Raw genomic sequence first — 113,572 nt, 5'->3', positions numbered from 1 at the left:
GGGCGTCGATCATCCGTCTGCACGGCTTGGTCGTCGCGAACGAGGAGGCGCGGGCGCTGCCCCAGGTGACGACCGCGGCATGTGTCGACGGCACGGTCGCACTCGACGACATCGAGGTGCGCACACCCGATGGGCGACAGCTCGTCAAACCGCTGAGCATGCGCCTGGAAGTCGGCGACACGCTGGTGATCAAGGGCGAGTCCGGCGCAGGCAAGACCACTCTGCTGCGCAGCCTCGCCGAACTCTGGCCGTTCACGACGGGCACACTGACCCGCCCGTGTGGACCCAACGAGACGATGTTCCTGTCTCAACTCCCCTACGTACCACTTGGCGATCTGCGGGCCGTCGTGTCGTATCCGTGCGAGGAGGGGACCGTCACCGACGTGGACCTTCGCGCCGTGCTGGAGCGTGTCGCACTGCCGCACCTCGTGGGTCGACTCGACGAGGTTCAGGACTGGGCCAAGGTGCTCTCCCCCGGCGAGCAGCAGCGAATCGCGTTCGCGCGCATCCTGCTGGCCAAGCCCAACGCAGTCTTCCTCGACGAGTCCACGTCCGCGCTGGACGAGGGCCTGGAGTTCATCCTCTACCAACTGGTCCGGACCGAACTGCCGAACACCATCGTGGTGAGCGTCAGCCATCGCAGCACCGTCGAGCAGCACCACACGCACGAACTCGAGCTGGTCGGTGAGGGCGAATGGCGGTTCGGACGGACCAAGGGTGACACCGCGGATCTGACCAAGGTCTAGCCGCAGCACCCGCACATGCCGGTAGCGTCCCGGCATGGAGATGTTCACCCCATCGTTGGACTGGGGAAACGAGATCGTGGCGTCACTGTTCTGGGTGGCCAAGGCATGGGCGATCAGTGCGGTGTCGATGGTGGCGGTGCTGGCCGCGCTCGCCCGGTTCACCACGTGGGGACGACAGTTCTGGCGTATCACCGGCAGCTACTTCACTGGGCGGCAGAGCATCGTGGTGTGGGCGCTGCTGGGGGTGCTGCTGCTGTCGGTGATGGTCGACGTCCGTCTCAGCGTGTTGTTCAGTTACCAGAGCAATGATCAGTTCTCGGCGTTGCAGGCCGCGTTCTCCGATGACGGAGCCGCGAAAGACGCTGCGATCAACGGCTTCTGGGTCGCAATTCTGATTCTCGTCGGTCTGGCTGTCACCGATATCGTCCGCAACCTCCTCGACGTGTATCTGATGCAGCGCTTCATCATCCGGTGGCGGGTCTGGCTAACCGGTCGGCTCACCGGGGACTGGCTCGACGGTGACGCGTACTACCGCGGCCGGTTTCTCACCGGCGATACCGGTCATGCGATCGACAATCCAGACCAACGCATCCAGCAGGACATCGACATCTTCACCACCGGCACCGGCCCGGAGACCAACACCCCGACGGTCGGCACGTCGCAGACCCTGGTGTTCGGTTCGGTGCTCTCGCTCGTCTCCGTGGTGTCGTTCACCCCCATTCTGTGGAACCTGGCCGGGCCGTTGACGATTCTGGGTGTCACGGTGCCCAGGGCGTTGTTCTGGATGGCACTCGTGTACGTGTTCCTCACCACGGTCGTCGCGTTCTGGATCGGTCATCCGCTGATCAGGTTGAGCTTCCGCAATGAGGCGACCAACGCCGCGTTCCGCTACGCGCTCGTTCGCCTGCGCGACGCCGGCGAGGCCGTCGGGCTCTACCGAGGCGCAGACACCGAGAGATCTGCGTTGGCGACGAGGTTCGCGGCGATCATCAGCAACTACCGGGCCTTCGTCCGGCGCAGCATCGCCTTCCTCGGCTGGAACCGGTCGATGAACCAACTCGTCAGCCCGTTGCCCACAATCGTGCAGGCGCCTCGGCTGTTCCAGGGTGAGATACAGCTGGGCGATGTCACGCAATCGTCGAGTGCGTTCCTGTCCGTGCACGACTCGTTGGCGTTCTTCCGCGCCGTCTACGATGCGTTCGCCGGCTACCGCGCGGCGATCATCCGCCTCGACGGGCTTGTCACCTCCAATGCCGAGGCCAGGGCGCTACCGCGAATGACCGTGGAGGACAGCACTGACGGCGGCGTCGAGTTCGACGGTGTGGCAGTGCGTTTGCCGGCGGGCGGGGCCATCGTCGACGACCTCGATGTCCGCCTGGCGCCAGGCGATTCGCTGGTGATCACGGGACCGTCGGGCACCGGCAAGACGACGCTGCTGCGCAGCCTGGCGCAACTGTGGCCGTACGCTGACGGCACCGTGCGCTACCCCACGGGTGACGCCGGTCATGCCACCATGTTCCTGTCGCAGCTGCCGTACGCCCCGCTGGGCACGCTACGCGCGGTCATCGCCTATCCGTCGACCGCGGATACGTTCGACGACAACGCGATTCGTGACGCGCTGGACGCCGTGACACTGGGCCACCTCGCGACGCGTCTGAACGAGGAGGCCGACTGGTCCAAGATGCTCTCCCCCGGCGAGCAACAGCGCGTGGCGTTCGCACGGGTGCTGCTGAACAAGCCAACGGCGGTGTTCCTCGACGAGTCGACCTCAGCGCTCGACGAGGGTCAGGAGTTCGCGCTATACACCACACTTCGGCAGCGACTTCCCGACTGCGTGGTGGTCAGTGTCACCCACCGCGAAAGCGTCGAGCAACACCACTCACATCACCTACAGCTGCTCGGTGGAGGCCAGTGGCGGCTGGAGCCGCTGGCCGCGACGCCGGGCTAGGCGCCCGCCGCGTGCCGTCCCGCGCGGCGGCCGAAGAACGAGCCCTCGCCGAGTTGCGTGCCGCTGGCGTAACCCTTGCCGTCCTGCGCGATGTTGGACGCGCACGCGCCCGCCGCGTACAGACCCGAGATCGCGCTGCCGTCGGGGCGCAACACCTCACCGTCGATCGACACCTGCAGGCCGCCCATGGTGAACCCGGAGTACATCGCAACGCCCAGCGACAGATCGAACGCGGCCCACGGCCCCTTGTCCTGTGCGGCAAGGTGTTCCGGCTGCTTGTGGAAGTCGGGGTCCTCGCCTCGGGCGGCGTTGTCGTTGTAGCGCTGCAGTGTCTCGACCAGGTTGTCCTCGGGGATGCCCAGCGCCGCCGCCATCTCGGCGACGGTTTCCCAGCCGTCGATGAACTTGATCAACGGCATCTCGGGCATCTGCATGTGCGCCTCGTCCACGATCAGGTAGGCGCTCTGATCGGGCTGCTCCAACACGAATGCCGATGTGCGCGAGTGGTAGGAGTCCTCGGCGACGAATCGCCTGCCCTCCTTGTTGACGATGAGCCCGGTCAGCAGGATCTCAGGCGGGTAGGCGGCGGCGGTGATGAACAACTGGTCCAGGTTCTTGGCCACACCGCCTGCCGAGACGCCGAGCCGGATGCCCAGACCGTCGTCGTTGGGGTTGCCCAGAATGTAGGGGGCGACCAGCCCGTGGTGCTTGGTGCGGCGCTCCTGGCCCAGCGCCGGGGTGTACTTCGCGACCATGTCGGCGTTCATCGCGAAACCGCCGGCGGCGATGACGACCGACCTCGCCCGGATCGCCCCGGTCTCGGTGAAGTGCTTCCAGCGGACACCGCACACCGCGGAGTCATCGACGATCAGGTTGGTCGCGCCGGTCTCGTAGCGGATTGTCACGCCGAGATCGTCGGCGCGCTTGAGCAGGAGGTCGATGACCATAGACGCGCCGCCGAGTTCACCAGGGACCGGGACGGAGTGCCCACGCGGAGCGGGCACCGCCTGCTCGCAGAACGGCCACACCTTCTCGTTGCCGGTGTAGGACAGTCCCTCGGTGCCCGGCGGGACGACGACCTTGCCCTTCCAGTAGCTCCGCTCGAACTGAAAGCCGAGATCCTCGAGCCAGTTGAAGTGCTCGACGCTCTGGTCGCAGTAGGCGCGGATCTTGTCGAGCTCCGGATCCTCCGACACGGCAACGAGGTAGGCGTACATCTCATCCGCGCTGTCCGGGTGGCCGGTCGCCTCCTGGACGGCGGTACCGCCGCCGAGATAGAAGTGGCCACCGGCCATCGACGTGGTTCCACCCGCCGCTGCCGCCTTCTCGAGGACCAGCACGCGCGCACCCGCGGCGGCGGCACTGACCGCCGCGCATCCCCCGGCGATACCGAATCCGACGACGATGACGTCGAATTCGTCGCCGTCCCAATCCGTCACATCGGCCGCGGCGACGGTGTCCGGGACGTCCTGAATCTGCTCGTGGGCGGCACTCACTGTTGCTCCTGTTTGACGTAGTCGAAGAACTTCTGGATATCGGGCGGAATGTAGGCGATCTCGAGATAGGGCACGCCGGCCTCGGGTGCGGCGACGTAGGCGAAGTGCATGCCGCCTGCCATGGTGCCGCGTGTGATGACCGGAGTGCCGCGACCGTCCGCGTCGCGGCACATGGCGTCGAACGCCGCCTCATCCGGTGCGCTCACACACACGTGGTGCAGGCCTGGGCCAAAGGCGTCGAGGAACTCCGAGTAGGGGCCGGTCCCCGACACCGGCTGGATGAGCTCCACCTGGGTGTCGCCGGCATACGACAGCGAGATGTGCGCGACGAAGTCCGCGGGCGCACCGCGGTGGGTGCAGGCGTCCGGCGCGAACCTCACGTCCGGCATGCGCACCCACTTCCGGGTGCCCAGCAGTCCGGTCAACGCCATCTCGGTGGCGTCCAGATCATGCGTCACCCACGCGATCTGGACAGGTGTCTGGTCAGGCATCGCCTAGAGGATAACTCCGGTGCGCTTCGGTGGCTAGAACGTGTTCTAGTTCTGGGCCGCCGAACGTGAAGAAGATTGCGAGAAGTCGCTCGAAACTCGCAATCTTCTTCACGTTCGGCGCGGTCAGAAGGTGTCGATCAGGATTGCGACCTGTCCGTCGAACACGGCGCCGGGGTCCGACAGCGTGTCGGCGCCGTACTGGCCGAACACCTCGAGGCTTACCGCCCCGACGAGTGCCGCCCACGTCAGCACGCACTTCATCACCACGGTGTCATCGCCTGCGAATCCGAACTCAGATCTGATTCCGTCGAAGTCCGCAGCGGTCGGCGGTGGCGCCACCGAACCGTCCGAACCGATGTCGCCCGCGGCGATGCCCGCGCCGACCGCGGCGAAGAGTGTGCCCGCCACGCGGGTCCCCGGGCCGACCGTGAGCTGGGCCGGCGCGTGGTAGCCGGGGACGGGGCTGCCGTAGAGCAGCGCCCATCGCGCCGGCTCGGCGACCGCCCAGCGCCGCACCGCGTGCGCCACCGCCCGCAGCTGCGCCCGCCAGTCCGAACCCGCGTCAACCCGTGCGGCGTCAACCGTGTCGGCCAACTCCGAATAGGCGTCGACCAGCAGCAGGGTCAGCAGATCGTCGCGGCTGGCGACGTAGCGGTACACCGCCGAGGACGCCATGCCCAGGTCACGGGCGATCGCCCGTAGTGACAGGCCCGCGGCGCCGTGGGTGATCAGATGCCCGCGACCCAGCTCGACGATCCGTCGCTCGATGTGTTCGCGGCTGTCCTGCCTCTTACCCATGCTCGCAGTGTGACATAAACAAGAGCACTGCTCTTGAATTCTCGGGGCGGGCGTGTCAGTCTGAATAAGAGAGCAATGCTCTCGTTTCTAGTCCGCGTCAGCCCAGAACGGAGTGATGATGACCAACCCCCACAACACAACCAACCGCTACGAGGAGCCCAACCTCGCCGCGCGCGCCCTCAACGAGCTCTTTCGTGGTCTCGCGGAGGCCGGTGTCAGCATCGCCGGGACAGCCGCCGTGCGGATCCGCGGGCGCAAGACGGGCGAGCTCCGCGGCGTCGTCGTGAACCTGCTCGACATCGACGGCCGCCAATTCCTGGTGTCACCTCGCGGGAACACCCAGTGGGCGCGAAATGCCAGGGCGGCAGGGCAAGTCGAGATCGGTCCGCGCTGGCGCAGGCGGATTGTGGACATCGAGGAGTTGGCCGACGACGCCAAGCCGGACATCCTCAGGCGCTACCTGAAGCGGTGGTACTGGGAGGTGAGGGGCCACGTCGGAGGTCTCACGCCGGAGTCCACCGACCACGACCTGCGCGCTGTCGCGCCGTCCATCCCGGTGTTCGAACTGGTGACGTGACAGCCGACCGATTAGACCCCGACCGGTTAGGACCCGTCGCGCAGCATTCGCGCGATGGTTTCCGCGGTGGCCTTGGTCAGTTCGCCCGACAATTGGATCGACTGCCCGTCGATCGGTTGCGTGATCGCGGGAGCCGCCAACACCAGACCATCGCGGACGAAGGCGACCTGCTTGCCGATGTTGGCGGTGGTGTACTGCGCGAACGCGGCACTGGAGCGCGGAGCCATCACGATCTGCACGGTGTAGAACTCATTCATCGGCAACTTGATCGACTTGGCGCCGGTGAGGTCGAGCTGCAGCGCCACCGGTTCCAGCTCATAGTGCGCCTTGAGCTCGACATCGCACGCCGGCTGCGGTTGAGCGGGCGGTGCCGGCGGCGGCGGGGGGTCGCACTGCCCCGGCTGCGCCTGGAACGCCTCTACCACGGGGCGAACCGCAAGCGGTTTGATGACGATTGCCGGCGCAGTCGAGGTGGGTGTTGTCACAGACGATTTCGCTGCCCGGTCATTCGGGTCGCCCTGAAGGAAGGGCATCACGATGGCGGCCAGCGTGGTGCCCACCATCGCCAGTATTCCGATCGAGGCGAGAGCCGCGATGGCGATCTTGCGCCGCGACCATCCACGCGTTGAATCCCCCATGGGGGCATCCTATGCGGGGGCGACCACCGCCCCGGGGACCGCCGCGCGTACGTCCTACGTGCCCGCCGACGTCTTGACGACTTCCTCGCGAATCTGCTGATCGGCCACCTGCCACGTCACCGCGGCGGGGAACTGACCCCACACGCTGTTGAACATGCCGATGATGGCCGCGCGGCCGTCGCCGGTGAGGGTGTAGACGGGTCCCCCCGAATCACCCTTCTGGCTGACCACACCGTTGGCCATGGTGAACCAGCCGTTGTTGACGGCCTCCACCGTGCCGCAACTCTCACCGGTCACGACACCGAAGTGGCACACGGGCTGACCCTGCTGCGGAGCCATCGCCGGATCAATGACCAGGGCACGGCCGACAGGAAGGATGTCGTTGAGTGCCACGTCGGGCGCGAGCGCGATGGTCTGCCAATCCGAGATCTGATGATCCGTCGTGACGGTCGCCCCGTCGGGTGTGTTGTCCCGGAACAAGATCTGGTGCCCAATCACGCGACCATCCCGGTCGGTGACGACTCCGTTACTGCGGCAGTGCCCCGCCGTGTACGCCGTGCGTGTCGCGAGGTCGACGAAGCCCAGCGTGCATACGTTGGTGCCCTGCCGAACCTCCATGCCGGGAAAGACCACCACGCCGGGGTCGGCACCGGCAGTTGGAATCGGCGTGAACATCACTGAGACGAGCGATGCGGCGGCGAGCGCCAGGACGCGCAAACATCCCTTGTGCATCGGATCCTCCGATCGGTCGTGGTGGCTGGCCGCTTAGCCTAACTCTAGGCAAAGGCGGCCCGGGCTGAAAAGCCCGGGCCGCCTCAGACCTAAGAGGGTTCCTCAGCCCTAAGAGTGTTTAGGGAAACCCTAAGGGGCCTTTAGGGAATCGTCAGAACCTGACCGGGATGGATGAGATCCGGGTTGGCGACGCCGCTGGCCTGTGCGATCTCCGGGTACCTGTTGCCGTCGCCGTAGAAGCGTTCGGCGATGGCCCACAGTGTGTCTCCCGACACCACGGTGTAGGTCCTCGGGGCGGGTGGCGGCGGCGGTGGCGGCGGAGCGGGCTCGGCCGGCGCGACCTCCTCCACTGCGGCCGGGACGACCTCGACCTCGGTGACCGCGGGCGGCGCATCGGCGACCGGCGGCGCGGGCACCTCGTCGGTCTGCGTGTTCGACGACCAGGCCGGCCCGTCGAATCCATACAGAACGAGGTTGCGATCGTCCTGCAGGATCAGGCGAACGTCCTTGGCGCCCTTGGTGTCGGTGTGCCACACCGGTTTGTCCGCCGTGTAGAGGACGAAGTTGCCGTCCTTCTGCACCTCGGCGCGAACGACGTTCTGGCCGTTCGTCTCGGTCGACCACACCGCCTTGTCCCCTGAGTACAGGACCAGGTTGCCGTCGTCCTGAAGCGTGACCTTGTAGGCCCCGTTCTTTGACGTCAGCGACTGGCCGACCTCTAGCTTTTCGCCGTTTTGGAGTCTGTCTCCCACGATGAACACCTCATTTCTGGGTTAGCAGAAAGAAGCTTACTGACGGTGATCGGCCTCGTGGCCGGTTCGGCTCCGGCTCGGCGGAACTGTTGGCAAACACTTGGTAGCGCGACGTTGAGCACACAGGCGGGCTCGATCAGGAATCGAAGCCCAACCCCACCGCATCGAGTGTCCGGAGCAGTAGATTGCGCCGGCCAGCCGAGTGGTCGGCACGATCCAGTGACCACCTCGTCGCTTGAATTCCGATGCTGGCCAACGGTTCCGGAGGAAACGGCGGGGGCTTGCGGCGAACCATCTCGAGTTCGGTGCGTGGTGTCGAGCTGCCGCTGAGGAGGTCGAGGCAGACGTCGGCGGCGAACCGCGCGGCTCCCACGCCCAGGCCGGTGAAACCGTTGACGTAGGCCACCCGACCGTCACGGGCCAGACCCCAGTGTGCGCAGAACCGGGTGTTGGTGTCTATGGCGCCGGCCCAGCGGTGGCTGAAGCGGACATCGTCGAGCTGCGGAAAGGTGATGAAGAAGTGCGCGGCCAGGCGGCGGTACGTCTCGGGCCGCTCCTCGTAGGCGGGGTTCACCTTGCGGCCGAAGTGGTAGACGGCGTCGTACCCACCCCACACGATGCGGTTGTCCTCGGTGAGACGGTAGTAGTGAAACTGGTTGGCGCAGTCGCCGATTCCCTGCCGGTTGCGCCACCCGATGCGGTCCAGCTGGGCATCCGTGAGGGGCTCGGTGGACAGCACGTAGTCATACACCGGCACGGTGTGGAGCCGGTTTCGGCGGAGCAGGTGGGGAAAGACATTCGTCGCGAGCACGGCCTGGCGTGCGGTGATGACGGCACCGCCGGTGTCGATGCGCAGCGCCGCGCCACCGGAGTCGAGCGCACGTGCGTTGGTGTGCTCGTAGATCGCCACACCGGCCTCCTGGCAGGCGCGAGCGAGCTCGAACGCGAGCCTGGCGGGGTGCACGATCGCACAGGTGTCAGCCTCGAACAGGCCGGCCAGATAGGTGGGCGAATGGACCTCACCCTGAATCTCCGACCGATCGAGCAGGCTGCCCTCCCCCGCTTCTGCGGACTCCTGCAGCCATGTCACCTGGTGCGGTTCGGTGGCGACGGCGAGCATGCCGGTGCGCTGCCACTGCACGTCGAGGCCGAGTTCGGCGATCTCGTCCTGCATACCGTTCAGGTTCTCCAGCCCCATCGCCTGCAGGGTGTCGAATTCGCCTGGCCAGCGGGTCTTTCCGTTCTCCGCACCGTGGGTGATGCTGGCCTCGACGAATCCGCCGTTGCGGCCCGATGCCGCCCAGCCGATCCGGTTGGCCTCTATCAGGACGACGCGTTGGTCGGGGTTGCGCCGGGCGGCGTGCAGCGCCGACCACAGACCGGCGTAGCCACCGCCGACCACGACGAGGTCGCACGTGATCGCGCCGGGTAGCCGTGGATAGCTGGGCCGCTCCATATCGAGCCACATCGGCTCGTGGGCGCTACCTGCCAGCGACCGCTCGACCAGAGCCGGGTCCACCTCATTATCGAAGACCGTGTCCACACCGCGACACTACGTGGCGGCCTGGCGAAGCGGCCGGATCTAGCCAGATGTGGTGATCGGTGCGGGGATGTCGGGTTGCGTCGTGGCGCGGGGCGCCCAGCCGGGCGGACCGAAGGCATAGCCGAAACGATCGCGCCAGCGGTTCGCGCGGCGGACGTCGCGAGCGATCGCGACGTACTCGTGGGTTTGAAGCGTCCAGATGTTGTAGGTGTCGACCTGCTTGGTGAGTCCGTAGTGCGGCCGGAACAGTTCGTCGGCGTAGGTGCCGAACATGCGGTCCCAGATGATCAGAATGCCGCCGTAGTTCTTGTCCAGGTACTCGGCGTCCATACCGTGGTGCACACGGTGGTGCGACGGCGTGTTGAAGATGAATTCAACTGGCCGCCAGAGTCTTCCGATGCGCTCGGTGTGGACCCAGAACTGGTAGATGAGGTTGACCGAGAAACTGGCGAACACCATCCACGGCGGAACGCCCAGCAGCGGAAGTGGAATCCACAGCAGGATCTCACCGCTGTTGTTCCACTTCTGCCGCAGCGCCGTGGCGAAGTTGAAGTACTGGCTGGAGTGGTGGGCCTGGTGGGTCGCCCAGATCAATCGGACCCGGTGCGCGATGCGGTGATAGGTGTAGAACAGCAGGTCCACGCCCACCAACGCGATGACCCAGGTGTACCAGGCGCTCGATGAGAGGTGCCACGGCGCGATATAGGCGTAGATGGCGGCGTATCCGAGCAACGCCAAGAACTTCCACGCCCCCGTCGTGGCCACCGACACCAGCCCCATCCACATGCTGGCCCACGCGTCCTGGCGCACGTATGCGCCGGAGGGCGCCCGGTCGTCCTCGAGCCTCTCGAGTTTGCGTGCCGCCGTCCACTCCACGACGAGAAGGAGCACGAAGAACGGGATCGCGAACAGCACGGGGTCGCGCATCTGCGGTGGCAGCACGTCCAAGAACTCTCGGATGCCGGTTAGCGCGTCCACGTCATCACCTCCGACAGACCAGCCTAGCTAGCGGGTGGTCACCGGAAGCTCAGGACGTCGTCACCCCAGGCGTCCCGCAACGCGTGGTCCGGATCGTCGAGCACGGCATCGGTCTTGTCGATCACCAGCGTCGCGCGATCGTCGAGCCGATACGGCCGCCATTGCGGCTCGTCGGCTGACCCCGCCGGCTCGCCGGAACTCGCGAAGTTCACCCACCGCCTGCGCATCCGCTCCGATACCGCGGTACCGGCCTTGAGCCCGCCGAGCTTGAATGTCGGATCCTTGGGACCTGCGACGAGATTGCCCCAGACATAAGGGAGTTCGGTGGCGTGTGCTGCCCCGAGGCGGAGCAGCCGCAGCATCGGCGTGGCCCAGTCGAACCGGTAGACATACACCGGAGCGACTGCGGCGTGCCGCTGGGCGAACCAGATCGAGGGCATCCGGAAACCGATGTCGCGCGCCACCCCCATACCGGGCGTCTTGCCGCGTCCGCGGTAGGTGGTGCCGAGTCGGTCCTGGCTCGGTACCACCGCGTCGGGCTGCTCGAGTTCGATCTGAGCGAACATCGCCTTGATCGCCTCGGGTGTGATCGGCATCAACGGCGACTTCATGAACCGGAACAGCGCCGCCTCGTGCTTGTTGGTGCCGATGATCAGCGGAACGGGGTGGGTGCGCCCGGCGCGGGCCACCTCCACCGGGTAATCGGGCACCACGTCGCCGTCGACGATCGGCGCGAAGCCGAGGGTGCCCGGCGTGGTCACCGGAACCTCGTCGAAGACGCGTTTGGACGCCGCGAGTATCTCGGCGATGGGTGCGTCCGGCAGTCGGTCGACACCGTCGGCGTCGACTGTGGCGGCATCGAGGAAGCGTTGGGCGACGGCGCGTCCGCGGTCGGCGTCATAGATCGAGGTCACAGGCGAGCTCTGCGCGATGGCGGCCGAGAACAGGCCCGCGGCCGCCGGGCTGGCGAGCAGTGTGGTCACGATGCCGGCGCCCGCCGACTCGCCGAACAGCGTGACCCGCTGCGGGTCGCCGCCGAAACCTGCGATGTTGTCGCGCACCCACTGCAGGGCGAACAGCACGTCGCGTAGCCCCAGGTTGGTCTCGAATGTGGTGCGTGACGTGCTGAACGAGGACAGATCGAGGAAGCCCAGCGCGCCGAGGCGATAGTTGACCGTGACGATCACGACATCACCACCGGCCGCGAGCTCGCGCCCCCGGTAGAGCGATTGGGCCGAGGATCCCAGGATGTAGGCGCCGCCGTGCACCCACACCATCACGGGCTTGCCGTCACCCGGCTCGGTGCCTGACGGCGCCCACACGTTCAGGGTGAGGCAGTCGTCACCCTGCGGGCCACCCAGGTCGATGGGGATTCGCGGGTCGGTGGGTTGCGGGCAGACCGGTCCCACTCTGGTGGCCGCGGCCGGCTCGGACCAGCGCTGCGGTGCACGGGGCGCGCGCCACCGCAGCTCACCGACGGGGGGCGCCGCGTAGCGAACACCCCGCCACACCTTGACTACTCCGTCATCGACACCCCGCACCGGCCCGTTGCTGGTATCGACGATCGGCTCGTTGACTCTCGTGGCACCTGATATCTGCGGATCAGCCATGTGCGATCCCGGGCGAATCGTTGAGACACATGACCTACACGGTACTCCCGCATACCGGCGCCCCCTGTGACTCGGAGCACTCTTCGGCAAACGCGGGCCGGTAAACAATCTCGGTGGTCGCAACCGTGGGGGACGCCGCGGCGAGTCCGTAGCGTTCGGCGCCATGAGCATCGACCTCGAAACCACCACGCCACTGCTGGCGTCCTCGCACGAGGCGCTTTCCACCGCGGACGCCGTCGCCGCCGAGATCGCCGTCGGTAGCGCCGAACGTGAGCGGGCAGGCGTTTCGCTGCTCCCCCAACTGCGCCTGGTGGCCGAATCGGGGCTGCTCGGCATCTCGGTGCCGACCGAGCACGGCGGACCCGGTCTGCCCGCATCGACCACGGTCGAGGTGCTGCGCCGGCTGTCGCGCGGCGACGGCGCCGTCGGACAACTGTTGTTGTCGCACTTCGTGATCGCCAGGGCTATCGCCGGACTCGGGCAGGCCGATCCCGCCCCGCGCCTGTACGCCGACATCCTCGGCGGTGCGCAGATCGGCAACGCGACGGCCGAGCGTGGTACCAAGACCTCCCTGCAGCGCCGCACGGCCGTGACGCCACGCGGTGACGGGACGTGGCTGCTCGAGGGAACCAAGTACTACGCCACCGGCGCTCTGGGCGCGACATGGATCGCGGTGGCCGCAGTGGTCGGCGGGGGCGCGGGCGAGACGGCGACGGTCTTCATTCGACCCGAACAGCCCGGTGTCACACTCGATCTCGACAAGTGGTCGGCCTTCGGCCAGCGCGGGACGGCGAGCGGCGAGATCCGCCTCGACGGCGTGATCGTCGAGGCGGATCTGGTCATCGAGGAGGGCACGCCGCCTGATCCGGTGACGGGACCGCCGAGCGCGCTGGGTCCGTTCGACCAGGCGCTGCACGCCGCGATCGACATCGGAATCGCCAGGGCCGCACTGGAGGACGGTGCGGAGTTCGTCCGCACCCGCTCACGTCCATGGCAGGAGGCGGTCGACGCGGGCGTCGAGCGCGCCGAGAATGAACCGCACGTCGTCCGTCGCTTCGGTGAGTTCACCGCGCGTCTCTACGCCCTCGAGGCGCTACTCGCCCGGGGCACCGCACTCGTCGATGAGGCATATGCGCTACCCGAACTCACCAGGGAGGCCGCCGCGGAGGCGACCCTGAGCGTGGCGGCGGCCAAGGCCCTGGCCCAGGAGTTCGCCGTCGAGATCGCCAGCGGCATATTCGAACTGACCGGCACGTCGGGCACCGACAGCGCGGTGAACCTCGACCGGCACTGGCGCAACGTGCGCACCCACACACTGCACGACCCCGCCCGCTGGAAATACGTGCACCTGGGCAACCACACGCTCTCGGGTGCCACGCCCCCGCGGCTCGGCCTGGTCTACTAGGCGGCTAGGGAACAGCACGGCCTCCGTTAGGTTGAGGCGTGCGCAAGTGGGTGCTGCTGACCGCAGCCATCGTCATGGAGGTCGCGGCGACGTTATCGCTGCGGGCATCGCAGGATCACCCGGCGTGGCTGGGTGTCGTCATCGTCGGCTATGTCGTCGCCTTCGTCCTACTCGCCCTGGTGCTGCGCGAGGGCATGGCGGTCGGTGTCGCCTACGGCATCTGGGGTGCCTCGGGCACGGCGCTCACCGCAGTCCTGGCCGCCGTGCTGTTCCGTGACGCTTTGACGTGGGCGATCGCGGCAGGTATCGCCTTGATCATCGCCGGTGTGCTGTTCGTGGAACTCGGGTCCCGCTCGCATGCAACGGATTCCACCTCGTGACGATCTGGCTCGTGCTGGCCGGGGCGATCGGCATCGAGGTCCTCGGCACGTTGGGCCTGCGGGCGTCTGACGGCTTCCGCAAGAAGGTGTGGATCGCGCCCGTGATCATGGCGTACCTGACGTCGTTCTACCTGCTGTGGCTGGCGTTGAAGCTCGGCATGCCGGTTGGCATTGCCTACGGGATCTGGACGGCGTGTGGTGTCGCGCTCGTCGCGGTCATCGCCAAGTACCTGTTCGGTGACCCGCTGACGGGCAGGATGCTCATCGGGATAGGCCTCATCGCGGCCGGTGTCCTCACGATCGAGTTGGCGGGCGTCGTCCACTGAGGGCCCCCGCCGCGGCGATGACGGCGAGACCCGCGGCGGGCACCACGAGCAGACCGATCCGCAGGCTGGTGGCGTCGGCGATGGCGCCCACCAAGGGCGGAGCGGCGACGAAGCCCAGCCGCATCAGCCACGCCACTGCGGTCAGCCCGCTACCCGCACGCAGGCCGGGCAGTCGGTCGGCGGCGTGCATCGCCGCGGGTATCACCGTCGCGATACCGATACCTGCCGCAGCGAACCCCGCGATGGTGCTGGGCACGCTGGGAAACAGCAGCGCAGCACCCATACCCGCCGCGGTGATCAACCCGCCGACGCGCGCCACCGCGCGCTCACCGAACCGGTCGACCAGGCGGTCACCGGTCATCCGTCCGACGAACTGGAACGCCAGCAGCGCGACGTAGCCCAGAACGGCGACGCCACCGGCCGCACCGAGGTCATCGCGCAGGTACAGCGTCGCCCAGGAACTGCCGGCATCCTCGACGACGGCGCCTGCCGTCGCGATCACCACCAACAGCATCAATGTCAGATAGACCCGTCGGCCCGCCCCGCGGCCCGGGCGTCCGTTGACCGGATCGTGCTCGTCCTCGACCGCGTCGGGGCCGTGCAGCAGGAAGCGGTAGGCCGTCACCGCAACGCCAACGAAGAGGACGCCGGTCGCGCCGATGTGCATTTCGCGGGGCACATTCAAGGCGATGGCACCGGCGGCCATCACGCTTCCGAGGACGGCGCCCAGGGACCAGATGCCGTGCAGCGAGTTGATGATGGACCGCCCGTGGGCGCGCTGCACCCGGAGTCCCTGCGTGTTCTGCGCCACGTCGACCACGGCGTCGCAGGCACCCCCGGCGAACAGGGCGACGGCGACGAGCAGTGTCGTGGGTGACGCAGCGGCCGCGAACGTCAGCAGCGCGATGCCCGCCGTGCCCAGCACCGCCAGCCGTGCCGAGGTGAGCCTGCGGATCAGTGCGGCCGCGGCCAGCCCGGCGGCGAGGGCGCCGACGGGATACGCGGCGATGACGATTCCGTAGGCGGTGTTCGACAGTGCGAGGTCGGCCTTGATCTCCGGTAGACGCGGGGCCAGGTTCGCGAACAGGGCACCGTTGGTGAGGAACAACGCGGCCACAGCGCGCCGGGCTCTGAGGATCTGCGCCGCATTGCTCACCACTGGCGCCATGCCGGGGACGATACTGGCTCGGTGACGACCGGGTTCGAGCCGACCGATGCTGACCTACTTGGCCTCTTCCCACCTGGGTCGCTGGTGGCCGACGATGGCGCGCTGGTGGTGGGCGGTTGCCGGCTCGAGGACATTGCCGCGGAGTTCGGCACCCCGGCCATCGTGGTGTCGCGGGACGCGCTGGTTCGGCGGGCCCGCGACTACCTGTCGGCGTTTCGCAGTCGCTGGCCACGCGCCGACGTCGCATTCGCGTCGAAGTCGTTCCCGTGCACGGCGGTTCAGCGCGTGATGGTCGAGGAGGGCCTGCACCTGGACGTCGCGGGTGCTGGCGAGATCCTGACGGCGTGCAAAGCCGGGGTCGACCCGGCACGGCTGATCCTGCACGGCAACGCCAAGACCGACGAGGAGATCGAACTCGCCGTCGCGCGAGGCGTCGGGCTGATCGTGGTGGACAACTTCGATGACATCGACCGGTTGGAGCGCACCGCAAGCGCGGACCGCCCGCAGGCGTGCCTGGTCCGCGTCATCCCCGGCGTCGAGGCCGATACCCACGCATCGCAGGCCACCGGCCACGCGGGGTCGAAGTTCGGGCTCGCGCCGTCCGATGCCCGCGATGCCATCGAACGGATCCGGCGCAGCCCGGTGCTGAGGCTCGATGGTGTGCACACCCACGTCGGGTCACAGCTGCTGGATGTCGATCAGCTGGCCGCGGCGGTCCGGCCGATCGCCGAACTCGGCACATTCGACACCTACGACCTGGGTGGTGGCCTCGGCGTTCGCTACACCTACGACGAGAACGCCCCCAGCCTGGACGCGTATGCCGCGGCCATGATCGATCAGGCCAGGGCGCTGCTGCCTGCGGACAGTCGCGTCATCGTCGAACCCGGCCGCAGCATGGTGGCCAGCGCGGCGTGCACGCTGTACCGCGTCACCACGGTCAAACGTGGGCAGGTCACGCACGTCGCCGTCGACGGCGGGATGGGCGACAACCTGGAGGTGTCGCTCACCGGCCAGCGGTTCGAGGCGGCAATGGCGAACAGGTTCGGGGTCGGCGGCGAGGTCGTCACAGTCGTGGGCAGGCACTGCGAGTCAGGCGATCAGCTGGTCGACGGCATCGCGCTGCCGGACCCCGCCGTCGGTGACCTGCTCGCGGTGCCCGTGACGGGCGCCTACTGCTACACGATGTCGAATCAGTACAACGGTGCGCGGCGGGTACCGGTGGTCTTCGCCGAGAACGGCGCGGCGCGGCTGGTGGTCCGGCGCGACACGTGGGACGACCTGCTGTCCCGCGACGTCGATCCCTAACCGAGTCAACCGGCGGGCAGCTCGGGCTCCGGCTCCGCGGGCGGCTCCGCGGGCAGCACGGGCATGGGCCTGCCGTCGGCGTCCTGGTCACGCTGACCGAGCAGCCCGCCCTCGAGCCCGCCGCCCTGGTAGCTGCCCCACAGCCGGCGCAGGTACTGCCACTTCGAGACGTCGGCATTCTCCTCCCCCGGATTCACACCGACGATCTGTCCCTGACCGGGGGCCGACGGCTCGGCATATTGCGGCAGCAGATAGGCGTTGTTCAGCGGGTTCTGATTGGGCCGCGCGACCGGTTCCGTCCCGGGTGGTGAGGGAACGGCGTGCTGCGGCAGGAGCAACTCGCCCTGGTTCAGGGGCGCCGGGACGGTGGGCACCGCAGGTACCTGCGGCGGCGGTTCTGCGCCCGCCTGCGCGGCGAGCGCGATCGCGGCCGCGACGGCCAGCGCGGCGGGGATTGGCAGGACGTGCACGCCCCGAACGTAGCGGCCAACCCGCGCGTCGGCGCAACAACCGGCAAGATTGCGGTCATGAGTGAGCTGCCCCCCTCGTTGGTCGAACTGGCTCACCGCTTCGGTGTCGCGACCGGCTTCGACGATTGGACCGGCGGGCACCGGTCGACGCCGGAGGCGACGTTGGTGGCTGTGCTCGCCGCGTTGGGGGTGACGGCGGACAGCGAAGATGACAGGGCCGCTGCGCTTTTGGCGCTCGATCGCGAGTACTGGTCGCGCTGTGTGCCGCCCACCGTCGTGACTCGCAGCGACCGCACGTCATCGTTCTGGGTCCACGTCACGCACGGCGATCCGGTCGGGGTGTGGATTCGACTGGAGGACGGCACCGTCCGCACCGGCCTGCGTCAGCTGGAGAACCTCACGCCGCCGTATGACCTGGATGGCCGTCCGATCGGCGAGGCGACATTCGAGTTGCCCGCGGATCTGCCCCTGGGCTATCACCGGCTGCATGTGCAGGCCGGCCCGCAGGATGCCTCGACGCTGCTGATCGTCACACCGGCCACAGCTCGGCTGCCCGCGCAGCTCGGGGCGGGCCGGACCTGGGGTCTGGCGACACAGCTCTACAGCGTCAGGTCCGAGAATTCGTGGGGTATGGGCGATCTCACCGACCTCACCGATATGGCGGTGTGGTCGGCCGCGCGCCACGGCGCCGGTTTCATCCTGGTCAATCCGCTGCACGCGGCCGCGCCGATCGCCCCGATGGAACCCTCCCCCTACCTGCCGACATCGCGTCGCTTCACCAATCCGATCTACCTGCGGGTCGAGGCCATTCCCGAGTACGCCGACGCGCGTCATCGCGGCAGGCTGCGCAAGGCCCGTGCGGCGGCCCAGGCGCATGCCGAGACCTCGGAGCTGATCGACCGCGACGCGGTCTGGAAGGTCAAGCGCGCGGCGCTGCGGGCTGTGCATCTGGTGCCCCGTTCGGCGGGGCGCGATCTGGCCTATGCCGCGTTCCGGGCGCGGGAGGGTGGCAGCCTCGAGGACTTCGCCACGTGGTGCGCGCTGGCCGAGGAGTTCGGCGGGGACTGGCACGACTGGCCCGCCCAATACCGTCATCCAGCGTCTGCTGCGGTCGCGGACTTCGCCGCCGAGCACCACGACTCCGTCGACTTCCACCGTTGGCTGCAGTGGCAGCTCGACGACCAACTCACCGCCGTGCAGGCGACCGCGCGCCAGGTCGGGATGTCGCTGGGCGTCATGCACGACCTCGCGGTCGGCGTGGACCCCAACGGCGCGGACGCGTGGGCGCTGCAGGACGTTCTGGCGCTCGGCGTCTCCGGCGGTGCCCCGCCCGACGAGTTCAATCAGCTGGGGCAGGACTGGTCGCAGCCGCCGTGGCGTCCGGACAAGTTGGTGGAGGCTGCGTACGCCCCGTTCCGGGCGGTGGTCAGTGCCGTGCTCCGGCACGCGGGCGGGGTGCGGATCGACCACATCATCGGGCTGTTCCGGCTGTGGTGGATACCCAGCGGCATGCCTCCGACCGAGGGCACCTATGTCAGATACGACCACGAGGCGATGATCGGGATCGTCGCGCTCGAGGCGCATCGCGCCGGGGCGGTGGTGGTCGGTGAGGACCTGGGCACCGTCGAACCCTGGGCGCGTGACTACCTCCGGGAACGGGGTCTGCTCGGAACCTCGATCCTGTGGTTCGAGCGGGACGGCTCCGGCGGACCGCTGCCCGCAGCGCAGTGGCGGGAGTACTGCCTGTCAGCGGTCACGACGCACGATCTGCCGCCGACTGCCGGTTACCTGGCGGGCGAGCATGTCCGAATCCGGGAGGAACTGGGCCTGCTCACACGTCCGGCCGCCCAGGAGATCGCCGATGACCGTGCCGCGCAGGCCGCGTGGATGTCCGAGCTGCGCCGGGTGGGGCTGCTCTCGGACCGAGATGGCGTGGAGCCCACGGTCGAGCAGGTGGTGACCGCACTGCACGCCTATCTGGGGCGGACCCCGTCACGGCTGCTCGCCCTCGCGCTGCCCGACGCAGTCGGCGACGTGCGGGCCCAGAACCAGCCGGGAACCACCGATGAGTACCCGAATTGGCGGGTACCGCTGACCGGCCCGACCGGCAGTCCACTGCTGCTAGAGGACGTCTTCACGGATGCTCGCGCTGCGGCGCTCGCCGAGGTGATGCACCATCAGGTAACGATCTCCCCCGAGTGACCGAAGTTTCTCACGGGAGTTAACTGCGATATGTTCGCAACCGCACCGCGACATCCGGAGGTCACGTGAAGAAGCTTGCCGTTCTTGGAGCCGGCGCCATCGCCGCGGCTACGGTGGCCCTGCTTGCACCCGGCGTTGCCGACTCCAGCCCGGGAAGCGCGGCCTCCCTCAACGTGGTCGGTGAGCCCTATGGCCGTGCGTTGTCCATTCTCAAGAGCCAGGGCGTCAAGGCGTTCTTCGGCGGAGCGGTCGGCAGCGACTACCCCCAGGCCGAGTGCATCGTCTCCCAGCAGAAGATCACCAGCGGCGGCCGGATGCTCCTGAACCTGGACTGCACGGAGGCAGCCGTGCTCGCCGCCCAGGGCAACGCGCCGGCCGGCGGCGGCGGAAGCGGCCCCAACGTCGGCGGCAACGGCATCACCACCGTCACGGCCACCCCTGTCGGCCCGCAGCCCGGGATGCCCATCCCCGGCGCCTAGCGTTCGACACCCCGGACCACAGGTACCCGCTACCCGCGTTCCCACCTAACCCGTAGACTGGCCCCCATCACATTTCCTGATGAGGAGGCACGTCATGTTGCGTCCACAGCGGTTCGACACCGAGGTCGACCCTGGTCCGGTGCAGATCCAGGCTCGTAAGGTCCACTTCGACGTGGCCGACGCGGCGTTGGACTGGATCCCGAATCACCCCGTCGCCTCCAATATGGTCAGCCTGCTCAATATCGTGCTGCCCGCCGCCGAGCGCTGGTTCGTCACCACCTACAACGAGGCGCTGCCACTGGTGAAGGACCCGAAGCTCGCGGAGGACATCCGCGGCTTCATCGGGCAGGAGGCCACGCACGCCGACACCCACGACAAGGTGCTGCACGAGTACATGGTCGCCAATGGCGTCGATGTGACCTCGATGCTGGAACTGGTCGAGTACGTGTTCGAGAAGATGCTGGCGCCCATCGAGACGGACGATCCCAAGCGTCGGATGAACAACCTGTGCGACCGGTTGTGGTTGATCGCGGCCATCGAGCACTACACGGCGGTCCTCGGCGACTTCTCCCTGAACTGCACCTGGGACGACCACGGGGCCGACCCCACCGTCGTCGACCTGTTCCGGTGGCACGGCAGCGAGGAGGTCGAACACCGGATGGTGGCCCACGACGTCGCGGCGTACTTCCATGACAGCTACTTCGAGCGCATCCGCGCGATGACGATGGCCGTGGCGATGATGTTCATGTTCTTCCAGCGCGGCACCTGGTATCTGATCAAGAGCACCCCGAGCAACGACATCGGCTGGTGGCGGATGCAACGGATGCGCATGCGCGACTCCAAGCTCGGACTGCTGCCCAAGTACCGACAGTTGTTCGGCTCCAACACCTTCGTGTACTTCCGACCCGGTTTCACCCCCGAGGAGATGGGATCCACGGCGCAGGCCGTGGCGTATCTGGCGAGTTCGCCTGCGGCGCGGGCCGCGCACCTCTGATGCGGCTCGTCTCGCGGCTACGGGAACTGCCGCCGATGCCCGGCCGTAGCCGCCCGGCGTGGTCCGTGGGTCTCGCCGATGCCGCCGTGACCGGTCTGTTCGCGTTGTCTGGTGTGACGCGCAGGGTGGCACCGCCCATTGAGGTCGACCGCCGCATCGCTCTGACGGTGTCGGACCGCACCGTCGTCGCCCACGATCAGGACGTCATCGCACTGCGGTTGACCGCAGCCGACGGTGGTCCGCTGCCCCGTTGGCATCCGGGCTCACATATCGACGTGCACCTGCCGAGCGGCAGGCTGCGCCAGTACTCGCTGTGCGGCGACCCCGATGACACACACGCCTATCGGATCGCGGTTCGTCGCATCCCCGGCGGTGGCGGTGGCTCCGTCGAGATTCACGACGACCTTGCGATCGGGTCGACGATCACGACAAGTGGTCCGCGCAACGCGTTCCCGCTCACGGTGCCCGGCTACGGTTCGCCCACGCAGCGCGTCCGGTTCATCGCCGGCGGTATCGGCATCACGCCGATCCTGCCGATGCTGGCCGCCGCGCAGCGACTCGGTGTGGACTGGTCGATGATCTATGTCGGACGCAGCACCGACAGCCTGCCGTTCCTCGATGACGTCGCCCGTTTCGGTGATCGCATCCTGATCCGCACCGACGATGAGTCCGGTGTGCCCACGGCCGTCGACCTGCTCGGCGACTGCCCGGACGGCACGACGGTGTACGCCTGCGGTCCCGCTCCGATGCTCACCAGCGTGCGCACGCACCTGGTCGGGCGCGACGACGTCGAGCTGCACTTCGAACGGTTCGCCGCGCCGCCGGTGGTCGACGGCCGGGAGATGGCGGTGTCCGTCGCGTCCACCGGTGCAACGGTCCGGGTGGGCGCCGAGGAGAGCGTGCTGGCGGCGTTGGTGCGATCGGGTGTACACGCGCCGTACTCCTGCCAGCAGGGCTTCTGCGGTACGTGTCGCACCCGCGTGCTGGCCGGCGCCGTCGACCACCGCGACACGCTGCTCACCGAACCCGAGCGCGACGCCGGGATGATGTTGATCTGCGTGTCCCGCGCCTCGGATGACGAAGGCCTGGTCCTGGACCTCTGACGCGCTCAGTCCGGCTACTATTTCGCGCATGCCGCTGCCCCCCGGACCGTTTCACGCAGGGACGACGTTCGCTGGCTACACCATCATCAGGCGGCTCGGATCCGGCGGTATGGGTGAGGTCTACCTGGCCCGGCATCCACGGCTGCCGCGCCAGGACGCCCTGAAGGTGTTGCGCGCCGAGGTGTCGGCCGATAGCGAGTACCGAGAACGGTTTCACCGCGAGGCCGATATCGCCGCGGCCCTGTGGCATCCCCACATCGTGGGCGTGCACGACCGCGGCGAATTCGGTGGCCAGCTCTGGATCTCAATGGACTACGTCGACGGCACGGACGCCGGAGAGCGGCTGCGCGAGCGCTTCCCCACCGGGCTGCCACCGCGGGAGGTCGCCGAGATCATCACCGCGGTCGCCGATGCGCTCGACTACGCCCACGAGCGCAACCTGCTGCACCGTGACGTCAAGCCCGCCAACATCCTGTTGGCCAATCCGGATTCGCGGGAGCGACGAATTCTGCTGGCGGACTTCGGGATCGCCCGATGGGCCGATGACCCGAGTGGGCTGACCGCCACGAACATGACGGTCGGCACTGTGTCCTACGCGGCCCCCGAGCAGCTGATGGGCGATGAACTCGACGGCCGGGCCGACCAGTATGCGTTGGCGGCCACGGCATTCCACCTGCTCTCCGGTTCGCCGCCGTTCTCCCACTCCAACCCCGCCGTGGTGATCAGCCAGCACCTCGGCGCGGCCCCGCCTGCGCTGCGCGATCGACGTCCGGAACTGTCCGCACTGGATCCGGTGCTGTCCAAGGCGCTGGCCAAGAACCCCAACGAGCGCTTCGAACTGTGCGGCGACTTCGCCCGCGCCCTGGCCCACCGGCTCGGCGGCGGTGTCGATCCCGGCGGCGCTCCTGATGCCGACCCCGAGGCCACTCAGTTATCACCGATCGCCGCACCCGCCCGGCGCTCACCGGTACGGGCCGGCGTGATCGTCCCAGCGGTTCTGGCGGTACTGCTGATCGTCGCGATCGCCGTGGCGGCGTTCGAGTTCACTCGGGCCGATGACGAACGCCCAACGCAGGCAACCAATGCCAGCGCCACCGACGCGAGGGCCACCACTACCGCCACCACGCCATCCACCATGCCATCCACCATGCCATCGACCACGCCTCCCGCCAGCCCGCTACCGCCTCCACCACCCCCGACCACCACCACGTCGACCGACCCGACAACCACGACAACCGCGACCACCGCACCGGCAGCGGCGGTCATCGGTGCCGACTGCTCTCCCGAGGGCAGCACGGCCACCACTGCCGACGGCAGCACCGCCTACTGTTCGACGCTGCAGGGCACCGCGGCGACGATCTGGTCGCTGACCCCCGGTGACGTGCCGAGCCCGACGGTCACGGTCGACCCGACCGAGGAACCGCTTCCCTTTGGTCAGGAGTCGCCCGTGCGGGTGTGCATGCAGCAAACGGGCCAAACCCGCCGCGAGTGCCGCGAGGACATCCGCCGCAGTAACGAGCTTCCGTGACCGGCCTGCCGAAGTTCGCCGTCGTCGCCCCCGTCGTCGCGGGCGTCACCGCCGACCCGATGTGGATGACTGAATTCGCCCGGCACGTCGAGGATTGCGGCTTCGAGTCGATAGTCGTCGTCGAGCACACCGTGCTCATGACGCAGTACTCGAGTGTGTATCCGTACGACCAGTCGGGACGCGTGGAGATCCCGGCCGACTGCCCCGTCCCCGATCCCCTCGACCTGCTGGCCTTCCTGGCCGGCCAGACCACCCGACTCGGCCTGGCGACCGGCGTGCTGGTGCTGCCCAACCACCATCCCGTGGTGCTGGCCAAGAGGGTCGCCACCATCGACGCGCTGTCGGGCGGACGGCTGCGCCTTGGCGTGGGCATGGGTTGGCTGCGTGAGGAAGTCGAGGCGTGCGGTGCCCCGTTCGACGAGCGCGGGCGCCGCGCAGACGAACAGATCGATGTGATGCGGCTCTTGTGGGCCGATCATCCCGAGGGCGTCAGCCACCATGGCGAGTTCTTCGAATTCGATTATGCGACATGCCATCCCAAACCCACCGGCCGCCTGCCCATCCACATCGGCGGGCACAGCAGGGCGGCCGCGCGCCGGGCGGGTCGGCGCGGTGACGGATTCCAGCCGCTCGGTGTCAGCGGTAACGCGCTGACCGAACTCGTCGGGTTGATGCGCGAGGAGGCGCAGCGTGCGCAGCGCGACCCCGACGCGTTGGAGCTCTCACTGGGACATCTGGTCACCAAGATCGACACCGACCGGGCCGGCAGGCTCGCGGCCTCGGGCGCGGACCGCGTGGTGCTGGCTATGCCACCGACGGCCGACCTCGACGAGGCGAGGGACGTCGTGTCGGCGTGCGCTCAGCGACTGGCGTTGACATCGTGACCCTGGCCATCGCCGACCGTCTGGCCCTTGCCGATCTGGTCCACCTCTACGCCGCCGCGGTCGATGACCGGCGGTTCGGCGACGTCGCCGAGTTATTCAGCGAGACAGCAGAACTCCGCCTGCCCGACCCACCCCGGTCATTGGAGTCCGTGCACTCCCATCGCGGCCGTGCCGCCATCCGCGGTGCCATGACGGCACTGGCAGGTGTCGAACGCACCGAGCACGCGATAGTCGGCGAGGTCTACGCCGCGGGTCCCGAACCCGGGTATGCGCTCGGTCGCATCACCTGCATCGCGCATCACTGGACACGGGGCGAGGGCGGCGCGCAGGACGTCGTCTGGCACCTGCGATACGACGACGAGTATCTCCGGACGAAGACCGGATGGCGCATCCACGGCCGCGCGTTGACCATCAACGCCATCGAGGTCAGGCAGATCAGCCGCCTGCGACAAGCTCCACCAGTCGGTCCAGAAGCGGCTGCTGACCCTTCAGCAGCTTCGACCGGGCCTGCGCCACGGATAGCCATGCCACCCGGTCGATCTCGGGATACTCCCTGATCCGTCCGGAACCTCTCGGCCACTCCAGTTCGAAGGTGTTGCTCACCGTGTCGGTGACATCAAGGTCGCCGCGGACCGCAAACGCCGTGACGATCTTGCCGCCGGGCTGTTTGACCGGTGCGAACTCGACGCGTGGACCATCGGGCACGTCCAAGCCGATCTCCTCGCGGAACTCGCGCCGGGCGGCGAGCCAAGGATCCTCCGGCTCGGTGTACTCCCCCTTCGGGATCGACCATGCCCCGTCGTCCTTGCGCGCCCAGAACGGGCCACCGGGGTGTGCCAGCAGCACCTCGACCCCGTCATCGGCGATGCGGTACAGCAGCACACCCGCGCTCAGTTTCGGCACCCGGTAACCCTAGGTTCTAGATGGCCATCCGCTGGTCTGCTGTCCCCCGCCAGGCGTCGACGGCATCCTGCAGGGGCATGCCGAGCGCGTTGCAGAGTCCGATCACCGTGCCGAAGCTCGGGCTGGGCATTCGTCCGACCTCGATCTTGCGCAGTGTCTCGGGCGAGATACCGGCGTGACGGGCGATCACCTCGGGGTCGCGACCGGCTCGGGCTGTCCGAATCAGCGCGCCGAGACGTTGCCCGGCCTTCACCTGCTCGGGACTCAGAGGCACACGCACCATGCCGGTCAGCATAGCCGGTATTCAAATACCGATCTCTGCTACCGTCGTGGCGGTATAAAAATACCGAACCTGGACGGAGAGCGTGTGTGATTGAACTCAAGACTGCCGACGAGATCAACAAGATGGCGGCCACTGGTGCGTTCGTCGCGGACACCCTGGCCACGCTGTCGATCGAGGCGCGGCCGGGAGTGAACCTGATGCAGCTCGAGCACCGGGCCCGCGCCCTGATCACTGCTCGCGGCGCGGAATCGTGCTATTGGGACTACGCGCCGTCATTCGGTCGCGGTCCGTTCCGGAACGTCATCTGCCTGTCGGTCAACGATGCTGTGCTGCATGGCATGCCACACGACTACGCGCTGCGTGATGGCGATGTGTTGAGCCTCGACCTTGCGGTGTCGATCGACGGCTGGGTGGCCGATTCCGCGGTCACGGTCATTGTCGGTGACGAAACCGACGCGGCCGACGCAGCCCTGATCGCCTCGACGCAGAGAGCCCTTGACGCAGGTATCGACGCGGCGGTCCCCGGCGGCCGACTCGGTGACATCTCCGCCGCAATCGGCGCAGTCGCGACCGAAGCCGGTTATCGCATCAACGCCGAGTTCGGCGGTCATGGCCTGGGGCGCACGATGCACGAGGATCCCCACATCCCCAATCGCGGAAAACCCGGGCGCGGGTTGCTGTTGCGGTCGGGTATGACGTTCGCGCTTGAACCGTGGTGGGCACGAGGCAGTGATCGCCTGGTCATGGATGCGGACGGCTGGACCCTGCGCTCGGCCGACGGCTCGAACACCGCGCACTCCGAGCACACCATCGCCATCACCGAAACCGGCCCTCGCATACTCACTTCGCCGAGTTGCGCGCACACGGCGAGCTGACGGCCGCGCCGCTACAGTTTCGATCGTGGCTGACACAACCGGGGCCTACACCCGCTATGTCGCACTCGGCGACAGCCAGACCGAGGGTCTGTGGGATGGCGACGACTCAACGGGCCTACTCGGTTTCGCCGATCGGCTCGCCATGCTGCTGAACGAGCACACCCCCGGTGTGCGTTACGCCAATCTTGCGGTGCGAGGCAAACAGATTCGCGATGTCATCGATGACCAGCTACCCCGAGCGCTGCAGATGCGTCCCGACCTCATCACCATCTGCGTCGGCATGAACGACGTCACCCGGCCGGCGCGGAGTATCGACCGGGCATTGGAGGACCTCGACCTCCTGCACGACCTGCTCGCCGAATCCGGGGCGACGATCGTCACGACGACGTTTCCCGACCTCGCCAAGATCCTGCCCGTCGGGCGACTGCTGGCATCGCGGGTGCAACAGGTCAACGAAGTCATCCGCTTCGCGGCCGACCGCCACGGATTCCGACTGGTCGATCTTTATGCCGCACCGTCGATGACAGACCCGGAGACCTGGAGCCCCGACCGTGTGCACGGGTCGCCAAGAGGACACGCCCTGTTCGCCGCGGCGGCGGCCGAGGCGCTCGAGCTGCCCGGCAGCAGCCACGAATGGACGGTCAAGCGTGCCCACGTCGAGCCGCCGGGGTTCCGGTCCCGGATGTACTCGCAGGTGCTCTGGACGCAGAACCTGCTGATGCCCTGGGTGTGGCGCCACCTGCGAGGACGATCCAGCGGTGCCGGGCGCGAGCCCAAACACCCAAGACTGGAACCCCTCTCGCTGCGGCTAGAAGCCGAGTAGTCCCAGCGGCAGCGGGTTCTGGCCGTTGCCGAGAGATGCCATGACGCCGGGGCAGAACGCCGAGATGGCCAGGCCGGTGAACATCGTCGCGGGACCGAGCGACATACCCGCCGCGTCAGCGACCTTGGCGGCGGCATCGGCGGCGGACTGACCGGGTTCGGACAGCATCGGGCACACCGACTGACCGAGCGCAACGGCATCGGCCGGGTTGGCCATCCCCACCCCGGCGCTGCCGAGCGCGTCGATGAAGGCGTCGTCAATGGGATCGGCCTGGGCCGGCACAGCGGTCAGCAGTGCCGCGGCCGACACACCGGCGGCGAACACTGACACACGGCGGATGGTCGTGGTTCTGAAAGGCACGGGCAAAGCCTACGGGTCAGACGCCCTGCCACGTCTCGTCGAGTTGCTGGGCGACATCGATGACCTTGGCCTTGCTGGATGCCGGGCTGTCGATCTCACCGGCCACGTGTGCGGCGATGAAGCGCTTGATCTCGGCGTCGATGCCGCCGATGATCCGCACCAGCTCGGCGCGCAGCGTCTTGGACGTCACATGGATCGCGATATCGGAGGGCCGCGGTTTGTGGACGTCCAGGACTATCAGCAGGGGTTCTGCCGCGAGCGCCTCGGCGCGCAGCGCGATCTCGCCGAAGACGATGAACCGCGGTTTGTCGATGCGCAGGTCCACGACCATGTCGATCTCGAGCGGAATCTTGATCGAGAAGGTGATCAGTTCGCCGACATGCCTGGTGACCACCGGGGTCTGGATCTTGACCCGCGCGGTGACCTTGGCGATCTTGCCGGGACCCTGCGCGATCGGGCCGATCTCGAACTCGTCGCCGGCGATCTGGGCGATGGCGTCACCGACCCGCTGTTCGGAGACGGCGACCTCGAAGAACTTTCGGCCGAATTCCTCGTAGGTCAGATTCTGGTGGTCAGACATGGTGTTCCTACCGTCTCATGTCCACGTCGCGTTCACCGGCACCACACCCCGAATCGTCATCACGCCTCGGTGAAGAGGCGGATCCGGGTGATCGCCAGTGGGCCGGACTCCAGATCGGCGAACAGGATGCCGCGCAGGCCGTCGGCCTCCACTCCGGCGGTGACCGTGTGGGCGGCGACGATCGACTTGTGCCACCGTCCGCCCCGGAGTCGATTGACCAGATCCGACGCGGAGATCGCGACGTCGTCCCCCAGGGTGATCGCCACTCGGTCCCCCAGCAGGCGCCGGACCGCGACCTCGTCGCCCGCGCACACGTCATCGAGGAGCCGCTCGACGTGACGCTTACCGCGTCCGCCGACCCCGCGAAACCCCGCGGCGAAACCGACCGCGCCGAGCGGGCCCTGGTTGCGCAGCAGACCACCCGCAAGACCAAGGCCGGCGGGGACGGCTCCGAGGCCGGCCCGCGCGAACTGGACCACCATCGCTGGCAGCTCCCAGAACGCCCGCATGCGGGCGATTCTCAGTGCGGCGTCCGCGGGCTCCATGTCATACCGCAGGTAGGCGGGAATGTTCATCACGACTGACGTCCCCATCCTCACCTCGAGCGTGACGTCGCGGATGACCGAGTGATCGGAAACCACGTCGAGGTGACGGTGAAAGACGATGTCCCGGGGCGCGATGAACGTGTCGTAGAAGCGTTCGATCTGCTCCCGCCCCCGATGCGGCTGCGACCCGACGGGGTCCTCGACGCGTCCGTGCGGCGCGAACAGGTCGACCCAGCCGCTCCGGTCGTGGATTCCCAACGCCGCGGGCGACCGTTCGGCGGCGGCGATCAACTCGGCACGGGTGGGTGCGGACTGGTCTGGCATCCCTCCATCGTCCACCACGGGCAGTCCGACAAGAGCATCGTGGCGGTCCCTGCAGTTCGCGCGCACACTGGAGGCTGTCACCGGCGATGGGCCGGGCGACCGTGACGAGGAGACCGCCATGAGCCAGAACGGACCGTTCGGTATCGACCCGGAGGACATCGACCGGGCGCTGCGCGAGGCCGGTGAGGGGCTGCGCGACGCCCTGGGGCGCGTCGGCCAGGGTGCGGGCTGGGCCAGTCTCATCAACGAGTTCACGCGCTCGACGCGGCCCGCGCCCGAGCCCGAGACCACCGGCCAGACCGGCGACGGGGTGTGGTCGGTCTACACCACCGATGACGCGGGCGGCGCGCACATCGAGGAGGTCTATCCCACCGAACTGGATGCCTTGCGCGCCAACAAGAACAACACCGACCCCGCCCGACGGGTGCGGTTCCTGCCGTACGGGATCGCCGTGAGTGTGCTCGACGAGACCGAGTGACGGTCCGGAACCTGTCCTGGGCCCCTCTCCCGTCGCTTCGCTCGCCCTGGCTCGAAAGCGCTCGGCCCCACGGCTAACCCGTTAGGCTTTGCCGCAACGTCGAGGAGGCTCATCAGTATGTTTCGCGAACTGACGATCGCAGGCGCGGTTGCGGCGGCTGCCATCGCACTGGCCCCGACCGCCATCGCGGAGCCCAACGACTATCCGGACACGTCCGGCCGGTATCCGACCGACGTTCCGGGGATGAACTACGACGCGGCGCTGAGCGCTCCCTGCGACAACTACCAGGTGTTCACCTTCGGGCGTGGGCGTGGCGGCGAGCCGCTGAAATGTCATTGGATCCCGAATCAGTGGCCACCCGTGTACACCGGTTTCTGGGTGGCGTCCTACCCGCTGCACGGCCAGCAGGACATTGGTGCGCCCTGCCCCGGACCGAAGTCCGCGGCGCAGGCGCCCGACGGCCGTCCGATGGTCTGTCTGGGGGCGCAGGGCTGGCAGCCCGGCACGCTCACAGGCGCGGGCTTTTTCCCCGGCTGACCATACAGCGCACGCGTCAATGTACGGTCGTCGATTGTGAGCGATGTCAGCGGTGACGTGAACTTCAACCTGTCCGAGGTCTTTGGCTCGGTGGCCGACACCATCCCGGACGAGACGTTCCTGGTGTGGCGTGGCCGCCGAATGAGTTACGGCGACATCGACAAGCGCGTCGACGGCTTCGCGAACTACCTGATCTCGGTCGGACTCGGCTGCCACACCGAGCGCGACGCGCTGGCCGGCCACGAGTCGGGTCAGGACCATCTCGGCATCTACCTGCGCAACGGCAACGAGTACCTCGAGGCCATGATCGGCGGCTACCGCGCCCGAGTGGCACCGTTCAACGTCAGCTACCGCTACGTCGAGGAGGAGCTGTGCTATCTCCTCACCGACTCCCACGCGCGCGCCCTGGTCTACCCGTCCGAGTTCGCGCCGCAGGTGGCCGCGATCCGCGACCGTCTGCCGCATCTGTCGGTGCTGATTCAGGTGGCGGACGACTCGGGCCATCCGCTGCTGCCCGGGGCCGTGGACTTCGAGACCATCCTGTCCACCCCCGCCCCGCCGCAGGGCAGGCCCACACCGTCGGGTGACGACCTCTACATCCTCTACACCGGCGGCACCACCGGCATGCCGAAGGGCGTGCTGTGGCGGCAACACGACATCTTCGTGTCCTCGATGGGCGGGCGCCCGTGGGGCAGCGACCAGGCGATGACCTCCTACGAGCAGCTGCGTGCCCAGGCCGGCGGCTCGCCGGGGGCAATGTCGCTCCTGATGATCCCGCCGCTGATGCACGGCGCCGCCCAGTGGGCTGCGTTCAACACGGTGACCATGGGCGGGCGGCTGGTGATGCCCGACGACGTCGAACGGCTACGCGCCGACGCGGTGTTGCGGCTCGCCGAGCAGGAACGCGTGATGAGCATTCCCGTGGTCGGCGACGCGATCGCCCGGCCGCTGATCGACGAGATCGAGGCTGGCGACTACGACCTGTCTGGCCTGTTCGCCATCACCAACGGTGGCGCGCCGATGTCACCGACCGTGCGGGCGCGCATTCTGGCGGCACTGCCCAGCGTGATGGTGATGGACGCCGTCGGCGCATCCGAGTCCGGTGCGCAGATGAGCACGGTCAACAGCGCCGGCGCCGAGGAGAGGGCAGCAGTCTTCACGCCGCAGTCCGACACCGGCGTCGTGTCGGCCGACCTCGACCGAGTGCTGGAGCCCGGTGAGGGGCCGGGATGGCTGGCACGCCGCGATCTCATTCCGCTCGGCTACCTCGGCGATGCCGAGAAGTCCGCACGCACCTTCCCGACCATCGACGGCGTGCGCTGGTCGGTGCCCGGCGACCGCGCCAACGTGCTCGAGGACGGCCGCGTCGAACTACTCGGCCGGGACTCGGTGACCATCAACTCCGGTGGCGAGAAGATCTTCGTCGAGGAGGTCGAGCGCGCTGTTGCCGCGCATCCCGCGGTGTACGACGTGGTGGTCGTGGGTCGCCCCTCGGAGCGCTGGGGCAGCGAGGTCGTGGCCGTGGTGCAGTTCGCCGACGGCGGCTCGGCCACCGACGACGAACTCGTCGAGGTGTGCCAGAAGTCGATCGCGCGCTACAAGGTGCCCAAGGCGTTCATCCACACCGACAAGGTGGTGCGTTCGCCCGCCGGTAAGGCGGACTACCGCTGGGCCAAGGATCTCGCGACCGACGGCGTCAGGTCCGAGTAGCCCGCGAGCAGCGAGGTAGTCCGGCCACGGAACGTCTCAACCGGGTCCACCGATTCCGCTATGCCGATGGCGAGCAGCGCCCGCGCCTTGAACGCGCGGGCGGCGGCGCTCAGTACGTGGTGGACGGATTCGACACCCGGGATCGGTTCGGCGAGTCCGTCGCCCCACACCGTGACCTCACCGAGGCCGCGCCTCAACACGCGCAGCACCTCGGCCCGCAGGTGCTCGTCGTCGGACAGCGCATGCGCTGATGCCGCCAGCGATAGCGACCGCAGGGGTGCCGCGGTGTCGTCGTCGGGCTGCTCGACACGACTGTTCACACCCAGGATGCGCAGCGGCGCAGTGTCGCAGTCGTCGGTGAGGACGACGGTGACGCACCAACCGGCCATCGACCTGTCGACGAGCCAGCCACCGGCGGACCGTACGACATCAGCGGCGTCGCGTGCCGTCACCTGAAGGTGGTACTTGCCCAGTGTGCTCACGACGTTGGATCGCTGCGGGCGCTCGTACATTCTGCGGCTCGAACTCGACACCCCATGAGCGTGACACTTACGCGTCAATCTGTAAAGGCTCGATATCATCTTGGGACTACCGTGAGACGTCGGAGGTGATCCCTGCCGAGTTCGGCGACTCCCCCAACACCCATGAGTAGCAGCGTCTTCCGAGCCTCCTCGGCAAGAATGGCAAGCACCTCCTCGACGCCCGTTCGACCTCTCACCGCCAAGCCGTACAGGTATGGCCGACCGATCATCACCGCATCGGCGCCCAGCGCGAGCGCAGTCACCACATCGGTCCCGCATCGAATCCCGCCGTCGAGCAGCACGGCCGCCCGGTCCCCCACCGCGTTGGCGACGTCGGGCAGGGCGTCCAGCGACGCCGCCACGCCGTTGCACTGCCTGCCACCGTGGTTCGACACGATGACCCCGGTCGCGCCGACGTCGTCGATCGCGATGACGGCGTCGGCCGGGTCGAGGATTCCCTTGATCATGACGGGCCCGTCCCAGCGGTCACGCAGGGCCGCGACATCTCGCCAGCTCAGATCGGGTCGCATCCGCCGCTGCTGAAGGCTCACGGACTCGAGGGCGCCTGCCGCACCGGGGGTCGCCGTCAGGCTGCGCATCGTCATGCGCCGGTGCCGCAGCAGTCCGTACCACCAGCGCGGCCGGATGGCCGCGTCGAGCACGCGGCGCGGTGTCAGAATCGGCGGGTGCCCCATCCCGGTGCGGCGCTCCCCGGTGCGGTTGCCCTGAACCGGAACGTCGACAGTGATCACCAGGGTTCGGTACCCGGCGCCTGCGGCACGGTCGAGCATCGAACTCGCGAACGACGGCCGGTCCCCGAAACCCTCGCCCCACGGGTACAGCTGAAACCAGTGATCGTGCTCGGTGCCGCTCGCCACCTCCTCGATCGAGTACGACGACGCGGTGCTCAGGACCAGGCGTGTCCCGAGCGTCTCAGCGGCCCGCGCCGCCGCCAGTTCACCGGTCCAGTGCGCAAGCCCGCTCAGCCCGGTGGGTGACAGCAGGATCGGCATCGCCAACTGCTCACCACCAATGCGCACACCGATATCGGCGTCGTGGTGCCCGGCCAGCACGCGCTGCCGCAGGCTCCATGCGTCGAACGCCGTCCGGTTCGCACGCAGGGTGCGTTCGTCCTCGGCTCCACCGTCCAGGTAGGCCCATACCATCTGGGGCAGCGCGCGTTTCGCCGCGCGGCGGTAGTCCTCGACGGCGACGAGCGGCGGCCTGGTGCGCAGCCGATACTGGAAGGCCGGGCTCATTTGATGGCGATGGGGCTGACCGGTGAGCCGACGGCGTTGGTGATGTGCAGCGGCGGCGCGACGAACAAAAAGGTCCAGACGCCATCTGCGACGCAGTCGAGCGCCAGCGCCTCGAGGTCGAGGATCTCCGCCAGCGGCATGCCCATATCGCGGATCAGCACGCAGTGCAGCGGGACCATCGCACCCGGGATGGGGCTCGGCATCACCTCGATGGCCCAGTTGTCGGATCCGACCGCGGCCACCCGTCGGTGGTGCAGCCACTCCGCGCAGTCCAGGTCAAGGCCCGGTTCGGTCTTCATCCACCGGCCGCCACCCTCGGCCAGCAGATTGGCGCGCCATCCGGTGCGGATCAGCAGGAAGTCGCCCTCCCCTACGGTGACGCCCTGCGCACGTTCGGCGGCCTCGAGGTCGCTGGGGGTGATCGGGGTTCCGCCGTCGAGCCACGGCTTTCCGTGCAGGCGGGCGATGTCGAGCAGGACGCCGCGGCCGACGAGCTTGTCGGTCATGGTGTCGATGCCCAGCCGTCGTGCGCCGAACCGCGTGCCGACCTCGTCGGTGGAGTAGCCGTTGTACATCTTGTCGTCGTAGGCGACGTGCGCCAGCGCATCCCACTGGGTGCCCGACTGCAGCGGCATGATGATCCAGTCGTCGGCGATCTGGACGCCGTGCGGGTTCTCCCAGTCATGGGGTTGCATCGACATCAGGTGCACCGGGTTGATCCGCCCGCCGACACCGCTCTGCGGGCCGTCGGCGCCGACCGGGATGCTCAGGTGAAATGTCCTGCCGGATCGCACTTCTGAGGCGGCTGACCGAATTTGTTGCGGACCAACGAAGTTCAATGTCCCGATCTGGTCATCCGGACCCCAACGTCCCCAGTTCGACAGCTTCTTGCCAAGATGCTTGAAGTCACCCGTCACGCGTTACAGAATTGCACAATAGTGTCAACCGGGGTGTGACTTTCCCAACGACCATGCCCAACGATCCCGATGTGGAGGATGCCCTGTGCGCGAGGCACCCGTGTTGACCTTCGACACCGCCGATCCCGCCTTCGTCCGCGAGCCGTGGGACACCTACGAGGAGATCCGACGGTTGGGCGGGGTCGTCTACAACGAGCGCATCGGCCGCTGGATGGTCAGCGACTTCGAGCCCGTGCGGCAGATCCTCGTCACACCGCAGCGGTTCGGCTCCGAGCGCGGCCAGGCGGAGCAGGCCGCCGTGTTCGGCGGTCCGACGATGGAGTTCTACGACGGACCCCACCACGACGACATGCGCGCCATCTGGTCCGACGACTTCCGGCCCAGGCGGCTCGGGATGTTGCGGCCGATGATCACCTCGGTCATCCGGGCGCGGCTGGCGCCGGTCGTCGAGAGACTGGCCGATGGCGAGACCGTCGAGATCGTCTCCGAGTTGACGCGCGGCATCCCCACCGAGGTCATCGCCACCATGCTCGGCATCGAGTCGTCGATGGTCGCTCAGTTCTCCGCGTGGAGCGACGCGATGGGTGCATCCGCGGAGGGGTACGCCAATCCCGGCAGGCGTGGCGAGGAGCTGATCGCGGCCGGGCGGCGGGCCACCGCGGAACTGAATGACTATCTGCGTGAACAGATCACGCTGCGGCAGTGCCCGGCGCATCACGGAGCGGACCTCATCACGACGATGGTGCGGGATGACTACGCTCGCGATCACATGACCGAACAGGAGATCGTCGCGAGTAACACGCAGCTCGTCTTCGCGGGTAACGAGACAACCGCGAAACTCCTTGCGCAGGTCATGGTTACGCTCGCGGCCCATCCCGATCAGCGGCGGGCCGTGCACGCCGACAGTGACCTGATCCCCGCAGCTGTGGAGGAGGTGCACCGCTTCGAGACCGTGACGCACTCGGTGTTCCGCGACGCCGTCGGAGACGAGTCGTCGATCGCGGGAGTGGCGGTCCCCGCCGACCGGCGTGTGACGCTTCTGCTCGGCGCGGCGAACCGCGATCCCGCCCGTTGGGACCGTCCGGACGCCTTCGATGTTGGACGAAAGAAGAAGTCCCACATGGGGTTCGCGTTCGGGCTGCACAGCTGCCTCGGCATGAACCTGGCCCGCCTGGAGGCCCAGATCTTCCTCGAGGAACTCATCGATGTGCTGCCGGACTGGGACGTCGACACGCCAGTCGACTACGGCAGCAACTACGCGGTCCGCGGGCCAAGCACGGTGCGCGTGTCGCGACCCTGACCCCAGGTTACGGTCTCGACGCGAAGGTTCGGCGGATACCCGCGAGCATCTCGGCATGCGCGGCCACCGCCTGCCGGACCGTCATCGCGGCCAGCGGGCGCGGTGCCTCTATCCGCAACCGCTCGGTGATCCGAGTTCCGCCCTCGACCTCCTCGAATGAGACGACCCCGTCGAGGCGCACCCCGGGGAACTGGCGGGCCTGCGTGAGCACATCACCGCTGTTGGGTACGTCAAGACGTGCGGTGTAGGTAATCGGCATCGTGACCGGTCCAAGCGGTATTCGATCACGCACCCGGTAGGTCTGGACGTAGCCGTCGGCACGTTCCTGGCGGTCGACGGATCGCACCTCCACCACCAGCGGATGGACTTCACGAATGTTGTTCAGATCAACGTAAAAGTCCTTGACGAGTTCGGGTTTCGCCGAAACTGTGTCGCTCACCGTGCGGTCGGCGCACCCCGTCCACCATCGCCCATTGCGTGCCATGCGTTCGAATCTATCCGGCGTACAGGGTGAAGAGTCACGAAACCGCTGCGGTGGTGCACACCTCGAACGGCTTGGGTTGTCCACGTTGCAGATTCGATGCCGAATTGTTGCCACAGGCGTATCGCGCCTCGACAGAGGTTGCAGATCAACCAATCATACGCCGTGACCGATGTGGCATATGTGAAAGCGGGCCATGGCGGCCACCTTTGACTCACCCGCTCTCGCGACCACGCGACGAGAGGTCTCCCAACAAGGATTTTCGGCCGCTTCACGGTTTCCAACCGCCTCACAGCGGCGTCAGAGCCAAGCAACAGCGAATCGAGTCATCTGTATCGATTCACCGACATCTCCTCGCAACCCCGAAATGCAAATTGAGCAACAACTCTCACGAGAACCGGAGCGAGATGGCAAGGCGGGGCGCAACGTGATCGCGGCCACCCGCGAAATCACTTCTGAGCTGGTACGTTAGTCTCACAGTCAGGTTTTGACGAGTAGGCGCTAAAAGTCGTCGGAGTGCGGGTACTCTTCAACCACACGGCGTCGAGATGGCAACGCGCTCAAGGTGATTTGTTACTCAACCCGAGAAATCACCCGAAAGTGATGGGTGCCACATATTTTGGTCGATGGCAAATTCCATTGCTAGTGTCCCGCCGCATGATTGGTTTCGCGACCGCAACACTGCTGACACTCGTCAACCAGGTCTCGGGCACGCCGTACATCACGGGTGGTGACACCCCCGCGGGTACGGACTGCTCAGGACTCGCCTCATGGGTGGCCAACGCAGCCACCGGCCGTCCCGTCTACGGAGACAGGTTCCACACCGGAAACCAGGAGTCCGCGCTATTGGCCCGTGGCTTCCGGTACGGAAGTGAGCCCGGCGCGCTCAACATCGGCTGGAACTCAGGCCACACCGCCGTGACGCTGCCCGACGGCACGCCTGTCTCCAGTGGCGAGAGCGGCGGAGTCAGGGTCGGTGGAGGTGGCGCCTTCCAGCGGCAGTTCACCCGTCACATGTACCTGCCGATCAACGACGACGTCGCCGACGCCGCGCCCGCACCTATCGACCCGTTCGCACCGCCGCCGCCGCCGCTCGACCCATTCGCGCCACCTCCGCCGCCGCCGGCTCCCGAATTCGTCACCGCCGAGTTCGTGCCGCCAGCACCCGAGGCCGCTCCCCCGGCGCCGGAATTCGTGCTGCCCCCCGCCCCACCCGAGGCCATTCCCGCACCGGCGCCCGAGCTGCTTCCGGCGGGCGATGTCCTGCCGCCCGTCAACGACGTCCCGGTTCAGTCCATCTAGGGTCTGCGACGCGCCGCACCCCACACCAGGCCTAGGCCTATCAGTGCGATGACCGGCCCCAGGATCGACCATGTCGTGGTGTTGCTCATTGGGCTGCCCCCGACCAGGCCGAATCCCTGAAGGGCGAACAAGAGGCCACACAGGGCGACAAACACGCCCACTCCCACGATGGCGATGCGCATACCTTCGACAGTAGTGCCGAAGTCGCGTCCAAAGGTCGGTGTTTCGCCGGAAACCGCCTGATCGCGATCGGTTCCGTGCCCGATCGGCGGGTGCCGTGACATTTCGGCGGCAATCTGTAAAGCTACGTCGGCAAAACCCCTGCGAGGAGGGACTATGTCGACGACGGAGGCCACGCTCAGTGCCGACAGCACGCAGCGGCACGAACCGCCGCGCGTCTGGGTGGCCGTGGCGGTGCTCGCATTCGTGGGCACGCTCAACTACGTCGACCGATTCCTTCCGGCAGTCCTGGCCGAGCCGATCAAGGCCGATCTTGCGTTGTCGGACACCGCGATCGGCGTCATCAACGGCTTCGGGTTCCTGATCGTCTATGCAGTCGTCGGAATCGTCCTCGCACGCTTCGCCGACCGCGGCGCGTTCGGCCTGGTGATCAGCGGGTGCCTCACGCTGTGGGGCGCGATGACGATGCTGGGCGGAATGGTGACGTCGGGTTTCCAACTCGCCCTCACCCGCGTCGGCGTGGCCGTCGGTGAAGCCGGAAGCACCCCGGCCGCACACGCCTACGTGGCGCACAACTTCATCCCGGAGCGTCGTGCGGGCCCGCTCGCCGTGATCACGCTGGCGATCCCGCTCGCCAGCGCGGCCAGCCTGATCGGCGGGGGCCTACTCGCCGAATCCCTGGGCTGGCGAATGACATTCGTGATCATGGGCGCGCTCAGCGTGCTCTTCGTACCGGTGGTCCTGATGGCCCTCGGCCGCAGGCAGACGATGGCCTCCGTGGTTGTCGCGCCACAGGACAGCGTCGTGTGGTGGGACCTCCTGCGCAAGCCGAGTTACCTGGCCATCGTGACGTGCGCGGCGTTCATCTCGGTGGCGGGCTACTCGTTGACCACGTTCGCGCCGGCCTTCCTCATGCGCAGCCACGGCATGTCGCTGGGCGAGGTCGGCCTGCAGTACGGGCTGGCCAGCGGGATCACCGGCATCGTGGGCCTGCTCTTCATCGGTCGACTGGCCGACATCCTTGCGGCACGGGATCCGCGCTGGCTGCTGTGGGTCGTGGCTGCGATGACGGCGGTCCTGATTCCGTTCTCGGCACTGGCGTTCGTGGTGGAGAGCCGCGTGCTCAGCGTGTGGTTCATATCGCTGAGCTATGTCATCGGGACCGCGTACATGGCGCCATCCGTCGCCGCGATTCAGCGTCTGGTCCGCCCCGATCAGCGCGCGACGGCCTCGGCAGTCTTCCTCTTCTTCAGCTCCACAGTCGGATCCGCGGGGCCGTTTCTGACCGGTGTCTTCAGCGATGCGCTCAGCGCTGATCTCGGTACGGCCTCGCTCGGCCGGGCATTGCTGCTGGTGCCAGTGGCGCAGGTGATGGCCGTCGCCATGCTGCTGATCGCCTCGCGTCGGTTCCGAAGCGAGATGGTCGAGGAAGACGCCTAGTCGGATGCCCGGGGCCGGCGCATGGCGCCCCACAGCCCCACGCCGATGCCGACGACGGCACCGCCCAGCCCGATGATCTGCTGGCCTCGCTTCAGGTCGTGGTGGACGCTCAGCCCGCCTAGTAGGTCGGCCGCGTCCGCGCCGCCGGATGCCAGGAACCAGCCGCGAGTGTCACGACCACCCATCGCGGCGGCCAGCAGTAGGCCGCCGATGAGCGCGTCGCGGTAGCCCATCGACCTCAACAGCAGGCGCGCGGACGGCCCCGGGTCCTCCGGCTCCCCCCACAGTCGGTTCGCGCGCAGCGGATCGATGAGGAAGGAGACGCCGGAGGCGAGACGAATGCTGCCCGCGACGAGTGCGGCACGATCGGTCGGCATGGCAGGAGCGTAGGGCTCGACTCCGCTCACCGGGGGCGAGTTCGGGCCACCAATCTCGTTGATCACGTCAACCTGTGAGCGGCCTCAGCGTCAGCGGCGCCAAATCTGGTAAAACTAAGACCGACTAAGACTAAGGCTGACCTAACGCCGTTGTGAGGAGATTCGTCGAGGTGCCCAACTCGCACGTGGAGAGCGGGCGCAGCGACGAACAGCAGCACCGCGGTGGTCTGGCCATGTGGATCCGCCGACTGGCGATTCCCATCATCTTGTTCTGGATCCTGCTCGTCGGCGCCCTGAACGCCACGGTGCCGCAGCTCGAGGTCGTCGGCCAGATGCGGTCGGTGTCGATGAGCCCCGCCGAGGCGCCCTCGGTGATCGCGATGAAGCGCGTCGGCACGGTTTTCGAGGAGTTCAAGTCCGACAGCTCGGCGATGATCGTGCTCGAGGGCGAGGACCGCCTCGGAGGCGACGCGCACCGCTTCTACAACGACATGGTCGACAAGCTCGAGGCCGACTCCAAGCATGTCGAGCACGTCCAGGACTTCTGGGGCGACCCGCTGACCGAGGCCGGCGCCCAGAGCGACGACGGCAAGTCCGCCTACGTCCAGGTGTACCTCGCGGGCAACCAGGGCGAGACGTTGGCCAACGAGTCGGTGAAGGCCGTCCAGGATCTTGTCAAGACGCTGCCTCCCCCGCCCGGTGTGAAGGTCTTCGTGACCGGCGGCTCGGCGCTGGCGGCTGACCAGCAGATCGCCGGTGACCGAAGCGTCCGCATCATCGAGTTCGCGACGTTCGGCGTCATCATCTCGATGCTGCTGCTGGTCTACCGGTCCATCAAGACGGTGCTGCTCGTTCTGGTGATGGTCGTCTTCGGCTTGACCGCGTCCCGCGGTGTGGTGGCCTTCCTCGGCTATCACGACCTGATCGGCCTGTCCACGTTCGCCACTCAGCTTCTGGTGACGCTCGCGATAGCGGCGTGTACCGACTATGCGATATTCCTGGTCGGCCGATATCAGGAGGCCCGCACGCTGGGCGAGGACCGGGAATCGGCCTTCTACACGATGTTCCGTGGCACCGCCCACGTGGTGCTGGGATCCGGTATGACGATCGCCGGCGCGACGTTCTGTCTCTCGTTCACCCGGCTGCCCTACTTCCAGTCGTTGGGCATCCCGCTCGCGGTCGGCATGTCCATCGCGGTCGTTGTGGCGCTCACCCTGGGGCCCGCGCTGATCACGGTGGCGAGCCGGTTCGGGTGGTTGGAGCCCAAGCGCGCCATGCGCATTCGGGGGTGGCGCAAGATCGGCGCCGTCATCGTGCGGTGGCCCGGGCCCGTGCTGTTGGGCACCGTCGCACTGTCGCTCGTCGGTCTGCTGACCTTGCCCGGTTACCAGCCCAACTACAACGACCGAAACTATCTGCCGGCAGATCTTCCTGCCAACCAGGGATTCGCCGCGGCCGAACGACACTTCGACCCCGCCAGGATGAACCCCGAGCTGCTGCTCATCGAGAGCGACCGCGATCTCCGAAATTCAGCGGACTTCCTGGTGATCGACAAGATCGCCAAGGCCGTCTACCGGGTCCAGGGCATCGGCAGCGTGCAGGCGATCACCCGCCCGAACGGCAAGCCGATCGAGTTCAGCACAATTCCGGCGCAACTCAGCATGGGTGGTGTCGGCCAGGAGCTGAACCGCAAGTACAACGAGGACCGCATGGCCGACATGCTGGTTCAGGCCGACGCGATGCAGACCAACATCGACACCATGAACAAGATGATGTCGTTGATGGGGCAGATGTCTGCCACGACGCACGAGATGGTCGCCAAGACCAAGCAGATGGTCGTCGACGTCACCGAACTGCGGGACTACATCTCGAATTTCGACGACTTCTTCCGTCCGGTCCGCAACTACTTCTACTGGGAACCGCACTGCTACGACATCCCGGTCTGCTGGTCGATGCGCTCGATCTTCAACATGCTCGACGGCGTCAACACCATGACCGACACCATGGCCGAACTGGTCCCCATCCTCGAGCGGCTCGACATGCTGATGCCGCAGCTGCTGGAGCTGATGCCTGAGCAGATCGCGACCATGGAGAAGATGAAGGACATGATGCTGACCATGAAGGCGTCCCAGGGCGGCCTTCAGGATCAGCAGAAGGCAGCCAGCGAGAATCAATCGGCCATGGGCGACGCCTTCAACGACTCATGGAATGACGACACCTTCTACCTGCCCCCGGAGATCTTCGACAACGAGGACTTCAAACGGGGTATGGAGAGCTTCATCTCGCCCGACGGTCGCGCGGTCCGGTTCATCGTCAGCCACGAGGGCGATCCGCTCTCCGCCGTGGGTATCGACCGCATCGACGCGATCAAGAAGGCTGCCAAGGAGGCGATCAAGGGCACACCGCTCGAGGGATCGCGAATCTACCTCGGCGGCACCGCATCGGCCTTCAAGGACATGCAGGAGGGCAACAGCTACGACATGCTGATCGCCGGCGTCGCCGCGCTCGCCCTGATCTTCATCATCATGCTGTTGATCACCCGCAGCCTCGTCGCCGCCGCCGTCATCGTCGGCACCGTCGTGCTCTCCCTCGGTGCATCGTTCGGCGTGTCAGTTCTGGTGTGGCAGCACATCCTTGGCGTTCCGTTGCACTTCATGGTGATGGCGATGGCGGTCATCATCCTGCTTGCCGTCGGCGCGGACTACAACCTCCTGCTAGTGGCACGTCTCAAGGAGGAGATACACGCGGGGGTGAACACCGGCATCATCCGCGCCATGGGCGGTACCGGATCGGTGGTGACCGCCGCGGGTCTGGTGTTCGCGTTCACCATGATGGCGATGGCCGTCAGTGAGATGACGGTGGTCGCTCAGGTCGGCACGACGATCGGCCTTGGCCTGCTGTTCGACACCCTGGTGATCCGGGCGTTCATGACACCGGCCATCGCCGCACTGCTCGGGCGGTGGTTCTGGTGGCCGCAGGTAGTTCGGAAGCGTCCGGTCCCGGCGCGCTGGCCTCAGCCGCGACCGGTCCGGGCGGAAGCGGGAACGCCGTCAGACGGCGGTCCCGCCACCCCCTGACTCAGCGACCGAAGCCGGCGTCCCGTAGCGCCTGCGCCATCGATCCGGCCGCGGCTGGTGCGGCGTCACGACGACCGGAGTTCTTGTCCCGACCGGAGTTTCGGCGATCTGGCGCGCCTCGCTTACTGTCGTCGCGGCGAGGCTTACCCGCACCGTCGGCCGGCTTGGCCTGGCCGCGCGCGGGCGTGTCGTTCAGGCGCAGGGTCAGCCCGATGCGTTGACGGTCAACGTCGACCTCGAGGACCTTCACCCGCACCACCTGCCCGGACCGCACCACCTCGTGGGGGTCGGAGACGTAGCGGTCGGCCATCGCTGAGACGTGCACGAGACCGTCCTGATGCACACCGACGTCGACGAACGCACCGAACGCCGCGACGTTGGTGACCACACCCTCCAGGACCATGCCCTCCTTGAGGTCGGAGACCTTCTCGACCCCGGCGGCGAAGGTGGCGGTCGAGAACGCGGGCCGCGGATCGCGTCCCGGCTTCTCCAGTTCGGCGAGGATGTCGGTCACCGTGGGGATGCCGAACCGGTCGTCGGCGAAGTCGGCGGGCCGCAGTGACCGCAGCGACCGCTCATCGCCGATCAGTTCGGCCAGCGTCACGCCCGAGCGGTCCAGGATGCGACGGACCACCGGGTATGCCTCGGGGTGCACGCCCGACGCATCGAGCGGGTCGTCGCCGGCGTTGATCCGCAGGAAGCCGGCGCACTGCTCGAATGCCTTGGGGCCCAGCCGCGGAACCTTCAGCAGTGCCTTGCGGTTGGGGAACGGTCCGGTCGACTCGCGGTGCGCGACGATGGACTCGGCAAGGGATTCCGTGACCCCCGAGACGCGTGCGAGCAGCGGGACGGATGCCGTGTTGAGGTCGACGCCGACGGCGTTCACCGCGTCCTCGACCACGGCGTCCAGGCTGCGCGCCAGCGTGCCCGCCGTGACGTCGTGCTGATACTGGCCCACCCCAATCGACTTGGGTTCGATCTTCACCAGCTCGGCGAGCGGGTCCTGTAGCCGTCGCGCGATCGACACCGCGCCACGCAGTGTCACGTCGAGAGTCGGCAGCTCGTGGGCCGCATACGCCGACGCCGAGTACACCGATGCGCCCGCCTCACTCACCATCGCCTTCACGGGGGCGTCGGCACCGGAGGCGCGGATATCGGCGATGAGTTCGGCGGCCAGCGCGTCGGTTTCGCGAGATGCCGTGCCATTGCCGACGGCGATCAGCTGAACCCCGTGCCGGGCGACGAGCGCCCCGAGCGTCGCCTTGGCCGCGTCCCACTGCTTCTGCGGTTGGTGCGGGAAGATCGCGCAGGTGTCGACCACCTTGCCGGTGCCGTCGACGACGGCCACCTTGACGCCGGTGCGGAAACCGGGGTCAAGGCCCAGCGTCGTGCGGGTCCCCGCGGGTGCTGCCAAAAGCAGGTCCTTGAGGTTCTTGGCGAACACCGCCACCGCGTCCTCCTCGGCGCGTTGCCGCAGCCGGATACGGGCGTCGACAGAGGCGGAGATCATCAGTTTGACGCGCCACGCCAACCGGACGGTGGTGGCCAGCCACGCTGCCGCCGGGGCCGTCGAGGACAGATCGATGCCGAGGGTCTGGGCGACCATCGCCTGGTACACCTCGTCCTCGCCACCGCCGAGGTTCAGGGCCAGGATCTGCTCCTTCTCACCGCGCATGACGGCGAGCACCCGGTGCGACGGCATGGTCTCGAGCTTCTCGGAGAAGTCGAAGTAGTCGCGGAACTTCTGTGCGGCAGGAGTTTTGGCGACCTCTTCCGACAGGGGTGAGGTGCGCACCGCACCGTCGGCCCAGAATTTGGCGCGCACGGCGCCGACGAGCTCGGCATCCTCGGCGGCCCTCTCGATGATGATGTGCCGCGCCCCGTCGAGGGCTGCCGCAGCGTCGGCGACCTCCTCGCCGAGGAACTCCGCGGCCACGTCGTCGGGGACCAGGGTCGGATCGGCCAGCAGGCGATCGGCGAGAGGTTCCAGGCCGGCCTCGCGGGCGATCTGCGCCTTGGTGCGACGCTTCGGCTTGTAGGGCAGGTAGATGTCCTCGACCCGCGACTTGGTGTCGGCGGTCAGCAGGGCGGCCCGCAGCTCTGGGGTCAGCTTGCCCTGCTCCTCGATGGAGGCCAGCACGGCGTCGCGACGCTGGTCGAGCTCGCGCAGGTAGCCGAGGCGCTCCTCGAGGGTGCGGAGCTGGCCGTCGTCGAGGCTGCCGGTGACCTCCTTGCGGTACCGCGCGATGAACGGCACGGTCGCACCCTCGTCGAGCAGCCGCACGGCGGCGCTCACCTGCGTCAGTGCTACATCGAGTTCCGCAGCGAGACGGTCATTTACGGGTTGGACGGTTGGGCTCGAAGTCACGCGAGGACCCTACCGAACGTGTCTGACGGCTCGGCGCGGGCGCGCCTGGCGTGTTGGTGCCGGCGCACACTCTAGCGGCCGCGGCGGTGGCGAGGAAGCAGCCCAGCGCGGTCCAGCCCGCCACGTCGTCCAGGCCGTCCTTGGCCATCAGCACCAGCGTCACTCCGGCGACGCAGATCAACGCCCCGGCCCCGGTCGAGCGGGCGCCGGTGGCCCCTACCGGTCCGTCCCACCACGGCAGCCGACGATGCTCGAGCGGTGCGAGCAGCCAGAACGTCACCGCCATGACGATCGCGAACACCACCGCCCGCAGCGCGAGCAGACCCCAGAAGCCCGGGGCGTGCACGTCGTAGGCGTCGAGTCCGAACGCGTGCAGCGTGAACATGGCCACGGCGATCGCGGGGATGTGCCAGAGGTAGATGGTCATCGCTCCCCCGTTGCCCACCGAGACGACCCGCCAGACTCGCGGCCGCGCCGCCCACCGGCCGATGGCACCCGCGGCGGCCACGAACAGGCACGACATCCACGTGCAGTGCAGCGCGAGCAGCAGCGTCGGCGGGGACACGTTGGACATCCGCTCCGCCCCGGTCACCACGAGGGCGACCTCGTAGGGCCCGGTCAGGGCCAACACGACCTGGGCGGTGAGCGCGCCTGCGGCGACGACGAGCGCCGCGCGGGGACTGATCAGTCGGCGCGCATAGGCGACGCCGATCGTCATCGGGATGAGCCAGACGATCACGAAGTTCGCCACCCCGGACTCCGGCGTACCGACGGCCATGCGAACACCGTCGACGGCCGCGGCGGCCACGAGCAGGAGCACGATGACGACGGCCAGGCCGCGCCACGTCTGCAGGCGGGTGAGGGCCGGCACGAAGGCGAGTACCACCAGGTACACGCCGAGGAACCACAGCAGCGCCACCGATTCGCGTCCGATGCCTGCCGCCGACTCCGCGCCCAGGATCATGCGGGCGACCAACAGGCCCACCGTCCACGCCGCGAGGTACCAGAACACGGGGCGGCACAGGCGCTGGGCGCGGGTGACCAACCAGGTGCCCCACGGCGTACCCGTCCGCCAGCTGTATGCGCCCGCCGCGCCGCCCGCGAGGAAGAACAGGGGCATGACCTGGGCGACCCAGGTGAGCGGCGCCATCGCGGGGACCTCCCCGAGCAGGTTGCCGATCTGCAGGCCGTCGGCGTTGATAGTGGCGAGTAGCAGGAAACAGTGGCCGAACATCACCACGACCAGCGCGCCGATGCGGGCCACGTCGACGGCGCGGTCCCGTGCGGTGACGGTGTCGCCCACGGCGTCCGCTGCGTCGAGCGTGGGCTTGTTGGACGGCATGTTCTCAGCATGCCGCGTTGCAGGTGATCGCGGATGAGTAGGACTACTCGTCGTCCTTCTTGTCGTCGTCCCTTAGTCGGATGCTCTACATTCCAACCAATGCGCTTAGCAATGATTCTTCTGGCCGTGCTGGTGGGCGTGGTGGCCTCACCGGCCGCCCCCGCAGGCGCCGAGCCGTTGACAACTGGTCCCACATCGGCGCCCGACCTCAGCGGCTACACCGAGGTGAACCCTGACGCATTCGTCGCGGGTGGCGAGGCCTATTTCCAGACCCCCGACGGACTGCTCTGCGCCATCCAGCCCAACCGTGGAGCCGCCGGATGTGACGGCCGGCTACCAGCGACACTGCTCGGCGTCAACGAGATCGTCCTGGCCGAGGACGTCAACACACGCGGTCTGCGGGCCACGTCCAATCCGCGTTTCGTGAAGCCATCCGGTGGCGCGGCCCCGGTCCTGCAAGAGGGCCAGAAGATCGTGTTCGGTGACTTCGAGTGCGCGGCAGCCCCCGGAGCGGTCACCGCGTGCACCAAGGGAGCGCCGGTCACGCAGTGGATGGTCGTGTCCCCCTCGAGCACCGGCATCGGCCCGGCGACCGAGGGCCTGCCCGCCGGATTCCCCGATCCGAACGACTTCGTCGTCGGCGATGACTCCTATGTCGTCGGCACCGGCGCCAAGAACTTGTTCCCCGTGTTCACCGTTGAGGGTGGACTGACCTGCTCGATCATCATCTTCAGCGGTGGTGAGATCGGGTGTGACGGCCCGCTGCCGCACGTCACCGGCGGTCAGAACCAGGTCTTCACACAGCTGCCCGGCGTTAGCGGCATCCGCCGCGCCGACGACAAGAAGTTCAGCACCCCCGCATATCCGGGCAATATCCGGCAGCTGCCCGTGGGGTACCGCATCAACGCAACCGGCTCCACCTGCATGGCCATCAAGGGAGGTGTCGCGTGCTACGGCACGCTGGCCGGTGCCACACAAGGCTTCCAGGTCTCACCCACGGGCACCACAACGTTCCCCGAGTAGACGTTCCCCGAGTAGGGGTGGCACCGCTTCGCGCGAGGAGGGCACCGATGGATCCCCGTCTCGGACGCGTCGCGGTGGGGCTGGTCGCCGCGCTCGCCGTCGCGGGCAGTCTCACCGCCGGTCCCGCCCCGCGCGCCGTGGCGTCGCCGGTGACGGGTGACTTCTCGGGTCTCGTCGACATCGGCGGTCGATCGCTCTACCTGGAATGCCGGGGTCAGGGCAGTCCGACGGTGATCCTGGAGGCCGGTGCGAATGGCCGCGCCGATGTCTGGAGCCGCGACAATCTGCGCCCAGCCGGGCAACGGTTGATGGTCCAACCGGGCGTGGCCCAGTTCACCCGGGTGTGCGCGTACGACCGTCCGGGGACACTCGGCGAGGTCAATCCCGCACTCGACCCGGATGGGCCGGAGTTCTACCCCAGCCGCAGCGACCCGGTGCCTCAGCCGCGGACGACGCGAGAGTTGATGACGGACCTGCACGCGTTGCTGACCGCCGCACAGATCCCGGGCCCCTATGTCCTGGCCGCGCACTCGGCGGGCGGTTTGGTCGCCCGGCTCTATGCCAGCACCTACCCGGACGACGTGGCCGGGATGGTCCTCATCGACACGACCAACGAGAACATCTGGCACCACTTCCAGGACGTGTTGACCCCGGCGCAGTACCAGGACTTCGAGGCGTCCACCCTGGACAACAGCGAGCTGCTGGCGGCCTATCCGGAGGCCGAGCGGTTGTGGACCGCGCCGCTGGCCGACACACCGAGTGTCGTGCAGGTACGGCAGGCACGTCAGGATGCGCCGATCCGTCCTATGCCGGTAGTCGTTCTGGCACATGGCATCCCGTTCGCCGCACCCGTTCCTGGCTGGCCGACCGACAAGATGGAGGCCATCCTGCTCGACTCGCAGCGCGATATCGCCTCACTCGTCCCCGACGCTCGTCTGGTGATCGCCACCGAGAGCGGGCACAACATCCACCAGGATCAGCCGCAGCTGGTCATCGACGCCATCGAGCAGGTGGTCACGGCCGTGCGCGACCCGGGCACGTGGCGTTGATATCCCCGCCAGCCCCGCCAACCCCGCCGGCCCCGCCGAGAGTGAACATCTTGGTGAGTTTCGCGCGATTTCTCGCAATCGTCTTCACGTTGAGCGTGGAGGCCGCACGCACCCAGGTAGCGTCGTGATGGTGGATCACGCAGACGGCGACAAGGCCCACGCAGGCACCTTGACCGGGGTCTCCGAGACGGCGTTGCTGACGCTCAACGGCAGGGCACATCAAGCCCGCCACCCAGACGCCATCATCGATGATCCGATGGCCATCCAGCTCGTCGAGGCGATCGACTTCGACTTCGACAAGTTCGGCCGCAAGGGCCAGGAGATGGCATTGCGGTCAGTGGCATTCGACCGAGCCGCCGTCCAGTATCTGACCGAGCACCCCGCTGCCACTGTCGTCGCCCTCGCCGAAGGGCTTCAGACCAGTTTCTGGCGCCTCAACAGCAGGCTGCCAGATGCCAAATTCCGTTGGCTCACCGTGGACTTCCAGCCGATCATTGAACTGCGCCAACGCCTGCTTCCGCCCTCGCCGCGGATCACCAACCTCGCGCAGTCAGCACTTGACTACACCTGGATGGACAAGGTGGACACCAGCGATGGTGTCTTCATCACCGCGGAGGGTCTGCTGATGTACCTGCAGCCCGACGAGGCGATGGGCCTGATCACCGAGTGCGCCAGGCGATTTCCGGGTGGCCAGATGATCTTCGACCTGCCGCCGGTCCTGGTGAAGACGCTCGCACCGAGAGGACTGCGATCCTCCCGGCGGTACCGCGTTCCGCCGATGCCGTTCAGCCTGTCGGCATCCCAGCTGGCGGATCTGGTCAATACCGTGCCGGGGGTTCGCGCCGTGCACGATCTGCCGATTCCCCGAGGCCGAGGCCTCATCTTCGGCAAGTTCTATCCCGCCTTCTGGCAGCTGAAGCTGGCAAAGCAGCACCGCGGCGCGTTCACCCTGCTTGAGTTTGGCTGACGCCGCTAGCGCAGCACGCAATGCGTGCCACCGAAGATCGTCGCCATGCACTTCGTGCAGTGCACGCACAACCCCTCACGGGTGGTCTCGGCGCGAAACTTGTTGACCAGATCGGGATCACGCAGCAGGGCACGGGCCATGGCCACGAACTCGAAGCCCTCGGTCATCGCGGTCTCGACGGTGTCCATCGTGTTGATCCCACCCAGCAGGATCAACGGCATGGACAGCGCCTCGCGGAACTGGCGGGCTTGCGGCAGGAAGAACGCCTCTTCGAACGGGTAGTTGCGGAACATCCGTGAGCCGATGACGCGCAGACCCAGACCCACGACGGCGGGCTGGGACGCGATGAACTCGGCCATCGGGACGTCACCGCGGAAGTAGTACATGGGGTTGAACAGCGAGCTGCCACCGGTGAGTTCGAGTGCGTCGACGTGCCCGTCGGACTCCAGCAGCCGCGCCGTGGGCAGGCTGTCGGTGAGCCAGAAGCCGCCGCGGACGCCGTCGTCCATGTTGAACTTGGCGGTGACGGCGACGCTGTCACCCGCCTCGTGACGCACCCGGTCGAGCACCCGACGCGCCAACTCGGCACGCCGCACCATGTCCCCGCCGTAGCGGTCGGTGCGCTTGTTGAGATTCGGGCTGAAGAACGAGCTCACCAGGTAGCCGTGGCCCAGATGCACCTCGATGGCGTCGAATCCCGCGTCGACCGCATTGCGTGCGGCAGCACCGAAGTCGCTTATAACCTGGTCGAGCTGCCCGACGGTCGCGCCGCGCACCAGACCCATCGCCGGAGCACTGAGCCGGGTCGACGGCGCCAACGTGCGCGTGCGGTTGGAGCGGGTGTTGGCGACCAGACCCGCGTGGCCGATCTGAGCGCAGACCAGCGCGTCCTCGGCGTGCACGGCGTCGGTCAACCGGCGCAGCGCCGCGGCGCGGCGACTGTCGAGCACCATGGTGTCGCGGTGCACCCGGCCGCCATCGGAGATCGCGCAGTAGGCGACGGTCGTCATCGCCGCGCCACCGCGCGCCACCTCGACGTGAAAGTCGATCAGGTCGTCGGTGACCTCACCACGAGGCATCCGGCCCTCGAAGGTCGCGGCCTTGATGAATCGGTTCTTCAACGTCAACGGACCGAGCCTCATCTGCGTGAATGCCGCAGATGAGGCGGTGGGGCCGACGTCGACGGACGCGGAGATTAGTTTCGCTGCCATTGGCATCGTAAGGTAGCACGCACGAATGACCTGGCCAAGGCACTCGGCGAAGGAGGACCATGCTGATCGCTGTCACCGGCGGAACCGGCTACGTGGGTGCGCACAGCGTGCGTGCCCTGCTCACTGCGGGACATCGGGTTCGACTGCTCGTGGGACCGGACGCGGAGGGCGCCCCTGTCCTGCGTCATCTCGGCGAATCCGACGGCGTGGACGTGCTGTCCGGCGACGTCAGGAATGCCGCGACTATCGAAACCCTGCTGGATGATTGCGATGCGGTGCTGCACGCCGCGGGCGTGGTGGGTACCGACAACCGCCGCAACGCGCTGATGTGGGAGATCAACGCCCACGCCACGGAGGCCGTGCTCACGCGCGCCGTCGAGAGGGGTCTCGACCCGGTGGTGTCGGTGAGCAGCTACAGCGCCCTGTTCCCATCACCGACCGGCGTCATCGGTCCCGACACCCCGACCGCCGAGGGGCGCAGCGCGTACGCCCAGACCAAGGGCTACGCCGACCGCGTCGCGCGGCGACTGCAAGCACAGGGTGCGCCCGTGGTCGTCACCTATCCGTCGAGCGTTGTCGGCGAGGCATTTCACACCGCACCCGGTGTCACCGAGCGAGGGTGGGCGCCGATCGTGCGGTTCGGCGTGGCACCCCGGTTGCGCGGCGGCATGCAGATGATCGACGTACGCGACGTCGCCGCGGTGCACGCGACGGTGATGGTCCCCGGCCGCGGCCCGCGCCGCTACGTCTGCGGCGGGGAGATGGTGCCGTTCAACGACATGATCTCAGCGCTGGAACGCGGATCGGGTCGACCGATACGGCGAATACCGCTGAGCCCCGGCGCCTTTCGCGGCCTGAGCCGGGTGGGCGACGTTTTGGGCGCGATCGTGCCGATGGGCGACGGCCTGAGCTATGAGGCGGCGCTGTTGCTCACTGCCGCAACGCCAACCGACGACACCGCGACCTTGGCCGACCTCGGCATGACATGGCGCTCCCCCGTCGATGCGATCATCGCGTCGTTCCCTCGGGTACCACCGCACTAGTTAGGACCTCGATGACCCGGCCGTGCAGCCCATCGGTGTCGTCCTCCAAAGCAACCGTGGAAAGCAGCAGCGCCGCGCCCACCCCCATCGCGAGCAGGGTACGGGCATCGCGCTCGGCATCGGCCGGGTCGCCGGGACTGGACGCGGTGAAAAGCGCCACCGCGGGCCCGCTGAAGTCCGTCCACAACCGGTGGCGCAGATCCGGGTTCTCGGCCATCGCGAGCAGCAGTCCGGGAACCGCTGCCCTCACCTCGGGGCGGGCGAAGAGCTGACGGCTGCCGCGCGCCACCCAGTCCACCCAGCCGGCGCGGTCGGTGCCCTCGAACGGTGCGAGATCCGGGGTCGCACCGAGGATCGCGTGCAGGACGATTTCGGCCTTCGACGACCACCGGCGGTCCAGACTCGATCGACTGACCCCCGAGCGGGCCGCGATCAGCCGCATGCTGAGGTTTTCCCAGCCCGCCTCCACCAACAGCTCACGGGTGACCGCGAGGGCGCGTTCGTTGATCGATGCGTCCCTCGGGCGCCCTACCGACCTGTCGTCCTCCACATCGCCATTGAACCGCATGACCAGTCGGGAGTGGCGGTCACGATGTGCCCTTGGCGGGTCGAAACCATCGTCAGGCCGCGGAGCGTCCGGTGATGGCCGGTTGGCTCGCCGACAGCGCCACCCCGGGCCGCGGATACCGCAGGGTGGCGCAGGCGTCGTCGAGCGACTCAACGATGCTGGCTGCATGCCTGGGCAGTTCGGACGCCCAGTCGCCGTACGGTACGGATCGACCGCCAAGGCTCACGCTGGTCAGAACCTGGTCATGGGTGTCGCGGATACACGCCATCTCCGCGATCATGTCACCGATGGCCGCCGGATAGCTGACGGAATCGCCGACCTGCGCACCGATGTCTCCATGTAGGCCGACCAAGGACAGCTTCGGGCTCGCCATCGCTGTCGCGATCGCTTCCTCTGCCTCAACGGAGTCGTATCTGAATCCGAAATCTCCGGCGGCACAGCGGACATTGCCGTCGACCATCTGCAGTAGCACCGCCTGTCGCTGGTGCGGCCCGATCCCGGCGCGGAGCACGTCGAGTCGCTCGGTCGAGCTGACCACCATGCGACTCACCGCGAGATTGCTCGCGCAGAACACCGCCTCGTGTGCGGCCAACCCATCGGCGTGCACCGTCATGCGAGCCGGATGAACGCCGACCGCGATCGCCACGCCCAGGTCCTCACCGGAGCGCACTTCGACCGCCACCTTCTCAGCCCGCACCCACCGAGCCAGCAGGTGATTGCGCAATGCCGTTGCCGGGAAGGCGATCTCGGCCGTCGGAAACCATCGGCGATAGAGCGTGCATCGCCGTAGCTCCTCCTTCTCGATCACCAGCCCGTCTCGTCGCGAGAGCTTGGAAAAGAAGACGTCCGAAAGAGTCACCAAAACCTTCCTCGTCCACCCGGGCCCACTGCCCTGCGGCCTCACTGCTCGACGATTGCCGACTCGACGCCCTCTCGCCAAGTCCCTTTGCGCAGTCTTGATGGTCGTGAATCAAACCTTGACGCGGCATTGAGGGCGGGCGCCCGGCCTCACAACCAGTCGTTGCGGCGGAAGGTGAGGTAGAGAAAGGTACACACGCTGACCATGACGGCGAGGACAGCTGGGTAGCCCCACACCTGTTTCAGCTCCGGCATGTGGTCGAAGTTCATCCCGTATATTGCGGCAATCATCGTGGGGACCGCCGCGATTGCCACCCACGCCGAGATCTTGCGCAAGTCGGTGTTCTGTTGCATTCCCACCTGCGCCGCGGCGGCCTGCACGAGGGAACTCAGTACGTCGTCGTAGCTGGCGATCCGGTCCGATGCCGTGCTCTGGTGGTCGATAACGTTGCGGAGATGTCGGCGAATCTCTTTGGCCGACACCATATCCTGATGATCGGACAGGATCCGCGTCAAGGCCACCGACAGCGGGTTGACCGCACGTCGGAGTTCGATCAGCTCGCGCTTCATCATGTAGACGTGGGCGATCTCGGTCCTGCCCCTTGGGTCAAACAGATCCTCCTCGAGGGCGTCGATATCGGTTCCAAACAACGTCGTGACCTCGAGGTAGTGATCGACCACCTGATCGGCGATCGCGTGCATGACGACCTGTGGCCCCATTCGTAGCTCCTCAGGGCAAGCCTCCAGATCGGTGCGCAATCCGGACAGCCCGCTGAAGTCGCCATGGCGGACGGTCACCACGAAATCCGGTCCGGTGAAGATCATGATCTCTCCGGTCTCCACGATCTCTCGCGCCAGTGCCACCGATTCGTGGGGCACGTAGTTGACGGTCTTGAGCACCAGGAACAGGGTGTCGTCGTAGCGTTCCACCTTGGGGCGTTGATGGGCGTGCACGACGTCCTCGACGGCGAGCGGGTGCAGGCCGAACACGTCGGCGACGTCCTGCATGTCACGTTCGTCGGGATCGTGCAGACCTACCCACACGAAGCCCTGACGTCCCTCAGCGAGGCCGCGCACCACGGTCAGAGACTCGGCATATCCGTATGTGCCAGGCAGCCGTTGGCCGTCGACGTAAACACCACAGTCGACCAACGCGGCACTGACCGATCGGGGCTGCTGAGCGACGCCCTCACGATGAGTTGTCATCACACCGCGATGCGTGATCCGACGATGACGGTGCGCTCCGGCGGGAGGCCGAAGAACTCGGCGGCGTCGGCCGCCAGATGCGAGGTGGCGATGAACAGCCGTTTGCGCCATGGCCGCATAGTCGGGTCAACGCCCATCTTCAGCTCGATCTTCGACAGGAAGTACGACGCCCCCTCCACGTCGATGGCCCCTTCGGTCTGCGCTGGATCCACCATCCGCAGCGCAGTGGGGACGTCGACGGTCTCCATGTAGCCGTAGCGCACGGTGACGTGGAAGATGCCGTCGCCGGCGAATCCCAAATCGTCGACCAACACCCGCTCTCCGTCAGGCACCCGGGGTACCGGCTCGGTCACGATCGTCACGATGATGACGTGTTCGTGCAGCACCTGGTGGTGTTCTACCGAGGCGCGCATCGCCAACGGTGCCGACTGTTCGCCGCGGTTGAGAAACACTGCGGTGCCCGGTGTCCGAGGTAGTGGCGGTCTACGGTGACCGAGTTCGTCGACGAACTGCCGCAGCGGCCCCTCGGCGCGCTCCCGGGCGGCGGTGACGACCTCGCGACCGCGACGCCAGGTGGTCATCACCACGAACGTGAGGACACCGATGAGCAGCGGCAGCCACGCGCCGTGCACCAGCTTCGTCAAGTTCGCCGCCAGGAACATGACGTCGATACCTACGAGCACGCCGCCGCCGAGGACGATCAGCCACAGCGGCGTGCCCCAGCGCGTCCGCGCGAGATAGAGGAACAGGATGGTGGTGATGGTGATCGTCCCGATGACCGCCATGCCGAACGCGTAGGCCAGGGCCACCGAGGTCTGAAAGGCGAACACCAGGGCCAACACCGACACCATTAGCACCCCGTTGATCAACGGCACATAGATCTGCCCGATCGTCGATGCGGAGGTGTGGGTGATCCGAAGTCGGGGCAGGTATCCCAGTTGGGCGGCCTGCGACGCCACCGAGAACGCGCCGGTGATGACCGCCTGCGACGCGATCACGGTGGCTGCTGTCGCCAACAGGACCATCGGTAGCCGTGCCCAATCGGGACTGAGCAGGAAGAACGGCGCACTCACCGCAGTGGGGTCCTCCAGTAGCAACGCTCCTTGACCGAAGTAGCTCAAGGTGCACGCAGGCAGTACCAGGCCCAGCCAGCCGCGGGTGATGGCGCGCCGACCGAAGTGGCCCATGTCCGCATACAGCGCCTCGGCCCCGGTCACCGCGAGCACGATCGCCGCCAACGCAAAGAACGCGATGTCGAAGTGTCCCAGCAGAAATGACCACGCATACGTCGGTGAGAGCGCGCGAAGAATACTGGGGCCAGCGACGATACCCGCCAATCCGCACGCGCCGATCGCGACGAACCAGGCAATCATCACCGGGCCGAAGAACCGTCCCACCATCGTGGTGCCGTGCCGCTGCACGGCGAACAGCACCACGATGATCGCCGCGGTGATCGGGACCACCCAGTGCTCGAAGCCTGGTTCGAGCACCTTCAAGCCCTCTACGGCGGACAACACCGAGATAGCCGGGGTGATCATGCTGTCGCCGAAGAACAGTGCCGCACCGAATATTCCGAGCGCGGACAATGCCGTCGCAGCGCGCCGGCCACCTGCGGATCCCCACTGACGGACCAGCGTGATCAGCGCCATGATGCCGCCCTCGCCGTGATTGTCGGCCCGCATCACCAACGCGACGTAGGTCAGCGTGACGATGATCATCACCGACCAGAAGATCAGCGACACCACTCCGTACACGTTGTCCTCCGAGAGCGACACCGGATGTGGATCGCCGGGATTGAACACCGTCTGCATGGTGTAGATCGGGCTGGCCCCGATGTCGCCGAACACCACGCCCAGCGCACCGACGACAACCGCCAACCGGATCGTCTGTCCACGGACGCGGCGGCTTGCCTCATCCCGCTCAAGAATGGCGGGCACCTATGACCCGGACCCCTCGGAAGGCATGTTCGGTGCGCGCACTTCGTCATCGACTGAAGTGACCGCCAGCGCACGGTCACGGCGCTCATCGCGCCGATTCAGGAAGCGACACCACAACAGCACCGCGGCCGGGACCGCCATCATCGACAATACCTGCAAGAGGTCAGCGATAGACCCTTGATCTGCACTCACAACCAAAGTCGACACGACAAGGTAGTCATCGACAACGATCCAAACGCAATCTTTACGGCCATCACCCGGATCGGAACGGGATGCACCGAACTCATGCGGCCATCACGCGTTGGGCGCCGCCCCCAATTGGCCGATCAGACGGCGGACGCGGTTCTCGATGTCGTCGCGGACGAGTCGCATGCGCTCGAGGCCGTCGATCCCGCGTTCGGAAGGCTCGTCGGTGTCCCAGGTTTCGAACCGGGTTCCCTCGACCGGCTCGACGTGGGCCTCCCGGCCGAGGATCACCACGATGTCGACGTCGCGCAACAGCGCGGGATCGATGGGCTTCGGCGTCTGATCGGTGATGTCGATCCCGCCTTCGGCCAGCGCCGCGGCCGACAGTGCGTTGATCTCACCGCCCGGTTTGGTACCCGCAGAGTGCACTTCGACGGTGTCGCCGGCGATCTTTCGCATCAGCCCGGCGGCCATCTGAGACTTGCCGGCGTTCTTGACGCACACGAACAACACGCTCGCCACGTGATTGGATGCAGACATCAGCCGACTGGATTGATACCGAGTTCGTCGAGAAGTCGGCGGACCCGCTCCTCGACGTCGTCGCGGATGGGACGGACGGCATCGACACCTCTGCCAGCAGGGTCGATCAACTCCCAGTTCTCGTAGCGCTTTCCAGGGAAGAACGGGCAAGCGTCCCCGCACCCCATCGTGACGACGACATCAGCGGCTTGAACGATCTCGTCGGTCCAAGGCTTGGGGAACTCGCGTGTGATATCGATGCCGACCTCGGCCATCGCCTGGACCGCCGCCGGATTGATCTCGGTGCCCGGTTCGGACCCACCCGACCAAGCCACGCCCTGATCCCCCGCGAGATGGTTGAAGAAGCCGAGCGCCATCTGGGAGCGGCCTGCGTTGTGCGTGCACAGGAACAGCACGGTGGGCTTGGTGTCGGAGATCTTGCCCTCGACGCGGGCCAGGGCTGTGAGGCGTTGACGAGCCCACCTTTCAGCCAGCAGCGGCAAGAAGTTTGGGATTGTGGCTCGCCCGGCGAACTGATCGTAGGAGGTGTGGAGGAACCGCTCGACCGTCTCGACGCCGAAGTGCTCACCAAAGTCGGCGTGCAGACGACTGGCCGCCGTCTTCAATGCATGCCTCTGGTCGATTGACAGGTCCCGATGCGTGTGAGTCGTCAGAGGGGCCGGGCTGTCGCTCATGGTGCGCTCCGATCGGAAGCGGGAGTTGGTGATTCCGCGTCGGTCGTGAACCGGCGCCGCAGTGCCAGCGAGACGTAGACCAATCCAACGAGCACTGGGACCTCGATAAGCGGACCGACGACACCGGCGAGCGCTTGCCCAGACGTTGCGCCGTAGGTGGCGATGGCGACGGCGATCGCGAGTTCGAAGTTGTTGCCCGCAGCGGTGAACGCCAATGTCGTGGTGCGCTGATAGCCCAGGCCGAGGACCGCGCCGAGCAGATAGCCGCCACCCCACATGACGGCGAAGTACACCAGCAGCGGCAGCGCGATGCGTGCGACGTCCAGCGGACGGCTGGTGATCTGATCACCTTGCAGCGCAAAGAGAATGACAATGGTGAACAACAGCCCGTACAGCGCCCACGGGCCGATTCTCGGCAGGAACGTGGCCTCGTACCAGGACCGGCCCTTGACCCTCTCCCCCACCCGGCGTGACAGGTAGCCCGCCAACAGCGGAATGCCCAGGAAGATGAGCACCGACTTGGCGATCTGCCATGGCGACGTGCTGATCGTGGTCTGCTCCAGGCCGAGCCACCCGGGCAGCACCGAGAGGTAGAACCAGCCGAGCAGCGCGAACATGACGACCTGGAAGATCGAGTTCAGCGCGACCAGGACCGCGGCCGCCTCCCTGTCGCCGCAGGCGAGGTCGTTCCAGATGATCACCATGGCGATGCAGCGAGCCAGTCCGACGATGATCAGCCCGGTCCGGTACTCGGGTAGATCCGGTAGCAACAGCCAGGCCAACGCGAACATCAGCGCGGGGCCGAGCACCCAGTTCAGGATCAGCGAGCTGACCAGGAGCCTGCGGTCGCCGGTGACGGTGTCGAGCCTGTCATAGCGAACCTTGGCCAGAACCGGGTACATCATGATCAACAGCCCCAGCGCGATCGGCAGCGAGATGCCGTCGATCTGAACGCGATCCAGCGCGGTGTTCAATCCCGGGATCTGCCGCCCCAGCAGCAGGCCGACGGCCATCGCCAGGCCGATCCACACCGGCAGGAATCGGTCGAGCAGCGACAGCCTCTCGACCACAGCGGGGTGGCCGGCCCCCACCGCGTTGGTCACGCGGTTGCAGCGGTCCCACCGCAGCAGACACCGCCCTCGGCAGTTCCGCCCTCGGCGTGCTCAGGACTGGTCCCGAAGGTGTCGGAGTCGGCGAGCACGGTGTAGACCTCCCACTTCTCCCCGGCGGGCCCGGTGACCCAGACCTTGTCCTGGGTGGCGAAGCAGCACGTGGTGCCGATCTCCTCGTCGGTGAACAGACCCTCACCGGTGAGCCGGGCGATCTCGGCGTGCACGGTCTCGCTGGACTCCACCTCGACACCCAGGTGGTTGATGGTGCCGCCCTTGCCGGGGTTCTCCAGGAGCACCAGTTTCAGCGGCGGCTCGGCGACGGCGAAGTTCGCGTACCCCTCCTTGACCTTGGCGGGCGGGGTGTTGAAGAGCTTGGTGTAGAACGTGATCGCCGCATCGAGGTCATCGACGTTGAGGGCGAGTTGCATCCTGGACATGGCGGGCCTTCCTACCTGTGTGACTTATATCGAAGTAGCGCGCACCGGCCAGCATGCCACCTTTTTGATATATGTCAACCTTCGTGGCATCATCGAGGAATGCCCAAGGCTCTGCCGACCATCGACATGTCCGCTCCGGTCTGCTGCGCGCCAGTGGCGGCGGGTCCCATGAGCGACGAGGATGCACTCGAGGTCGCGCTGCGCCTCAAGGCGCTCGCCGATCCGGCCAGGGTGAAGATCATGTCCTATCTCTTCAGTTCCCCAGCGGGAGAGGAGAACAGCGGCGACCTCGCGGCGGTGCTCGGCCTGACCGAGTCCACCGTCAGCCATCACCTCGCCCAACTCCGGCGGGCCGGCCTGGTCGACTCCGACCGGCGCGGCATGAACGTCTACCACCGGGCTCACCGCGACGCAGTCGTGGCGCTGTGCACCGTGCTGGACCCCAACTGCTGCACCTGATCGCTCCGCTCACCCGATGTGAGAGGGTATGACGATGGCCCACCTCTCGCCGTTTCGAGATCCGGGAGCGAGGGCGCGGTTCCTTGCGAGTTACGAAGCGGTCATGGATGACTGGCCCGTGCCCCGGGAGGAAGTGGACGTCAGTTCAGCGTTTGGGATGACGCACGTCGTGGCCAGCGGCAGTCTCTCCGCTCCCCCGCTCATCCTCCTGCATGGTGCGAACACGACGTCCGCGGTGTGGAGGCCGATCATCACGACGCTCAGCAGCTCGTATCGCTGCTTCTGCATCGACACGATCACCGACGCCAACAAGAGCGTCGCCACCAAACCCGTTCGCCGAGCGGAGGATTACGTCAGCTGGCTGCGGCAGACCTTGGACGCACTTGGTGTCGAGACGGCCAGGCTGGCGGGCTTCTCATATGGCGGATGGTTAGCGGCCCTCTTCACGCTGCACGCACCAGAACGCGTGAGCCATCTGTCGGTGCTCGGCCCCGCCGCGACCCTGGATCCCATCCCCATCCACTTCTTCCTCAGATCGTTCTCGACGGGACTTCTGCGTTCACCCGCCCTGGCAGATCGCTTCTTGCAGTGGATGTCGGCAACGCCCAACGCGACGTCGGACCCCATCATGGCTCTGATCGCGGACTGCATGACCGCCTCCCGACCACTACGCCGAGAAGTACTGCCGCCGAGAGTGTTCAGTGACGCTGACCTCGGCCGACTCACCGTGCCGGTGACCGTCCTGATCGGCGATCAGGACATCGTTTACCGGCGCGGACCCGATGTCGCCCTGCAACGGGCACGCACCCAGATTCCCAATGTGCACGCCGAGCTGCTGCCGGGCGCGAACCACACCCAGATGCTCGACCGCCCCGACTTGGTGGTCACCGCGATGATGTCATCCATGGCCTGAGGCGCCCGATACGGCTGACCGACTCACGGCTGAAGCCGGTGGTCGCTACACGGCCCCGAACCGCGCATCCACCGACGCTGAGATCTCGATGTCCTCTGGCGCGAATTCGACGGTCGCACCCGGGGCGGACATCGCACTGGCCCGAAGGTACCCACCAGCGGGACCGCCCGGGGGCCGGGGTTCGACGCCGAGCATCCCGGCGTCGGCGATGGCGACCGGCCGGATCGCACCAAGCCCGAGCGCGTCGGCGTACTGCTGGGCACGTGTGACGGCATCGACTACGGCCGCGGTCCGAGCGTCCTTGAGCAGCTCGTCACGACGGGTCGACGTCAGCGCCCACTCGATGCGTTCGACGCGAAATCCCTCGATGGTGGCGATGTGCTCACCGATCCACCGCGACAGCGCGCTGAAGTCCCGGAACTTCACCTCCACACCGACACTGGCGTGGTGGACCAGGGGCAGTTGCTTGCCCTCGTTGTTCCACGGGCGATTCGACCATGTGTGCAGCTGCTCGGCCGACCACCAGGTGACCTCGCCACGGTCGCCGTCCTTGAGTGGGACGATCGACGCCTGCACGGTCTCCAGGTCGCGTGCGACCCGCTCGTAGACCGAATCCATCGCGGGGCCCTCGTAGGCGATCGAGGTGTGGACCGTCGCCCTCTCGGGTGGTTCAAACGCCGAGAAGGATCCGCGCACGGTGATGTCGGTTGGCATGAACGAAACCTAGCCGCCTCGACCCGCACCCGCTGCGATGCCGACAAACTATGTCAGCGTGACTTCGTCCACGTCATCGTCAAGAACCTCGGCGTCGTCTGCTTCCTGTTGTGCGCGTTCACGTTCGATGCGCTGTGCCGTGGGTACCGCGATCCACACCGCGAGCAGCATCGCGGTGATGCCGGCGACGATCTTGCCGATCATCAGCGGACCGATCAGGTTGGGCTGGAAGTTGGCCGTGAACGCCAGGTGGTCACCGATCAGTGCCGAACAGGTGGTTCCGAACGCGACGACAAGAACCTTGTCCTTGGCCGGCATGTCCTTGATCAGGTGGAAGGCGGCGAGCATGTTGGTGGTCGCGGCGAGCAGCCCGGTCGTGCCCTCTGTGCTGATGCCCAGCCGCTTGCCGACCGCGGTCAGCGGCTTGTCGGCATAGGTCCGGATCGCGTAGACCAACGGGAACGCACCGGCGAGCACGATCGCGATGTTGCCGACCACTTCCAGCGGAGCCATCTGGCCCTCGGCCGCAACGATGATCGGCTCAAAGCCCCACCAGCTGAACGTGGAACTGAAGAAGCCGGTGACATGTTCGACGATCGCGACGGCAAGGACCAGATAGATCGCGGCATTGAGACCCCTACCGAACCAGATGAATCCGGTGACCATCGCCCGGGTGAAGAAGTAGAGGCCGATCGCGATGGCCACGGTCACGAGCATCACCGGCAACAGGTTGATCAGGACGTCCCAGAACGAGAACCCGTCGAGGGTGGCCGTCGACGGGCCATCGGTGGCGACGTCGGGACGCAGGGGCGTACCCGTGGCCAGCAGAATGCCCATGGTCACGATGACACCGACCGGAATGGTGAGGATGCCGCTCATGATCCCCAGGGCGAAGTACTTGTGGTCACGGACGTTGAGGATCGCCAGCCCGACCGGGATGATGTACGAGATCGTCGCACCAGCCAGGAATCCGGTGATGGTCGCCGTCATCCACACACCGTGAGAGTCGGCGGTCCGCTCGGCGAGCTGATAGCCGCCCATGTCGGTGGCGATCAGCGTGGTCGCTGCCATCGCCGCATCCGCGCCGAACGGCTCGTACAGCTTTCCGAGCACGTGCTCGACGAGCCAGGCCAGGTAGGGAAGGCCGGCCATGATGCCGGCGACCGGGATGAACAGCGGTCCAAGGGCGTACAGCCCCTCCTTGAACTCGCGTCCTATCCCCCGATCACCACGGAATGCCAGTGCGCACGCACCGATGAGTACGAACGCCATCATGAGATAGATGACGGCATTGCCGAGTTGGGCCATGGGCGGTTCTTCCTTCCGAGCGTTGAATGGTGGGTGGGGCTGTTAAACGTTGCGGGGCTTGTTTTTCCGTCGACGTCCGATGACGGCAGTGAGCAGCGCACCGACCGCCGCGGCGAGTACGCCGATCCGGACGGGCGGCGGTATGTCGCTGATGCCGACCTCGATCCGAGCCGGCCAGGTGCCCATTCGTCCTTCGGCGACCAGGTGTGATCCCTCGAGCCGGATTCGTTCGAAGGTGTAGGGGAACTCGCCGACGGGCGATGTCACTTTCATTGGGGTAGTCCGATCCTGGGAGTGACTGGGACGTGGGGCAACTGGTGGCTGGCCTGCCCGAGGGCTTGATGCGCGGAGCGAATCCCGATCCGGCCTGCGGGCTCGTGCTCATCGGTGAGGCGCTGCGCGAACACGACCGGCGCGTCGTCGAGGATCGCGCCGTCGATGTTGCGATACGGCACCGGAGCCGCACCGAGGATCAGACAATCGCAGGCGAGGTGTTGACTCTCGGTCTCGGACTCGACTGTCACACCGGCGATCCTGGGCATGCCATGTGTCGCCGAGATCCGGGCGCCCACACCGATCGACACGACCGACGCCGCTGGCGACGGACCCGAGTTCAGCTCGGCCGCGCATTCGGCCGACCAGTGCGACGTGCCGGCGATGATCACGTTGTCGCCCAGGTGGACTTGTTGTTTGAGCAGATGCAGGGCCAGCGTGGCCGGCAGGACGCCGGCACACCGGTCCCCGTTGATGCCGAGTTCGGTCCGCGTCGATGGCCGGTGCCCGGTGGCGACGACAAGTGCGTCGGCGGGCGCGATGCCGCCCTGTTCGCCGACCGCGAGCAGTCGGTCACCCTCCCAGCGGATCACCTGGGTGCCCGCACAGAACCGGACACCGTTGGTGAGGGCCTGGCGGACGAGACGGCGGTGCTCGTGATCCTCCCAGTGCTCGCCGCCCGGAACGGGTAGCCGCTCATAGACCGTGACGTCGGCGGAGGCACTGAGCGTGACCGCACTGTGCAGGCCGGCCAATCCGGATCCGGCGATGGCGATATGCGCTTTGGTCATTTCGTGTCCGCCTGCCACTGAGAGTCCGGTTCGCCCTGGCGGATCTGCCCCGGTTGTTCGCCGGTGGATGCGGAGAGGATGAAGCTGACGCCGACCGAGCAGTAGGCGCCCTGACAGCGGCCCGCCATCGCACGGGTCCGCTTGCGGATCCCGTCGAGTGAGGTGGCGGGCACCGGGCCGCGACATTCGGCGGCGATCTCCGCGGCGGTGACGTGCTCGCAGGCGCACACGACCATCGGGTGCTCGTCAGGCGCGGCGCACGGGCGGGTGGCGAAGTCGATCGCCGCGTCATCGGTGGTGGATTCGGCCAGTCGGGGCAGCGCGGCGACGGCCGTCTTGGCGTCCGCCTTGGGGGTCAAGTCGATGATGTTGCGGTTGACGAGATCAGCGACGTAGCGCGCCACCGCCGGCGCCGACGACACACCGGTCGAGCGTATTCCGTTGGCGTGCACCAGGTTGGGTACCTTCGGCGAGACCTCAAGACGGTAGGTCGTATCGCTGGCCGGGCGCAGGCCGGAGAAGGCCTTGGTGACGTAGCGACGGCTGATGTCGGGGAGCAGTCGCTGGGCACGCTCCCAGACGGAGTCGAGCGTGTCGGCGTCCGTCGTCTTGTCGGCGCGGTCCAGCCCGTCAACCGCGGTGGGACCGACCAGGACCGTCCGATTGGTGGTCGGAACCGCGTAGATCCCGCGGGTGTGCGGCGTGGGTGCGGTGCACATGATCTTGGGGACGAGGTGCCCCACCGCGCGGTCGAGCAACAGGAACTGCCCCTTGCGTGGCCACATGGTGAGGGGCTCGGCGTCCGCGGCATCGGCGATCCGGTCGGCGTTGACGCCTGCGGCGTTGACGACCGCACCGACTGATACCGCCCCTCCTGGGGTGACGACGTGGCTGATCTCACCGGACTCGTGGTGCCAGAAGCCGGTGACCGGCGCGCAGCGGCGCAGGTCGACGCCGTTGGACACCGCGAGTTTGGCCAGGCCGATGGTCAGCCTGATCGGATCGATGATGCCCTCCGCGGGCACATGGAGCGCCTGCACTGCGGTGGGTGCGGCCGTCTTGGCCTCCCGCCGCAGTGCGGCACCGGACAGGAACTCGGTGTCGACGCCGACGTCTGCGGCCTGGGCGGCTAGCTGCTGCAGGGATTGCGCGTCGTCGTCATCGAAGGCCAGCGATAGCGCGCCGATGCGGCGGAACGGTACATCCAGTGCGCGGCAGAGGTTCTCCCAGTCGGGGTTGGACTCCAGAATCAGTTGTGATTCCAGGCTTCCCGCCGGCATGTCGAAGCCAGTGCAGGCAATGGCCGAGTTGGCCTTGCTCGCTCCCTCGGCGACGTCGTGGGCGGCTTCGAACCAGACCACGCGCACGTCGTGGCGGGACAGTTCGGCGGCGATGGCCGCCCCGATCACACCCGCTCCGATGATGGCGATGTCGTAATGCTGTGTGCTCATCAAATCCGTTCCTCGGACCGCCGATGGGCGGCTGCTATCAGGGCCGGCGGTTCCAGGGCCGGTGTCGCCTCGACGAACTCACGCCACCTGGCTCGCTCGAGGTCCCGTTGGCTCTCGGGCAGTGTGGGTTCGACGGTGTGGGTGAATTTCGCTCGCGCTGCGAGTCCGGTCAGATCCAGTTCGCCGGCGCCGATCGCGGCCAGGCCGGCCACCCCCGCCGCGGTGTTGTCGTGGTGATCGGCGATGGCGATGGGCCGTCCGCAGAGATCCGCCTGGCGCTGCATGAGCACCTTGTTGGCGCTCAACCCGCCGTCGGCGCGCAGCGTCGCGGCCGCCCCCAGCTCGGCGTCGATGGAGTCGACGACGTCGGTGACACGGTGCGCGATCCCGTCGACGACGGCGAACGCCAGGTCTTCCCGAGTCGTTGAGGCTCGCAGGCAGGACAGCACGCCGGCGGCCTCAGGCCGCCACCACGGCGCGCCGATACCGGTGAAACTCGGCAGGAAGAGCGGGTGTTGCATGCGCAGGTCATGGTCAGACACCGCCGCGGCGGCGGCCGCCAGCGCGGTGACCTCCGAGGCGTCCCGCGCGAGTCCGAGGCTGGCCAGCCAGTCGACGGCGGTGGCGGCACTGAAGACACCACCTTCGATGGCCCATGCCTTGGGTTCGCCGGGCACCGTCCACCCGTAGGTCGGCATGAGGCCGTGTCCTGGGCGTCGCGGCTGGGCACCGACGTTGGTGTCGATGAAACAGCCTGTGCCATAGGTGATCTTGGTGTCTCCCGGATTGATGGCACCGAGGGCGGCCAGTGCCGCCAGTTGGTCGACGGCGATGGCGTACAGCGGTGCACCAAGCGTGGTCGGTAGTGGTTCGGGCAGGACGGAGTCGACGATGGTCGGCAACAGGTCGATGTCGATGCCGAATGCGGCCGCAGTTGCGGGGTCGAAGCGCAATTCGTCGAGGGCCACTAGCTGGGTGCGGCTGGCGGTCGACGGATCGGTCAGGTAGGCCCCGCCCGCCAGTCGGTGAACGAAGAACGCGTCGAGTGTGCCGATGGCAAGGTTCCCGGACGCCGCCGCGGCGGCCACTTCCGGGAGGTTCTGCAGGGCCCATGCGATCCGGGCCGCGGAGTAGTAGGGGTCCAGCCGTAGCCCGGTGACCTGTTCGATCCGTGCCGCCGAGGGCGTCGCCAGCACGCTGTCGACTATCGCGCTGGCGCGACGGTCGGACCACAGGATCGCCGCCGAGAGCGGTTCGCCGGTGCGGCGGTCGAACGCGATGATTGATTCGCCCTGATTGGCAAGACCGATGCCAGCCAGTTCGGCACCCGGCAGCGATGCTACGGCTTCGCGGACGGTGTCCTCGATGGCGGCGAGGAGGGCATTGCCGTCCTGCTCATCCCAACCGGGACGCGGGTGCCTGGTCACTGACTGGCGCCGAGCGGACGCGACACAGGCACCGGAGTCGTCGTAGAGATTGGTCCGGGTACTCGTGGTGCCCTGGTCGACACCCGCCCACACGCGGACCGGTGTTTGGTGCGCCACCATTCGTGAACCTCCCAATCGAGACGACGATCACACGATAGAATCATAACCGATCATTTCTGACAACTTGATGATCGATACTGATCGTTAGTGATCATCAGTAGAGTGCATCTGTGCCCGACCAACACGCCGAGGAGCGCACCGCGCACCTACTGGATCTGCTCTCGCGCCAACAGTTCGCATCCATCGACGACATGCAGCGTGCAACCGGCGCAAGCGCCCCGACGATTCGCCGCGATCTGGCGGCACTGGAGAAGCGTGGATTGGTCAGACGCGTCCGAGGGGGCGCGTCGCTGACGACGTCCTCCAGCACGCTGGACGAGGCCTTCGAGCTTCGGCGCAAGCGTAACGCGCGCGAGAAGGGCGCCATCGCGCTGGCGGCATCGAAGTTGGTCGATCCGCCGTCATCGCTGCTACTCAACGACGGCAGCACGACGCTCGCACTGGCCGAGGAGTTGGTCTCGCAGGCAAAACCGTTGTGGGTGGCCACATCTGCACTCAACCTCGGCGAGCGCCTTGCCAGTGTCTCGGCCATCGAGGTGGTGGTGATCGGCGGAGCGTTGCGGGCGTCCTCGTTCGGCACCAGTGGCCCTCTGGCCACCGCGGCGCTGTCTCAGATCACCGTCGACACGACGTTCCTCGGTTGCGACGGAATCGATCTCGAACTCGGGCCGCGCTACAACAGCCTCCTCGACGCGGAGGTCGCGGCAGCGATGGCTCGACAGGGACGGCGGGTTGTGGTGCTCGCGGACGGCAACAAGGTCGGGCAGCGCTCCCGCGCCGGATCCATCGACTGGTCAGACGTCGACGTGCTGGTAACCAATCAGGTGGGGCCCGAATGGCAGGAGCGCCTTCGCGCCGCTGACGTCGAGGTGATCCAGGTCTAGCCGCTATTCCAGGCCGCTACGTAACGAGTTGGGACAGAACCCATTCCACTTCCTGCAGCGGGTCTGAGGATGTCGAAATCGTTCCGACGTACGGGTGCGACAGTTCCAGTACGAGAAAGAGGTTGGCGGCGACGATCGTGCCGACGATGGCCACCATCGGGTAGTGCAGCACGGGTCGTTCGACGCCGTAGATGACGACGGTGCCGACCACCATCGCACTCGTCAGGAAGATCACCACCCACAGCGGCCAGGGCGGTCCGGTGTCGTCGCGAGCCGTGAGCACTCGCACGGTCCGCGCCTGACTGACCTTGTCCAGGTTCGCAAACGACGTCGCGAGCATCTTCTGCTGGGTGTCGGTAGTGGCCTTGACCTGGCCATAGGCGGCGTAGAGGCGGGCCAGCGCATTGTCGGCCTCAGGCGAACGAACCTCACCTGCGCGGGTCCACTCGTCCACGGCCGCCCGCTCGTAGTCCAAGAGACTCTGCCGGACGCGATCTCGGTCTACGGCGTCGAACACGACCGAGTCGCTCGCCATCTGCGCCGCAGCCGCGCCCTCGGCGCGTGCATTGAGGTCTGCGGTGTTGACCTGACCCCACATCGAGGACACCACGAAGCCGATGAAGAACGCGTAGACGAATCCGATGAAGCCGTAGGTGAACTTGGTGACGTCGTTGTGCCCGTCCTGCGTGAGCACCGGGAACCGGCGCCGCAGGTACCTCTGAATAAGCATCGCTCCACCGGCCACGACGACTATCAGGCCGACGAGCAGCAGCCCGGCGGGGATGTGGGTCACGATCCATCGGCTCACGAGTCCCGCCCCTCATCCGGCGTCGGCGCGGGTGGAATGCTCTGCTCGAAGCTGAACACGTTGTGCGGATCGTACTTCGCCTTGATCGTACGGAGACGGTCCAGGTTGGGTCCCCAGTAGGCGCTCCCCCAGTCCGCCGTGCCGACATTCGGCACATTCACGTAGGCGCCATTCACGAAGGGCCGCAACGCCTCGCCGAACTCGTCGATCCAGGACTGGCACGTCGCGGTCAGTGGGTCGGCTGTTGCCGGCAACCCACCACGGGTGCCCCAGCCGGCGCCGGGCTCGGCGTAGAAGAGTGCGTCGCGGTGTGCGAACGCCGCGCCGCCGGCGGGCTCACTACCCGTGACGGCGCCCCCGAGTGCGTTGGCGAAGTAGTTGCAGTCCGGCGTCGGGGCCCTCGACATGAACGAGCCGACCAGGTCGATCGCGGCAGCCGGGAATGGGTGTCTGACGAACTGCGAGAAGAACTTCCAGTTCGCAGGCTCCAGGAGAGTCGGGATCTGGAAACCCGCGTAGGTGTCGGCCCAGCTGGCTCTCGTCGACGACACAGCCGGACTGCCCACCGACAGGATCGGCGCCAGCAGCCGCATCGCCTCGTCCTGCGACCCGGATGCGAGAACGCCGATCAGCACGATCTCCTCACGGTGGATCTCGAGCTGGCTCGTGAGTCGGTTGTCGACGTGAGGGGCGGAGCGCTGCCACGCGTCGAAGATATCCGAGAGGTCGTCCAGGCCTGGCCATGTCGCGGTGACGTACACGGTCTGCGGCAGCGGATGAACCCTGTAGGTCAGGGACGTGACGATCCCGAAGTTGCCGTTGCCTGCTCCGCGCAGCGCCCACAGGAGATCGGCGTTCTCGGTCTCGTCGACGGTGATCGCCGTTGCCCCAACGCCGCTCGACGCGAGCACGACCTCTGCTGCCATGAGGTTGTCGCAGGCCATGCCGAAGCTGCGGGTGAGGAGCCCGAAGCCGCCACCCAGCGTCGCGCCGACCAGTCCGACGGTCCCCTCGGTCCCGGTCGGCGCCGCGACGCCGGCCCTGCCGAGTTCGGTCACGGCCTCCAACTGGTTGAACCCGGCGCCGACTGTCGCCGTGTTCGACACCAGGTCGATCGATGCCGACTTCATCTCGCTGACGTCGATCACGATCCCGTTGTCGACGTTGGACCAGCCCTCGAGGCAGTGCCGCCCGCTGCGCACCCGAACCTGGGCACCGTTCTGCCGCCCCCACGTGAGGGCGTTGACCACATCACGCGTCTCCTGGGCGAACACGATCAGCATCGGTTCGTGGGTGAAGAGCAGGTTCCAGCCGGCGCTTGCCGCCAGGTAGCCGGAGTCGGTCGGGCACACGACTCGGCCGGTCAGCCCGGCCGGTCGCACTGTGGCGGAGCTCATTCGGGCGCCTCGGCGTCGAGCACCGCGCGGTTGAACACCAGCATCGTGGCGAAGTAGACGCCGCCGGCGAGGATCAGGCCAAGCACTATCAGGACGGGCACGAACGCGGCCTCGGGGGTGACGAGCACGAAGAGCACGAAGGCCACCCAGATCATGGCCGCGACGGCGACCGGCAGTTCGAAGCGCCCGAGGCTGAACCCGCCCTCCCTGTGCTCCAGGCGTTTACGCACCACCAGGTACAGGATGACAATCGCGCCGTATATGAGTGCGGGCAGGATGGTCGACCCGATGATGAGCTGCAGCAGCGCCTCACCGGGCAGTGCGAGCATGAGGACGATCCCCACGGCCAGGATCACGATGGTCGCCGGCACCGGGGTCTGCGTGCGCGGGTTGACCCGTCGCATCAGGGTGTGCGCCGGGAAGCGCTCGTCACGCGCCATGGCGAACACCTGCCGCGAGCAGGCTGCCATCACCACCATCCCGGCGCCGAACATCGCGAACACCAGGCCTGCCAGCAGGATTCGCTCCGCGACGGGTCCGAGCTGACTGCGGATGATCGCGGCCACCGGTGAACCGCCGGTGCTCACCGCGGTGACGTCCTTAATCGCGACGGTGAGCGCGATCAGGAACACCAGCCCCAGCACACCCGCCGCAACCACCGATGCCACGATCGCGCGCGGAACGCTGCGGAACGGGTCCTTGGCCTCCTCGGCGAGATTGGCTGCGGAGTCAAAGCCGACAAGTGTGGTGAGGCCCATGATCATTCCGGCCATCAACCCGCCGCCAATGGCGAAGTAGTCGGGCGAATCCGCGGTGATGCCGCGGGAGGTGAGATTGTCGACGTCGCCGCTGCCGGTGAACACCATGACGGCCGCCAGGCCGAGCACCAGCACCACGACGATGGCCAGCTCAACACCGACCGCGCCGGAGGTGATCATGCCGAGCAGCCGCGTGGAGGCGATGACCAACGCTGCCTGAACGATCATGATCGCCACGGTGATCAGCCGGGCCGTGCCCTCGTCCTCCGCCATGCCGAGCAGCGGCATGAGCGCTTGGCTGGCCAGCGCATTGTCGAGCGCCACCACGGCGATGGCCAGGTACCAGAAGGTCAACCAGCCGAACAGCCAGCCGATTCTGGGACTCGCCAGCCGCGAAGCCCATTGGTAGGAGGATCCGCTCAACGCGATACGGGCCGCGAACTGCGCGACCACCAGGGCCACCAGACCCTGTCCGACCGCGGCGGCGATCCACAGCCAGATCCCCACCGGACCCGCGCTCACAAGCACGTCGTCATACGTCGCGAAGATGCCGACGGCCACCGAGATGAACGCGAACGAGATCGCGAACACCTGAAACGAGCCCAGAGTTCGCTTCAGCTCCGGCTCGGAGCCACTCCCCTGACTCTGTTCCCGCGCGGTGGCGGGGTCCGCCACGTTCTCTGCCGTCATGAGACAACTGACCTTCCGTGGCGGGTACACGAACAGTAATTGACGGGAGGAGTACATTCGTCCTGAAATTTGCGATTGCGTCAGAATCGACGTCGGCGATCGGGGTGGCATCCACGCCCACCGGCGACGTCGGCCGGGGATCACCGGTCCTGGCAACCGCAGCAGAATTGTCTGGGGGGACGCCATGACCAAGCAACCATCACCCACGCCTGGCTGGTACCCAGACCCGAGCGGCAGCGCAGGGCAGATGTATTGGAACGGTCGCGAATGGGGATCACCACCACCCAAACCGCCGACCGACAAACGTCGGCTCCTCATCGCCGGCGGCGTCGCTGGCGCAGTGCTGCTGGCAATCGCTCTCGGCAACATGGGTTCCGGCAGCGATAGCGCGACGCCGACGGCAGCGACCGTGACGAAGACGATGACGGTGACGGAGACAGTTCCGCCGGCGATTTCGACAGTTACGGTCACAGAGGCGGCGCCTCCCGTTCCCTTCTTCGAACCACCGGCCTCAGAGTCCCAACCACTGCCTCCTGCACCGGAAGCACTGCCATCCATCGTTCCGCTGGTGCCTCAGGTCCCATCGAGCGCCTATTACGGAAGTTGCGCGGCAGCGCGTGCCGCCGGCGCGGCACCCCTCTATGTCGGCGAACCCGGTTATCGCTCAGGTCTGGACAGGGACGGCGACGGCGTCGCCTGCGAGTGATGAAGTTGCGCCACCGCGTACTTCACTCAGACCCGTTCGTTCAGATTGCGCTGAGGGTCGTGATTCCGCTCGGATCACGACCCTCAGCGCAATCTCAGTCGGGCGATGCCATCCGAGGTCGAGCAGCCATGCCCCGCTGACTGCTTGCCGACGCAATGGCGCGGCGCCAGCGTTATTGACATCCACAAACATTCCGAGTACGCGTATTAGCTGGACATGCATGGCGCCCACCTTGATTCGAGGGCGCGAGCAATATTGTGCCCGGCCGGGGGCGGCCTCGCGCAGACAATCAATGGGGTTAGCTCATGGCCGACGTCGACTTTTTCGTAGTGGGAGCTGGATTCGCCGGATTGACTGCGGCACTGCGCCTGAAACAGGCGGGCGATTCAGTGGCGTTGCTGGAGGCCCGCGATCGCGTCGGTGGCCGCACGTTCACCGAGGTCCGCGACGACGGGGCATGGATCGATCGGGGCGGCGCCTGGATCGGCCCGGGACAGAACGCCATCTACGGGCTCATGAACGAGTCCGGTGTGCCGAGCTTCAAGCAGTACACCGACGGCGAGGCCATGATGTTCGTCGACGGCAAGAAGTACCGATACAAGGGCACCATTCCCCTGTCGATGAGCCCGTGGGCAGTCGCCAATATCGGCACGGTCTTTCTCGAACTGACCCAGATGTGCAAGTCGATTCCCGTGGACGCCCCGTGGGAGGCACCGAAGGCACACAAGTGGGATCGACTGAGCTGGGCGGCGTGGCTGGACCGGCACACCCTGTCCAGGGCCGCCCACGAACTGCTGGAATCCTCCATCTCCGGGCTGTACACCTCGGCGGCCTCAGAGGTTTCGCTGCTCTTCGTGTTGTACCAAATGGCCTCCTCCGGCGGGCCGAGCTTCGTGCTGGGTGTCAAGGATGCCGCCGAGGATGCCCGGCCAGTCGGCGGCATGGGTGCCATCTACCGGGCGGTCGCGGCCGAACTCGGCGATGCGATCCACCTGTCGACACCGGTCCGCCGTGTCGCCCAGGACGCCGATGGGGTCACGGTGCACGCCGACGACATGGTGGTGCGCGCGCGTCGCGTCATCGTGGCGGTGCCGATCTCGATCGCCAGCCACATCCTCTACGACCCGATGCTGCCGGTGGATCGAGCCTTTCTGCACCAGCGGATGCCCACGGGCGCGGTGTTCAAGATCGCTCTGGTCTACGACACGCCGTTCTGGCGTGCCGATGGCCTGTCGGGCCAGTCCTTCGCACCGGGGTCACCAGCGAACCTCACGATCGACTCCTGCACCGACACCGGAACCCCCGGAATGCTGACCGTCATCACCGAGGGGCCCGTCGCGCGCCAGATCGGACAGCTCACCGAGGTCGAGCGCAAGAAGGTGGTGCTCGAGGCCGTCGCCCAGCGGTTCGGCGATAGAGCCCTGACACCTATTGACTACGTGGAGCAGAACTGGGCGATCGAGCGCTACTCGGGCGGCGGCATGATCGCCCACACCCACCGGGCGTGCTCACCGAGTTCGGGGCCGCCCTGCGCGAACCCTGCGGCCGCATCCACTGGGCCGGGACCGAGAGCTCGGCTGTCATGTACGGATTCATCGACGGCGCCGTCCGCTCCGGCGAGCGCGCCGCCACCGAGGTGATGGCGCGCGAAGCGATGACGGTGGCCTGATCCAGGACGACCAAGGCCGCCCGCTTCGGCGCAACGCACTGCGAAGACAATTGGTCAAGAGTGTCAACATGCGGCGTTGCTCACACTGGCGAGCCAGTGTGATGTGTTCTCTCCCACCCGCATACGCACCCAAAAAGCCAGGCGCCGCTTTCGCGCATTCGGAAAAAGTTGTATCACAGCGTATTTCACAACCTCGCTGTCGCACCTAGCGCGAAATGACCGCAGGGCGCCATATTTTCACACCACACCAGATATGTAGCGACGATTTGCCTTTCCCGGTAGACCCGCCGGTAGGGTCCCCGCCGTGAGAAGGCACAGGTTAACCAACGCCCGGCGCCGTTGTCAGGTAGCCGTGGCAGCGGTAATCGTCCCGGCCGCCACATTGCTCGCCACAGGCGCCGACACCGCTACGAGCACGGTCACTGCGAGCACCGAGGAAGCGACTCCCAGTTCCGTGGAGCTCGTGACACCTCCCCCGCCGATCCAGGCAACCCCACCCGCGGCCCGTCTGGTGGTCCGGCACGTGTTGCCCCCCGGTGTCGCGCCCGAGAAGGGCCTCCAGGTCGAGACCATCCTGGCGGCCCGCGCTGTCAGCGGGATGTTCCCCGAGATCCTCAACATCGGCGGGGTACGGCAGGACTCCATGCGATGGCATCCGAACGGTCTGGCGATCGACGTGATGATTCCGAACTATCGCTCGGCCGAGGGCATTGCCCTCGGTGACCGCATCGTCGCGTTCGTCCTCGAGAATGCGGAGCGATTCGGCCTGAACCACGCGCTCTGGCGGCAGACCTCCTATGGCCCCGGACGCGCGCCGCGTCAGATGAGCAGCCGCGGCTCGGACACCCAGAACCACTTCGACCACGTGCACATCGCCACCAACGGTGGCGGGTACCCGACCGGCACCGAAACGTACTTGCGCTGAGACTGTGCGGCTTTTGTCCGCACTCGCCTGACGTGGAAGTAAAGTGCTGTTCGTGGGCAGCAAACTGTTAGCCAATGGACGGGGCCGCGCATTCGCGCTCGCGGCCTCTGTCGTGCTGGCCGCAGCCATGGTCTACGCCCAGAACACATCGGCGCCCTGTTGCGATGAGACTGCGGCAGTTGCGCCGACAGGCGCGGGATCGGCACCGGCCGGAGCCCCCGACGTCGCCAGCCCCGCGAAGGCAGAGTTGATGGCGGCAAGCACGCCGTCGGCAGCCTGGGACTTCCAGTTCGCGTTGCCTGCCGGCATCACGCCGGAGCAGGGCCTGCAGGTCAAGACCATCTGGGTGGCCCGCGCCATCAGTGTGCTGTTTCCCGAGATCACCACCATCGGCGGTGCCCGGCAGGATCCCTTGAAGTGGCACCCCAACGGGTTGGCGATCGATGTCATGATCCCGAACTACCACTCCGAGGCTGGCATCGAGCTCGGCAACCAGATCGCCGGGTTGGCGCTGGCCAATGCCGAGCGCTGGGGCGTGCTCCATGTGATCTGGCGGCAGGGCTTCTACCCGGGCATTGGCGCGCCGAGTTGGACCGAGAACTACGGCAATGAGACGGCCAACCACTTCGACCACGTGCACATCGCCACCAATGGCGGCGGGTACCCGATCGGCAAAGAGACCTACTTCATCGGGTCGATGAACCCTGCGCCGTCGAACTGACCCTCGGTCGGCTGTCGCGATCTGACCCTGCCACCATCCGATCCAGTCGGTTATCAGGTGTTCCTCGACGTTTCGTTCCTTCCATGGAAATGACGCTTCGCCAATTTACTTGAACGAGCATTCCAGCATCGCTATGGTTGACGCATGGCCAGAACCCGTCAGTTCGATGCCGACACCGCGCTAGACGCCGCGATTGGCGTCTTTCGCGAGCATGGCTTCGAGGGCAGCTCAGCCCAGATGCTCGTGGCAGCGATGGGGATCGGGCGACAGAGCCTCTACGCGACCTTTGGCGACAAGTGGCAGCTCTACTGCTCGGCGGTTCGGCGGTACGGGATGGGTGAGTGTGCTGCCCACCTCGATGCCCTACGAAGTGGGCCGCGCGCCATCGACGGTATCGAGGCGATGCTGCGTCGGGTGGTCGAAGCAGCTGATCAGCCATGCCTTGGCGTCGGCTCGATCTGCGAGTTCGGCGCAACGCGGCCCGACCTCGCAGAGATCAACGAGGCACTGGCGGATGGCTTGCACACCGCCGTCGCGGGGCGGATTCGTGACGCACAGCGTGAGGGTGACATTGCCGTCGACATCGATCCCGACGTCGCCGTCGGGTTCCTCGTCTCCAACATCTCCGGCATCCGTGTCGCTGGCCGTGGCGGCGCCGATCCCACCGCCCTGACCGAGATGGCCGCCATGACGTTGCGAGCGATCCGATAGTCCCGGCCTTCTCTCATTATTGAATAACCATTCCCGATAGGAGTAGCAATGAAGGCAGTGACGATGAACGCCGCCGGTGGCCGGGAAGTGCTGGAGTTTGTCGAGCGTCCCGATCCCACGCCGGGTCCTGGCGAGGCACTGGTGGAGATCGCCTACGCGGGCGTGAACTTCATGGACATCGGTGTGCGACAGGGCATGGCATGGAACGAGATTCCTGACCCGAAGATCCTCGGAGTCGAGGGGGCCGGGCGCGTACTGGCCTTGGGCGAGGGCGTCGAGGACATCTCAATCGGCCAGCGCGTCGCCTGGGTGTACGCGCCGGGAAGCTATGCGGAGCGGATCGCGATACCAGCCACGTCGCTGGTGCCGATCCCCGACGCGATCGATGACCGTGTCGCCGCTTCGGTGATGATGCAGGGCCTCACCGCAAGCCACTTCGCGACCGACTTCTACCCGGTCCAGCCCGGCGACACCGCGTTCGTTCACGCAGCCGCCGGGGGCCTGGGACTGTTGCTGACCCAGATCATCAAGCTGCGCGGGGGCCACGTCATCGGCCGGGTGTCCTCGGAGGCCAAGGTCCCCGCGGCCAAGGAGGCCGGAGCCGACCACGTGATCGTCGACAGCGAGGGCAGGTTCGCCGCGGATGCACTGCGGCTCAACGGAGGCGAAGGCGTGCACGTCGTCTATGACGGCTCGGGACCCGCGACGTTCCAGGGGTCACTCGACGTGCTCCGCCGATCGGGCACGTTCTGCTGGTACGGCCCGGTGCTCGGCGGACCCGGTCCGATCGACATCATGAGCCTGCCGAAGAGCATCAAGATCGGCTACGCGGTGTTCCAAGACCACATCGCCAGCCCTGCCCTGCTTCGAGCCCACACGGCACGGCTCTTCGACTGGATCGCCGAGGGCAAGCTCAAGGTCCAGATCTTCGGCGAGTATCCCCTGGCCGATGCGGCACAGGCCCATGAGCATATGGAGAACCGCAAGTCGGTGGGCAAGCTGTTACTGGTGCCGTAGGCGCTTGCACAGAATCGAGAGGACCACATCATGGACAAACTTGCGTTCGACCGGATGAACGAGACGGTGATCGGCGAGTTCCGTTCCACGGGAGGCACAGCCGGCGGCGTGTTCTCAGGTAAGCCGCTGATCCTGCTTCACCACATCGGTGCGAAGTCCGGAGCGCAGCGAATATCACCGCTGGTGCCGTTACTCGATGACGGCCGCGTGTTCGTCTTCGCCAGCAAGGGAGGCTCGGACAAGAACCCGGACTGGTACGGCAACCTCGTGGCTCACCCGAATGTCACAGTCGAACTGGGCACCGAGACATTCTCGGCGACGGCGCGGACGCTGGACGGCGCCGAACGTGACGACGTCTACGCCAAGCAGGTTGCCGTGGAACCACAATTCGGCGATTACCAGCGCAAGACTTCGCGCACGATCCCCGTGGTGGAGTTGGTCAGAACTCGCGAGTGAGCGTCATGACTCATCCGCGCCGGCTCGGATACTCAACGAGTTGAATGGCCGGCCGAACCTCACAGCCCGCTGAGGATGTGACGCCAACGACCACCGCCCTGACAAGCCCCTGCGCGGTGGTCCAGATCTACCTTGCCTCCGAAAAATGTCTGGTAGCGCAGCATTGTCCCTGAATACACTCGCCGCATGGGCCTCCAATACGACGACGACATCACTCTTGCCAGAGAGCTTGAGCGCTTCGTCCAGGTCGATGACAACACGCGGCGGAGCTGGCTCGACGACTCACAGTTCAACAACGTTCCCGAAATGTGCATCGAGAACTTGCTCGAGCTGGCCGCCGCACAGGGGGTTTCGCTGCCCGCTGACGTATGGGACGCAGTCCACGAAATCTCGGAAGTCGCCGCAAGCGACGGCGACTATCAGAAGCAGGTCGGGCCGCGAATCCGTGTGCGTCTCAAGCGCGTCCAACGTCAGACTGGCTAGACATCCGATCGACGAAACGCAGAAGCAGACGGTGCCGTAAAACGCCGGCTTGAACGTCGTTACTGTCCGCGTTGCGAGCCTGGCATTTGCCACAGATCGAATTGCAAACGACTATGGCTCAGTTCACTAGCACTACAGGGAACGGCCGCTGGTTCGTTTCATCGCCGCGCAAGTACCCCCGAATGAGGCGTTGCTGCTCGAGCGATTCCCACGCCAACGCAACCGATTCGAGCCATCGAGCGATTCCGAGTGCAGCGGCGACCTCGGTCGGCGCCCTAGTATCGCGCGGAGGGTTCACAAGGTCGATTCGCCCCGGCAACCGAGGCCAGGTTGGTGGGATCAGCTTCGACTTCGACTTCGCAGCCACCGCTTCGAATTGCTCTTGGAGACGCACGATTTCCGAGTCGACCTCGGCGAGAGTCTGCCCAAGATCGATCACGCCGCGATGCCCGCGCACATCAACGCTGCCGCAAACCTCGGCCCCCGAAGGGGTTGCGACTAGATACCGCATCTGGGTCAGGGTCTTCAGCTTCTCGAAGTCATCCGGTTGGAGCACCCACGCGCCGCACATTCTGGTCAATCCAGTTTCCGCACTGACGTCGACCTGCCACACGACGGCGTTGTGTTCGGCTGCATCGACGACCGCCACCGATTGATACTCCATGGTCATACCGTGCGTTCCTTCGCTACGCAATCGGGACACGTCGTAGGCCTTCGGCCTCGGATCTTCGGCCGCTCCCAGTCAGTCCCGCACTCAACGCAGACCAACACCACCACCGTCAACGGCCCTGTGGTCGATGCCTCAACACGTGGCGGCGATTGAACTCGCTCAGATACGCGTTGCAGCAGGACGTCTCGTGAGCAGTCGACGCATATCGCTCCGACGGACTGCCGCGGCGCCATCCATGAGCCCCCACATTCGACGCACACCAGTGCGACACCGGTGGACGCAACGCGCGCCGACCGTACTGCGCCGCCGGTTTCAAGAGCCTGGAGGAACTCAGAGAAGGTACAGATGGCGATCCCGAGTTGCCGGGCCCTGCGGGCCTTCGTCGATCGGGACTCGCCGTCGGCGGAAATGACGAGGTCGGGGCCCTTCTTAGTGACGGACTTGGCCACCACTAGCCCATGCCGTTGTGCCAATAGTTCTTGGGTTGCGCGATCTACGCACTCACCATCGATCGTGCCCTGCCCGGTAAAGCAAACCGTCACACCTGGGGTGAGGTCCAGGTGGTCAACGACAGCGCGGAACGGATCGATCCGGCTCATCACGGACTCGACATCGACCTCGAGGAGCGCCGCGGCCCGGCAAAGGTGGTCGAACTCCTCATCGGTGACGACTTGGTCCTCAAGCGCGGCGTCGAGGAGACCATTCATGAATTCGCGGTGGGCGCGAGCGACCGCACGCTCGTCCAGGCCGAGGTCTGCGGCAAGTTCGCCCAATGCGACGCGCTCGTCCGCACTCAACTTAAGGTCAGCCATGGCGACATCAAGCAGCTGCACGTACGGAGCAATGTCAACGCTGGTGTGCACGCCGCGTGCAAGCGCTGCTAGGTACGGCGCGGGCGGAAGGACTTCGATGTCGCCCTCCCGAGCATGCACTCGTAGGGGCGTGACATACAGCGGACGGGCGATCGCGGCGGAATAGGTTTCGGAGTAGTCGCCACGAGTCGCAAACAAGAGCTTTGCCGTCGCACGGGCGTCGGCAATGGCTCGGTGCGCGTCGTCGAGAACGATGCCGCGCTCAGTACACGCTTGGCCCAACTTGCAACCAGTAGCTCGCAGCGTGTCGAGTGATGATCCCCAGTCGATGTCGATCCCGGCACTCAGCAGTTCATTGCCGATCATGCGCATGTCGAATCGGACGTTATGCCCAACGATCACCGCATCATTCAGCCGCGAAGCAACATGATGAGCGACGTCCGCGAAGGTCGGCGCTCTCTGAACCGTGCTGGCCTCGATACCGTGGATCCACGTAGGCCCGACATCCCTGAGCGGTTGGACGAGCGTCTCGAATTCGTCGTGGACTCGTCCGTCGCAGTCCATCGTGAGGATGGCGATCTCGACGATCCGGTCGCTGTTGTAAACGCCGGTCGTCTCGACGTCGATCACCGCTATACGTCCATCACGCCCGATCAGGTGCTCGATCCCCGTTGTGGCCGGGCCCGCCGAGGCGACAGCCACAACGCCAGCTTGGCCAGTCGTTGCGCTCTGAACCGTCCATTGCCGCCCGTCCCACCAACGCAAATCCGCTTGGTTCCATGGATCCTCGTACCAGCCAGCAACCAACCCCATCGATTCCCCTCCCCTTGCCCCGTTATGGGGTTTGCCAAAGATACCGGGCAGGGCTGACATGAGCGTCAATTTTCAGCGACCGCGCTGAATGCGTTCCTGTTGGGGCTACCGAACTCAGCGGCGGTCTCCCGCAAAAGCCTTCTGCAGGCATACTTTGATGTGATCTAGATCACTCGACTGACATCGGAGGACGCGGGCCGATGGATACGACCATGACGCACTTCGCGAAGCAGAAGGCGCCTGCGGGCGCACGGTAGATGGTGATCACCACGTCGAGGGTGATGACGACGGCTTCAAATACGACGACCTCAAGTACGCCTGCGGCTGCCGCGAGATCCGGCATGTGTACCACGACGGAACTACTCGCTTTCGGACCACACGACATGACGGCAAAGTCCTGAAGGACGAGCGCACCGGCGAACACGAGACGTTCGAGGCGTGAGCGACCGCGATGACGGCGTCACACAACATAGTGGTGATCGGCGGGGGCGGTGCGGGTCTGCGCGCCGCGATCGCGATCGCTGAAACGAACCCACTCCTGAGCGTGGCGATCGTCTCCAAGGTGTACCCGATGCGCAGCCACACCGTGTCGGCTGAGGGCGGCGCTGCCGGCGTGGCGGGCGAGGACGACAGCTTCGACGATCACGCCTACGACACCGTGTCCGGAGGTGACTGGCTGTGCGACCAAGATGCGGTCGAGGCCTTCGTGGCCGAGGCGCCTCGCGAGTTGTTGCAGTTGGAGCATTGGGGCTGTCCGTGGAGCCGTAAGCCGGACGGCCACATTGCCGTTCGCGCATTCGGCGGTATGAAGAAGCTGCGCACGTGGTTCGCCGCGGACAAGACCGGATTTCACCTGCTGCACACGCTGTTTCAGCGCGTCCTCGCTTACCCGGACATCGTGCGTTACGACGAGTGGTTCGCGACTTCTTTACTCGTCGACGATGGCAGGGCATGCGGTGTTGTCGCCATCGAGCTGGCGACCGGGCGCATCGAGACCATCCTCGCCGACGCTGTGATCGTGTGCACGGGCGGATGTGGGCGCGTGTTTCCGTTCACCACCAACGCCAGCATCAAGACCGGCGACGGAATGGCCTTGGCGTTCCGGGCGGGCGCGCCGCTGAAGGACATGGAGTTTGTCCAGTACCACCCCACTGGACTGCCGTTCACCGGAATCTTGATCACCGAGGCGACGCGCGCGAAGGGTGGCTGGTTGCTGAACAAGGACGGATACCGCTACCTGCAGGATTACGACCTCGGCGAACCCACTCCCGAGCCGAAGCTGCACAGTATGGAGCTGGGGCCCCGGGACCGGCTGTCCCAGGCATTCGTGCACGAGCAGGAGAAGGGAAGGACGGTCGACACCCCGTACGGACCCGTCGTCTACCTCGACCTACGGCACCTGGGCGCCGACCTGATCAACACAAGGTTGCCGTTCGTGCGTGAGCTGTGCCGCGATTACCAGCACATCGACCCGGTGACCGAACTGGTCCCCGTGCGACCCGTGGTGCATTACATGATGGGTGGCGTTCACACGGATATCGATGGCGCCACAACGCTTCCCGGACTCTATGCCGCAGGCGAGACAGCATGCGTCAGCATCAATGGCGCCAACCGGTTGGGCTCGAACTCGCTGCCAGAGTTGTTGGTGTTCGGAGCCCGAGCCGGCCGCGCCGCCGCGGAGTACGCAACGACCGCCCGCAGTGCCTCATCTTCAGTGCAGGCGCAGGCACGCACTGAGACGCTGCGGCTGGAGCGTGCGCTCAGTCGCCATGTCGATGGGGACGACCGAATCGCCGACATCCGGGCGGATATGCAGGCCACGTTGGAGACGGCCGCCGGGATCTACCGTGATGGACCCACATTGACGAAGGCGGTCGAGCAGATCCGAGTGCTGCAGGAGCGCTTCGCGAGAGTCGGGATCGAGGATCACAGCCACACGTTCAACACGGAGCTGACGGGGCTGCTCGAGTTGTCGGGGATGCTCGACATCGCGCAGACCATCGTCGAATCCGCCTTGCGCCGAGAGGAATCCCGCGGTGCGCACCAACGCACCGACATCCCCAAGCGCAACGACGAGCGCTTCCTGGCACACACCTTGATTCATCGAGAATCCGACGGAGCCGTGCGCGTCGACTACCTTCCGGTGACGATCACGCGCTGGCCTCCGGGCGAGCGTGTCTACGGGAGGTAGGGGCGAGCGAGCGACGGGAGGTGTAGTGATGGCGCAGCGAATCGTCATGGAGGTCTCCAGGTATCGGCCGGAGATCGAGTCCGAGCCGGTCGTGCAGGCCTACGACGTGCCCGTCACCCGCGAGTGGGCGATCCTGGACGGTCTGAACTACATCAAGGATCAGCTCGACGGGACGCTGACCTTCCGGTGGGTCGTGCCGGATGGGCATCTGCGGCAGCTATGGCATGGCGATCAACGGCGACCCGAAACTGGCGTGCGCGACCTTCCTCGTGGACTACCTACCCGGACCCGTGCGAGTCGAGCCGATGCGAAACTTCCCGGTGCTCCGCGATCTCGTGGTCGACATCAGCGACTTCATCGCCAAGCTGCCGACCGTCAAGCCGTGGATCATCCGCGAAGACGAGCTGTCCGTCGAGGACGGCGAATACCTGCAGACCCCAGCCGAACTCGACGAGTACAAGAAGTTCAACATGTGCATCAACTGCATGCTGTGCTACTCGACATGCCCGGTGTACGCCCTCGACCCCGACTTCCTCGGTCCGGCGGCGATCGCACTGGGCCAGCGTTGCAACCTGGACTCACGCGATCAGGGCGCGGCGGACCGGCGGGACGTGCTCGCGGCGGCCCACGGCGCGTGGGCGTGCACCCTGGTGGGCGAATGCTCGACGGCCTGCCCGAAGGGAGTCGATCCGGCCGGCGCCATACAGCGCTACAAGCTCACCGCGGCAACACAATCGGTGAAGGAGTTGCTGTTCCCGAGGAGCGCGCGATGACCACGCCGGCGCGCGCGTATCGTCAGCCGATCGCCAGGTTCTGGTGGGCGAAGCGGCGGTCCTACCTGCTGTTCATGCTTCGCGAGATCAGTTGTGTCTTCGTGGCCTGGACAGTTGTGTATCTGCTGCTGCTGGTGCATGCGGTTGGCGCCGGCCGGGATTCCTACCTTCGGTTCCTGGACTGGAGTGCCAATCCGCTTGTGGTCTCGCTCAACGTCATCGCACTGATCTTCCTTCTGCTGCACGCGGTTACCTGGTTCGGTTCGGCGCCGCGTGCGATGGTGCCCCACATTCGGGGACGCCTTGTACCCGCTCGCGCGGTTCTTGCGGGGCACTACGCGGCATGGGTGGTCGTCTCCGCGGTGCTGGCGTGGGTGGTCCTGTCAGACGTGAACAACTTCTTCACCGGCCTCAAGGGCAAGACCCGCGACGAGATGCGCACGGAGATCGAAGCGTTCGGGCAGGCAAACCCACAGGTACGCGACGAGCTACAGGCTGTCAGGTAGCCCGCCGCCGACTTCCGGGATCGCTGCAACGCGAACATCCCCGACGGGCCTATCGGATAGAGGTCGAGCAGCGCTAATTCCGGCCACTCGATGCGACCTTGCTCCACCAAATCCGCGACAGCCGTGTTGATGCCTCGACACCGCCAGAAAGAATCTGTGCACAGCCCTCCGGCCGGGGTGCGGCTCCCGCCGGATGACGCGGTGGAGGTCGGGCGAACCGCTTCTGGAGGCTGTGTGCGTCTCGCGTATGCCTAACCGGAAGTAAGGACACTCCACACACCTTCGGGCGGCTCACAATGCTGCTACCGCACGTGTGAGCCCCGCTGGTCCTCGCACGTCGGCCAGGAGGCTGGCGGGGTTCCGTCGCCCGGGAGGAAGTACTCGAATCGGTTCGTGGCGTCGCTGCCGGGGCCCATGTGGCCCGGGTTGGTATCAAGGCCGTCGATGCCTCCGACGCCGTTATCGCTTCCAGGACTCGCATTGCCATCCATACCACCACCCGGATACAGAAAAGGCGGCTCCGAATTTCTCCGAAACCGCCTCTGCACTGCTGAAACTCTGGCCGGGCTGACAGGAACCGCCGGCGCGACCGCCTCGTACCTCGGCGGGCGCCTCGGCTCCCGGCATCTTGTCCCCCGTCATGAAAAAAACTCGCTCGGCTTCGCCGGCGAGTTTCTTTCATTGTCGGGCTGACAGGATTTGAACCTGCGACCACTTGACCCCCAGGGAGCTAAACGCTGTCCTGGAGTGTCTCACCATGTCTCATCTGTGCAGTTCAGAGGCCATTTGGCGTCTCAGGTGTCTCGCCGCGTCTGGGTTGTTTGAATACGTCTTGGGACACTCTTGGGACACTGTGCAGGTTTCGCCAGACTGCGGCCAGGTCCGTGAGCGACTGATGTGGACGCCGGGCGTACTAAGAGGGTGTTTTCGCCGCACTCTCGGGTGAAGCGGTTTGCTGGGTTGGATTGCGCCGCGGTTCAAAGCCCTGGTGCACCAAAGGTCGGAGTAGCCCTCAGTCTCTCGTTTGTCCTTCCATCTGGGTCGGTGCGCCCTGGACGTCCGCAATACGCTGGCGACCTACTGGGTTTACGGGTTCGAAAAGACTCTTGAACGCGCCCGACGGTTGCTTTCAACCAGCGTCCGAACGACCATCGCTAGGCGCGTCACGAGAACACACACAACGCAACCTCTTTTGCTTATCGTCGTCGCGCCACCATTCGTTTGAGAGTGTCGACCGTCAACGAGCCGCATATTTTTCATGCACACGGATAAGCAAGAGAAGCGGCGTGGACATCCTCGCGTAGGACCATCAGAATGCTCGAATGGCATCCGACCCGGGCCGCCGTCGTCGTGCGCCCACGCAGCCCGGTCCGGCTGAGCAAGCGTGGCGAACGGCTGCATGGAATCGCGAATGCAATGACATAGATCGGATCCGATCTGACTTAGCACACCATTTCAGTAATTTATCGATTCCGCAAATCAACTATTTTATCGCCACAATTGTAATCGAAAATAATCTTGGATCGGAATGGTACAGCCGTCATGTCGACAGCGGACCTCGGAAAAGCGAGACCGCCAAATTCCTGCGCCGTGGCCCGGAAACTAGAATAGAGCGCCGCGACCACTACCTCCGCGTACTCGAACTTGGACGGCGCTTATTCGAGTTGAGCCAGGAGGACTTTATCGATCTACTTATCGCAAACCTTCAACGCCAAGATCTTGCCGGGGCCCTATTTGAGGCGGACGTTGTACGCATGCTGATTTCGTTGCCTGTGGTCATCGAACTGCGTCCTACCATTGGAGTTAAAGGCGATGACTACGATATCGACCTCTGGCTCCGTCACGATGAACCGTTCGCGATCGAAGTCAAGACTCGGTCAGAAATGGCCACCTACTCAGACAATGCTCTGAAACGAACCCTCGAGAAGGCAAGGAACCAACTGCCAAGCTCAGGCAAGGGGGCCGTATTTGTTAAGGTTCCCGACCTCTGGCTTACAGATCAACTATTTGCGGATGGTCACGCCGAAGTCATTTTGAACTACCTACGAACAACGGGGCGAGTGCAGTTTGTCGTCTTGGTCTGGGATGAATGGACGGGAGTAGACGATGAGGAGCCTCTTCGTTGGAAGTCCAGAAGGAGAGTTTTTCGATCCGCAAAGATCTCAGCCGAGGCCAAGTTCCTGATTGACAGTTACGAGAAGGTGTGGGGCACGGGAATTGACATCTTAGCCCCTAATGCTCCCTTCTAGCCTCTGCAAGAGCGAGCCAGCACCTATGCCTGTGCCGCGAAGGCAGAAATTCTGGAAGTACAGACCGGCTACAAACGGCAAGCTTTACACCACTATCAGGCCGTGGTCGAGGGTCCCGAAGGTGCGCCAGCGCGCTACACCAGCTATCCGGATCGCTTGTGCGCTGCAGTTAACGGGCGCGGAATCTGGTGGTCTACCGGACTCCTACGGATTGCTTTTTCGTCTGTTTCCATCACATGTACTGCGCGTACCGAGCAGCGACAGGAGCGGTGAGATCCACAAATCGAAGTACCCGCTTTACCTGCTCGGCCGTGCGGAGCGTGACCGGGAGCCTGCCACCCAGCCGCGTCTGATTCCAGTTCATCTTCGACAGCGCGAGAATCTCCTCGGCCAGAGCCTTCATCGATTTCGTCGGCGACATCGCTCTGATCCCGATGGGGCCGGCACGTACCTGCCGGGTTGAACAAGGGGTGAACAAATCTGAAGCCTCCTCCGATGCATCACAGCTGTTCACATGTGAGGCCTTCCAGGGGTGAACAAACTCAGTCTGAAGAGGTCACAGAACTTGAAGCTGTCCAGAACGTCCGACATATTGGACAAGCTCTACATATCTGGCCGACCTGGGAGATTTGTTCATCCCGACGCCTTCAGGGGCCGGATTCGCCCCTGACCAGCGGTGACGCCGGGTAGAGGCTCCAGATCTTGGTTACTTTTCCTCGTCCTTGCTCATCCTGCGTGAAGGTGGCGACAGAACTGATCGCACCCGCCTGGTCATCTTGGTGGCCGACGCCAGGGGGCATCGCCAACGTCACCCGAAAGGACGAACTCGGCCGTTCCTAGCCGCGAACGACACGAGTTTGTCGGTACCCGCCACTAGATTCAGGCAAGCCCCGCGCTGCGCGGGACAGGAACAGGAGGTTGCCGATGGATCCCGTAACCCTGATCGTCGCGGCGCTCGCTCTTGGCGCATCCGACGGCGTACGTGACACCGCGAAGACGGTGATCGGCGACGCCTACTCCGCGGTGAAGAACTTGGTCACGAAGCGGTACGTCTCGGTCAGCGCCGACGTGGAGGGACTGGAGCAGGAGCCGGAGGAAGAACTCCGTCGCGCATTGCTTGAGAAGAAGCTCACTCAGGCTGGAGCTGGCGACGACGTGGAGCTGTACGGCCTCGCGCAGGCTCTCCTGTCGGCCGTCGAGGAGCAAGCCCCCGAATTGCCGGCCACCATCGGCGTGGTGATCCGCCGCGCATCTGTCGGTGGTGACATCGAGGTATCCAACGTCGCCGTCGACGGCGGAAGTGGAGTGCTCGCCGAGGACGTCGCTACCGACGGTTCGCTGCGGATCGACGGAGTCGCCGCGCGCGCCCCTCAGGAGCCGCCCCACCCTCCCCGGGCGCGGGAGCGGTAGACGGCTCGTCTGCTTCCGCGCACAACTTCACCTCTACCCAGCGCAACGTCATCGCCGGCCGGGACAACATCACCAACTACTCGATCGGCGCGACGGAGACCGGGAACAGCGGTGGCCGCATCCGTGCCGTCACAGCCGCGGTGAAACCGGTGCCGATTGGTCAGGGACTGTGGACCGTGACGGTGACCAACGCCAGTTCCGGTCCCATCACCGACCTAGAGGTCGACGTGTACGGCGTCGACGCCAAAGGGAACCGGTTGGAGGACGCGTGTCACCCTGCGAAACGCAAGATCTCGGTGCAGGAGCTCTTCCGGGAGATTCTGTCGGGCGGGATGAGCGGGACCCTCGGTGCAATCGGATCCCGCGCCCAGTCGATGTACCCGCCCGGGATGATGGGCGTGCCCTCGAACCTTGGTTCCTATGGCGGAATGTTCGCCGACCACATCATGACGGCGCCCGGTCTTTCCTCGTTTCTCCGAGACGCTCAGCAGCAGATGGTCGACACGTACCCCCAGGTGATCCCGCGGGACCAGTCTGCTGACGTGCTCTACAGCGCGCCGGGGGCGGTCGAGGTGCGGGTCGACCTCATTTTCGCCGACGACATCGGCAACCTCTGGCGTCGGCGGCACGGTGAGCAGCCTGAGCCCGTGATGGTAGAAGAGAATTAGCATCCGTCCCCTCCTGCCGGTGTAGTTCGAGTTGGCACATCGGAAGCGCCCGGGACCAGCCTCACAGCGGGGAATCCGCTGGGTCACTCCGCCGACTCGGGCGAGGTCGGGCACACTGTCGACTGAAACGTCACTACACAGGAGCGAGGATTCGTGGTCGTCCGGGTCGACGTCTCTCCGAGCCTTCTGAAGTGGGCGGTTGAGCGCGCAGGGTGGGATGAGGAGACCACCCAGAAGCGCGCACCGAAACTCAACGGCTGGATCAGCGGCGATCAGAAGCCGACGCTTAAGCAGCTGGAGCAGTTCGCACACGCGACGCACACTCCGTTTGGCCTCCTGTTCCTCCAGGAGCCGCCTCATGAGGCAGTACCCATCCCGGATATGCGCACCATCGGCAACGTCGCGGTGCCGCGCCCGTCCGCGGACTTGCTCGACACGATCTACACCTGCCAGGCGCGCCAGGAGTGGTACCGCGAGTACGAGCGCGAGCAGGGCAGTGAACCACTGCCGTACGTCGGCTCCGCGACTGTCAGGACGCCAGATGTGGAGGCCGCGCGTGCGATCAGTCGCGAGCTTGGATTCGACGTCGTAAGCCGAGCCAGATTCGCCAACTACGAGGACGCGCTCCGCCAACTCATCGACATGATCGAGGGCATCGGCGTTCTCGTCATGGTGAGTGGCATCGTCGGGGGTGACACCCACCGGGCCCTGGATCCTGAGGAGTTCCGAGGCTTCGCGCTCTCCGATCCGCTAGCCCCGCTGATTTTCGTCAATGGTGCCGATACCAAGGCTGCTCAGATATTCACGCTGATCCACGAGCTCGCTCATGTGTGGCTTGGCGGCAGCGCACTGTCCGACGCCGCGATGGTCACCCGAGACGGTGTTGAGGACGAGCTGTGGTGCAACCGGGTCGCGGCCGAAGTGCTCGTTCCCTTGGCGAGCCTACGAAGCGACTTCCACGGCGAAGTCACCCAGCAAGAGGTCACGCGTCTCGCCCGTCGTTATAAGGTCAGCACCCTAGTGATCCTGAAGCGGTTCTTCGACGCGAAGTTGCTGACCTGGGACCGCTACCGCAACGAGTACGAAGCTGAACGCGAGCGGGTGATCGAGCACGCCGGCCGTAACCGCAGCAGCGGTGGCAACTACTACAACACGCAGCCTCTGCGCCTGAGCCGGCACTTCGCCCGCGCAGTCATCGCGAGCACTTTCAAGGGCGACACCAGCTACCGTGACGCCTTCCAACTCCTCGGGACTCGTAAGCACGAGACCTTCGCCCGGCTCGCCGACGAGATCGGGGTGGCGTGATGTACCTCGTCGACGCGAACATCCTGATCGAGGCTAAGAACCGCTACTACGGATTCGACATCGCACCCGGCTTCTGGACCTGGTTGGAGCAGGCTCACAACAACGGGCTGGTATGCAGCATCGAGGCTGTGCGTACAGAGCTCCTCGCCGGTAGCGACGAATTGTCCACCTGGGCGCAGAACAACGGCTCCTTCTTCCTTCCTATCGATGGCGCCGCTGCGGCTCAGTTCGCACCGCTGACCGCGTGGGCCAACTCCCAGAACTTCCTCCCTGCGGCCCTCGCTGCGTTCGCCGGCAACACCGCCGACTACCAGCTCGTCGCGTTCGCCGCCGCGCACGGCCGCACGATGGTCACCCACGAACTCTCCAACCCCGCGCGGCGTAACAGGGTGATGATCCCCGACGCATGCACGGCGCTCGGTGTCAGCTCAATCGGCACGTTCGAGATGATGAGGCGTACAGGCGCCACCCTCGAACTCAAGACCTGATGCGCTAACCCTCCTCCGCCAGCCCCTCCACATCGCACGCGCTCCACTCGCTCGGGGACGGTGCTGACCGAGATTTCGAACTCCGCGGCGAGCTGCTCGACGGGGATGCCGTCGCGGACGGCGCGGCCGATCTCAGCGCGTACTTGCGGGTTAGCGATGGCGTACTCGAACTTCGAGCAGTGATGAGTCATGCCCGTGATCATGTGGCTGACACCGGCAAGACGACGTGTGGGGCGCGTTCATGCAGGCTGCGACGCCGGGTACCTGGCCGGTCCGCCCACTGTGGCTGCTGTTAGTTCCGGTTGAGGCCGTGTTCACGGGTCATCAGTGCATTCTTGTAGTGCGACTCGGCCTCGTCGACTTCCGATGGCGATGTGCTGGGTCCGAACACCCGGAGGATGCTGAACACGAAGTGCCGGGCATGGTCGGTTTTGCCGCCGCCGGCCCCGATGCTGATCTTGGCGAGGTCCCGGAGTGCGCGGTTGCCGCCGTGGCCGTCCTGGGCGTAGGACCGCCAGCGTTGCAGAATCCGTTCTGCACCATCGGCCTTTCCGACGTACTGCTTGCCGTTCGATGCGTCGGTGATCAGGTAGATGCCCTGCACCTGCGATAGAGCTACCTGCCATGCCTCGTAGCGGCGGTCCGACACCATCTCGCGGAGTTCGTGGAAGGTGAGCAGCACGTTGTCGAATCCGGGGAACGGCACCTTGTCGCGGTCGGCGATCTCAAGAATAGGCATGTGCGCGGCGTTAGTCGCCCGCCGGTGCCAGGTACGCGGAGTGTCCCACTCGATGACGAGCCGGTTCACAAGCGGTTTCAGGATGTCGCTTCGCCGCAGATCGAAGTAGCGGACTTCTGCTGTGCGCTCGGCGACGATCTCGCCACGATTCTCGAACGCTCCCCAGAGCAGCGACCGTTTCTTGCCGTCAGCGACCAGCACCACCCAGTAGCGCTCAGGGTCGGCGGGGAACTGCCGGGGTGAGGCGCCCTGAAACCGTGTGTACTCGCGGACTTTCTCCTCAGTCAGATCCTCGGGCCCTCGCAACCCGAGGGCTTCACCGGTGTTGAAGCTGTGCCGGATTACGCGGATATCGTCGAGCCCAATGGGCGGATCGTGCTCGGCGCCGATTGCGGCGAGCACGTGACCGAGCGTCAGGATGGCACCTGCGCCGGGGGAATCAACCTCTGTGCGATCGGGCTTGTCCACGCGGGTGAGACTACGGCCGCAGGCACAGTGCATGCCGATAAACCGGGTGGAACCGATCTCGGCTCCGCTGCGTCCAATTCAGATCGCCACCGACGATCTAGACGACCCGCCCGTCTTACCGCCGGCAGTGGAGTCGTACCTCGAACAGGAGCTGGTGTGGGGCGACTGCTACGCGCTACGGCAGATTCCCTGGCAATGAAGTTACCGGAGGAGTTGCGGGGGCAAACGCACCGATTCCGACCGACGTGTAACACCCCCTACCGATGGGTGGAGACAAGATCGCTGTGGTAACACTCGAATCGAACAGCACGTAAGCGTGACGTCGGCGCCAGCAGTGACGCTAGGGATGGGGAACCATGGGATTCGCGAAGAACGCCATGATGGCGGCCGATGAGGACGGCTACTGGCCGTCGGGCAAGTCGGTATGTCCAGCACACCTCAATGACTCGTACCTGCGGGCACTTGTAGAGCGCAACCTCGACGAGGAAACCTGTTCGTACTGCGGCGCGTCTCGCGAATGGTCCGAAGAACCTGTAGCTGCGTCACTCGACGTTGTGCTGTCGGCATTCATCAGCGCAGCCTCCCGGTTCTACGAACGAGCCGACGGTCCGATCGAGTTCGACGGTGAAACGATGGTCAAGTCCCGCGATGCAGACGACGTCCTCGATGACTTGATGCCACCAGGCGACGTCTATGTCGATGAGATCCGCGGCGACATGGCGGGAGCGATGCGCGACACCCTCTGGCTGCCGGCGAACTGGGCCCGACTCGCTCCAGATGAGGTTCTCTTGTACAGCTGGGATGCCTTCCAGGCGGTCGTCAAGCACCAATCCCGCTTCTTCTTCTCGGACTTCGTCAACCCAGTGGACGATGAGCGACTCTCGCCTAGGGCGCTCTTCGCGCGCATCGCGGAAAGCGCGGCACGTGACGAGGGCATGTTCTATGCACCAAGCCCCACGCTCTACCGAGCTCGCGCCTTCGCCGAGGAGCCCGACGTCGCCGATTACGGATGCGCTGCGCAGCTAGGTGCGCCGCCCAGCACGCACGCGGCTGCGAATCGGATGAGCCCTGCGGGGATCAGCATGTTCTACGGCGCGACCGACCCCGCCACAGCGATCGCGGAGGTGACGGCGCACAGCCCCCACAAACACGTACTGGTTGGCGAATTCGCTGGGCTGCGCGAACTACGTCTGTTGAACCTCACTCGTATTCCTGATGTACCGAGCCCATTCGACCCCGCGCTCGTGGACCGCTTCTTCACGACGCGGTTCCTGCAACGCTTCGTCGCAGATCTCATCAAGCCAGTCGAGCTGGATGGTCGAGAGCACATTGAATACGTCCCAACGCAGGTGTTCACGGAGTACATTCGACAGTCGTTCCCAGCACGCCTGGACGGGATGATCTTCCCGAGTGCGCAGGGGCCGGGTTCCAACGCCGTTCTGTTCTACGACAACGAGTTCGTGAAGGACGAAGGGGAGGCGAACGACCACACCCGGTTGGTCCTGGTGTCAGGCTCGGTCGAGAAGCACACCATCGCCTGAGAAACTGCGTACCCGCCAACAAACGTGGCACACCTACTGCGTGCCTCAATCAATGCGCTATTGAATGACCTAGATCTTGACCTCAAGCTCGCTGTGCTCGTCGCCCGCCTTGGCCACAACGGAATCATGAGTTTAATTGACCGGCGAATCTCCGACGCTGCGCGCGCCGCTACCCGCGGCAAGCCCGAGCCGGGGCCATACCTCGACCTGATGACGTTAAGCGCCACACCAACGTCGAACTATCGGACCATGAGCAGCTCTGGCAAAACTCAAGGAACGGCAGCAGGAAGAAGCGCACGCCGCGGGTAACGCGTGGTCCGACGACCGTCTGATCGCTGTCCGGGCCGACGGCATCCCCATCCGCCATGAGTGGTACTCGGATGAGTTCCAGCGACTGCGTGCCCGGGCCGGCCTGCGTCGTCTCCACCTGAAGGGACTCCGCAACACGAGCGTCAGTCTGATGTTGGCCGGCGGTTTGCCGGTCCACGTCGTCGCCGCATGGCACGGGCACGATCCCGCCGTGTCCCTGTCTATTTACTCCGACGCTCAGCGCGAGGATCTGCGCGCCGCCGGCGCCGCCCTCTTCGGCTGACTCTCGGCCCACTGAGATCCGCTTGGGACACTGTTGGGACACTGGCCAAATCTTACGACGGCCAGAAACGACAAAACCCGCTCCGACCGAGGTCAGAGCGGGTTTTCATTGTCGGGCTGACAGGATTTGAACCTGCGACCACTTGACCCCCAGTCAAGTGCGCTACCAAGCTGCGCCACAGCCCGCGGCGCTGCCGGGATCGCCGGCAGCAAGGCAAAATGCTACCGCAGCCATGCCCCACAATCCCAACCGCCTCGGGCGGCGCGGCGTGTGACCGGTGTGGTAGGCGGTGCTACACCCTCGGCTACACCATCAGCAGTCGGACAAGCCCGATCAATCCGACGACGACGATCACCGCGCGCAGCACGTTCGGCGACAGGCGACGCCCGTAGTGCGCGCCGAGGAACCCACCGATCAGCGACCCCACGGCGATCAGTCCCGCAGCGGCCCAACTGATCCGGTCGAAGGCGACCAGCGTGTAGGCCACGGCCGCGACGATGTTGACGAGCAGCGACAGCAGGTTCTTCGCCGCGTTCATCCGCTGCATGTCCTCGGGCAGCAACGCGCCCATGACCCCGATCAGCAGAATGCCCTGCGCCGCGGTGAAGTAGCCGCCGTAGACCCCGACGGCCAGTGTCCCGGCCACCAGCGCGACCATCCGCCCGGTCGACACGTGATCGACCGACCGTCCGGCGTCCTCGGCGCGCTGCCGTGCCCACGCCTGGATCCGCGGACCCAGGATCACCAGTGCCAGCGCACCGATGAGCAGCACGGGCACCACAGCGACGAACACCCGCTCGGGTAGGTGCAGCAGCAGCCACGCACCGAATCCCGCGCCGATCAGCGAGGCCGGGATCTGCCAGCGCAACCGGTCCCACTGACCACGCAGTTCGCGGCGATAGCCCCAGGTGCCGGAGACGCCGCCTGCGACCAGCCCGACCGCGTTCGACATCGTCGCGGTCACCGGCGGATAGCCCAGGGTCACGAGCGTGGGAAAGGTGATCAGCGTTCCCGAACCGACCAATGCGTTGATGGCTCCGGCCCCGACCCCCGCGAGGGCGATCAGGATCATGTCGACGACAGGCACGCCCGTACGTTAGTGGGTCCTCCTGCGGCCGCCGTCAGCGAGCGTCGTCCGCCGCCTCGGTCGGCTGTGGTACCTCATCGGACTCGACCGCGACCTCAAGCTCCTCGGGCACGAACTCGGGCGCCTTCGAGACCTTCCACGCCACGTACAACAGCGACGCCCACGCGACGACGATCGTCGCGTAGATGAGCGTCGACACCGGTGAGTGGATCCCGAAGTACTTGATCAGCTTCTGCGAGTTGGTCAGCACGATGACGCCGCCCACCGCGGTGCCCAGCAGCGCCGGACTGACGCGGCTGACCAACCACGCCGCGAACGGCGCCGCGATCACGCCACCGAGCGCCAGCCCCAGCACGACGAGAAGGTTGTCGAAGAACTCCTCGCGCAGCCCGACCAGGAAGCCCAGCGACGCCGACAGCGCAACCAGGAACTCCGAGGCGCTCACCGAGCCGATGACGGTCCGCGGCGCGGTCTTGCCGCTCGACAGCAGGGTGCTGGTGGTGACCGGTCCCCAACCACCGCCACCGGAGGCGTCGATGAAACCGCCGAACAAGCCCAGCGGGGCCAGGAACTTCGCCCCGTGCTTGGTCGCTCCCACCTTGACGACGGGGGCTGTGCGCAGCGAGAACCGCAGCAGCACGTAGATGCCGATGCCCAGCAGGATCGCGGCCATCAGCGGCGCGGCGTCCTCGGTGGACAGCGATGACAGCACCGTGGCGCCGGCGAACGCGCCGACGGCACCGGGCACACCGAGCTTGAGCACAATGGCCCAGTCGATGTTCTTGAACTTCCAGTGCGACAGACCTGAGGCGAAGGTGGTGCCCACCTCGGCGAGGTGAACCGCGGCGCTGGCCTGCGCCGACGCGACACCACTGAGCACCAGCAGCGTCGAGGCGGTGACGCCGAAGGCCATGCCGAGCGCACCGTCGACGAGCTGGGCCCCGATGCCGACGAAGGTGAAGATGATGAGCGAACGCATGGGCGCTGCTTTCGACTGGTGGCCGGCGTTTAGGGCCGGCCATGGTGGTCATGGGCGCGAATCAGCTGCGCGCACAACACCATTCGTCGAAAGCAATGAACCGCCGCGAGGGCCAGAAGGGCTCCAACGCGTACGCCGAAGACGGGGCGGTACGGAAGGCCCGTTCAGCCATCACCACTCCTGCCTCGTTAATGCGGTCGGCTAACCATACTCAACGCCAGCACGACCTGCACATTCCCATGCCGCAACCGCTACTTCCGCTTCGGCGCGCCGCGCTTCTCTCGGACCCGAACGTTGATCCGGACGGGACTGCCGTCGAACCCGAACGTCTCGCGCAGTCGACGCTCCAGGAACCGGCGGTAGCCGGCCTCGAGGAAGCCCGACGTGAACAGCACGAAGGTCGGCGGGCGCGACGTCGCCTGGGTGGCGAACAGGATCTTGGGCTGCTTGCCGCCGCGCACCGGCGGCGGCGTCGCCGCCACGATCTCCTTGATCAGGGCGTTCAAGCGGCCCGTGGAGATGCGCTTGTCCCACGACTCGAGCGCGCTCTCGATGGCGGGCACCAACCGATGCACGCCCCGGGCGGTCTTAGCCGAGATGTTCACCCGCTGCGCCCACTGCACCTGGCCCAGCTCGCGTTCGATCTCCTTGTCCACCTCATACCGGCGCTCCTCGTCGACGAGGTCGGCCTTGTTGAACGCCAGGACCAACGCCCGACCCGCCTCGATGACCATGGTCAGGATGCGCTGATCCTGCTCGGTCAGCGGCAGCGACGAGTCGATCAACACGACGACGACCTCGGCGGCGTCAATCGCGCCGCGGGTCCGCACGGAGGCGTAGAACTCGTGCCCGCTGGCCTGCCCGACCTTGCGTCGCAGCCCCGCCGTGTCGATGAACCGCCACATCTTGCCGTCGAGTTCGATCAGCGAGTCCACCGGGTCGACCGTCGTGCCCGCGACATCGTGCACCACGGAGCGGTCGTCACCGGCGAGCCGGTTCAGCAGCGAGCTCTTGCCGACGTTCGGCTTGCCGACCAGGGCGACGCGGCGCGGTCCCGTACCGCCCGCGGGCAGCTCGGAGGTCTGCGGCAGCGCCTCGAGCACCACGTCAAGCAGATCCGCGACGCCTCGACCATGCACTGCACTGACGGAGTACGGCTGCCCCAGCCCCAGTGACCACAGTGCGGCCGCCTCGGACTCGACGCGCTCGCTGTCGACCTTGTTCGCCGCCAGGAACACCGGCTTGCCGGAACGCTGCAACCGCTTGGCCGCGGCCTCGTCGGCCGACGTCGCACCCACCACCGCGTCGACCACCAGGATGATGGCGTCGGCTGTCCGCATCGCGACGGTGGCCTGCTCGGCCACCAGCTGCTGCAGTCCCTTGGCGTCGGGCTCCCAGCCGCCGGTGTCCTGCACGACGAACCGGCGACCGAGCCAGTTCGCGTCGTAGGACACGCGGTCGCGGGTGACGCCCGGGATGTCCTGGACCACCGCCTCGCGGCGGCCGAGGATGCGGTTCACCAGGGTGGACTTGCCCACGTTCGGACGGCCGACCACCGCCACCACCGGTGGTGGGGCCAGGTCCTCGTCGAGATCGGCTACGAAGTCCTCGGTGCCGACCTCCCAGTCGGTCTCGTCGGACCAGGTGCCGTCGATGTCGTCACTCATTTGTGCCTTCTCTTCGCGCAAGCGGTCACGGATGAACCCCTGCGCGTTGTTCAACGAGGTCGAGCAGATGTGCGACCACCTCGTGTTGGGTCATATCGCTGGAGTCCACGACGATCGCGTCGTCGGCAGCCCGCAGCGGGGAGACCGCGCGGGTGGAGTCCAGGTGATCGCGGCGCTGCACATCGGCGAGCACGGCGTCGTAGTCGCCGGGCAGCCCCGCGGCGACGTTCTGCTCGTTGCGCCGGCGTGCACGCTCCTCGGCCGACGCGGTCAGGAAGATCTTCACATCGGCATCCGGCAGAACCACCGTGCCGATGTCGCGGCCCTCGACCACGACGCTGCCCGGGCCATCGGCGAGCTCGCGTTGACGCTGTACGAGTCGCGTGCGCACGGCGGGCACGGCGGAGACCGCCGACACCGCCTTGGTCACCGCGTCGCCGCGGATCTCCGCCGAGACGTCCTCACCGGCAAGGTAGGAGCGGTCCTCGTCGGGATCGAAGCCGACGGCCAGATCAGCCTCGGCGGCCAGCGCCCCGATCGCGTTGGCGTCGGCCAGATCGATCCCCTTGCGCAGCACGGCCAGCGTCACGATCCGGTACATCGATCCGGTGTCGAGGTAACGCGCCTGCAGCGCACGCGCCAAACCTCTTGACACCGAGGACTTTCCAGTTCCGGCCGGCCCGTCGACGGCGATCGTCACAGAGCCACTCACATTCCTACCGCCTTATACAGTTCGCCGATCTCCTTGCTGGTCAGCACACGGATGCTGCCCGGGCGCTGCTCGCCGAGCGCGACCGAGCCGATGTCGGTGCGGACCAACTCGTACACCGGGAACCCTGCGGCGGCGAACATCCGCCGGACGAGACGCTTGCGGCCCTCGTGCAGGGTCACCTTCACCAGCGACTTCCCGGGCACGGTGTCCACCATCGCGAAATCGTCGACCCGAATGGGGCCGTCGTCCAACTCGATTCCATCCTTGAGCCGCTTGCCCAGACCGCGTGGCACGGTGCCGTTGAGCGTCGCCAGGTAGGTCTTGGGCACCTCATAGGACGGGTGCATGAGGCGGTGCGCCAGCTCACCGTCGTTGGTCAGGATCAGCAGACCTGCCGTGTCGGCGTCGAGGCGTCCGACGTGAAAGAGCTTCTTGTTACCACGAATTCGGTGCTCGATGAGGTCGCCGACACACGGCCGGCCCTGATCGTCGGACATCGTCGAGTGCATGCCGCGCTCTTTGTTGATCGCCAGGTACACCATCGTGTCGTCGATCTTGATGCGCGCGCCGTCGACACGGATCACCGAGTTGTCGGGGTCGACGCGTGTACCCATCTCGGTCACGATCCGATCGTCGACCGAGACGCGGCCGTCCATGATCATCCGTTCGGCGACTCGTCGCGACGCAACGCCGGCCTGCGACAGCACCTTCTGAAGGCGGACGCCCTCTGTTTCCTCGTTCATTTCAGTCCTTGTCCACGTCGAACGACAACGGCTGCTCGCTCACTGCAGCACCGCCGAGCTTGACGAATCTGGGTTCGTCACCGAGGGTTTCGGTGATGTCGTCGATGACGTCGACGTCCGGTAGCAATGGCGCGATATCGGGCAGGTCGGTCAGCGACGACAGCCCCAGCCGCTCCAGGAACAACTCTGTGGTCGCGAACGCGGCGGCTCCCGAGTCGGGGTCCGTGCCGGCCTCGGTGATCAACCCGCGGGCCAACAGCGTGCGCATCACCGCGTCGACGTTGACACCGCGCACCGCGCTGACGCGTGCCCGGGTGACTGGCTGGCGATAGGCCACCACCGCCAGTGTCTCGAGCGCCGCGCGGGTCAGCTTCGAACGCGTGCCGTCGAGCAGCAGCTTCTCGACGTAGGGCGCGTACCGGGACCGGGTGTACATGCGCCACCCTCCCCCGGCCTCGCGCAGGTCGATACCGCTGTTGCGGGCGGCGAGCTCGGCGGCCATCACCGTCAGCTTGGCCGCCACCCGATAGGCCGGCTCATCGATCGCCGCGGCCAACGCATCGGCGGGCACCGGGGTGTCCACCACCAGCAGCAGCGCCTCCAGCGCAGCACCGAGTTCGTCGTCATCGAGTTCGACGTCCTCGAGTTCCGGGACCTCCGCGAGGTCTACGTCTACGTCGCCGTCGACGCCCAGCTCTGTTGTGGTCTCCTCAGCGCCGTCTTCAGCCGCCCCTTCAACTGCGTCACCGGGTTCGTCGTCAGCGGTGTTCAGGGCCCCATTGAGCCGGTCGATATCGTCTGTCATGAGTCTTCTTCCACCGCGGCGGCCAGGTGTTCGTTGGTCGGCCGGTCGCCGGTCCACGAAACCTGTAGCACTCCAAGCGGTTCTGCCTGGTCGAATGCTACCGCCCGGGCGCGGAACAATTCGAGCAGCGCCAGGAAGCGCCCGACGATCTCGATTCCGCCGGTGCAGTCGGCCACCAGGTCGGTGAACGAAGCCCACTGGCCGATACCGCGCTGTTCCAGCAGGCTCAGGATGTGCCGGGCCTGCTCCGGTACCGACACTGCCTGAATGTGCAGGTGGTCGGTGCCGACCGTCGGAACCGGGCGCGGCGAGAAGGCGGTGGCCGCGATGTGCGCGAAGCTCTCGGCGTCCACACCCAGCATCACCTCGGGCAGCAGATCGGAGTAGCGGTCCTCCAGCGAAACCGCACGCGGGTAACTGCGCAGCGCGGCCGCCTCGAGTTCGGCGAACATCACCGCGACGTGCTTGAACGCCCGATACTGCAGCAGCCGGGCGAACAGCAGGTCACGCACCTCGAGCAGGGCCAGGTCCTCCTCGTCGTGCACGTCACCGGCGGGCAGCAGACGGGCGGCCTTGAGGTCGAGCAGAGTCGCCGCGACAACGAGGAACGCGGTGGTCTCATCGAGTTCGAGCAGTCGCCCGATCTCCTTGGTGTAGGAGATGAAGTCATCGGTGACCTGATGCAGGGCGACCTCGGTCACGTCGAGGCGGTGCGCGAAGATCAGCTGCAGCAGAAGGTCGAACGGTCCGTCGAAGTTGCTCAGGTGAACCTGGAACCCTGCCTGCGGTGCTTCTTCCGAACTCGCGGCTGTGGTGTCGGTGGTCACGCGCCGAACCGGTCGATGACCTCACGTGCCAGTGCCCGATACGCTTGGGCGCCACCTGATTTCGGCGCCCACGTCGTGATCGGCTCACCGGCGACGCTGGTCTCGGGAAAACGGACCGTCCTGGTGATCACGGTGTCGAAGACCAGATCGCCGAACTGCTGCACCACGCGCGCCATCACCTCACGCGCGTTGACGGTGCGCGGGTCGTAGCGGGTGACCAGGATGCCGCTGATGTCGAGCTTGGGGTTGAGCCGGTCGCGGACCTTGGCCACGGTGTCGGTCAGCAGCGCCAGCCCGCGCAGCGAGAAGTACTCGCACTCGGTGGGGATGATCACACCGTCCGCGCACGTCAGTCCGTTGACCGTGAGCAGTCCGAGCGACGGCTGGCAGTCGATCAGCACGTAGTCGTAGCGGTCCAGCACCGGGTACAGGGCTCGGTGTAGTGACTGCTCCCGGCCCACCTCGTTGACCAGCTGGATCTCGGCGGCGGACAGATCGATATTGCTGGGTACCAGGTCGAGGCCCTTGACCCGCGTGCTGATCAACACGTCGTCGATCGACACCCGGGGCTCGACCAGCAGGTTGTGCACGGTGTGCGCGAGCTCGTAGTGCGGTACGCCCAGACCCGCTGACAGGGCGCCCTGCGGGTCGAGGTCGACCAACAGCACCCGGCGGCCGTATTCGGCCAGGCTGGCGCCGAGGTTGATCGTCGACGTGGTCTTGCCGACGCCGCCCTTCTGGTTGCACATGGCGATGACCTGGGCCGGTCCGTGCGTGCTCCGGGGCTTGGGCTCGGGGATCACCCGTGGCGGCCGTCCGGTCAGGTTCATGCCGTCGGCGGTGCCACCATCGTCGGTCATGAGAGACCGCCCCTGGTCAGACAACCCTCCGGCGTGGCGAACATCCTGGAAAGCTTAACGGGATAAGAACGCCCTGGACTGCAGACCCGCTGGCCTAGGCTGAGGAGATGAGCTGGAAACAGCGCCTGCCCTTCCTTCGGTGGTCGCTGCTGCGGATGGCGCTGGGCATGCCGGAGTTCATCCGAACAGGTCAGATCGGTGACGGCCGGGAAGAGGCGGCCGCGGCCTATGTCGAGGCACACGCCCGCGGTGGTGACGTCGACCACGTTCTGGAGACCATCGACGAATTCGCCCGGGAACAGTCCATGCTGATGAACATCGGCGACGAAAAGGGCGCAATCCTCGACGCCGCCGTGCGACGAGCCGCCCCGGCACAGGCCCTGGAACTCGGCACATACTGCGGCTACAGCGCGATGCGGATCGCCCGGGCGGCGCCCACTGCCAGGGTTTACTCGGTCGAGTTCTCCGCCGCCAACGCCGCCGTTGCCCGCCGGATCTGGGCACACGCCGACCTCGACGACCGGATCACCTGTGTTGTCGGCACCCTCACCGACGGCGGCAAGACCCTCGACGCCCTCGACGCACTCGGGTTCACCGCGGGATCGCTGGACTTCCTGTTCATCGATCACGAGAAGAGCGCCTACCTGACCGATCTCGAGAGCATCCTGGACCGCGGGTGGCTGCACCCCGGCTCTGTCGTGGTCGCCGACAACGTCCGCATCCCCGGCGCCCCGCGCTACCGCGCCTACATGGGGGAACAGCAGGGCACGCGGTGGCAGACCGTCGAGCACAAGACGCACGTCGAGTATCAGACCCTGCTGCCCGACCTCGTCCTCGAGTCGGACTACCTGGGCGAGCCGACCTGACCCCTACCGAGACCCGGCTCTACCGCGCGCGTGGATGCGCGCCGGCCCAGACCTCGCGCAGCGCGCTGACGGTCACCAAGGTGTAGATCTGCGTGGTCGTCACCGACGCATGGCCGAGGAGCTCCTGGACCACCCGCACGTCGGCGCCACCCTCGAGCAGATGGGTCGCGAACGAGTGTCGCAGCGTGTGCGGCGACACCGCGGAGCCGATGCCCGACCGTTCCGCCGCGTCCTGCAGCACCTGCCAGGCGCTCTGCCGTGAGAGCCGCCCACCGCGGGCGTTGAGGAATATGCCGGGTGTCCCCCTGCCCCGCCGCGCCAGATCGGGCCGCCCGCGCACCAGGTAGACGTCGAGTGCGCTGACGGCGGGTCTACCGATGGGCACCAGACGCTGCTTTCCGCCCTTGCCCCGGAGCAGGACGGACCGGGAGTGCACGTCGACGTCGTCGACGTCGAGGCCAACAGCCTCCGAGATGCGGGCGCCGGTGGAGTACAGGACCTCCAGCAGGGCCCGGTTGCGCAGGGTCAGCGGGCCGTCGGTCTCGGAGTCACCACCGGCCCCGTCCAGCAGTGCCAGCACCTCATCGACGGTGAGGCTCTTGGGCAGCCTGCGGCTCGGTGTCGGCGGTTTGACGGCACGGGCGACATCGAGGTCGGTGACGCCCTCGGCCGCGGCGAACCGGTGCAGCCCCCGCACGGCGATCAACGCGCGGGCCGCGGAGACAGCCGACAGGGCGGGCGTCCCTCCGTCGGGGTCCCCCTTGCGCAGCGCCACCAGGAACTCGCTGACATCGGTCTCGGTGACATCGCGCAGGTCGGTGATGCCGCGCGAGACCAGGTGCTCGGAGTACCGACGCAGGTCGCGCCGATAGGAGCTCAGCGTGTTCGCGGCCACGCCGCGTTCGATGGTCAGGTGGTCGACATAACCCTGCAGCTGGCCGTCGAGCGCGCCACCGCCAGGAGCTCCGCTCCCCGAGACATCAGCGGAGCGGAGCGTGGTCATGCCTGCCTGGCCCGGAAAGCGGTCGGACGGTCGATCCACGGCGCGTCGAGCGAGCGCAGCGCGCTCTCGTCAGTCATGTTGGCGGCAGCCAGGATTCCGGCCACGGCTAGGGAGTTGACGATCTCGCCGGCGAACACCATCCGCACCGCGTCGGCAAGCGGCACCCGTCGCACGGTGAGATCGGCCTCCTCATCGTGCGCGGCGGGCCGCCCGATCTCGGTCAGGCCGGTGGCCAGGTACACCCGCACGCACTCGTCGCTGAAACCGGGCGCGGAGACGACGTCGACCAGCACGTGCCAGTCATCTGCCGCCAGCCCCGCCTCCTCCTCGAGCTCGCGGGCCGCGGTGAGGTGCGGCGCCTCATCGCCCATGTCCAGAAGCCCGGCGGGCAGCTCCCACAGTCGCCGGCCTACGGCGTGCCGGTACTGGTGGACCAGAACGACGTTGTGGTCGGTGTCCAGCGCGACGATGGCGACGGCGCCGAAGTGCTCGATGACCTCGCGCCGGGCCGTGCCGTCGCCGGGCATGCGCACCTCGTCGGCGCGCAGCGCGAAGATCTTTCCGACGTAGAGGGTTTCGCTGGCGACGGTCTCGAAGTCGTGGTCACCCACGGTGCACTGGCTCTTGCACAGCAGGCAGCTCCGCATCCGTCGCGTGCTCGGTCCCGTTGGAGCGCTCGGCAAGCTCCATGGGAAGCCGTTCGGCCGCCTTGTAGTTCAGCGCCGCGCCGATGAACGCCGCGAACAACGGGTGCGGCCGAGTGGGACGGCTCTTCAGCTCTGGGTGGGCCTGGGTGCCGACGAGGAACGGGTGCACAGCGGAGTCGTACTCGACGAACTCCACCAGATGACCGTCCGGGGACGTGCCACTGAACCGCAACCCACTCTTCGCGATCCGGTCCCGGTAGGCGTTGTTCACCTCGTAACGGTGACGGTGACGCTCGGACACCTCGGTGGCCTGGTAGGCCTCCGCGACAATCGATCCCGCGTCCAGGGCTGCCGGGTAGGCACCCAGTCGCATGGTGCCGCCGAGATCGGCCTCACCGGCGACCGCATCGCGCTGATCGGCCATCGTGGAGATGACCGGGTCGGCCGTGTCTGGGTCGAACTCCGCCGAGTTGGCATCGTCGATGCCGACCGACCGGGCTGCCTCGATCACGATGCACTGCAGTCCCAGGCACAGACCCAGCAGGGGGACGCCCTGCTTGCGGGCGAACTTGATGGCACCCAGCTTGCCGTCGATGCCGCGGATGCCGAATCCACCGGGGATCAGGACCCCGTGCACATCGCTGAGGACCGCCGCCGCGCCGGCGTCGGTCTCGCAGTCGTCGGAGGCGACCCACCGGATCTCGACCTTGGCGTGGTGCTTGAAACCGCCGGCGCGCAGCGCCTCCGCGACCGAGAGGTATGCGTCGGACAGGTCGATGTACTTGCCCACCAGCGCGATCCGCACGGTCTCCTGCGGCTCGTGCACGCGGCGCAGCAGGTCATCCCACTCAGTCCAGTCGACATCGCGGAACGGCAGGTTGAGCCGACGCACCACGTAGGCGTCGAGTTCCTCGCGGTGCAGCACCTTCGGGATGTCGTAGATCGACGGGGCGTCGGGCGTCGAGATCACGCCGTCGATGTCGACGTCACACATCAGTGCGATCTTGTTCTTCAACGGCTCGGGCACGTCGCGGTCACACCGCAGGATCAGCGCGTCGGGCGAGATGCCGATGCTGCGCAGCGCGGCGACCGAGTGCTGAGTGGGCTTGGTCTTGAGCTCGCCCGACGGAGCGAGGTAGGGCACCAGCGACACGTGCAGGAAGAACACGTTGTCGCGGCCCACCTCGTGGCGGACCTGACGAGCCGCCTCCAGGAACGGCAGTGACTCGATGTCGCCGACGGTGCCACCGATCTCGGTGATCACCACGTCGGGCCGGTTGCCCCGGGCGTCTGGGGCGGCCATCGCCAGGATGCGGCTCTTGATCTCGTCGGTGATGTGCGGAATCACCTGGACGGTGTCGCCGAGGTACTCGCCGCGCCGCTCCTTGGCGATCACCGACGAATACACCTGTCCGGTGGTCACATTCGCCGACCCGGACAGGTTGCGATCCAGAAAGCGCTCGTAGTGGCCGACGTCGAGGTCGGTCTCCGCGCCGTCCTCTGTGACGAACACCTCACCGTGCTGGAACGGGTTCATCGTCCCGGGATCGACGTTGAGGTAGGGGTCCAGCTTCTGCATCGTCACCTGCAGACCGCGCGCGGTGAGCAGCTGGCCGAGGCTACTGGCGGTGAGCCCCTTGCCCAGTGAGGACGCGACACCACCACTGACAAACAGGTGTTTGGTCGTGGTCTGTGGGTGCTTGCGTAGCGGTTTTGACTGGCCGGACAACAGCAACCTCCGTGGCGATGGGGCAGGACTTGATTTTCTATGCTGATGTCCAGCTCGGGGCCTGCCGACCCACGGAATCTCACCCTAACACCGACTCCGACAACCTGGCGCTGACGCGCCGAGGCGGCCGTGACGTTACTGCGGGATGGTCACCGCGGTGGCGCCCTGGCCGACGCCGTACTGGCCGGGCTGACCTCCGTTGGCCAGGTCGGCCAGACCCAGCACCGTGGTAATCCGACCCGATTGCGCATCGACGTCGTCGACGGTGCTGACGGCGTCGTTGAGACCGGAGTCGGACCTGATCACGGCGACGGCGGCGGTGCCGGTGGCCGAGCCGGCGCGGCCCGCGACGACGGTTCCGGTGCCATGCGGTGCGAGTCCGGCGGCAAGGCGCGCCACGGTGGCGCCCTGGTTGCCCGCGGTGTCACCGGGATTTCCACCCGTCACGATCAGTGCGGTGTCGGCGACGCCGATCCGCTGATCGCCGTACGTCAGGAAGCCGGTGTCGCGCAGTGTGGCCAGCACGGCGTCACGCTGTGCGTCATCCACGGCGGGCTCCTTGCCGCGCAGCAGCGCGATGCCCAGCAGGTCCCCGGCTTGGGAGCCCTGGTCGACCAGCGTGGTCGTCAGCTGCCGCCCGGCGGGCACGATCGGCGAGTTCACCACCGAGAGCAGTTTCTCCGCCGAGTTGGCGTCGACGAACTCCTGAGTCAGCGCGATGGTGCCTGCCACGGAGCCGCCGGCGGTGCCGACATAGCGCGCCACCGCGTCGACGTCATCGTCGGCCGCGTCGGGCGTGCGGAACACGATGACCGACTTGCCCTTCAGCGCGTCACGCAGGATCCGCGGCGACATCTGCGCATCGAACTCGTCTGCCGCGTTCAGCCTCTCGTTGAGCGCGTTCTTCTCATCGGTGAGGCCGTTGATCTGGTTCTGCAGTTCGTGCTTGTCGTCGCGCAGACCCGATAGCAGGGTGTTGGACAACAGGCCCGAACCGAGCATCACCCCGATGGCTAACGCCAGGAAGACCGCGGCAAGGGAGATCGCATGCGTGCGAAGGGAAATCAAGCCAGACTCCTCTAGGTGACCCAGCCCTGGACCCAGAGCGAGAACTGATTCCAGTACTCCGAGACCCACTGCAGTACCGCGGCATCCGTACGCGACACCCACAGCGCGACGACGACGGCCACCAGCATCGCGAGCACGAGAAGCGCGATGGCTCCACCGGAGATTCGGCTGCGGTACAGCGTGGCGACGGCCTTGGCGTCGACCAGCTTCTCCCCGACCTTGAGGCGGGTGAGGAACGTCGACGGATTGCTCTGCTGCCGTGAGCGATCGAAGAAGTCCTCGATGTTGGCGGTGTGACCCGCGGTGACGATGAGCGATGCGCCGTGGTGATCACACAGCAGCAGCGCCAGGTCCGCGGCCGAACCCGCGGCGGGGAACGTCATGGCGCCGACGCCGAGGTCCTGGATGCGCTCGAGTCCCTTGGCGTGCCCGTCGGCGTCGGCGGGCAGCACCACCTGAGCGCCCGAACGGAGCACCTCAACGCTCATGACACCGGGGTCACCCACGATGAGCGCGGGCCGGTAGCCGGCCTTGCGCAGCACATCGGCGCCCATCCCGACCCCGACCAGGACCGGTTGGTACTCCTTGATGAAGGGCTTGAGGGCCTTGAGGTCGTCAGCGGCGGCGGGCCCCTCGGCCACCACGACGACGTGCCTGCCCCGGACGTCGACGTCGACGTCGGGAATGCCCATCCCGTCGATCAGCAGCGGGCTCTCGCTGCGGATGAACTCGATCGTGTTGCCCGCGAAGGCCTCCAGATGTGCGACCAGGCCGGTCTTCGCCTCGATCATCAGGTCGTGGATCTCGAGGTCGGTCCGCTCATGGCCGAGCGCGATGCGGCGATCCCCCGCGTACACACCACCGTTGTGCAGGCGTACGCGTGCGCCGTCCTTGACCTTCTTGAACACCTCGTCGCCGGTCTCGTCGATCAACGTCACGCCGTTGGCGACCAGCACCTCGGGGCCGAGGTTCGGGTAGCGACCCGAGATGGACGGCGACGCGTTGACCACGGCTGCCACCTGAGCCTCGACGAGGGCGTCGGCGGTGATGCGGTCGAGGTCCAGCGCGTCGATCACCACGATGTCGCCGGGGCCCACGCGTCGGAGAAGTCGATCGATGTCGCGGTCGACGCGGGCGGTTCCTGTGACACCCGGCCGTGGGCCGGCGTTACGTGAGAGCAGCGCTGACATCTTCATGACGCCGATTCTGTCGGCCAACCCTCAAGTCAAGGTGGAGGCGCGCCGTAACACCCGCCTCAGAAGTTATGTTTTGTCACATCCGTAACACGGATCGGATGCCATTTTCATGACGATGCCTCCTGCCGGGCCGCCTCCAGCAGCTCCCGCGCGTGGGCCCGCCCGCTGTCGGACTCACCGAGGCCCGCGAGCATCCGGGCCAGCTCAGCGACCCGCGCGTCATCATCGAGGTTGCGCACCCCGCTCGACTTGCCGCTCCCGTTGGCGCTGTCGACGACGAGGTGGACGTCGGCATACGCCGCGACCTGAGGCAGGTGGGTCACCACGATGACCTGATGGGTGCGCGCCAGCCGGGCCAGACGGCGGCCGATCTGGACCGCAGCGCGGCCGCCGACGCCCGCGTCGACCTCGTCGAAGACCATCGTGGTGCCCTCCGCCGACGCGGCGAGGACGACCTCCAGCGCGAGCATCACCCGCGACAGCTCGCCGCCGGATGCGCTCTTGGCCAGCGGCAGCACGTCGCTTCCGGAGTGCGGCGTGAACCCGAACTCGACGGCGTCGACGCCGTCATGCCCGGCGTGCACCGTCTCGCCGGTGGACAGCGTGATCGGCGCCGAGTCGTCGGCGCGGGCGGGTATCGGTGCGACGCTGATGCCGAAGCCGGCGCCCGCCATGGCCAGGCCCGCGAGTTCCGCAGTGACGGCCTTGGACAACGCCTTCGCGGCCTTGGTCCGTGCCTTGGTGATGACGGCAGCCGCCGTGACCACGGCGACCTCGAACTCGGCGACACGCGCCGCAAGGGATGCCAGCGCCTCCTCCGACACGTCGAGTTGGGCCAGTCGCCCGCGCGCCTCCTCGGCCCACGCCAGCACGCCGTCGACATCGGCCGCGTACTTGCGCGTCAGATTGCGCAGCTCACCCTGACGGGCCAGCTTCGACTCCAACGTGCTGGCGTCAGTGGGCAACTCGGACAGATAGTCGCCGAGTTCGGTCGACACGTCCCCGATGACGGCAAGTGCCTCACCCAGCCGCTCGGACAGTGCCTGCAACGACGTGTCATCCGTCGCGCCGAGTGCGGCCTTGGCCTGGCCCACTCCGTCGAGCGCCGACGTCGGCTCGGTCGCGGCTTCGTCGCCCAGTTGACCGGACAGCGCGGCGCGCGCCACCTGTGCGGCCTCACGCAGCGCATCCAGTTCCGAGAGCCGACGAATCTCGGCCACCAGCGCGTCGTCCTCCCCCGATTCTGGTGCGATGGTGTCGATCTCGTTGATCCCGAACTGCAGTCGGTCGGCTTCCTGCGCGAGTTCACGGGCCCGCTGCCTGCGGTCGGTCAGATCGCGGCGCGCCGTCAGCCACCGCTCCCGCGCGTCACGGTAGCGCGCCAGGGCCGACTCCACGTCGACGTAGCGGTCCAACGCCGCGAGCTGCTCCTCGGGCTTCATCAACCGCAACTGGTCGTTCTGCCCATGCAGGGCCAGGAGTTCGGTGGTGAACGTGCTCAGTGACTTCGCCGGCACACTGCGCCCGCCCAGATACGCCCGCGACGGGCCGTCCCGGCTGACCGACCTGGCCGCGATCACACTGCCGTCATCGTCGCGCTCAGCACCCGAGGAATCGAGCACCTCATCGATCCGCGTGGTGACCGTCGAGCCGAGTTCGGTTGTGGTGAAACGGCCCTCGACGACGGCGCGGGACGATCCCGAGCGCACCCGAGTGGCATCCGCCCGCGCTCCACCGAGCAGGTGCAGACCGGTCACGACCATCGTCTTACCGGTGCCCGTCTCCCCCGTCAGCACCGTCAGGCCACTGCCGAACTCCGCGGTGGCGGCGCTGATGGCACCCAGCGCCTCGATTCGAATCTCGGCGAGCACTACTGGCCACGCCAACCCGTGACCGGCAACCGGAACTTGCGCACCAGGCGATCGGTGAACGGCGCACTGTCCAGGCGCACCCACTTCAACGGGGTGGCACAGCGAGTCACCTCGAGCCGACCCCCTGCGGGCACCACCATCTCGCGACGACCGTCGCAGAACACCATGGCGTCGTAGCCGCCCGCCTCGACCTCGATGGCGATGGCCGCGTCGGGACTGGTCACCATGGGACGCGCGAACAGGGCGTGAGCGTTGTTTGGTACCACCAGGATCGACTCCAGATCGGGCCACAGGATGGGCCCGCCCGCCGAGAATGCGTAGGCCGTCGACCCCGTGGGCGTGGACACCAGCACACCGTCGCAGCCGAACGACGAGACGGGCCTGCCGTCGACCTCCAGCACCACACCCAGCACGCCCAGGCGCGGACCCTTCTCGAGGCTGGCCTCATTAAGCGCCCACCCCCGCTGTGTGATGTGCCCTCCGACGCGTACCGCCACGTCGAGCGTCATCCGCTCCTCGACGCGGTAGCTGCGGTTGATGACGTGATCGAGCACGGAGTCGATGGCCTCGGCCTCCGCCTCGGCCAGGAAGCCGATACGGCCGAGATTGACGCCCAGGACCGGAATCTCGACATTGCGTGCCAGTTCGGCTGCGCGCAGAAACGTTCCGTCGCCACCGAGGACGAGAACCAGTTCACAGCCCTCGGCGGCGCGCTCGTCGGCGTCGACGACATCGATGTCAACGCCGAGTGCCCGCATGTCATCTGGAGCCAGGTGCAGCGATCCGCGGTCAACGGCCTCGGCCGCGAGCACGCGCAGGCCGATGTCGTGGTCGCCGAGCACCTTCTCGACACGCCGCGCCGTCTCGGTGGCCTCATCCCTGCCGGTGTGTACCACCAGCAGCACTGTCCGATCACAGCTCACTGCGGGCCCTCCGTAACAGCGCGCCGGACGGCCTGTTCGAGCGCGGGACCGTTCAGCGGATTCGCGGTCCGCGCCCGCAACCGCAGGAAGTACTCGACGTTGCCCGACGGACCCGGCAGCGGGCTCGCGGTGACATCGACGGTGTGCCAGGCCAGTTGGGCGGCACGGTGGGCCACCGACAGCACAGCGTCGACGCGCAGTTCGGGATCGCTGACGACACCGCCCGCGCCCACGCGTTCCTTGCCCACCTCGAACTGCGGTTTCACCATGGGAACGATATCGGCGTCCTGTGACGCGCATGACGTCAGTGCGGGTAACACCGTCGCCAGTGAGATGAACGACAGGTCGGCCACGACGAGGTCGACGGGGCCACCGATCAGCTCTGCGGTCAACGTCCGCACGTTGGTGCGCTCGACCACGGTCACCCGGGCGTCGGATCGCAGCGACCACGCCAACTGGCCGTAGCCGACGTCGGCCGCGATCACCTCGGCCGCGCCGCGGTCCAGAAGCACCTCGGTGAATCCGCCGGTGGAGGCGCCCGCATCCAGACAGCGCAGGCCGTCGACGGGCACCTCGAACGTGTCGAGAGCACCGATCAGCTTGTGGGCGCCGCGAGACACCCAAGTGCGCTCATCGGCGGAGACGGTGAGGCTGGCATCCAGGGAGACGGCCGTCGCAGGCTTGGCCGCGGGCATGCCGTCGATTCGGACCCGGCCGGCGCCGATCAGTTCCGCAGCCTGTTGCCGCGATCTGGCCAGGCCACGCCTGACCAGCTCCGCATCAACCCGGGCTCGCCGTGTCACGTCGGTTTACCGTTCGTGATCCGGTGCCGCGGTACTCCCAGCCGACGAACCGCGTTCGACCGACTCCAGTGCGCGGACCAGCAGATCGTGCGCCTGCTCCAGGCGCACCGCAATGGCTTCCACATCAGAGTCGGGAGCATCCGGCGCAGGCAGATCGGACAGCAACGCAGCGATCTCCAACCGGATCTGGTCGGGGTCGGTAGTCATGTCGACACTCACGCTAGTCGATGAGCCGGCCCCAGCAGCGACCAGCGCACCAATGCCTCGCGGGCGATGTCGTCGGCCGCTTCGATGCGCACCGGCCCACCGTTCAGCTCGGCGTTCCAGACTGCGCTGGCGGTGGCGCGGACAACGGTCAACGGGTCCTGCGGATCGACTCCGGTCGATCGGACGGTGACCGAGTCAGTCCCGATCTCGACCTGCCATGCCGGGTGGGCGGCGATACGCAGACCATCCGCCGGCTCGCGCAGCGACCGCAGGTCGGGCGCCAGGTGGGTGGGCCGCTCCAGCGGGACGGCGTGGACCATCTCGGCCGCGGTGCTTACGCCGGTCAGCACCAGAAGGCTGGGCAGGCCGGCGGCATTCGCCCCTGCGATGTCGGTGTCCAGACGGTCACCGACCACCAACGGGGAGTCGAACCGTCCGCGTGCCAGCGCGTCATTCATGAGCGTCGGCTGAGGCTTGCCCGCCACCTGCGGCTGGCGGTCGGTGGCCGCGCACAGCGCCGCGACCATCGATCCGTTGCCCGGCAGCAGACCACGCTCGGACGGCAGCGTGCGATCCACATTGGCGGCCACCCACAGGGCGCCCGCCCGGATTGCGAGTGCGGCCTCGGCGAGAATGGCCCAGCCGGTCTCGGGCGAGTGGCCCTGAACGACCGCCACCGCATCGCCATCCCATGTGCGCACCGGAAGCAGTCCGACGTTGCGCACTTCGTCGGCCAGCGAGTCGGTGCCGATGACGAGGACGCTCGAGCCCGCCGCCAACTGCGCGGCCAGCAGATGCGCCGCACTCTGTGCGCTGGTCACCACGTCGTCGGCATCGGCCGTGAAGCCAAGGGATTTCAGGTGTTCGGCGACCTGGCCGGGTGCGCGCGAGGCGTTGTTGGTGACGTACAGCTTCCGAGCCTCGACCGCCGCGAGTGTCTCGACCGATCCCTCCGTCGCCTCATGGCCGCGGAAGACTGTGCCGTCGAGATCTAGAAGCAGGCAGTCATGCGCCTGCGCCAGCGTCGTCACCTCAGGACAGCTCCGTGATGCGCTCTTCGGCGTCAGTGAACCCTTCGAGGTCGGCCGTGGCCGCATTCATGAACCACTGCAACGACTCCGACCGCCGGTCCAACGCCAGCAGCGTGTCTGCGTAGGCGTAGAACAGTCGCGCGGCCGTCAGGCCAGTGCGGGTGGGGTCCAGTTGCGGAGAGGACAGGGTTGCGAGCGCCTGTGTGTGCTGACCGAGATCCGAACGAGCGCCGGCGACGACGATGCGCAGTTCGTCGGCGTCATCGCCCTCCAACTGCTCCGCCTCGGCAGTGCGTGCCAGTTCGATCGCCTTCTCGGGCCGACCGACACCGCGCTCGCAGTCCGCGATCACCGGCAGCAGCGGTGACTTGCTGCCCATCCGCCGCGCCGCCCGTAGCTCGGCCAGCGCCTGAGCCCAGTCACCACAGTGGTATGCCGCGATGCCGACGGCTTCGCGGACAGCCGCGATCCGCGCGGCGCGACCGCGGGCGGCCTGTGCATGTGCCAGGGCAGCCTCGGGATCGTCTTCCAGCAGGTCGCCGGCCGCCACCAGGTGGCGTGCCACGTAGTCGGCGGTCGCCTTGTCCAGGGTGAGGAGTTCGCCGCGGATCTCCGGAGCCAGTTGCTTGGCCTCGACGTTGGCCGGAATCAGAGGACCGGAACGATCCTGGGAATCGTCACCGGTGGGTTGTGTGCGCCTGGGTCGATCGGGCCCCGACGAACGCGGTGCGTTGCGGCGGTCGCCCGACGGCCGACGTGGCCCGCCGGCGCGGTTAGCGTTCTGCGGGCGGCGGTCACCGCCGCCTCCCTGCCTGTTCTCGGCCACGTTCTGCCTTCCTGCCGTCCCGCAAAAGGATACGGGTCATATGGCGATACGCGAGCATTGAGTAATTCGAATTGAATTCGAATTACACAATGGTGCGAATACAGAATCACCCCCCACGCAATTGTGGGGGGTGATTCTGTAAAGGGTGTTCGGCGGTGTCCTACTTTTCCACCCGAAAGGGTAGTATCATCGGCGCTGGTAGGCTTAGCTTCCGGGTTCGGAATGGTACCGGGCGTTTCCCTGCCGCTGTGGCCGCCGTAACTCTATTTTCTTTTCAGCCCCTGACACGCTGCCCTGTGTTGGGTGGTGTGTTTTGGTGGTGGGGTGTGGTCAAACATTTGTTTGACTGTGGTTTGTGGTTGCGCTTGTGGTGTTACACGTTTTCTCCAACACTTGGTTTCTGTTGGTGTGTGTAAGTTTTCGGCCGGTTAGTGCCAGTTCCCTGCGCCCATTACTGGGCTTCTAGGTCT

110 protein-coding genes, 1 tRNA gene, 1 rRNA gene and 5 pseudogenes (1 of these 117 cut by a window edge) are annotated in these 113,572 nt (G+C 66.5%); 49 read left to right on the top strand and 68 right to left on the bottom strand.

Features of this window, described 5'->3' with window-relative positions; translation table 11 throughout:
• A protein-coding gene (locus ACZY0X_RS12465; protein WP_463770808.1) for an ABC transporter ATP-binding protein/permease crosses the window boundary here: on the top strand, nt 1–746 show its end. The gene continues 1,177 nt to the left of window position 1, outside the view; only the last 746 of its 1,923 coding nucleotides appear in the window; its start codon lies beyond the left edge, outside the window; it ends in the stop codon at nt 744–746.
• Between the two features lie 34 nt (nt 747–780).
• On the top strand, nt 781–2,694 hold the full coding sequence (locus tag ACZY0X_RS12460; RefSeq protein WP_463770807.1) for an ABC transporter ATP-binding protein/permease: 1,914 nt from the start codon (nt 781–783) through the stop codon (nt 2,692–2,694).
• Here ACZY0X_RS12460 and ACZY0X_RS12455 read toward each other — a convergent pair.
• The 3 genes from ACZY0X_RS12455 to ACZY0X_RS12445 all read right to left on the bottom strand — a co-directional run bounded on the left by ACZY0X_RS12455 (nt 2,691) and on the right by ACZY0X_RS12445 (nt 5,479).
• A complete protein-coding gene (locus ACZY0X_RS12455) occupies nt 2,691–4,169 on the bottom strand; it encodes an FAD-binding protein (protein ID WP_463771561.1) in 1,479 nt (492 codons plus the stop codon). The genes ACZY0X_RS12460 and ACZY0X_RS12455 overlap by 4 nt on opposite strands.
• Nucleotides 4,170–4,186: 17 nt before the next feature.
• On the bottom strand, nt 4,187–4,681 hold the full coding sequence (locus ACZY0X_RS12450) for a VOC family protein (protein WP_463770805.1): 495 nt from the start codon (nt 4,679–4,681) through the stop codon (nt 4,187–4,189).
• Between the two features lie 123 nt (nt 4,682–4,804).
• Nucleotides 4,805–5,479 carry a TetR/AcrR family transcriptional regulator gene (locus tag ACZY0X_RS12445; RefSeq protein ID WP_463770803.1) on the bottom strand — a complete coding sequence of 225 codons (675 nt, stop codon included), beginning with the start codon at nt 5,477–5,479 and terminating at the stop codon, nt 4,805–4,807.
• Nucleotides 5,480–5,597: 118 nt separating this feature from the next.
• Between ACZY0X_RS12445 and ACZY0X_RS12440 the strand changes: the two genes are divergently transcribed.
• Nucleotides 5,598–6,056, top strand: a complete 459-nt coding sequence (locus ACZY0X_RS12440) for a PNPOx family protein (RefSeq protein ID WP_463770802.1) — start codon at nt 5,598–5,600, stop codon at nt 6,054–6,056.
• 26 nt (nt 6,057–6,082) lie between these two features.
• Here the strand turns inward: ACZY0X_RS12440 and ACZY0X_RS12435 are convergent, their stop codons facing one another.
• The 6 genes from ACZY0X_RS12435 to ACZY0X_RS12410 form a co-directional block, all read right to left on the bottom strand.
• Entirely contained in the window at nt 6,083–6,694 is a 612-nt protein-coding gene (locus tag ACZY0X_RS12435) for a SecDF P1 head subdomain-containing protein (RefSeq protein WP_463770800.1), read from the bottom strand.
• A 54-nt stretch (nt 6,695–6,748) separates the two neighbouring features.
• Entirely contained in the window at nt 6,749–7,426 is a 678-nt protein-coding gene (locus ACZY0X_RS12430; protein WP_463770799.1) for an Rv1815 family serine proteinase, read from the bottom strand.
• A 140-nt stretch (nt 7,427–7,566) separates the two neighbouring features.
• Nucleotides 7,567–8,178 carry a LysM peptidoglycan-binding domain-containing protein gene (locus ACZY0X_RS12425; protein ID WP_463770797.1) on the bottom strand — a complete coding sequence of 204 codons (612 nt, stop codon included), beginning with the start codon at nt 8,176–8,178 and terminating at the stop codon, nt 7,567–7,569.
• A gap of 136 nt (nt 8,179–8,314) precedes the next feature.
• Complete coding sequence (locus tag ACZY0X_RS12420) at nt 8,315–9,721, bottom strand: NAD(P)/FAD-dependent oxidoreductase (protein WP_463770796.1); 1,407 nt, start codon at nt 9,719–9,721, stop codon at nt 8,315–8,317.
• Between the two features lie 39 nt (nt 9,722–9,760).
• Entirely contained in the window at nt 9,761–10,648 is an 888-nt protein-coding gene (locus ACZY0X_RS12415) for a sterol desaturase family protein (protein ID WP_463771559.1), read from the bottom strand.
• Between the two features lie 89 nt (nt 10,649–10,737).
• The gene (locus ACZY0X_RS12410) at nt 10,738–12,309 is read right to left on the bottom strand and encodes a carboxylesterase/lipase family protein (protein ID WP_463770794.1); all 1,572 of its coding nucleotides are present in this window, start codon (nt 12,307–12,309) and stop codon (nt 10,738–10,740) included.
• Between the two features lie 163 nt (nt 12,310–12,472).
• On the opposite strand from ACZY0X_RS12410, the gene ACZY0X_RS12405 reads away from it, so the two are divergent.
• The 3 genes from ACZY0X_RS12405 to ACZY0X_RS12395 are packed head-to-tail and all read left to right on the top strand — an operon-like array spanning nt 12,473 to nt 14,420.
• Nucleotides 12,473–13,714 carry an acyl-CoA dehydrogenase family protein gene (locus ACZY0X_RS12405; RefSeq protein WP_463770793.1) on the top strand — a complete coding sequence of 414 codons (1,242 nt, stop codon included), beginning with the start codon at nt 12,473–12,475 and terminating at the stop codon, nt 13,712–13,714.
• A 38-nt stretch (nt 13,715–13,752) separates the two neighbouring features.
• Nucleotides 13,753–14,094 carry a DMT family transporter gene (locus tag ACZY0X_RS12400; RefSeq protein WP_463770791.1) on the top strand — a complete coding sequence of 114 codons (342 nt, stop codon included), beginning with the start codon at nt 13,753–13,755 and terminating at the stop codon, nt 14,092–14,094.
• A gap of 2 nt (nt 14,095–14,096) precedes the next feature.
• The gene (locus tag ACZY0X_RS12395; protein ID WP_463771558.1) at nt 14,097–14,420 is read left to right on the top strand and encodes a DMT family transporter; all 324 of its coding nucleotides are present in this window, start codon (nt 14,097–14,099) and stop codon (nt 14,418–14,420) included.
• Here ACZY0X_RS12395 and ACZY0X_RS12390 read toward each other — a convergent pair.
• The gene (locus ACZY0X_RS12390; protein ID WP_463770789.1) at nt 14,389–15,588 is read right to left on the bottom strand and encodes an MFS transporter; all 1,200 of its coding nucleotides are present in this window, start codon (nt 15,586–15,588) and stop codon (nt 14,389–14,391) included. The two genes, ACZY0X_RS12395 and ACZY0X_RS12390, sit on opposite strands and share 32 nt — an antisense overlap.
• 21 nt (nt 15,589–15,609) lie before the next feature.
• Between ACZY0X_RS12390 and lysA the strand changes: the two genes are divergently transcribed.
• Nucleotides 15,610–16,893, top strand: coding sequence for a diaminopimelate decarboxylase (gene lysA, locus ACZY0X_RS12385; protein ID WP_463770787.1), 1,284 nt, complete (start codon nt 15,610–15,612; stop codon nt 16,891–16,893).
• Nucleotides 16,894–16,898: 5 nt separating this feature from the next.
• Here the strand turns inward: lysA and ACZY0X_RS12380 are convergent, their stop codons facing one another.
• The gene (locus ACZY0X_RS12380; protein WP_463770785.1) at nt 16,899–17,363 is read right to left on the bottom strand and encodes a hypothetical protein; all 465 of its coding nucleotides are present in this window, start codon (nt 17,361–17,363) and stop codon (nt 16,899–16,901) included.
• Between the two features lie 57 nt (nt 17,364–17,420).
• Here ACZY0X_RS12380 and malQ point away from each other — a divergent pair, with 57 nt between their 5' ends.
• The 7 genes and pseudogenes from malQ to ACZY0X_RS12345 all read left to right on the top strand — a co-directional run.
• Nucleotides 17,421–19,565 carry a 4-alpha-glucanotransferase gene (gene malQ / locus ACZY0X_RS12375; protein WP_463770784.1) on the top strand — a complete coding sequence of 715 codons (2,145 nt, stop codon included), beginning with the start codon at nt 17,421–17,423 and terminating at the stop codon, nt 19,563–19,565.
• 65 nt (nt 19,566–19,630) lie between these two features.
• Complete coding sequence (locus ACZY0X_RS12370; RefSeq protein ID WP_463770783.1) at nt 19,631–20,044, top strand: hypothetical protein; 414 nt, start codon at nt 19,631–19,633, stop codon at nt 20,042–20,044.
• A gap of 94 nt (nt 20,045–20,138) precedes the next feature.
• Complete coding sequence (locus ACZY0X_RS12365; RefSeq protein WP_463770781.1) at nt 20,139–21,038, top strand: metal-dependent hydrolase; 900 nt, start codon at nt 20,139–20,141, stop codon at nt 21,036–21,038.
• Nucleotides 21,038–22,141, top strand: a complete 1,104-nt coding sequence (locus ACZY0X_RS12360) for a PDR/VanB family oxidoreductase (RefSeq protein ID WP_463770780.1) — start codon at nt 21,038–21,040, stop codon at nt 22,139–22,141. The genes ACZY0X_RS12365 and ACZY0X_RS12360 overlap by 1 nt, the downstream gene beginning before the upstream one ends.
• Nucleotides 22,142–22,169: 28 nt before the next feature.
• Complete coding sequence (locus tag ACZY0X_RS12355; protein ID WP_463770779.1) at nt 22,170–23,669, top strand: serine/threonine-protein kinase; 1,500 nt, start codon at nt 22,170–22,172, stop codon at nt 23,667–23,669.
• Nucleotides 23,670–23,728: 59 nt separating this feature from the next.
• Complete coding sequence (locus tag ACZY0X_RS12350; RefSeq protein WP_463771557.1) at nt 23,729–24,553, top strand: LLM class F420-dependent oxidoreductase; 825 nt, start codon at nt 23,729–23,731, stop codon at nt 24,551–24,553.
• Nucleotides 24,523–24,894 (top strand): annotated as a pseudogene (locus ACZY0X_RS12345) (nuclear transport factor 2 family protein); the annotation flags it as partial. The gene ACZY0X_RS12350 and the pseudogene ACZY0X_RS12345, both read left to right, overlap by 31 nt.
• 94 nt (nt 24,895–24,988) lie before the next feature.
• On the opposite strand, the gene ACZY0X_RS12340 reads toward ACZY0X_RS12345, so the two are convergent.
• Complete coding sequence (locus ACZY0X_RS12340; protein WP_463770777.1) at nt 24,989–25,456, bottom strand: NUDIX hydrolase; 468 nt, start codon at nt 25,454–25,456, stop codon at nt 24,989–24,991.
• A 16-nt stretch (nt 25,457–25,472) separates the two neighbouring features.
• Nucleotides 25,473–25,739 carry a helix-turn-helix domain-containing protein gene (locus tag ACZY0X_RS12335; protein ID WP_463770776.1) on the bottom strand — a complete coding sequence of 89 codons (267 nt, stop codon included), beginning with the start codon at nt 25,737–25,739 and terminating at the stop codon, nt 25,473–25,475.
• Nucleotides 25,740–25,825: 86 nt separating this feature from the next.
• Between ACZY0X_RS12335 and map the strand changes: the two genes are divergently transcribed.
• Together map and ACZY0X_RS12325 are read left to right on the top strand one after the other, a co-directional pair.
• Nucleotides 25,826–26,614, top strand: coding sequence for a type I methionyl aminopeptidase (map, locus tag ACZY0X_RS12330; protein ID WP_463770775.1), 789 nt, complete (start codon nt 25,826–25,828; stop codon nt 26,612–26,614).
• 25 nt (nt 26,615–26,639) lie between these two features.
• Nucleotides 26,640–27,437, top strand: a complete 798-nt coding sequence (locus tag ACZY0X_RS12325; protein WP_463770773.1) for an SGNH/GDSL hydrolase family protein — start codon at nt 26,640–26,642, stop codon at nt 27,435–27,437.
• Here ACZY0X_RS12325 and ACZY0X_RS12320 read toward each other — a convergent pair.
• From ACZY0X_RS12320 to ACZY0X_RS12310, 3 genes are read right to left on the bottom strand one after another with little or no spacing between them, the layout of a single operon-like run.
• On the bottom strand, nt 27,423–27,797 hold the full coding sequence (locus ACZY0X_RS12320) for a DUF732 domain-containing protein (protein ID WP_463770771.1): 375 nt from the start codon (nt 27,795–27,797) through the stop codon (nt 27,423–27,425). The two genes, ACZY0X_RS12325 and ACZY0X_RS12320, sit on opposite strands and share 15 nt — an antisense overlap.
• Before the next feature lie 16 nt (nt 27,798–27,813).
• A complete protein-coding gene (locus ACZY0X_RS12315; RefSeq protein WP_241405080.1) occupies nt 27,814–28,377 on the bottom strand; it encodes a hypothetical protein in 564 nt (187 codons plus the stop codon).
• Nucleotides 28,378–28,436: 59 nt separating this feature from the next.
• Nucleotides 28,437–29,246 carry a nuclear transport factor 2 family protein gene (locus tag ACZY0X_RS12310; RefSeq protein WP_463770770.1) on the bottom strand — a complete coding sequence of 270 codons (810 nt, stop codon included), beginning with the start codon at nt 29,244–29,246 and terminating at the stop codon, nt 28,437–28,439.
• 118 nt (nt 29,247–29,364) lie between these two features.
• Between ACZY0X_RS12310 and ACZY0X_RS12305 the strand changes: the two genes are divergently transcribed.
• The 3 genes from ACZY0X_RS12305 (at nt 29,365) to ACZY0X_RS12295 (ending at nt 31,971) form a co-directional block, all read left to right on the top strand.
• A complete protein-coding gene (locus ACZY0X_RS12305) occupies nt 29,365–29,724 on the top strand; it encodes a hypothetical protein (RefSeq protein ID WP_463770768.1) in 360 nt (119 codons plus the stop codon).
• A 117-nt stretch (nt 29,725–29,841) separates the two neighbouring features.
• Nucleotides 29,842–30,261 (top strand): hypothetical protein, encoded by a 420-nt coding sequence (locus tag ACZY0X_RS12300; protein ID WP_463770767.1) that lies wholly within the window; start codon nt 29,842–29,844, stop codon nt 30,259–30,261.
• A gap of 36 nt (nt 30,262–30,297) precedes the next feature.
• Nucleotides 30,298–31,971 carry an acyl-CoA synthetase gene (locus ACZY0X_RS12295; RefSeq protein ID WP_463770766.1) on the top strand — a complete coding sequence of 558 codons (1,674 nt, stop codon included), beginning with the start codon at nt 30,298–30,300 and terminating at the stop codon, nt 31,969–31,971.
• Here the strand turns inward: ACZY0X_RS12295 and ACZY0X_RS12290 are convergent.
• From ACZY0X_RS12290 to ACZY0X_RS12280, 3 genes are read right to left on the bottom strand one after another with little or no spacing between them, the layout of a single operon-like run.
• Nucleotides 31,923–32,504: a hypothetical protein gene (locus ACZY0X_RS12290; protein WP_463770764.1), complete on the bottom strand. Its 582-nt coding sequence runs from the start codon at nt 32,502–32,504 to the stop codon at nt 31,923–31,925. The two genes, ACZY0X_RS12295 and ACZY0X_RS12290, sit on opposite strands and share 49 nt — an antisense overlap.
• Before the next feature lie 44 nt (nt 32,505–32,548).
• Nucleotides 32,549–33,751: an alpha-hydroxy acid oxidase gene (locus ACZY0X_RS12285; protein WP_463770763.1), complete on the bottom strand. Its 1,203-nt coding sequence runs from the start codon at nt 33,749–33,751 to the stop codon at nt 32,549–32,551.
• Nucleotides 33,748–34,668: a cyclase family protein gene (locus ACZY0X_RS12280; protein ID WP_463770761.1), complete on the bottom strand. Its 921-nt coding sequence runs from the start codon at nt 34,666–34,668 to the stop codon at nt 33,748–33,750. The genes ACZY0X_RS12285 and ACZY0X_RS12280 overlap by 4 nt, the downstream gene beginning before the upstream one ends.
• Before the next feature lie 85 nt (nt 34,669–34,753).
• Between ACZY0X_RS12280 and ACZY0X_RS12275 the strand changes: the two genes are divergently transcribed.
• Nucleotides 34,754–35,968: a cytochrome P450 gene (locus tag ACZY0X_RS12275; RefSeq protein ID WP_463770760.1), complete on the top strand. Its 1,215-nt coding sequence runs from the start codon at nt 34,754–34,756 to the stop codon at nt 35,966–35,968.
• Between the two features lie 7 nt (nt 35,969–35,975).
• Here the strand turns inward: ACZY0X_RS12275 and ACZY0X_RS12270 are convergent, their stop codons facing one another.
• Nucleotides 35,976–36,452, bottom strand: coding sequence for an SRPBCC family protein (locus ACZY0X_RS12270; protein WP_463770758.1), 477 nt, complete (start codon nt 36,450–36,452; stop codon nt 35,976–35,978).
• 654 nt (nt 36,453–37,106) lie between these two features.
• Between ACZY0X_RS12270 and ACZY0X_RS12265 the strand changes: the two genes are divergently transcribed.
• Nucleotides 37,107–37,751 (top strand): peptidoglycan endopeptidase, encoded by a 645-nt coding sequence (locus ACZY0X_RS12265; protein WP_463770756.1) that lies wholly within the window; start codon nt 37,107–37,109, stop codon nt 37,749–37,751.
• On the opposite strand, the gene ACZY0X_RS12260 is transcribed toward ACZY0X_RS12265, so the two are convergent.
• On the bottom strand, nt 37,748–37,933 hold the full coding sequence (locus tag ACZY0X_RS12260) for a hypothetical protein (RefSeq protein ID WP_463770754.1): 186 nt from the start codon (nt 37,931–37,933) through the stop codon (nt 37,748–37,750). The two genes, ACZY0X_RS12265 and ACZY0X_RS12260, sit on opposite strands and share 4 nt — an antisense overlap.
• Nucleotides 37,934–38,087: 154 nt before the next feature.
• Between ACZY0X_RS12260 and ACZY0X_RS12255 the strand changes: the two genes are divergently transcribed.
• Nucleotides 38,088–39,371 (top strand): spinster family MFS transporter, encoded by a 1,284-nt coding sequence (locus ACZY0X_RS12255; RefSeq protein ID WP_463770753.1) that lies wholly within the window; start codon nt 38,088–38,090, stop codon nt 39,369–39,371.
• Here the strand turns inward: ACZY0X_RS12255 and ACZY0X_RS12250 are convergent.
• Nucleotides 39,368–39,748, bottom strand: coding sequence for a DUF4267 domain-containing protein (locus ACZY0X_RS12250; protein ID WP_241405069.1), 381 nt, complete (start codon nt 39,746–39,748; stop codon nt 39,368–39,370). The two genes, ACZY0X_RS12255 and ACZY0X_RS12250, sit on opposite strands and share 4 nt — an antisense overlap.
• Nucleotides 39,749–39,981: 233 nt before the next feature.
• Between ACZY0X_RS12250 and ACZY0X_RS12245 the strand changes: the two genes are divergently transcribed.
• Complete coding sequence (locus ACZY0X_RS12245; RefSeq protein ID WP_463771555.1) at nt 39,982–42,825, top strand: MMPL/RND family transporter; 2,844 nt, start codon at nt 39,982–39,984, stop codon at nt 42,823–42,825.
• A 1-nt stretch (nt 42,826) separates the two neighbouring features.
• Here ACZY0X_RS12245 and ACZY0X_RS12240 read toward each other — a convergent pair whose 3' ends face one another.
• The gene (locus tag ACZY0X_RS12240) at nt 42,827–45,193 is read right to left on the bottom strand and encodes a Tex family protein (RefSeq protein WP_463770751.1); all 2,367 of its coding nucleotides are present in this window, start codon (nt 45,191–45,193) and stop codon (nt 42,827–42,829) included.
• Nucleotides 45,159–46,535 (bottom strand): acyltransferase family protein, encoded by a 1,377-nt coding sequence (locus tag ACZY0X_RS12235; protein ID WP_463770750.1) that lies wholly within the window; start codon nt 46,533–46,535, stop codon nt 45,159–45,161. Before ACZY0X_RS12235 ends, ACZY0X_RS12240 begins: the two co-directional genes overlap by 35 nt.
• Before the next feature lie 99 nt (nt 46,536–46,634).
• Between ACZY0X_RS12235 and ACZY0X_RS12230 the strand changes: the two genes are divergently transcribed.
• The 3 genes from ACZY0X_RS12230 (at nt 46,635) to ACZY0X_RS12220 (ending at nt 49,574) form a co-directional block, all read left to right on the top strand.
• A complete protein-coding gene (locus ACZY0X_RS12230; protein ID WP_463770748.1) occupies nt 46,635–47,558 on the top strand; it encodes a hypothetical protein in 924 nt (307 codons plus the stop codon).
• A 47-nt stretch (nt 47,559–47,605) separates the two neighbouring features.
• On the top strand, nt 47,606–48,607 hold the full coding sequence (locus ACZY0X_RS12225) for an alpha/beta fold hydrolase (protein ID WP_463770746.1): 1,002 nt from the start codon (nt 47,606–47,608) through the stop codon (nt 48,605–48,607).
• A gap of 127 nt (nt 48,608–48,734) precedes the next feature.
• Complete coding sequence (locus ACZY0X_RS12220; protein ID WP_463770744.1) at nt 48,735–49,574, top strand: class I SAM-dependent methyltransferase; 840 nt, start codon at nt 48,735–48,737, stop codon at nt 49,572–49,574.
• A 5-nt stretch (nt 49,575–49,579) separates the two neighbouring features.
• Here the strand turns inward: ACZY0X_RS12220 and ACZY0X_RS12215 are convergent, their stop codons facing one another.
• Nucleotides 49,580–50,716, bottom strand: coding sequence for an NADH:flavin oxidoreductase (locus ACZY0X_RS12215; RefSeq protein WP_463771554.1), 1,137 nt, complete (start codon nt 50,714–50,716; stop codon nt 49,580–49,582).
• 128 nt (nt 50,717–50,844) lie between these two features.
• Between ACZY0X_RS12215 and ACZY0X_RS12210 the strand changes: the two genes are divergently transcribed.
• Nucleotides 50,845–51,828: an NAD-dependent epimerase/dehydratase family protein gene (locus tag ACZY0X_RS12210; RefSeq protein WP_463770743.1), complete on the top strand. Its 984-nt coding sequence runs from the start codon at nt 50,845–50,847 to the stop codon at nt 51,826–51,828.
• Here ACZY0X_RS12210 and ACZY0X_RS12205 read toward each other — a convergent pair.
• From ACZY0X_RS12205 to ACZY0X_RS12170, 8 genes and pseudogenes are all read right to left on the bottom strand, one after another.
• Nucleotides 51,794–52,378 (bottom strand): TetR/AcrR family transcriptional regulator, encoded by a 585-nt coding sequence (locus tag ACZY0X_RS12205; RefSeq protein WP_463770741.1) that lies wholly within the window; start codon nt 52,376–52,378, stop codon nt 51,794–51,796. The genes ACZY0X_RS12210 and ACZY0X_RS12205 overlap by 35 nt on opposite strands.
• Before the next feature lie 70 nt (nt 52,379–52,448).
• Nucleotides 52,449–53,255, bottom strand: a complete 807-nt coding sequence (locus ACZY0X_RS12200) for a type III PLP-dependent enzyme domain-containing protein (protein WP_463770740.1) — start codon at nt 53,253–53,255, stop codon at nt 52,449–52,451.
• A gap of 149 nt (nt 53,256–53,404) precedes the next feature.
• Nucleotides 53,405–54,460, bottom strand: coding sequence for a CorA family divalent cation transporter (locus ACZY0X_RS12195; RefSeq protein WP_463770738.1), 1,056 nt, complete (start codon nt 54,458–54,460; stop codon nt 53,405–53,407).
• Nucleotides 54,460–56,397 (bottom strand): potassium transporter Kup, encoded by a 1,938-nt coding sequence (locus ACZY0X_RS12190; RefSeq protein WP_463770737.1) that lies wholly within the window; start codon nt 56,395–56,397, stop codon nt 54,460–54,462. The genes ACZY0X_RS12195 and ACZY0X_RS12190 overlap by 1 nt, the downstream gene beginning before the upstream one ends.
• Before the next feature lie 294 nt (nt 56,398–56,691).
• Nucleotides 56,692–57,123, bottom strand: coding sequence for an arsenate-mycothiol transferase ArsC (locus tag ACZY0X_RS12185; protein WP_463770736.1), 432 nt, complete (start codon nt 57,121–57,123; stop codon nt 56,692–56,694).
• Nucleotides 57,123–57,797: an arsenate reductase ArsC gene (locus ACZY0X_RS12180; protein ID WP_241405060.1), complete on the bottom strand. Its 675-nt coding sequence runs from the start codon at nt 57,795–57,797 to the stop codon at nt 57,123–57,125. The genes ACZY0X_RS12185 and ACZY0X_RS12180 overlap by 1 nt, the downstream gene beginning before the upstream one ends.
• Before the next feature lie 23 nt (nt 57,798–57,820).
• A pseudogene (gene arsB, locus ACZY0X_RS12175) lies at nt 57,821–58,900 on the bottom strand (ACR3 family arsenite efflux transporter); the annotation flags it as partial.
• Nucleotides 58,897–59,346 carry an ArsI/CadI family heavy metal resistance metalloenzyme gene (locus ACZY0X_RS12170; protein WP_463770734.1) on the bottom strand — a complete coding sequence of 150 codons (450 nt, stop codon included), beginning with the start codon at nt 59,344–59,346 and terminating at the stop codon, nt 58,897–58,899. The gene ACZY0X_RS12170 and the pseudogene arsB, both read right to left, overlap by 4 nt.
• A 99-nt stretch (nt 59,347–59,445) precedes the next feature.
• Between ACZY0X_RS12170 and ACZY0X_RS12165 the strand changes: the two genes are divergently transcribed.
• Together ACZY0X_RS12165 and ACZY0X_RS12160 are read left to right on the top strand one after the other, a co-directional pair.
• On the top strand, nt 59,446–59,805 hold the full coding sequence (locus ACZY0X_RS12165) for an Rv2640c family ArsR-like transcriptional regulator (RefSeq protein ID WP_463770732.1): 360 nt from the start codon (nt 59,446–59,448) through the stop codon (nt 59,803–59,805).
• Between the two features lie 103 nt (nt 59,806–59,908).
• A complete protein-coding gene (locus ACZY0X_RS12160) occupies nt 59,909–60,718 on the top strand; it encodes an alpha/beta fold hydrolase (protein ID WP_463770731.1) in 810 nt (269 codons plus the stop codon).
• Nucleotides 60,719–60,763: 45 nt separating this feature from the next.
• On the opposite strand, the gene ACZY0X_RS12155 is transcribed toward ACZY0X_RS12160, so the two are convergent.
• From ACZY0X_RS12155 to ACZY0X_RS12130, 6 genes are read right to left on the bottom strand one after another with little or no spacing between them, the layout of a single operon-like run.
• On the bottom strand, nt 60,764–61,432 hold the full coding sequence (locus ACZY0X_RS12155; RefSeq protein ID WP_463770729.1) for an SIMPL domain-containing protein: 669 nt from the start codon (nt 61,430–61,432) through the stop codon (nt 60,764–60,766).
• Nucleotides 61,433–61,480: 48 nt separating this feature from the next.
• Nucleotides 61,481–62,740: an ethanolamine utilization protein EutH gene (locus ACZY0X_RS12150; RefSeq protein ID WP_463770727.1), complete on the bottom strand. Its 1,260-nt coding sequence runs from the start codon at nt 62,738–62,740 to the stop codon at nt 61,481–61,483.
• A 42-nt stretch (nt 62,741–62,782) separates the two neighbouring features.
• Nucleotides 62,783–63,007 carry a hypothetical protein gene (locus ACZY0X_RS12145; protein ID WP_463770726.1) on the bottom strand — a complete coding sequence of 75 codons (225 nt, stop codon included), beginning with the start codon at nt 63,005–63,007 and terminating at the stop codon, nt 62,783–62,785.
• Between the two features lie 2 nt (nt 63,008–63,009).
• Nucleotides 63,010–63,804: an FAD-dependent oxidoreductase gene (locus ACZY0X_RS12140; RefSeq protein WP_463770724.1), complete on the bottom strand. Its 795-nt coding sequence runs from the start codon at nt 63,802–63,804 to the stop codon at nt 63,010–63,012.
• A complete protein-coding gene (locus tag ACZY0X_RS12135) occupies nt 63,801–65,255 on the bottom strand; it encodes an FAD-dependent oxidoreductase (protein WP_463770723.1) in 1,455 nt (484 codons plus the stop codon). The genes ACZY0X_RS12140 and ACZY0X_RS12135 overlap by 4 nt, the downstream gene beginning before the upstream one ends.
• Nucleotides 65,255–66,802 (bottom strand): FGGY family carbohydrate kinase, encoded by a 1,548-nt coding sequence (locus ACZY0X_RS12130; protein ID WP_463770721.1) that lies wholly within the window; start codon nt 66,800–66,802, stop codon nt 65,255–65,257. Before ACZY0X_RS12130 ends, ACZY0X_RS12135 begins: the two co-directional genes overlap by 1 nt.
• Nucleotides 66,803–66,912: 110 nt before the next feature.
• On the opposite strand from ACZY0X_RS12130, the gene ACZY0X_RS12125 reads away from it, so the two are divergent.
• On the top strand, nt 66,913–67,686 hold the full coding sequence (locus ACZY0X_RS12125; RefSeq protein WP_463770720.1) for a DeoR/GlpR family DNA-binding transcription regulator: 774 nt from the start codon (nt 66,913–66,915) through the stop codon (nt 67,684–67,686).
• Between the two features lie 16 nt (nt 67,687–67,702).
• On the opposite strand, the gene ACZY0X_RS12120 is transcribed toward ACZY0X_RS12125, so the two are convergent.
• From ACZY0X_RS12120 to ACZY0X_RS12110, 3 genes are read right to left on the bottom strand one after another with little or no spacing between them, the layout of a single operon-like run.
• Complete coding sequence (locus ACZY0X_RS12120; RefSeq protein ID WP_463770719.1) at nt 67,703–68,494, bottom strand: bestrophin-like domain; 792 nt, start codon at nt 68,492–68,494, stop codon at nt 67,703–67,705.
• Nucleotides 68,491–69,891 (bottom strand): FAD-binding oxidoreductase, encoded by a 1,401-nt coding sequence (locus ACZY0X_RS12115; protein ID WP_463770717.1) that lies wholly within the window; start codon nt 69,889–69,891, stop codon nt 68,491–68,493. The genes ACZY0X_RS12120 and ACZY0X_RS12115 overlap by 4 nt, the downstream gene beginning before the upstream one ends.
• On the bottom strand, nt 69,888–71,339 hold the full coding sequence (locus tag ACZY0X_RS12110) for an APC family permease (protein ID WP_463770715.1): 1,452 nt from the start codon (nt 71,337–71,339) through the stop codon (nt 69,888–69,890). The genes ACZY0X_RS12115 and ACZY0X_RS12110 overlap by 4 nt, the downstream gene beginning before the upstream one ends.
• A 184-nt stretch (nt 71,340–71,523) precedes the next feature.
• Here ACZY0X_RS12110 and ACZY0X_RS12105 point away from each other — a divergent pair, with 184 nt between their 5' ends.
• The 8 genes and pseudogenes from ACZY0X_RS12105 (at nt 71,524) to ACZY0X_RS12070 (ending at nt 78,027) form a co-directional block, all read left to right on the top strand.
• On the top strand, nt 71,524–72,045 hold the full coding sequence (locus ACZY0X_RS12105; protein WP_463770714.1) for an excalibur calcium-binding domain-containing protein: 522 nt from the start codon (nt 71,524–71,526) through the stop codon (nt 72,043–72,045).
• A gap of 305 nt (nt 72,046–72,350) precedes the next feature.
• Nucleotides 72,351–73,714 (top strand): annotated as a pseudogene (locus ACZY0X_RS12100) (flavin monoamine oxidase family protein).
• 463 nt (nt 73,715–74,177) lie between these two features.
• Nucleotides 74,178–74,639, top strand: coding sequence for a hypothetical protein (locus ACZY0X_RS12095; RefSeq protein WP_463770712.1), 462 nt, complete (start codon nt 74,178–74,180; stop codon nt 74,637–74,639).
• Nucleotides 74,640–74,691: 52 nt separating this feature from the next.
• Complete coding sequence (locus ACZY0X_RS12090; protein WP_463770711.1) at nt 74,692–75,360, top strand: glycoside hydrolase; 669 nt, start codon at nt 74,692–74,694, stop codon at nt 75,358–75,360.
• A gap of 144 nt (nt 75,361–75,504) precedes the next feature.
• Complete coding sequence (locus ACZY0X_RS12085; protein ID WP_463770709.1) at nt 75,505–76,071, top strand: TetR/AcrR family transcriptional regulator; 567 nt, start codon at nt 75,505–75,507, stop codon at nt 76,069–76,071.
• Nucleotides 76,072–76,119: 48 nt separating this feature from the next.
• Entirely contained in the window at nt 76,120–77,088 is a 969-nt protein-coding gene (locus ACZY0X_RS12080) for a quinone oxidoreductase family protein (protein WP_463770708.1), read from the top strand.
• 30 nt (nt 77,089–77,118) lie between these two features.
• Nucleotides 77,119–77,544: a nitroreductase family deazaflavin-dependent oxidoreductase gene (locus tag ACZY0X_RS12075; protein WP_463770706.1), complete on the top strand. Its 426-nt coding sequence runs from the start codon at nt 77,119–77,121 to the stop codon at nt 77,542–77,544.
• Nucleotides 77,545–77,730: 186 nt separating this feature from the next.
• Complete coding sequence (locus ACZY0X_RS12070) at nt 77,731–78,027, top strand: hypothetical protein (protein WP_463770705.1); 297 nt, start codon at nt 77,731–77,733, stop codon at nt 78,025–78,027.
• Nucleotides 78,028–78,145: 118 nt separating this feature from the next.
• Here the strand turns inward: ACZY0X_RS12070 and ACZY0X_RS12065 are convergent, their stop codons facing one another.
• The 3 genes from ACZY0X_RS12065 to ACZY0X_RS12055 form a co-directional block, all read right to left on the bottom strand.
• Nucleotides 78,146–78,697 carry a hypothetical protein gene (locus ACZY0X_RS12065; protein ID WP_463770704.1) on the bottom strand — a complete coding sequence of 184 codons (552 nt, stop codon included), beginning with the start codon at nt 78,695–78,697 and terminating at the stop codon, nt 78,146–78,148.
• Complete coding sequence (locus ACZY0X_RS12060; protein ID WP_463770702.1) at nt 78,694–80,382, bottom strand: exonuclease domain-containing protein; 1,689 nt, start codon at nt 80,380–80,382, stop codon at nt 78,694–78,696. Before ACZY0X_RS12060 ends, ACZY0X_RS12065 begins: the two co-directional genes overlap by 4 nt.
• A 109-nt stretch (nt 80,383–80,491) precedes the next feature.
• Nucleotides 80,492–80,665, bottom strand: coding sequence for a hypothetical protein (locus ACZY0X_RS12055; protein ID WP_463770700.1), 174 nt, complete (start codon nt 80,663–80,665; stop codon nt 80,492–80,494).
• Between the two features lie 108 nt (nt 80,666–80,773).
• On the opposite strand from ACZY0X_RS12055, the gene frdA reads away from it, so the two are divergent.
• From frdA to ACZY0X_RS12030, 5 genes and pseudogenes are all read left to right on the top strand, one after another.
• Complete coding sequence (gene frdA, locus ACZY0X_RS12050) at nt 80,774–82,513, top strand: fumarate reductase (quinol) flavoprotein subunit (protein WP_463770698.1); 1,740 nt, start codon at nt 80,774–80,776, stop codon at nt 82,511–82,513.
• Between the two features lie 28 nt (nt 82,514–82,541).
• A pseudogene (gene sdhB, locus ACZY0X_RS12045) lies at nt 82,542–83,286 on the top strand (succinate dehydrogenase iron-sulfur subunit).
• Nucleotides 83,283–83,672: pseudogene (locus tag ACZY0X_RS12040) on the top strand (succinate dehydrogenase/fumarate reductase transmembrane subunit); the annotation flags it as partial. The pseudogenes sdhB and ACZY0X_RS12040, both read left to right, overlap by 4 nt.
• Nucleotides 83,649–83,792 carry a heme-binding protein gene (locus tag ACZY0X_RS12035; protein WP_463771553.1) on the top strand — a complete coding sequence of 48 codons (144 nt, stop codon included), beginning with the start codon at nt 83,649–83,651 and terminating at the stop codon, nt 83,790–83,792. The pseudogene ACZY0X_RS12040 and the gene ACZY0X_RS12035, both read left to right, overlap by 24 nt.
• A gap of 1,322 nt (nt 83,793–85,114) precedes the next feature.
• Nucleotides 85,115–86,041, top strand: a complete 927-nt coding sequence (locus ACZY0X_RS12030; protein WP_463770696.1) for a hypothetical protein — start codon at nt 85,115–85,117, stop codon at nt 86,039–86,041.
• 232 nt (nt 86,042–86,273) lie between these two features.
• Here the strand turns inward: ACZY0X_RS12030 and ACZY0X_RS12025 are convergent, their stop codons facing one another.
• Complete coding sequence (locus ACZY0X_RS12025) at nt 86,274–86,462, bottom strand: hypothetical protein (protein ID WP_463770695.1); 189 nt, start codon at nt 86,460–86,462, stop codon at nt 86,274–86,276.
• Between the two features lie 503 nt (nt 86,463–86,965).
• Here ACZY0X_RS12025 and ACZY0X_RS12020 point away from each other — a divergent pair.
• The 4 genes from ACZY0X_RS12020 to ACZY0X_RS12005 all read left to right on the top strand — a co-directional run bounded on the left by ACZY0X_RS12020 (nt 86,966) and on the right by ACZY0X_RS12005 (nt 89,912).
• Nucleotides 86,966–87,451, top strand: a complete 486-nt coding sequence (locus ACZY0X_RS12020) for a hypothetical protein (protein WP_463770693.1) — start codon at nt 86,966–86,968, stop codon at nt 87,449–87,451.
• Between the two features lie 149 nt (nt 87,452–87,600).
• Nucleotides 87,601–88,119: a hypothetical protein gene (locus tag ACZY0X_RS12015; protein WP_463770692.1), complete on the top strand. Its 519-nt coding sequence runs from the start codon at nt 87,601–87,603 to the stop codon at nt 88,117–88,119.
• A gap of 153 nt (nt 88,120–88,272) precedes the next feature.
• A complete protein-coding gene (locus tag ACZY0X_RS12010; RefSeq protein ID WP_463770690.1) occupies nt 88,273–89,424 on the top strand; it encodes an ImmA/IrrE family metallo-endopeptidase in 1,152 nt (383 codons plus the stop codon).
• Nucleotides 89,424–89,912 carry a DUF4411 family protein gene (locus tag ACZY0X_RS12005; RefSeq protein ID WP_463770688.1) on the top strand — a complete coding sequence of 163 codons (489 nt, stop codon included), beginning with the start codon at nt 89,424–89,426 and terminating at the stop codon, nt 89,910–89,912. The genes ACZY0X_RS12010 and ACZY0X_RS12005 overlap by 1 nt, the downstream gene beginning before the upstream one ends.
• 292 nt (nt 89,913–90,204) lie before the next feature.
• On the opposite strand, the gene ACZY0X_RS12000 is transcribed toward ACZY0X_RS12005, so the two are convergent.
• A complete protein-coding gene (locus ACZY0X_RS12000) occupies nt 90,205–91,119 on the bottom strand; it encodes a GIY-YIG nuclease family protein (RefSeq protein WP_463770687.1) in 915 nt (304 codons plus the stop codon).
• A 356-nt stretch (nt 91,120–91,475) separates the two neighbouring features.
• On the opposite strand from ACZY0X_RS12000, the gene ACZY0X_RS11995 reads away from it, so the two are divergent.
• Complete coding sequence (locus tag ACZY0X_RS11995; protein ID WP_463770685.1) at nt 91,476–92,660, top strand: RES domain-containing protein; 1,185 nt, start codon at nt 91,476–91,478, stop codon at nt 92,658–92,660.
• 703 nt (nt 92,661–93,363) lie between these two features.
• Here the strand turns inward: ACZY0X_RS11995 and ACZY0X_RS11990 are convergent.
• From ACZY0X_RS11990 to ACZY0X_RS11950, 9 genes are all read right to left on the bottom strand, one after another.
• Nucleotides 93,364–93,437, bottom strand: a tRNA-Pro gene (locus tag ACZY0X_RS11990).
• Between the two features lie 119 nt (nt 93,438–93,556).
• Nucleotides 93,557–94,324: a sulfite exporter TauE/SafE family protein gene (locus ACZY0X_RS11985; protein WP_371747106.1), complete on the bottom strand. Its 768-nt coding sequence runs from the start codon at nt 94,322–94,324 to the stop codon at nt 93,557–93,559.
• A 49-nt stretch (nt 94,325–94,373) separates the two neighbouring features.
• Nucleotides 94,374–95,318: a sulfite exporter TauE/SafE family protein gene (locus tag ACZY0X_RS11980; protein ID WP_463770683.1), complete on the bottom strand. Its 945-nt coding sequence runs from the start codon at nt 95,316–95,318 to the stop codon at nt 94,374–94,376.
• A 251-nt stretch (nt 95,319–95,569) separates the two neighbouring features.
• Complete coding sequence (gene der, locus ACZY0X_RS11975; protein ID WP_463770681.1) at nt 95,570–96,985, bottom strand: ribosome biogenesis GTPase Der; 1,416 nt, start codon at nt 96,983–96,985, stop codon at nt 95,570–95,572.
• 25 nt (nt 96,986–97,010) lie between these two features.
• Nucleotides 97,011–97,697, bottom strand: a complete 687-nt coding sequence (cmk, locus tag ACZY0X_RS11970; RefSeq protein WP_354523787.1) for a (d)CMP kinase — start codon at nt 97,695–97,697, stop codon at nt 97,011–97,013.
• Nucleotides 97,694–98,440, bottom strand: coding sequence for a pseudouridine synthase (locus ACZY0X_RS11965; RefSeq protein WP_463770679.1), 747 nt, complete (start codon nt 98,438–98,440; stop codon nt 97,694–97,696). The genes cmk and ACZY0X_RS11965 overlap by 4 nt, the downstream gene beginning before the upstream one ends.
• A gap of 1 nt (nt 98,441) precedes the next feature.
• Nucleotides 98,442–99,245, bottom strand: coding sequence for an SMC-Scp complex subunit ScpB (gene scpB / locus ACZY0X_RS11960; RefSeq protein WP_463770677.1), 804 nt, complete (start codon nt 99,243–99,245; stop codon nt 98,442–98,444).
• Complete coding sequence (locus tag ACZY0X_RS11955) at nt 99,242–100,072, bottom strand: segregation/condensation protein A (protein WP_241405023.1); 831 nt, start codon at nt 100,070–100,072, stop codon at nt 99,242–99,244. Before ACZY0X_RS11955 ends, scpB begins: the two co-directional genes overlap by 4 nt.
• On the bottom strand, nt 100,069–100,932 hold the full coding sequence (locus ACZY0X_RS11950; protein WP_241405022.1) for a ParA family protein: 864 nt from the start codon (nt 100,930–100,932) through the stop codon (nt 100,069–100,071). The genes ACZY0X_RS11955 and ACZY0X_RS11950 overlap by 4 nt, the downstream gene beginning before the upstream one ends.
• A 107-nt stretch (nt 100,933–101,039) precedes the next feature.
• Between ACZY0X_RS11950 and ACZY0X_RS11945 the strand changes: the two genes are divergently transcribed.
• Entirely contained in the window at nt 101,040–101,798 is a 759-nt protein-coding gene (locus tag ACZY0X_RS11945; RefSeq protein ID WP_463770675.1) for an O-methyltransferase, read from the top strand.
• Between the two features lie 19 nt (nt 101,799–101,817).
• On the opposite strand, the gene xerD is transcribed toward ACZY0X_RS11945, so the two are convergent.
• From xerD to rrf, 12 genes are all read right to left on the bottom strand, one after another.
• Nucleotides 101,818–102,801 carry a site-specific tyrosine recombinase XerD gene (gene xerD / locus ACZY0X_RS11940; protein WP_463770673.1) on the bottom strand — a complete coding sequence of 328 codons (984 nt, stop codon included), beginning with the start codon at nt 102,799–102,801 and terminating at the stop codon, nt 101,818–101,820.
• Complete coding sequence (locus ACZY0X_RS11935; protein ID WP_463770672.1) at nt 102,798–103,412, bottom strand: NUDIX domain-containing protein; 615 nt, start codon at nt 103,410–103,412, stop codon at nt 102,798–102,800. The genes xerD and ACZY0X_RS11935 overlap by 4 nt, the downstream gene beginning before the upstream one ends.
• Nucleotides 103,405–105,177, bottom strand: coding sequence for a CTP synthase (locus ACZY0X_RS11930; protein WP_463770670.1), 1,773 nt, complete (start codon nt 105,175–105,177; stop codon nt 103,405–103,407). Before ACZY0X_RS11930 ends, ACZY0X_RS11935 begins: the two co-directional genes overlap by 8 nt.
• 135 nt (nt 105,178–105,312) lie before the next feature.
• The gene (locus ACZY0X_RS11925; RefSeq protein ID WP_463770669.1) at nt 105,313–106,245 is read right to left on the bottom strand and encodes a copper transporter; all 933 of its coding nucleotides are present in this window, start codon (nt 106,243–106,245) and stop codon (nt 105,313–105,315) included.
• 11 nt (nt 106,246–106,256) lie between these two features.
• On the bottom strand, nt 106,257–107,441 hold the full coding sequence (steA, locus tag ACZY0X_RS11920) for a putative cytokinetic ring protein SteA (protein WP_463770667.1): 1,185 nt from the start codon (nt 107,439–107,441) through the stop codon (nt 106,257–106,259).
• A gap of 107 nt (nt 107,442–107,548) precedes the next feature.
• Nucleotides 107,549–109,312 (bottom strand): DNA repair protein RecN, encoded by a 1,764-nt coding sequence (recN, locus tag ACZY0X_RS11915; RefSeq protein ID WP_463770666.1) that lies wholly within the window; start codon nt 109,310–109,312, stop codon nt 107,549–107,551.
• Entirely contained in the window at nt 109,312–110,235 is a 924-nt protein-coding gene (locus ACZY0X_RS11910; protein ID WP_463770664.1) for an NAD kinase, read from the bottom strand. Before ACZY0X_RS11910 ends, recN begins: the two co-directional genes overlap by 1 nt.
• Entirely contained in the window at nt 110,232–111,038 is an 807-nt protein-coding gene (locus ACZY0X_RS11905; protein WP_463770662.1) for a TlyA family RNA methyltransferase, read from the bottom strand. The genes ACZY0X_RS11910 and ACZY0X_RS11905 overlap by 4 nt, the downstream gene beginning before the upstream one ends.
• Nucleotides 111,039–111,044: 6 nt before the next feature.
• Nucleotides 111,045–111,245: a hypothetical protein gene (locus ACZY0X_RS11900; RefSeq protein ID WP_241405012.1), complete on the bottom strand. Its 201-nt coding sequence runs from the start codon at nt 111,243–111,245 to the stop codon at nt 111,045–111,047.
• 8 nt (nt 111,246–111,253) lie between these two features.
• Entirely contained in the window at nt 111,254–112,276 is a 1,023-nt protein-coding gene (locus ACZY0X_RS11895) for an HAD-IIA family hydrolase (protein ID WP_463770660.1), read from the bottom strand.
• A gap of 1 nt (nt 112,277) precedes the next feature.
• On the bottom strand, nt 112,278–113,102 hold the full coding sequence (locus ACZY0X_RS11890; protein ID WP_463770658.1) for a tetratricopeptide repeat protein: 825 nt from the start codon (nt 113,100–113,102) through the stop codon (nt 112,278–112,280).
• A gap of 147 nt (nt 113,103–113,249) precedes the next feature.
• A 5S ribosomal RNA gene (rrf, locus tag ACZY0X_RS11885) occupies nt 113,250–113,362 on the bottom strand.
• Nucleotides 113,363–113,572: the final 210 nt, after the last annotated feature.

This window comes from Mycobacterium sp. IDUB_39 (genome assembly GCF_055419205.1).
The sequence above is the reverse complement of the archived record's forward strand: the minus strand, read 5'-3'. Positions and strand labels throughout refer to the sequence as shown.

What these genes read in the sequence shown, in the direction of transcription:
- ACZY0X_RS11900 (WP_241405012.1), bottom strand. Translation starts at nt 111,245, where the DNA reads ATGACTACCGACCCCGACCAGATCCGGTTGGAGATCGCTGCGTTGCTG.
- ACZY0X_RS12075 (WP_463770706.1), top strand. Translation starts at nt 77,119, where the DNA reads ATGGACAAACTTGCGTTCGACCGGATGAACGAGACGGTGATCGGCGAG.
- ACZY0X_RS12235 (WP_463770750.1), bottom strand. Translation starts at nt 46,535, where the DNA reads ATGCCGTCCAACAAGCCCACGCTCGACGCAGCGGACGCCGTGGGCGAC.
- ACZY0X_RS11950 (WP_241405022.1), bottom strand. Translation starts at nt 100,932, where the DNA reads ATGACCGACGATGGTGGCACCGCCGACGGCATGAACCTGACCGGACGG.
- ACZY0X_RS12440 (WP_463770802.1), top strand. Translation starts at nt 5,598, where the DNA reads ATGACCAACCCCCACAACACAACCAACCGCTACGAGGAGCCCAACCTC.
- malQ (WP_463770784.1), top strand. Translation starts at nt 17,421, where the DNA reads ATGAGTGAGCTGCCCCCCTCGTTGGTCGAACTGGCTCACCGCTTCGGT.
- ACZY0X_RS12070 (WP_463770705.1), top strand. Translation starts at nt 77,731, where the DNA reads ATGGGCCTCCAATACGACGACGACATCACTCTTGCCAGAGAGCTTGAG.
- ACZY0X_RS12225 (WP_463770746.1), top strand. Translation starts at nt 47,606, where the DNA reads ATGGATCCCCGTCTCGGACGCGTCGCGGTGGGGCTGGTCGCCGCGCTC.
- ACZY0X_RS11965 (WP_463770679.1), bottom strand. Translation starts at nt 98,440, where the DNA reads ATGAACGAGGAAACAGAGGGCGTCCGCCTTCAGAAGGTGCTGTCGCAG.
- ACZY0X_RS12065 (WP_463770704.1), bottom strand. Translation starts at nt 78,697, where the DNA reads ATGACCATGGAGTATCAATCGGTGGCGGTCGTCGATGCAGCCGAACAC.
- ACZY0X_RS12435 (WP_463770800.1), bottom strand. Translation starts at nt 6,694, where the DNA reads ATGGGGGATTCAACGCGTGGATGGTCGCGGCGCAAGATCGCCATCGCG.
- ACZY0X_RS12055 (WP_463770700.1), bottom strand. Translation starts at nt 80,665, where the DNA reads ATGCCGGATCTCGCGGCAGCCGCAGGCGTACTTGAGGTCGTCGTATTT.
- ACZY0X_RS12135 (WP_463770723.1), bottom strand. Translation starts at nt 65,255, where the DNA reads ATGAGCACACAGCATTACGACATCGCCATCATCGGAGCGGGTGTGATC.
- ACZY0X_RS12410 (WP_463770794.1), bottom strand. Translation starts at nt 12,309, where the DNA reads ATGGCTGATCCGCAGATATCAGGTGCCACGAGAGTCAACGAGCCGATC.
- ACZY0X_RS12085 (WP_463770709.1), top strand. Translation starts at nt 75,505, where the DNA reads ATGGCCAGAACCCGTCAGTTCGATGCCGACACCGCGCTAGACGCCGCG.
- ACZY0X_RS12445 (WP_463770803.1), bottom strand. Translation starts at nt 5,479, where the DNA reads ATGGGTAAGAGGCAGGACAGCCGCGAACACATCGAGCGACGGATCGTC.
- ACZY0X_RS12215 (WP_463771554.1), bottom strand. Translation starts at nt 50,716, where the DNA reads ATGAGGCTCGGTCCGTTGACGTTGAAGAACCGATTCATCAAGGCCGCG.
- ACZY0X_RS12335 (WP_463770776.1), bottom strand. Translation starts at nt 25,739, where the DNA reads ATGGTGCGTGTGCCTCTGAGTCCCGAGCAGGTGAAGGCCGGGCAACGT.
- ACZY0X_RS11980 (WP_463770683.1), bottom strand. Translation starts at nt 95,318, where the DNA reads ATGCGTTCGCTCATCATCTTCACCTTCGTCGGCATCGGGGCCCAGCTC.
- scpB (WP_463770677.1), bottom strand. Translation starts at nt 99,245, where the DNA reads ATGACAGACGATATCGACCGGCTCAATGGGGCCCTGAACACCGCTGAC.
- ACZY0X_RS12210 (WP_463770743.1), top strand. Translation starts at nt 50,845, where the DNA reads ATGCTGATCGCTGTCACCGGCGGAACCGGCTACGTGGGTGCGCACAGC.
- ACZY0X_RS12105 (WP_463770714.1), top strand. Translation starts at nt 71,524, where the DNA reads ATGACCAAGCAACCATCACCCACGCCTGGCTGGTACCCAGACCCGAGC.
- ACZY0X_RS12185 (WP_463770736.1), bottom strand. Translation starts at nt 57,123, where the DNA reads ATGTCTGCATCCAATCACGTGGCGAGCGTGTTGTTCGTGTGCGTCAAG.
- ACZY0X_RS12350 (WP_463771557.1), top strand. Translation starts at nt 23,729, where the DNA reads ATGTGGATGACTGAATTCGCCCGGCACGTCGAGGATTGCGGCTTCGAG.
- ACZY0X_RS12005 (WP_463770688.1), top strand. Translation starts at nt 89,424, where the DNA reads ATGTACCTCGTCGACGCGAACATCCTGATCGAGGCTAAGAACCGCTAC.
- steA (WP_463770667.1), bottom strand. Translation starts at nt 107,441, where the DNA reads ATGAAGATGTCAGCGCTGCTCTCACGTAACGCCGGCCCACGGCCGGGT.
- ACZY0X_RS12030 (WP_463770696.1), top strand. Translation starts at nt 85,115, where the DNA reads ATGGCATCCGACCCGGGCCGCCGTCGTCGTGCGCCCACGCAGCCCGGT.
- ACZY0X_RS12315 (WP_241405080.1), bottom strand. Translation starts at nt 28,377, where the DNA reads ATGTCTGACCACCAGAATCTGACCTACGAGGAATTCGGCCGAAAGTTC.
- ACZY0X_RS12255 (WP_463770753.1), top strand. Translation starts at nt 38,088, where the DNA reads ATGTCGACGACGGAGGCCACGCTCAGTGCCGACAGCACGCAGCGGCAC.
- ACZY0X_RS12110 (WP_463770715.1), bottom strand. Translation starts at nt 71,339, where the DNA reads ATGACGGCAGAGAACGTGGCGGACCCCGCCACCGCGCGGGAACAGAGT.
- ACZY0X_RS12160 (WP_463770731.1), top strand. Translation starts at nt 59,909, where the DNA reads ATGGATGACTGGCCCGTGCCCCGGGAGGAAGTGGACGTCAGTTCAGCG.
- ACZY0X_RS11995 (WP_463770685.1), top strand. Translation starts at nt 91,476, where the DNA reads ATGGGATTCGCGAAGAACGCCATGATGGCGGCCGATGAGGACGGCTAC.
- ACZY0X_RS12270 (WP_463770758.1), bottom strand. Translation starts at nt 36,452, where the DNA reads ATGGCACGCAATGGGCGATGGTGGACGGGGTGCGCCGACCGCACGGTG.
- ACZY0X_RS12250 (WP_241405069.1), bottom strand. Translation starts at nt 39,748, where the DNA reads ATGCCGACCGATCGTGCCGCACTCGTCGCGGGCAGCATTCGTCTCGCC.
- ACZY0X_RS12165 (WP_463770732.1), top strand. Translation starts at nt 59,446, where the DNA reads ATGCCCAAGGCTCTGCCGACCATCGACATGTCCGCTCCGGTCTGCTGC.
- ACZY0X_RS12115 (WP_463770717.1), bottom strand. Translation starts at nt 69,891, where the DNA reads ATGAGCTCCGCCACAGTGCGACCGGCCGGGCTGACCGGCCGAGTCGTG.
- ACZY0X_RS12080 (WP_463770708.1), top strand. Translation starts at nt 76,120, where the DNA reads ATGAAGGCAGTGACGATGAACGCCGCCGGTGGCCGGGAAGTGCTGGAG.
- ACZY0X_RS12155 (WP_463770729.1), bottom strand. Translation starts at nt 61,432, where the DNA reads ATGCCAACCGACATCACCGTGCGCGGATCCTTCTCGGCGTTTGAACCA.
- ACZY0X_RS12230 (WP_463770748.1), top strand. Translation starts at nt 46,635, where the DNA reads ATGCGCTTAGCAATGATTCTTCTGGCCGTGCTGGTGGGCGTGGTGGCC.
- ACZY0X_RS11945 (WP_463770675.1), top strand. Translation starts at nt 101,040, where the DNA reads ATGAGCTGGAAACAGCGCCTGCCCTTCCTTCGGTGGTCGCTGCTGCGG.
- ACZY0X_RS12180 (WP_241405060.1), bottom strand. Translation starts at nt 57,797, where the DNA reads ATGAGCGACAGCCCGGCCCCTCTGACGACTCACACGCATCGGGACCTG.
- ACZY0X_RS11985 (WP_371747106.1), bottom strand. Translation starts at nt 94,324, where the DNA reads ATGATCCTGATCGCCCTCGCGGGGGTCGGGGCCGGAGCCATCAACGCA.
- ACZY0X_RS12405 (WP_463770793.1), top strand. Translation starts at nt 12,473, where the DNA reads ATGAGCATCGACCTCGAAACCACCACGCCACTGCTGGCGTCCTCGCAC.
- ACZY0X_RS12195 (WP_463770738.1), bottom strand. Translation starts at nt 54,460, where the DNA reads ATGACAACTCATCGTGAGGGCGTCGCTCAGCAGCCCCGATCGGTCAGT.
- ACZY0X_RS12150 (WP_463770727.1), bottom strand. Translation starts at nt 62,740, where the DNA reads ATGGCCCAACTCGGCAATGCCGTCATCTATCTCATGATGGCGTTCGTA.
- ACZY0X_RS12360 (WP_463770780.1), top strand. Translation starts at nt 21,038, where the DNA reads ATGCGGCTCGTCTCGCGGCTACGGGAACTGCCGCCGATGCCCGGCCGT.
- ACZY0X_RS12300 (WP_463770767.1), top strand. Translation starts at nt 29,842, where the DNA reads ATGTTTCGCGAACTGACGATCGCAGGCGCGGTTGCGGCGGCTGCCATC.
- ACZY0X_RS12430 (WP_463770799.1), bottom strand. Translation starts at nt 7,426, where the DNA reads ATGCACAAGGGATGTTTGCGCGTCCTGGCGCTCGCCGCCGCATCGCTC.
- ACZY0X_RS12355 (WP_463770779.1), top strand. Translation starts at nt 22,170, where the DNA reads ATGCCGCTGCCCCCCGGACCGTTTCACGCAGGGACGACGTTCGCTGGC.
- ACZY0X_RS12245 (WP_463771555.1), top strand. Translation starts at nt 39,982, where the DNA reads ATGTGGATCCGCCGACTGGCGATTCCCATCATCTTGTTCTGGATCCTG.
- ACZY0X_RS12220 (WP_463770744.1), top strand. Translation starts at nt 48,735, where the DNA reads ATGGTGGATCACGCAGACGGCGACAAGGCCCACGCAGGCACCTTGACC.
- ACZY0X_RS12265 (WP_463770756.1), top strand. Translation starts at nt 37,107, where the DNA reads ATGATTGGTTTCGCGACCGCAACACTGCTGACACTCGTCAACCAGGTC.
- ACZY0X_RS12140 (WP_463770724.1), bottom strand. Translation starts at nt 63,804, where the DNA reads ATGACCAAAGCGCATATCGCCATCGCCGGATCCGGATTGGCCGGCCTG.
- ACZY0X_RS12305 (WP_463770768.1), top strand. Translation starts at nt 29,365, where the DNA reads ATGAGCCAGAACGGACCGTTCGGTATCGACCCGGAGGACATCGACCGG.
- ACZY0X_RS12460 (WP_463770807.1), top strand. Translation starts at nt 781, where the DNA reads ATGGAGATGTTCACCCCATCGTTGGACTGGGGAAACGAGATCGTGGCG.
- ACZY0X_RS12020 (WP_463770693.1), top strand. Translation starts at nt 86,966, where the DNA reads ATGGATCCCGTAACCCTGATCGTCGCGGCGCTCGCTCTTGGCGCATCC.
- ACZY0X_RS12310 (WP_463770770.1), bottom strand. Translation starts at nt 29,246, where the DNA reads ATGCCAGACCAGTCCGCACCCACCCGTGCCGAGTTGATCGCCGCCGCC.
- ACZY0X_RS12415 (WP_463771559.1), bottom strand. Translation starts at nt 10,648, where the DNA reads ATGCGCGACCCCGTGCTGTTCGCGATCCCGTTCTTCGTGCTCCTTCTC.
- ACZY0X_RS12365 (WP_463770781.1), top strand. Translation starts at nt 20,139, where the DNA reads ATGTTGCGTCCACAGCGGTTCGACACCGAGGTCGACCCTGGTCCGGTG.
- frdA (WP_463770698.1), top strand. Translation starts at nt 80,774, where the DNA reads ATGACGGCGTCACACAACATAGTGGTGATCGGCGGGGGCGGTGCGGGT.
- ACZY0X_RS12450 (WP_463770805.1), bottom strand. Translation starts at nt 4,681, where the DNA reads ATGCCTGACCAGACACCTGTCCAGATCGCGTGGGTGACGCATGATCTG.
- xerD (WP_463770673.1), bottom strand. Translation starts at nt 102,801, where the DNA reads ATGACCACGCTCCGCTCCGCTGATGTCTCGGGGAGCGGAGCTCCTGGC.
- ACZY0X_RS12025 (WP_463770695.1), bottom strand. Translation starts at nt 86,462, where the DNA reads ATGTCGCCGACGAAATCGATGAAGGCTCTGGCCGAGGAGATTCTCGCG.
- ACZY0X_RS12260 (WP_463770754.1), bottom strand. Translation starts at nt 37,933, where the DNA reads ATGCGCATCGCCATCGTGGGAGTGGGCGTGTTTGTCGCCCTGTGTGGC.
- ACZY0X_RS12060 (WP_463770702.1), bottom strand. Translation starts at nt 80,382, where the DNA reads ATGTCAGCCCTGCCCGGTATCTTTGGCAAACCCCATAACGGGGCAAGG.
- ACZY0X_RS12390 (WP_463770789.1), bottom strand. Translation starts at nt 15,588, where the DNA reads ATGGCGCCAGTGGTGAGCAATGCGGCGCAGATCCTCAGAGCCCGGCGC.
- ACZY0X_RS12170 (WP_463770734.1), bottom strand. Translation starts at nt 59,346, where the DNA reads ATGTCCAGGATGCAACTCGCCCTCAACGTCGATGACCTCGATGCGGCG.
- der (WP_463770681.1), bottom strand. Translation starts at nt 96,985, where the DNA reads ATGAGTGACGACATCGACGGCACCTGGTCCGACGAGACCGACTGGGAG.
- ACZY0X_RS12285 (WP_463770763.1), bottom strand. Translation starts at nt 33,751, where the DNA reads ATGAGCCCGGCCTTCCAGTATCGGCTGCGCACCAGGCCGCCGCTCGTC.
- ACZY0X_RS12130 (WP_463770721.1), bottom strand. Translation starts at nt 66,802, where the DNA reads ATGGTGGCGCACCAAACACCGGTCCGCGTGTGGGCGGGTGTCGACCAG.